General features: G+C 35.7%; 91 protein-coding genes, 1 tRNA gene, 1 other RNA gene and 1 pseudogene (1 of these 94 running past the window's edge). 84 read left to right on the forward strand and 10 right to left on the reverse strand.

Annotation, left to right across the window (positions count from 1 at the left end; genetic code table 11):
- Together FEU33_RS00575 and FEU33_RS00580 are read left to right on the forward strand one after the other, a co-directional pair.
- A protein-coding gene (locus FEU33_RS00575) for an ABC transporter permease (protein WP_146547524.1) crosses the window boundary here: on the forward strand, window positions 1-392 show its 3' end. 790 nt of this gene lie to the left of the window's left edge; the window shows 392 of its 1182 coding nt (coding positions 791-1182); its start codon lies off the left edge, out of view; the stop codon is at window positions 390-392.
- A 107-nt stretch (window positions 393-499) separates the two neighbouring features.
- Window positions 500-1504 carry an LLM class flavin-dependent oxidoreductase gene (locus FEU33_RS00580; protein ID WP_146547525.1) on the forward strand — a complete coding sequence of 335 codons (1005 nt, stop codon included), beginning with the start codon at window positions 500-502 and terminating at the stop codon, window positions 1502-1504.
- Window positions 1505-1777: 273 nt separating this feature from the next.
- Here the strand turns inward: FEU33_RS00580 and FEU33_RS00590 are convergent, their stop codons facing one another.
- Window positions 1778-2908: an amidohydrolase gene (locus FEU33_RS00590; RefSeq protein ID WP_280524847.1), complete on the reverse strand. Its 1131-nt coding sequence runs from the start codon at window positions 2906-2908 to the stop codon at window positions 1778-1780.
- 176 nt (window positions 2909-3084) lie between these two features.
- Window positions 3085-3600 carry an antibiotic biosynthesis monooxygenase family protein gene (locus FEU33_RS00595; RefSeq protein ID WP_146547527.1) on the reverse strand — a complete coding sequence of 172 codons (516 nt, stop codon included), beginning with the start codon at window positions 3598-3600 and terminating at the stop codon, window positions 3085-3087.
- Window positions 3601-4118: 518 nt separating this feature from the next.
- Here FEU33_RS00595 and hemE point away from each other — a divergent pair.
- From hemE to FEU33_RS00645, 10 genes are all read left to right on the forward strand, one after another.
- Window positions 4119-5168, forward strand: a complete 1050-nt coding sequence (gene hemE, locus FEU33_RS00600; RefSeq protein ID WP_146547528.1) for a uroporphyrinogen decarboxylase — start codon at window positions 4119-4121, stop codon at window positions 5166-5168.
- 21 nt (window positions 5169-5189) lie between these two features.
- Entirely contained in the window at window positions 5190-6122 is a 933-nt protein-coding gene (hemH, locus tag FEU33_RS00605; RefSeq protein ID WP_146547529.1) for a ferrochelatase, read from the forward strand.
- Window positions 6123-6140: 18 nt separating this feature from the next.
- Window positions 6141-7580: a protoporphyrinogen oxidase gene (hemG, locus tag FEU33_RS00610; protein ID WP_146547530.1), complete on the forward strand. Its 1440-nt coding sequence runs from the start codon at window positions 6141-6143 to the stop codon at window positions 7578-7580.
- 184 nt (window positions 7581-7764) lie between these two features.
- Window positions 7765-8727 (forward strand): YncE family protein, encoded by a 963-nt coding sequence (locus tag FEU33_RS00615; RefSeq protein WP_146547531.1) that lies wholly within the window; start codon window positions 7765-7767, stop codon window positions 8725-8727.
- On the forward strand, window positions 8724-9407 hold the full coding sequence (locus FEU33_RS00620; RefSeq protein ID WP_146547532.1) for a response regulator transcription factor: 684 nt from the start codon (window positions 8724-8726) through the stop codon (window positions 9405-9407). Before FEU33_RS00615 ends, FEU33_RS00620 begins: the two co-directional genes overlap by 4 nt.
- Window positions 9404-10795 (forward strand): sensor histidine kinase, encoded by a 1392-nt coding sequence (locus FEU33_RS00625; protein WP_146547533.1) that lies wholly within the window; start codon window positions 9404-9406, stop codon window positions 10793-10795. The genes FEU33_RS00620 and FEU33_RS00625 overlap by 4 nt, the downstream gene beginning before the upstream one ends.
- A gap of 2 nt (window positions 10796-10797) precedes the next feature.
- Window positions 10798-11289 (forward strand): FixH family protein, encoded by a 492-nt coding sequence (locus FEU33_RS00630; RefSeq protein WP_146547534.1) that lies wholly within the window; start codon window positions 10798-10800, stop codon window positions 11287-11289.
- Between the two features lie 254 nt (window positions 11290-11543).
- The gene (locus tag FEU33_RS00635; RefSeq protein ID WP_146547535.1) at window positions 11544-12113 is read left to right on the forward strand and encodes a TetR/AcrR family transcriptional regulator; all 570 of its coding nucleotides are present in this window, start codon (window positions 11544-11546) and stop codon (window positions 12111-12113) included.
- Between the two features lie 67 nt (window positions 12114-12180).
- The gene (locus FEU33_RS00640; protein WP_146547536.1) at window positions 12181-14652 is read left to right on the forward strand and encodes a YhgE/Pip family protein; all 2472 of its coding nucleotides are present in this window, start codon (window positions 12181-12183) and stop codon (window positions 14650-14652) included.
- A gap of 205 nt (window positions 14653-14857) precedes the next feature.
- On the forward strand, window positions 14858-15889 hold the full coding sequence (locus FEU33_RS00645; RefSeq protein ID WP_146547537.1) for an LLM class flavin-dependent oxidoreductase: 1032 nt from the start codon (window positions 14858-14860) through the stop codon (window positions 15887-15889).
- Window positions 15890-16202: 313 nt separating this feature from the next.
- On the opposite strand, the gene yhfH is transcribed toward FEU33_RS00645, so the two are convergent.
- On the reverse strand, window positions 16203-16328 hold the full coding sequence (gene yhfH / locus FEU33_RS00650) for a protein YhfH (protein WP_146547538.1): 126 nt from the start codon (window positions 16326-16328) through the stop codon (window positions 16203-16205).
- 139 nt (window positions 16329-16467) lie between these two features.
- Between yhfH and lplA the strand changes: the two genes are divergently transcribed.
- The 6 genes from lplA (at window position 16468) to FEU33_RS00680 (ending at window position 23893) form a co-directional block, all read left to right on the forward strand.
- Window positions 16468-17460 carry a lipoate--protein ligase gene (lplA, locus tag FEU33_RS00655; protein WP_146547539.1) on the forward strand — a complete coding sequence of 331 codons (993 nt, stop codon included), beginning with the start codon at window positions 16468-16470 and terminating at the stop codon, window positions 17458-17460.
- 39 nt (window positions 17461-17499) lie between these two features.
- A complete protein-coding gene (locus FEU33_RS00660) occupies window positions 17500-18204 on the forward strand; it encodes a response regulator transcription factor (RefSeq protein ID WP_146547540.1) in 705 nt (234 codons plus the stop codon).
- A gap of 3 nt (window positions 18205-18207) precedes the next feature.
- Window positions 18208-19197 carry a sensor histidine kinase gene (locus FEU33_RS00665; protein ID WP_146547541.1) on the forward strand — a complete coding sequence of 330 codons (990 nt, stop codon included), beginning with the start codon at window positions 18208-18210 and terminating at the stop codon, window positions 19195-19197.
- A gap of 20 nt (window positions 19198-19217) precedes the next feature.
- Window positions 19218-19991 (forward strand): ABC transporter ATP-binding protein, encoded by a 774-nt coding sequence (locus tag FEU33_RS00670; RefSeq protein ID WP_146547542.1) that lies wholly within the window; start codon window positions 19218-19220, stop codon window positions 19989-19991.
- Entirely contained in the window at window positions 19957-21900 is a 1944-nt protein-coding gene (locus FEU33_RS00675) for an FtsX-like permease family protein (RefSeq protein ID WP_425328568.1), read from the forward strand. Before FEU33_RS00670 ends, FEU33_RS00675 begins: the two co-directional genes overlap by 35 nt.
- Before the next feature lie 436 nt (window positions 21901-22336).
- Window positions 22337-23893: a fatty acid--CoA ligase family protein gene (locus tag FEU33_RS00680; protein ID WP_146547544.1), complete on the forward strand. Its 1557-nt coding sequence runs from the start codon at window positions 22337-22339 to the stop codon at window positions 23891-23893.
- Window positions 23894-24160: 267 nt separating this feature from the next.
- Here the strand turns inward: FEU33_RS00680 and FEU33_RS00685 are convergent, their stop codons facing one another.
- Window positions 24161-25516 (reverse strand): amino acid permease, encoded by a 1356-nt coding sequence (locus tag FEU33_RS00685; RefSeq protein WP_146547545.1) that lies wholly within the window; start codon window positions 25514-25516, stop codon window positions 24161-24163.
- 1126 nt (window positions 25517-26642) lie between these two features.
- Here FEU33_RS00685 and FEU33_RS00690 point away from each other — a divergent pair.
- From FEU33_RS00690 to FEU33_RS00810, 25 genes are all read left to right on the forward strand, one after another.
- The gene (locus tag FEU33_RS00690; protein WP_244951029.1) at window positions 26643-27284 is read left to right on the forward strand and encodes a DedA family protein; all 642 of its coding nucleotides are present in this window, start codon (window positions 26643-26645) and stop codon (window positions 27282-27284) included.
- Window positions 27285-27356: 72 nt separating this feature from the next.
- Window positions 27357-27827, forward strand: coding sequence for an S-ribosylhomocysteine lyase (locus tag FEU33_RS00695; protein WP_146547547.1), 471 nt, complete (start codon window positions 27357-27359; stop codon window positions 27825-27827).
- Window positions 27828-28216: 389 nt separating this feature from the next.
- The gene (locus tag FEU33_RS00700; protein ID WP_146547548.1) at window positions 28217-29452 is read left to right on the forward strand and encodes an EAL and HDOD domain-containing protein; all 1236 of its coding nucleotides are present in this window, start codon (window positions 28217-28219) and stop codon (window positions 29450-29452) included.
- Between the two features lie 108 nt (window positions 29453-29560).
- Window positions 29561-29959 carry a cytochrome c551 gene (gene cccB, locus FEU33_RS00705; protein WP_146547549.1) on the forward strand — a complete coding sequence of 133 codons (399 nt, stop codon included), beginning with the start codon at window positions 29561-29563 and terminating at the stop codon, window positions 29957-29959.
- Between the two features lie 278 nt (window positions 29960-30237).
- A complete protein-coding gene (locus tag FEU33_RS19230; protein WP_280524818.1) occupies window positions 30238-30369 on the forward strand; it encodes a hypothetical protein in 132 nt (43 codons plus the stop codon).
- A gap of 114 nt (window positions 30370-30483) precedes the next feature.
- Window positions 30484-31413 (forward strand): HPr(Ser) kinase/phosphatase, encoded by a 930-nt coding sequence (gene hprK, locus FEU33_RS00710; protein WP_146549853.1) that lies wholly within the window; start codon window positions 30484-30486, stop codon window positions 31411-31413.
- Window positions 31414-31452: 39 nt separating this feature from the next.
- Window positions 31453-32262: a prolipoprotein diacylglyceryl transferase gene (gene lgt, locus FEU33_RS00715; RefSeq protein ID WP_146547550.1), complete on the forward strand. Its 810-nt coding sequence runs from the start codon at window positions 31453-31455 to the stop codon at window positions 32260-32262.
- 1370 nt (window positions 32263-33632) lie between these two features.
- A complete protein-coding gene (locus FEU33_RS00720; RefSeq protein ID WP_146547551.1) occupies window positions 33633-34157 on the forward strand; it encodes an acyltransferase in 525 nt (174 codons plus the stop codon).
- 111 nt (window positions 34158-34268) lie between these two features.
- On the forward strand, window positions 34269-35438 hold the full coding sequence (locus FEU33_RS00725) for an ATP phosphoribosyltransferase regulatory subunit (protein WP_146547552.1): 1170 nt from the start codon (window positions 34269-34271) through the stop codon (window positions 35436-35438).
- On the forward strand, window positions 35431-36054 hold the full coding sequence (gene hisG / locus FEU33_RS00730) for an ATP phosphoribosyltransferase (RefSeq protein WP_146547553.1): 624 nt from the start codon (window positions 35431-35433) through the stop codon (window positions 36052-36054). The genes FEU33_RS00725 and hisG overlap by 8 nt, the downstream gene beginning before the upstream one ends.
- 14 nt (window positions 36055-36068) lie before the next feature.
- A complete protein-coding gene (gene hisD, locus FEU33_RS00735) occupies window positions 36069-37349 on the forward strand; it encodes a histidinol dehydrogenase (RefSeq protein ID WP_146547554.1) in 1281 nt (426 codons plus the stop codon).
- 1 nt (window position 37350) lies between these two features.
- Window positions 37351-37944, forward strand: coding sequence for an imidazoleglycerol-phosphate dehydratase HisB (gene hisB, locus FEU33_RS00740; protein WP_146547555.1), 594 nt, complete (start codon window positions 37351-37353; stop codon window positions 37942-37944).
- Entirely contained in the window at window positions 37941-38588 is a 648-nt protein-coding gene (gene hisH, locus FEU33_RS00745) for an imidazole glycerol phosphate synthase subunit HisH (protein ID WP_146547556.1), read from the forward strand. Before hisB ends, hisH begins: the two co-directional genes overlap by 4 nt.
- Complete coding sequence (hisA, locus tag FEU33_RS00750) at window positions 38585-39322, forward strand: 1-(5-phosphoribosyl)-5-[(5-phosphoribosylamino)methylideneamino]imidazole-4-carboxamide isomerase (RefSeq protein ID WP_146547557.1); 738 nt, start codon at window positions 38585-38587, stop codon at window positions 39320-39322. The genes hisH and hisA overlap by 4 nt, the downstream gene beginning before the upstream one ends.
- Entirely contained in the window at window positions 39322-40080 is a 759-nt protein-coding gene (gene hisF, locus FEU33_RS00755; protein WP_146547558.1) for an imidazole glycerol phosphate synthase subunit HisF, read from the forward strand. The genes hisA and hisF overlap by 1 nt, the downstream gene beginning before the upstream one ends.
- Window positions 40077-40697 carry a bifunctional phosphoribosyl-AMP cyclohydrolase/phosphoribosyl-ATP diphosphatase HisIE gene (gene hisIE, locus FEU33_RS00760; RefSeq protein WP_146547559.1) on the forward strand — a complete coding sequence of 207 codons (621 nt, stop codon included), beginning with the start codon at window positions 40077-40079 and terminating at the stop codon, window positions 40695-40697. Before hisF ends, hisIE begins: the two co-directional genes overlap by 4 nt.
- Window positions 40698-40777: 80 nt before the next feature.
- On the forward strand, window positions 40778-42298 hold the full coding sequence (locus FEU33_RS00765; RefSeq protein WP_146547560.1) for a tetratricopeptide repeat protein: 1521 nt from the start codon (window positions 40778-40780) through the stop codon (window positions 42296-42298).
- Between the two features lie 93 nt (window positions 42299-42391).
- Window positions 42392-43339 carry a thioredoxin-disulfide reductase gene (gene trxB, locus FEU33_RS00770; RefSeq protein ID WP_146547561.1) on the forward strand — a complete coding sequence of 316 codons (948 nt, stop codon included), beginning with the start codon at window positions 42392-42394 and terminating at the stop codon, window positions 43337-43339.
- Between the two features lie 458 nt (window positions 43340-43797).
- Window positions 43798-44280, forward strand: coding sequence for an 8-oxo-dGTP diphosphatase (locus tag FEU33_RS00775; RefSeq protein ID WP_146547562.1), 483 nt, complete (start codon window positions 43798-43800; stop codon window positions 44278-44280).
- Window positions 44273-45154: an RNase adapter RapZ gene (gene rapZ / locus FEU33_RS00780; protein WP_146547563.1), complete on the forward strand. Its 882-nt coding sequence runs from the start codon at window positions 44273-44275 to the stop codon at window positions 45152-45154. The genes FEU33_RS00775 and rapZ overlap by 8 nt, the downstream gene beginning before the upstream one ends.
- A 4-nt stretch (window positions 45155-45158) precedes the next feature.
- On the forward strand, window positions 45159-46145 hold the full coding sequence (locus tag FEU33_RS00785; protein WP_146547564.1) for a gluconeogenesis factor YvcK family protein: 987 nt from the start codon (window positions 45159-45161) through the stop codon (window positions 46143-46145).
- Window positions 46146-46180: 35 nt separating this feature from the next.
- Window positions 46181-47128 carry a DNA-binding protein WhiA gene (whiA, locus tag FEU33_RS00790; protein WP_146547565.1) on the forward strand — a complete coding sequence of 316 codons (948 nt, stop codon included), beginning with the start codon at window positions 46181-46183 and terminating at the stop codon, window positions 47126-47128.
- A gap of 274 nt (window positions 47129-47402) precedes the next feature.
- On the forward strand, window positions 47403-47660 hold the full coding sequence (locus FEU33_RS00800) for an HPr family phosphocarrier protein (RefSeq protein WP_146547567.1): 258 nt from the start codon (window positions 47403-47405) through the stop codon (window positions 47658-47660).
- A gap of 923 nt (window positions 47661-48583) precedes the next feature.
- Window positions 48584-54472, forward strand: a complete 5889-nt coding sequence (locus FEU33_RS00805; RefSeq protein ID WP_186731275.1) for a SpaA isopeptide-forming pilin-related protein — start codon at window positions 48584-48586, stop codon at window positions 54470-54472.
- A gap of 117 nt (window positions 54473-54589) precedes the next feature.
- Complete coding sequence (locus FEU33_RS00810; RefSeq protein ID WP_146547569.1) at window positions 54590-54952, forward strand: hypothetical protein; 363 nt, start codon at window positions 54590-54592, stop codon at window positions 54950-54952.
- Between the two features lie 158 nt (window positions 54953-55110).
- On the opposite strand, the gene clpP is transcribed toward FEU33_RS00810, so the two are convergent.
- Window positions 55111-55704, reverse strand: coding sequence for an ATP-dependent Clp endopeptidase proteolytic subunit ClpP (gene clpP, locus FEU33_RS00815; protein ID WP_146547570.1), 594 nt, complete (start codon window positions 55702-55704; stop codon window positions 55111-55113).
- A 182-nt stretch (window positions 55705-55886) separates the two neighbouring features.
- On the opposite strand from clpP, the gene FEU33_RS00820 reads away from it, so the two are divergent.
- From FEU33_RS00820 to FEU33_RS00835, 4 genes are all read left to right on the forward strand, one after another.
- Window positions 55887-55958: transfer RNA gene (locus FEU33_RS00820), tRNA-Arg, on the forward strand.
- Between the two features lie 1058 nt (window positions 55959-57016).
- A complete protein-coding gene (locus FEU33_RS00825) occupies window positions 57017-58156 on the forward strand; it encodes a GerAB/ArcD/ProY family transporter (protein ID WP_146547571.1) in 1140 nt (379 codons plus the stop codon).
- A gap of 20 nt (window positions 58157-58176) precedes the next feature.
- A complete protein-coding gene (locus tag FEU33_RS00830; protein WP_244950947.1) occupies window positions 58177-59592 on the forward strand; it encodes a spore germination protein in 1416 nt (471 codons plus the stop codon).
- Window positions 59585-60763 (forward strand): Ger(x)C family spore germination protein, encoded by a 1179-nt coding sequence (locus FEU33_RS00835; protein WP_186731276.1) that lies wholly within the window; start codon window positions 59585-59587, stop codon window positions 60761-60763. The genes FEU33_RS00830 and FEU33_RS00835 overlap by 8 nt, the downstream gene beginning before the upstream one ends.
- 313 nt (window positions 60764-61076) lie before the next feature.
- Here FEU33_RS00835 and FEU33_RS00840 read toward each other — a convergent pair whose 3' ends face one another.
- A complete protein-coding gene (locus FEU33_RS00840; protein ID WP_146547574.1) occupies window positions 61077-61976 on the reverse strand; it encodes a TetR/AcrR family transcriptional regulator in 900 nt (299 codons plus the stop codon).
- Window positions 61977-62144: 168 nt separating this feature from the next.
- On the opposite strand from FEU33_RS00840, the gene FEU33_RS00845 reads away from it, so the two are divergent.
- Window positions 62145-63668, forward strand: coding sequence for a DHA2 family efflux MFS transporter permease subunit (locus FEU33_RS00845; protein WP_146547575.1), 1524 nt, complete (start codon window positions 62145-62147; stop codon window positions 63666-63668).
- 484 nt (window positions 63669-64152) lie between these two features.
- On the opposite strand, the gene FEU33_RS00850 is transcribed toward FEU33_RS00845, so the two are convergent.
- Window positions 64153-64350, reverse strand: coding sequence for an amino acid transporter (locus tag FEU33_RS00850; protein WP_146547576.1), 198 nt, complete (start codon window positions 64348-64350; stop codon window positions 64153-64155).
- A gap of 226 nt (window positions 64351-64576) precedes the next feature.
- Here FEU33_RS00850 and FEU33_RS00855 point away from each other — a divergent pair, with 226 nt between their 5' ends.
- Window positions 64577-65089, forward strand: a complete 513-nt coding sequence (locus FEU33_RS00855; protein WP_146547577.1) for a hypothetical protein — start codon at window positions 64577-64579, stop codon at window positions 65087-65089.
- A gap of 3 nt (window positions 65090-65092) precedes the next feature.
- On the forward strand, window positions 65093-65746 hold the full coding sequence (locus tag FEU33_RS00860; RefSeq protein WP_146547578.1) for a hypothetical protein: 654 nt from the start codon (window positions 65093-65095) through the stop codon (window positions 65744-65746).
- A 314-nt stretch (window positions 65747-66060) separates the two neighbouring features.
- Here FEU33_RS00860 and FEU33_RS00865 read toward each other — a convergent pair whose 3' ends face one another.
- Entirely contained in the window at window positions 66061-66699 is a 639-nt protein-coding gene (locus FEU33_RS00865) for a spore coat protein (RefSeq protein ID WP_425127961.1), read from the reverse strand.
- Between the two features lie 386 nt (window positions 66700-67085).
- On the opposite strand from FEU33_RS00865, the gene FEU33_RS00870 reads away from it, so the two are divergent.
- The 27 genes from FEU33_RS00870 (at window position 67086) to FEU33_RS01000 (ending at window position 96554) form a co-directional block, all read left to right on the forward strand.
- Complete coding sequence (locus FEU33_RS00870; RefSeq protein WP_146549855.1) at window positions 67086-67322, forward strand: glutaredoxin family protein; 237 nt, start codon at window positions 67086-67088, stop codon at window positions 67320-67322.
- A 163-nt stretch (window positions 67323-67485) separates the two neighbouring features.
- Complete coding sequence (locus FEU33_RS00875) at window positions 67486-68514, forward strand: sugar-binding transcriptional regulator (RefSeq protein WP_146547579.1); 1029 nt, start codon at window positions 67486-67488, stop codon at window positions 68512-68514.
- Between the two features lie 26 nt (window positions 68515-68540).
- On the forward strand, window positions 68541-69545 hold the full coding sequence (gene gap, locus FEU33_RS00880) for a type I glyceraldehyde-3-phosphate dehydrogenase (protein WP_146547580.1): 1005 nt from the start codon (window positions 68541-68543) through the stop codon (window positions 69543-69545).
- A gap of 288 nt (window positions 69546-69833) precedes the next feature.
- Window positions 69834-71018, forward strand: coding sequence for a phosphoglycerate kinase (locus FEU33_RS00885; RefSeq protein WP_146547581.1), 1185 nt, complete (start codon window positions 69834-69836; stop codon window positions 71016-71018).
- 22 nt (window positions 71019-71040) lie between these two features.
- Window positions 71041-71805, forward strand: a complete 765-nt coding sequence (gene tpiA / locus FEU33_RS00890; protein WP_146547582.1) for a triose-phosphate isomerase — start codon at window positions 71041-71043, stop codon at window positions 71803-71805.
- Window positions 71795-73321, forward strand: coding sequence for a 2,3-bisphosphoglycerate-independent phosphoglycerate mutase (gene gpmI, locus FEU33_RS00895; RefSeq protein WP_146547583.1), 1527 nt, complete (start codon window positions 71795-71797; stop codon window positions 73319-73321). Before tpiA ends, gpmI begins: the two co-directional genes overlap by 11 nt.
- A gap of 18 nt (window positions 73322-73339) precedes the next feature.
- Window positions 73340-74635: a phosphopyruvate hydratase gene (gene eno / locus FEU33_RS00900; RefSeq protein WP_146547584.1), complete on the forward strand. Its 1296-nt coding sequence runs from the start codon at window positions 73340-73342 to the stop codon at window positions 74633-74635.
- A 179-nt stretch (window positions 74636-74814) separates the two neighbouring features.
- Window positions 74815-75015 carry a hypothetical protein gene (locus FEU33_RS00905; protein WP_146547585.1) on the forward strand — a complete coding sequence of 67 codons (201 nt, stop codon included), beginning with the start codon at window positions 74815-74817 and terminating at the stop codon, window positions 75013-75015.
- Between the two features lie 553 nt (window positions 75016-75568).
- The gene (gene secG, locus FEU33_RS00910; RefSeq protein WP_146547586.1) at window positions 75569-75796 is read left to right on the forward strand and encodes a preprotein translocase subunit SecG; all 228 of its coding nucleotides are present in this window, start codon (window positions 75569-75571) and stop codon (window positions 75794-75796) included.
- 247 nt (window positions 75797-76043) lie between these two features.
- A complete protein-coding gene (locus tag FEU33_RS00915; protein WP_146547587.1) occupies window positions 76044-76790 on the forward strand; it encodes an alpha/beta hydrolase in 747 nt (248 codons plus the stop codon).
- 42 nt (window positions 76791-76832) lie between these two features.
- Window positions 76833-79220 carry a ribonuclease R gene (rnr, locus tag FEU33_RS00920; protein WP_146547588.1) on the forward strand — a complete coding sequence of 796 codons (2388 nt, stop codon included), beginning with the start codon at window positions 76833-76835 and terminating at the stop codon, window positions 79218-79220.
- A 50-nt stretch (window positions 79221-79270) separates the two neighbouring features.
- Window positions 79271-79738: an SsrA-binding protein SmpB gene (gene smpB / locus FEU33_RS00925; RefSeq protein WP_146547589.1), complete on the forward strand. Its 468-nt coding sequence runs from the start codon at window positions 79271-79273 to the stop codon at window positions 79736-79738.
- Window positions 79739-80220: 482 nt separating this feature from the next.
- Window positions 80221-80579: a transfer-messenger RNA gene (gene ssrA, locus FEU33_RS00930) on the forward strand.
- 587 nt (window positions 80580-81166) lie between these two features.
- The gene (locus FEU33_RS00935) at window positions 81167-83929 is read left to right on the forward strand and encodes an AAA domain-containing protein (protein WP_146547590.1); all 2763 of its coding nucleotides are present in this window, start codon (window positions 81167-81169) and stop codon (window positions 83927-83929) included.
- A 519-nt stretch (window positions 83930-84448) separates the two neighbouring features.
- Window positions 84449-85897, forward strand: a complete 1449-nt coding sequence (abc-f, locus tag FEU33_RS00940) for a ribosomal protection-like ABC-F family protein (RefSeq protein ID WP_146547591.1) — start codon at window positions 84449-84451, stop codon at window positions 85895-85897.
- A 280-nt stretch (window positions 85898-86177) separates the two neighbouring features.
- Window positions 86178-87026 (forward strand): AraC family transcriptional regulator, encoded by an 849-nt coding sequence (locus FEU33_RS00945; protein WP_146547592.1) that lies wholly within the window; start codon window positions 86178-86180, stop codon window positions 87024-87026.
- A gap of 204 nt (window positions 87027-87230) precedes the next feature.
- Window positions 87231-87449 carry a YdbC family protein gene (locus FEU33_RS00950; protein WP_146547593.1) on the forward strand — a complete coding sequence of 73 codons (219 nt, stop codon included), beginning with the start codon at window positions 87231-87233 and terminating at the stop codon, window positions 87447-87449.
- A 373-nt stretch (window positions 87450-87822) separates the two neighbouring features.
- Complete coding sequence (locus FEU33_RS00955) at window positions 87823-88611, forward strand: HipA domain-containing protein (RefSeq protein ID WP_146547594.1); 789 nt, start codon at window positions 87823-87825, stop codon at window positions 88609-88611.
- A 159-nt stretch (window positions 88612-88770) separates the two neighbouring features.
- Window positions 88771-89148 carry a hypothetical protein gene (locus tag FEU33_RS00960; RefSeq protein ID WP_146547595.1) on the forward strand — a complete coding sequence of 126 codons (378 nt, stop codon included), beginning with the start codon at window positions 88771-88773 and terminating at the stop codon, window positions 89146-89148.
- 268 nt (window positions 89149-89416) lie between these two features.
- On the forward strand, window positions 89417-89857 hold the full coding sequence (locus tag FEU33_RS00965) for a cell wall hydrolase (RefSeq protein ID WP_146547596.1): 441 nt from the start codon (window positions 89417-89419) through the stop codon (window positions 89855-89857).
- Window positions 89858-90350: 493 nt separating this feature from the next.
- A complete protein-coding gene (locus FEU33_RS00970) occupies window positions 90351-90608 on the forward strand; it encodes a hypothetical protein (protein WP_146547597.1) in 258 nt (85 codons plus the stop codon).
- A 635-nt stretch (window positions 90609-91243) separates the two neighbouring features.
- Window positions 91244-92206, forward strand: coding sequence for a helix-turn-helix transcriptional regulator (locus tag FEU33_RS00975; protein ID WP_186731277.1), 963 nt, complete (start codon window positions 91244-91246; stop codon window positions 92204-92206).
- Between the two features lie 443 nt (window positions 92207-92649).
- On the forward strand, window positions 92650-93087 hold the full coding sequence (locus FEU33_RS00980) for a DUF4352 domain-containing protein (RefSeq protein WP_146547599.1): 438 nt from the start codon (window positions 92650-92652) through the stop codon (window positions 93085-93087).
- A 33-nt stretch (window positions 93088-93120) separates the two neighbouring features.
- A complete protein-coding gene (locus tag FEU33_RS00985) occupies window positions 93121-93432 on the forward strand; it encodes a hypothetical protein (protein ID WP_146547600.1) in 312 nt (103 codons plus the stop codon).
- Between the two features lie 403 nt (window positions 93433-93835).
- Window positions 93836-94264 carry a zinc-binding metallopeptidase family protein gene (locus FEU33_RS00990; RefSeq protein ID WP_146547601.1) on the forward strand — a complete coding sequence of 143 codons (429 nt, stop codon included), beginning with the start codon at window positions 93836-93838 and terminating at the stop codon, window positions 94262-94264.
- A gap of 486 nt (window positions 94265-94750) precedes the next feature.
- Window positions 94751-95146 carry a DUF4391 domain-containing protein gene (locus tag FEU33_RS00995; RefSeq protein ID WP_186731278.1) on the forward strand — a complete coding sequence of 132 codons (396 nt, stop codon included), beginning with the start codon at window positions 94751-94753 and terminating at the stop codon, window positions 95144-95146.
- Entirely contained in the window at window positions 95139-96554 is a 1416-nt protein-coding gene (locus FEU33_RS01000; RefSeq protein ID WP_146547603.1) for a site-specific DNA-methyltransferase, read from the forward strand. Before FEU33_RS00995 ends, FEU33_RS01000 begins: the two co-directional genes overlap by 8 nt.
- A 36-nt stretch (window positions 96555-96590) precedes the next feature.
- On the opposite strand, the gene FEU33_RS01005 is transcribed toward FEU33_RS01000, so the two are convergent.
- Window positions 96591-97202, reverse strand: coding sequence for a hypothetical protein (locus FEU33_RS01005; protein ID WP_146547604.1), 612 nt, complete (start codon window positions 97200-97202; stop codon window positions 96591-96593).
- A gap of 90 nt (window positions 97203-97292) precedes the next feature.
- Between FEU33_RS01005 and FEU33_RS01010 the strand changes: the two genes are divergently transcribed.
- The 7 genes and pseudogenes from FEU33_RS01010 to FEU33_RS01040 all read left to right on the forward strand — a co-directional run bounded on the left by FEU33_RS01010 (window position 97293) and on the right by FEU33_RS01040 (window position 113827).
- Entirely contained in the window at window positions 97293-100100 is a 2808-nt protein-coding gene (locus tag FEU33_RS01010; protein ID WP_146547605.1) for a restriction endonuclease, read from the forward strand.
- 205 nt (window positions 100101-100305) lie between these two features.
- The gene (locus tag FEU33_RS01015; protein WP_146547606.1) at window positions 100306-101475 is read left to right on the forward strand and encodes an SIR2 family protein; all 1170 of its coding nucleotides are present in this window, start codon (window positions 100306-100308) and stop codon (window positions 101473-101475) included.
- Window positions 101468-103210, forward strand: coding sequence for an ATP-binding protein (locus FEU33_RS01020; protein WP_244950948.1), 1743 nt, complete (start codon window positions 101468-101470; stop codon window positions 103208-103210). The genes FEU33_RS01015 and FEU33_RS01020 overlap by 8 nt, the downstream gene beginning before the upstream one ends.
- Before the next feature lie 498 nt (window positions 103211-103708).
- Window positions 103709-105931 (forward strand): Piwi domain-containing protein, encoded by a 2223-nt coding sequence (locus FEU33_RS01025; protein ID WP_146547607.1) that lies wholly within the window; start codon window positions 103709-103711, stop codon window positions 105929-105931.
- Between the two features lie 115 nt (window positions 105932-106046).
- Window positions 106047-106513 (forward strand): annotated as a pseudogene (locus tag FEU33_RS01030) (VOC family protein).
- 321 nt (window positions 106514-106834) lie between these two features.
- Complete coding sequence (locus FEU33_RS01035) at window positions 106835-107293, forward strand: helix-hairpin-helix domain-containing protein (RefSeq protein WP_425127992.1); 459 nt, start codon at window positions 106835-106837, stop codon at window positions 107291-107293.
- A gap of 864 nt (window positions 107294-108157) precedes the next feature.
- Complete coding sequence (locus FEU33_RS01040) at window positions 108158-113827, forward strand: DNRLRE domain-containing protein (RefSeq protein ID WP_146547609.1); 5670 nt, start codon at window positions 108158-108160, stop codon at window positions 113825-113827.
- Here the strand turns inward: FEU33_RS01040 and istB are convergent.
- Window positions 113763-114500, reverse strand: coding sequence for an IS21-like element helper ATPase IstB (gene istB, locus FEU33_RS01045; RefSeq protein WP_370467591.1), 738 nt, complete (start codon window positions 114498-114500; stop codon window positions 113763-113765). The two genes, FEU33_RS01040 and istB, sit on opposite strands and share 65 nt — an antisense overlap.
- Window positions 114501-114640 lie beyond the last annotated feature (140 nt).

The raw sequence follows: 114640 nt of genomic DNA on the forward strand, positions 1-114640 counted from the left end.
CGAAGAAAAATACACAAGAATATCTCGTATTCCGTTCTTTTGTCCGAACAGATGATCATTTCTATTTGTGGCTTCGTTTAACAGTGATCTCTGCATTGGCTGCCGCATTCGTTCATATTCCGATCGCCATTGCTGTAGTGGTCGCTGCCCTATCATTTGCGACCACTATTCAGCTAAAACAAGCTTTAACATCATCTAACGATTTTCGAATGGACATGTTGTACCCTTTACCGAAGGGTGCACGTAAAAAAGCAGCAGTGAAAATCGTGCGTTACACGATCATTGTACAAGCCATCATTGTTTTGTTCGCAGGATTGGGAACACCTTATTTCTTTGCACAAGGCTTTGTCGTATTCATCATTGGAGAATTGACGATACGATTAAGTAAATAATTTCAAACAGTAGTTGAGCCTTTAAAGTATGTAATTGCTTTAAAGGCACTTTTTTCTCTGATACACACCACCTTAGCTATATTAAAATATGATAGGGGAGTCGAACCATGAATGGTCAAAAGAAGAATGTGGCTGTTTCTGTATTGGATTTAGTAGCGGTATTAAAAGATCACGATGCATCTCATTCGTTCCACAATAGTTTAGAGCTTGCACAAAATGTTGAAAAGCTTGGATACAAACGTTATTGGTTTGCAGAGCATCATAATAGCCGAAGCATTGCAAGCTCAGCTACTTCACTTTTAATCGGTTATATTGCACAAGGAACTGAGAAGATTCATGTTGGAGCAGGGGGCATTATGCTTCCCAACCATGTTCCTTTGGTTATTGCAGAACAGTTTGGTACTCTAGATGCGTTGTATCCAGGAAGGATTGACTTAGGTTTAGGAAGAGCTCCAGGAACTGATTCCATCACAGCACAAGCGCTTCGTCGAAATCTACAAGGATCAGATCAAGAGTTTCCAAACAGCATATTAGAACTACAACAATATTTAAGTGATAATCCTGATGGTCGTGTACATGCCTATCCAGGAGAAGGATCTAATGTGCCATTGTATATACTGGGCTCTAGTTTATTTAGTGCTCGGCTTGCTGGAATGTTAGGCTTACCATATGCATTTGCTGGTCATTTTGCTCCAACTTATTTAAAAGACGCGTTTCGCGTATACCGAGATTCGTTTCAACCTTCAAAACAATTAAAAGAACCCTATACAATAGCTTGTGTCAATGTAATTGCGGCCGATACGAATGAGGAGGCTCAAAAGACAGCCACTAGTCTATACTTATACTTTTTAAATGTTGTAAGGGGGACAAGAGATCCATTACAACCTCCAGTGGATGATTTGAACTCTTATTGGTTTGAATCAGAAAAACAGACGGTCATGCAATCTCTTTATTACACATTTACCGGAGATCAAGCTGCCATCACGCATCATTTAGGAAGATTTATCGAAGATACTGGTGTTGATGAGATCATGGCATGTTCTCATATCTATGATCCAAGTGCACGTATTCGTTCTTATGAGATCTTAGCATCTGCTATTAAGGAAATTTAAAATGAAGAAAAAGAGATATTTTTAAATCATAAATGTGTTAGTCGGATAATCAACACGCGGGATAAAAAATAAAACTATGCATGGACTTTGTGGTTCATACATAGTTTTTTATTTATCCCGCTTTAACGGGCAGTAAGACCCCCACCTCAAGGTTTAGAGAGAAACGAGAAAGATAGGTGGGGGAACAACTGCCCGTAAAAGTCCGATTGGTTTAGCTAACCATCAGTGGGGGATGAAGAAAACCCCCACTGATGGAAGCTTCACTTTATCTATTTATTTTTCAGTATGATAGAGGATCGCAGCGGTACCAAGTGTTTTGGCTGCCACTATCATGGCTTGTTCATCAAAGTCAAATTTTGCATGATGATGTGGATAGGCAGTACCTTCTTTTGGTTTAGCTCCAGTGAAAAAGAAAGTGCCAGGGATTTTATCAACATAGTAGGCAAAATCTTCTGCTACCATAATCGCGTCCATTTCAGCTACATTTGTTACACCTGGAATGGTTTCTGCTACTTGTGCTAAAAATGCAGTTTCTTTTTCATGATTGATCAGAGGGATATAACCTTTTAAATACTGAAATTCGTATTTGGCATTTGCTGCTAGGCAAACGCCTTTGACGACCCTTTCTATTTCTTCAATAATTTTTTCTTGAACTGCAATATCAAAAATCCGAACAGTACCAGATAGTTTAGCTTCTTCAGCGATAATATTGGGAGCACTTCCAGAGTGGAAAGTCCCCACTGTTAAGACTGCACGAGAAGTGGGATTGATCCGTCTTGAAATAATTTGTTGTAGTTGAACGACTAGGCTTGCACCAACAGTGATGGCATCCACTGTTGTATGTGGAGCAGCACCGTGTCCTCCGCTTCCGATAATTTTGATCTTAAAAAGATCTGCTCCTGCCATCATTGCCCCGCTTCGATAGTTAATAGAGCCAGAAGGAAATTGCGACCATAAATGTGTACCAAATATAGCGTCAACACCATTTAAACAGCCTGCTTCAACCATTGGTTTAGCCCCACCCGGAGCAACTTCTTCTGCGAATTGATGAATGAATACATAGGAGCCAGGTAATTCTTCACGATGCTTCCATAATATTTTTGCTAACACAAGCAACGTTGCAGTATGCCCATCATGTCCACATGCATGTGAGACACCTTTAACAGTTGATTTATAAGAAACTTTCTTTTCATCTTGGATCGCTAATGCGTCAAAATCAGCTCTAAGTGCAACCGTTTTTCCAGGTTTTCCGCCTGTTATGCGTGCAATAATACCATTCCCTCCAACATTCGCTTCAAAAGGTATATCTAATCGTTTATAAAAATTTTGTATATATGCAGCCGTTTTATGTTCATGGAAAGAAACTTCTGGGTGCATATGTAAATAACGACGAATCTCTTGCATTTCGGCAAATGAATTTTCAAGCTCTTGATAAATCGTTTGCAATAATTGATTTGGCAACATAATCACTCCTGTCTAAAATGAAAAAACTAGATATAAGTAATCTTATTAATTTACTCATATTTATGTAAATAGAGTATAACAAAAAAAGCCGAGTAAATCACTCGACTTTTAGAAAATTATGCATTTTCATCTTCTGGGCGTTTTGTTGCAAATGTTTTAACATAAGGGGCACTTGTAAATATATTATTGCGGTCGACTCCATTAGTGTTTTCATTTTCATGGACAATTTTGTAGGTATTCGATGCTTTCCAGGCTTCAAATGAATGAGGACCAGTCCATTCAGCAAGCGCAATATAGGTTTCATCTTGCAATGGTCTTAGTAAACGAAAGGCGACCAGACCAGGTTCTTTTTCGATCGAGCGAATGGTATCTAAAAAGCGGTCTTCAAATAATTTTCGACTATCGCTTTTAACAGGGATATAATTCATGACGAAAAAGCCATGCTCGCCTAATTCGTTGATCTTCCCAAGAATTTCATAACTTCTCGGAGTCGTAAAGACACTTTTTTTGTCGGATTCATGGAGAAGAACTGTATTCCCTTCGCCATATAAAACAATCATATGTTCTTTTGAATATTTTTTTTGCAAGTTTTCCATAAATTCTGGTGTTCCAGAAGTTAAATATAAATACATAAGAATTCCTCCTATTGTAAATTCAGTAGAAAACATTCATGAATTCAATCCTGCATGAACCACTGTATGTGAAATTTACTTTATCCCGCTTTAACGGGCAGTAAGACCTCTCAAGATGTAGAGAGAAACGATGGGGGATCAACTGCCCGTAAAAGTCCGATTGGTTCGGGCCAACAAGATGTTGGTCACTCAGGTGTTGCCACAGGACGTGGCGCTTTTAACCTGAGTTCCTCTATTTTAGTGGGGGATGAAGAAAACCCCACTGATGGAGTTTCACTTTATTTCAGGTATATAACGAACTGTATAAATATTGCCAAAGAAAGTCAATAATAGTATATCCTTAAAATTAAAAAAAATCATAATTAGACACTTGTCAAAAAGATGTCATCATTTTATACATTTTTTTAACAATCAGATTGTTGAACTATACAACTCTTAAAGAAACGTCTATTATGAACAATGGATATGAATGTCGAATTAAGGATTTACTGAATTGATGAAAGGAAGGTTTACTGTTCATGGGAACATTTAATGATACGCTTTTACGCGCAGCACGAGGTGAAAGGACAGCCTACACACCAGTTTGGTATATGCGACAAGCAGGTCGTTCACAACCTGAATATCGTAAGATTAAAGAAAAATATTCATTAGAAGAAATAACACATCAGCCTGAATTATGTGCGTATGTGACCTATTTACCAGTACAAAATTACGGTGTGGATGCAGCAATTTTATACAAAGATATCGTTACACCACTGCATGGTATGGGAGTAGATGTGAAGATTAAAGGTGGACTAGGTCCTATTATTTCTAACCCTATTCGCTCGGCAAAGGATGTTAAAAATCTTCGTCAATTTGATCCAGAGGAACATGTTCCTTATGTACTAGATACGATTAAATTATTAACCGAAGAACAATTGGATGTTCCTTTGATCGGGTTTGCCGGAGCGCCTTTCACTTTAGCAAGTTACATGATTGAAGGCGGTCCTTCCAAAAACTATGCATTAACAAAATCATTTATGGTATCGCAACCAGAAGCTTGGTTTGTTTTAATGGATAAACTTGGAGACATGATTATTACTGATTTAAAAGCACAAATCAAAGCAGGTGCAAAAGCCTTTCAAATTTTCGATTCTTGGGTTGGTGCTTTAAGCCAACGTGATTACAGCATCTTTATCAAACCTGTTATGGTACGTATCTTTAATGAATTGAAAGATGAAGGCGTGCCGATGATTTTATTTGGCGTAGGTGCAAGTCACTTAGTATTAGATTGGCAGGATCTTCCTGTAGATGTTGTTGGATTGGATTGGCGTCTTCCTATTAAAGAAGCACGTGCAATAGGTGTGACAAAGCCTATTCAAGGAAATTTAGATCCTACATTATTATTAGCAGATTGGTCAATTCTTGAAGCTCGTGCAAAAGAAATTATCGATCAGGGCTTAGAAGTGCCAGGACATATTTTCAATTTGGGGCATGGAGTATTCCCATCTGTTGATCCAGAAGTTTTAAAACGATTAACATCATTTATACATGAATATAGTGCGAAAAAAATAAAGACGCATTCATAATACTTTCTGAGGTGATTTAAAATGAAAAAACAAATCGGACTATTAGTGATGGCGTACGGAACACCAAAAACCGATGATGATTTAATTCCTTACTATACACATATTCGTCACGGGCATCGCCCAAGTGATGAACATATTGAAGATTTGCGTAGACGCTATAAAGCAATTGGAGGAATCTCACCACTTGGTGAAACAACTGAAAAACAGGGGAAAGCATTAGAAGCACGTTTAAATGAAATACAAGATGAAGTTGAATATAAATTATATATTGGTTTAAAACATATTGCTCCTTTTATCGAAGAGGCAGTAGAACAAATGCATAAGGATGGTATTACAGAAGCGGTATCACTTGTTTTGGCACCACATTTTTCTTCTTTTTCAACAAAATCATATAATATTCGTGCGACGGATAAAGCAAAAGAGCTTGGTGATTTAACCATTCATACGATTGATAGTTGGTACAAGGAAGAAAAATATCTTCAATACTGGACAGAAAAAATTATTGCAGAATTTGACGCTATGTCTGATGAAGAACGCGAAACAGCATGCTTAATCGTATGTGCACATTCACTGCCAGAAAAAATTATTGCAATGGGTGACCCGTATGCAGATCAGTTACATGAAACAGCTGACATCCTTAAGCAACGTACTGGCGTAAAAAATATGGAATTTGGTTGGCAATCTGCTGGTCAAACAAAGGATCCATGGCTTGGTCCAGACGTTCAAGATTTAACTCGTGATTTATATCATCATAAGGGTTATCGTTCATTTGTTTATACACCGGTTGGCTTTGTAGCAGAACATTTAGAAGTCCTTTATGATAATGATTATGAATGTAAAACAGTATGTAAAGAACTAGGTGCAAAATACCATCGCCCTCCAATGCCAAATGACAACCCATTATTTATCGGTGCTTTGGCAGATGTTGTGCGAAAAACATTAGCTCATGCCTAATAGAAAGTGATGATTGATGTGACTGAACAAAAGCGAAGGGTTGCCGTTATCGGTGGTGGGATTACGGGCTTAACAGCTGCGTTCTATTTGCAACAACAGGCAAGGAATCAGAAGTTACCACTTGAGATCGTACTGATTGAAGCAACTCACAGACTAGGTGGTAAGATTCAAACATTACGAAAAAATGACTTTATCATGGAGCGGGGGCCAGATTTCTTTTTTGACAAAAATCAAGTAATTGAAGATTTATCAAGACAATTGGGTATTGCTGATCAGCTGATTAGCAATGTTCCTGGAAAAACTTATGTCGCTGTAAATAATCAACTTTCTGTTATACCAAAAGGTTCAGTTTTAGGAATTCCGACTGAAATTATTCCTTTTGCTAAGTCTGATGTTATCTCATGGAGCGGTAAATTTAGAGCTGTCTGCGATTTGCTATTACCTCCATCCAACATGCGTGAAGATCAGTCGTTAGGAGCGTTTTTGCGTAAACGATTTGGGGAGGAAATGGTTGAAAATTTGATCGAACCCGTGTTAACTAGAGCTTTTTTAGGTGATATTGATCAACTAAGCTTACATGAAATGCTTCCTAATTTAGCTGAGGTTTATAAGAAACACCGTAGTGTGATCAGGAGCATTCAAAAAGGTTCAGCCAAGCTAAAAGAGAGTAGTATGGATCGGACTTGTAGAACTTTAAGGGGCGGTTTAGAAAGCTTGATAACTGCTTTAGAGAAATCATTAGAAAGTGCCATTATTTACAAGGGTGTTCGGGTAGAAGGAATCTCAAAAGTTCAGAATCGTATGATGGTATTATTAAACAATCAAAATCCTATCCCTGTTGATGGGGTAATTGTCGCAACCTCACATCAAGCAGCGACGAAATTATTTGCACGGGAAGGAATTTTGAAAAGTTTGCTTGATATACCTGTCAATACATTTGCGACTGTATCAATGATATTTCCTAAAAACTCCATCAAGAGAAAGTTTGATGGGAATGGTTTTTTTGTATCTCGAAATAGTGAATATTCAATTACTGCTTGTTCCCTTATCCATCGAAAATGGCCACAGATGATACCTGAAAATTATGAAGTACTTAAAAGCTATGTTGGACGTACAGGTGATGAGTCCATTGTTGAGCTATCTGATTCAGAAATTGAAAAAGTTGTACTACAGGATTTGCAAAGTATTCTTAAAGTTGATGGAAAGCCCATTCATACAGTGGTGTCTCGTTTTAAAGATGCGATGCCAACTTATACAATAGGGCATCGAAAAAAGGTGGAACAGGCTAGAAAAGAATTACGTGAGTTATATCCGGCGATTTGTCTTGCCGGGAATTCTTACGAAGGTATTGGTCTTACCGATTGTATCTTACAGGGAGAAAATGCAGCGTCAGAAATTTTGGCATCGATTTTCCAAACGAAACAAGGGTGTTCCCAAAAGGGGATTTCTGCAAAATAACTTAGAACATTAAAAAGCACGAATGCTGTTTCCATCAACATTCGTGCCTTTTTGCTTTGGTACATAAAAATAAACAAGCGTATTTGTTTTGTTAGATTAACACTATTCTTTGTTCACAATCTCCCTAAATATATTTCATTAATATTTCACAAATACAAAGTAAAATAGAAAAGGGGTGATGCTTGTGAGTTGGAAAAAAATTTGGACTCTATTTATATTAAGTTTTGCAATGATCCTGGGAGGCTGTCAGGAAGCTACATATCCTGCAATCCCTGAAACGAAAGATTTTGTCGCATCCGTTAATATACAAGCACCATCAATCAGTTTTATCAATGAACAAGGAAAAGTATTTACAACGTGGAAATTAGAGGAAGGGTATACTGGTGCTACATTGATTCATCATCAATATGTACTGCTTTATGGGTTCCAACTAAAAAAAGCTGTTGTTTACAATTTATCGACAGGGAAACAGGTATACACAATTGATACAGGACTTGGTGTTACGAATGCTATTTATGATGAGAAAAATAAAAAAATCTATTTAGCGAACGGGAAAACCAATCGAGTCGAAATTTATAATGAACATGGAAAATTACTGAAGGATCAAAAAGTAGGCAATTATCCTATGTCAATGATGCTTTATAACAAACAACTATATGTTATCAATTATAAAGATACAACATTATCAATTTTGCAAGTCGATACATTAAAGCCGGTAAAAAATTGGACTATCGAAAAATCATCAAATGGTATGGTGATCGTTGAAAACAAACAACTCTGGATAGGAGGACATGGTGAGGGGATTAAACCAAATTCCACAGTCGATATTTTTGATCTAAACAATGGAAAGAAAATGTCGCAGATAAAATTACCGATGATGCCAGTTGGATTTGACAAAAACGATCATAAGGTCTATGTGATCAGTCATGGGGATAGTGCACTTTCGGAAGTAAGTTTTGATGGTAAAGTACTGCGTAAAACAGAAGTTGGTGCTAATCCATTTACTGTAAATCTATTTAAAGATTATGTAGTAGTGGCTGGTTATGACGATCATCATGTATATTTTTTGCAAAATGGTAAAATAGTTAAAAAGATCAATGTAGATAAAGGGCCTTTCCAATTGCTTGTAAGGGGGAAAGAAGAATGACGAAAATACTTATCGTAGACGATGAACAAGATATGAGAAATTTAATTGATGTGATGTTGCGCCAATCTGGATTTCAATCACTTCAAGCAAATGGAGGGCAAGAAGCACTTAAACTATTAAAAGAACAGCATGTGGATTTAGTGATTTTAGATGTCATGATGCCGCAAATGGATGGTTTTACCGTATGTAAGGAAATGAGAAAAGTTACTGCTGTACCGATTATTTTCTTGACAGCCAAGGATGCGAATGAGGACAAGGTAAAGGGACTAACGATGGGTGCTGACGATTATGTTGTAAAACCTTTTTCATCATCAGAGCTAGTAGCACGGATACAGGCTGTACTTCGTAGAACTGAAGGAGAAGTTATAGAAGAGCCTCAAAAAATGATTGTTAAGGGCCCCATTGAGCTAGACGATGTTTCGCGGAAAGTTTATGTACAAGGAAAGGTAATCCCATTAACGTTAAAGGAATTTGAGATTTTGCGTTTATTTATGAACAATGAAAACGTTGTTTATACGCGTGATCAACTATTAGAAATCATTTGGGACTTGCATTATAGCGGTGGTACAAGAACCGTTGATACACATATTAAAACTTTACGCTTGAAATTAGGTGATGAAGCGGGAAAGTTTATACAAACAGTTTGGGGATTGGGGTATCGATTTGAGGTTTCAAAATGAAGAAATTATCCACTAGAATTTGGACAGTAATTGTGGCTTTTTTAGCGCTTACCGTATTATTTATGTATGTTTTTACAGACTTCCTTTATGAAGGGCTTTATGTGAAAGACGCTGAAAATTCAATGGTTGAAATTGGCGAAAAGTTGTCAACAATGTATAAAGGCGGCAAAGTAACAGATGACTTCATCGCAAAGATTGAAAACTATAATGAGTACTCCAACATGAATGTCTTTGCAGTCCGAAATCCTAGAGAACTAAGTGCGTGTGTACCATTTGATATCGACTATGATACATTAATCGGCGCAGATGAAAGACAGCAACTTTTGAAGGGGAAAACGATTACCAAAAAAGGTTATGAGGAGCGCTTTGATCGTCAAGTGATCTCAGTGATTATTCCATTGACAGATCAACAGCGACTGGAAGGCATTATCTATATTTACTTCCCACTTGCCAAAATAACAGAAATGGCTTCAAAAGAAGTCTTTATCTTATTAGGCAGTGCAGCCATTTTTATTTTCTTGATCGGATTTGGTGTATTTAAAGGTATCAAGCATATTATGAAACCATTAAAAGAATTACAAAACGCAGCAGAAAAAATGGCGGAGGGGGATTATGAAACACGCGTTGAAGTGAAATCTAAAGATGAAATCGGTCAGCTCTCTCAAACTTTCAATAAAATGGCTACTTCGATTCAGCAAGAAGATGAAGCGCAGAAGCAATTTTTAGCTACTGTTTCCCATGAATTGCGAACACCGATTAGCTATGTGAAAGGATATGGTGAAGCATTGGAGCACGGTTTTATCGAAGAATCCAAAAAACAAGAAACCATATCTCTCATTGTCCGTGAAGCAAATCGATTAGAAAAATTAACAAATGAGCTATTACAGTTATCAAGAGCTGTCAATCAAACGGAATCCGTCACTTTATATCCGTTACCACTGGCTGAAACAATGCGGGAAGTTGTGCAAATTACAGAGCAACAAGCAAGTCGGAAAGCAATTCGTATACGTGCAGAAATTGATGAGGAAATTATTATTAATGCAGATGAGGAAAAAATAAAACAGATTTTGATCAATCTAATTGAAAACGCTCTTCGCTATTCTGAAGAAGGAACTGAAATGATTCTAAGCTCAAAGAGAGAAGAGAATATGGCCATTATTACAGTACAAGATCATGGTATGGGAATTCCAACTGAAGATTTACCGCATATAACTGAACGATTCTATCGAGTCAATAAAGCTCGTAGTAGAAGTGATGGTGGTAGCGGTCTAGGGCTATCTATTGTGGATCAACTTGTAAAATACCATAAAGGAATATGGCATATTAACAGCGAATTAGGTATCGGAACGACTGTGACGATACAAATACCAATATTAGAGGAGTTTTAGTCATGAAAAAAGTATTAATTAGTTTAGCGGTAGCGGCAGGGGTACTTGCAGGCTGTAACAATACAGATACATCTAAAACAGATGATTCGACATCGCAAAATGAAGGAACTACGGTTGAAGTAAAAGTAGATATCCAAACACCTGAAAAAGTAGAAGTTGGAAAAGACGTAAAATTGATTGCTCATGTGACACAAGGCGGAAAAAATGTAGATGATGCTGATGAAGTAAAATTTGAAGTTTGGGAATCAGGTGACCGTGATAATGGCAAAATGTTTGAAGGAAAATTAGACAAGGACGGTCTCTATCAGGCAACAACTAAATTTGATCATGATGGTGTTTATTATATGTATGCACATACAACAGCTCGAGGCTTACACACCATGCCGAAACAAAAAATCATTGCAGGAAATCCCGATATGAGCAAAGTTAAAAAAGACACGGATGATGGAAGCATGAATATGGATATGGACGATTCTGCAAAAGATGATCATTAATCGATAGAGTGAAATTTCATCTAGTCGGGAATTCCTTTCCTTATAGGATGTTAGTTGAACCAAACAGGTATATACAGGCAGTTGTTCTTCCATTTCTCTGGCTTTTATTGGATTTTTGAAGATGGGATATGATTGCCTGTTATTCGAGATAAAAATAACTTGCGACTAAAAAGTGATTAGTGTAAAATAAATGACCAGATGACCAAAAAGGTTTTTTGGTCATTTTTATAAGACGAAAGTGGGTGAGAACCAACATGGACCGGAAACAAGAGATTCTAGAAGCAGCATACAAATCCTTTTCCCTTTTTGGATACAAAGCAACAACAATGGATCAAGTAGCGAAAATCGCAAACGTTGGAAAAGGTACAATCTATACTTTTTTTGAAAATAAGGAAATCCTTTTTCAAGAAATTGTCCTTAGAATGATTTCTGAGATGATATTGGCAGCAGAAAAAGAAATTGTACCGAATTGTCCATTTCAAGAAAATGCACATAATGTTCTCATGAAAATCTTACAATTTAGAGAAGTACACCAACTTTATGCGAAATTAGTAGAAGAAGAAAAAGAACTTCGTACACCTACTGTTAAAACAATGTTGGCGCGTGTGGAAAAAGAAATTGTCTCCTATATTGCGGAAAAAATAAATATCGCTATCGATAAGAAAGAATTACGTCCCTGTGATTCAGAACTTGTAGCATATCTGTTATTTAAAGCGTATATTGGATTTGTAGCTGATTGGAGTGCAACGCATGATTCGGAATTATCCGAAGAAAGAATCGCAGCATTGTTTCGCAATACTATTTTAAGAGGTCTCTTACCATGAGTCTTTTTTTATAGAAAAATGACTGATTGACGAAATTAGTCATTTAGTTTTAAAGGAGGAGTAAATCGTGATTAAAGCAGAATGGAGCAAAATCTTTCATTCTAAAAAAATATTAGTTGCTATAATTGCTGTTTTATTTGTCCCTGTCATTTATGCTGGTATGTTCCTTTGGGCATTTTGGGATCCTTATGCACACTTAGATCAACTGCCAGTGGCTGTCGTCAATAATGACGAAGGTGCCACAATTGACGGTGAGAATAAGCAACTTGGTGACGATCTTATAAAGAATTTAATCGATAGCAAAGAATTTAAATTTAAAGAAGTATCGCAAAATAAAGGAAGTAAAGGATTGGAAAAGCGTGATTACTATATGGAAATTGTCATTCCAAAAGATTTTTCAAAAAATGCAAGTTCTATACTAGAAGACAATCCTGAACAAATGAAAATTATTTATAAACCAAATGAAGGCTATAACTTCTTAAGTGGGCAAATTGGTAATTCAGCAGTAGAATTGGTCCGCAAAGAGGTAAACAAACAAGTATCAGCAACTTATGCCGAAACATTATTCGCTAACATAAAGAAAATGGGGAATGGTTTCGGAGACGCCGCTGATGGTGCAGGTAAACTAGCAAATGGTGCTGGTAAGCTTGATAAAGGAGCCAATCAATTAAATGATGGTATTCAATCTGCCAAAGATGGTGCAACAAAGTTAGCGGATGGGGTAACATCAGCAGCAAAAGGCTCGAATGATTTAAAAAATGGTATTGATTCAGCGGCAACAGGGGCTGGTCAATTAAATGATGGAGCATCATCAGCAAAAACAGGCTCTGAAGATTTACAAAACGGTATCAAATCAGCTAAAAGCGGTTCCAGTCAATTACAAACAGGTTCAGCTGATTTAAAAAAGGGAACGGCAACGTTTGTTTCTGGACTTGAAGGGAATACAACGAAAATTAATGCATTAAATAATGGAGCGCAACAAATAAATACTAGCGTTGGTACATTAAGTGCTAGTTTAGGTAAATTGGCTCCGGGTGCCAGTCAAGTATCAGCAGGTGTTTCACAATTAGTTGATGGTTTAGGTGAAATGCCAAAACAAATTTCATCTTTACAAACGGGTGTTGCCAGTCTTAATAGTGGCGCAACTGATTTAACAAAAGGGACACAGTCGCTTGCAGCCGGAACAGAACAATTAATCACCCAAATTAAAGCGATGAATCTTCCAGAAGAGCAAGAAAAAGCATTACTTGCAACTGCAACAGCTATCAATACAGGCGCTGCTAATGTTAATGAAGGTGCAAACAAGCTAAGTGCTGGTACAACACAACTAAATCAAAGTGTTGCCAACATGAATGCACCTGCTTCAAAAGATTTAACAGATTTAAAAGAGGGCGCTGCGCAAGTATCGACAAATTTAGATAAGATGAATACATCTGTTGCCAACCAATTAGCCCCTGGAACAAAGCAATTGGCAGCAGGTACCAAAGAACTAGCTTCTAAATGGAGTGCTTCCGTAGAAGGTGCCAAAAAATTAGATGCGGGAGCTGGAAAATTAAATACAGGTCTTGTTTCGCTTAATGGTGGTTTAGGACAATTACAAAATGGATCTAGTCAATTAGCAACAGGTCTAGGCACATTAAGTAATGGTACTCAATTTCTAGTAACTGGTCTTGGACAATTACAAACAGGATCAGGACAACTAGCAACTGGCTTAAATACATTAAATAATGGAACACAATCATTAGTAAGTGGAGCCTCACAACTTGCGGATGGTTCAAAACAACTTGTGGATGGTACAACAGAATTGAAAAATGGAGCCGGCACGCTACAAGGAAAATTAGCAGATGCACATGATACAGCATCAAGTGTCAATGCAACCCAAAAAACATATGATATGGTCGGTGAGCCTGTTGATGTAGAGAAACAAGAAATCAACAAGGTACCAAACTATGGTACAGGATTTGCTCCATACTTTATCTCACTTGGCTTATTTGTAGGCGCATTATTAATCTCTATTGTATTCCCATTAGTGGAACCAGCGATAAAACCTAAAAATGGCTTCGCATGGTTTGCAAGCAAAACGGCTATATTAGCAGTGGTTGGTTTAATCCAATCATTAATCGTTGTTATAATCGCATTATTTGCCTTGAAAATCGAAGTTGCTAATGTGGGAGCATTTATCTTGATGGTATTAATCACAAGCTATGCATATCTAGCTTTGATCCAAGCGTTAGTTTCGCTATTTGATAATCCAGGACGATTCCTAGCTCTTGTTATTCTTATACTTCAACTAACGACAAGTGCAGGTACATTCCCATTAGAAGTGATACCGAAATTTTTACAAGGATTTAATAGATTCTTACCAATGACTTATTCAGTTCAAGGCTTCAAAGCGGCTATTTCAACAGGTGATATGGGCTTCTTTGGTATGAATAGTGGAATCTTATTCATATATATGGTCGTATTCTTAGGGATTAGCTGCGGCTATTTTGTATTACTTTATACAAAACGCCACTCAAGAGAAGCAGAAGCAAAATAATAAAAAAGATAAAATGGATTCGCTTATAAATTTGAGACCAGAAATTTTTCTGGTCTTTTTTTATCATTTAAGTTACTTGACATAATTTAATAACTAAAATAAAGTTAGTTACTAAAAGTAAGCTAAAAGAAGTCATTTTTTTGAGCGTTTTGAACATAGAATGTTTATAGAACAATCGTAAAAGAGAAAATAGAGGTGGGATATCATGGAGTTTGGCATATATACATTAGCTGATATTGAAACTAATCCACAAACTGGAAAAACAGTATCAGCCAAAAAACGAATTCAAGAAATACTAGCAGCGGCAAAATTGGCAGATGAACTAGGATTACAAATCGTTGGGGTTGGGGAACATCATCGTTTAGATTATGCGGTTTCTTCTGTCCCAGTTATACTAAGTGCTATTGCTCAGCAAACTAAAAATGTTCAGTTAATCAGTACTACAACTGTATTAAGTACAGTTGATCCAGTTCGATTATACGAAGATTTTGCAACATTAGATTTACTTTCTGATGGTCGTGCTGAAATCATGGCTGGTAGAGGGGCATTTATCGAATCTTTTCCTTTATTTGGCTACGACATCAAGCATTATGATGAATTGTTTGAAGAACATTTAGAGCTTTGGCAAAGATTAAATAAAGAAGAACGGCTCAGCTGGCACGGTAATTTTCGAGCACCATTAGAGAATGCAGAAATTTCTCCACGTGCAACAAAGGAAATCCCGACATGGATCGGTGTTGGGGAAACACTAGAAAGCGCGAGGAGAGCCGGACGATTTGGTACAGGTTTAGCACTTGTGATACTTGGTGGAAATCCACAGTACTTTCTTCCACTGATCGAAGCTTATAAACTAGAATTTATCGCTGCAAAACATCCAATAGAAAACTATAAAGTGGCTATAACTGGTCATGGCTTTTTTGCGGAGGATGGTCAAAAAGCTCGTGATGAATTTTATGCTTATTATAGAAACTATTGGGGAAATGTCAATAAACAACACGGTATGGCTTTTCATATGGATCGTGAAGATTTTGAAAAGGCGACGAGTCCCAACACACCGCTATTTGTAGGAAGTCCAGATGAGATCGTTGAGAAAATCCTGAAACAACATGAGTTATTTGAACATACTAGGTTTTTAGCACAATTAGACATTGGAGGACAGCCATTTGAAACGGTTGCTCGGTCTATTGAATTATTAGCGTTAGAAATTATGCCGAAAGTCAATCAATATATAAAATAATTCAGTTTGTAGTTTGGGAGAAAATAATCTCTCTTTAATGATGTATTAGCCATTGTATCAACTTTGTGAACATCCTCTAGCTTAAAAATTTGTTCTTATTATAGGTCTCGGCTATATAGGAAATTGCTAATGATTGTTATCAAACACAACTTTCATACTTAGTGAGCACATAAAAAAGCGGAAAGAGTTGTTCAGGCTCTTCCCGCTTTTTTGTGTAAGCGATTTACTTATAAGTTCATCATCTGCGGTTCAGACAGTGATGAGGAGTGAGTAATCAACTAAATGGATTTTTTATGAAACATTTAGGAAAAGATTAAAGGCTGTTACAATGCTCGCAAGTGTTAGTGTAGCACTCACTTTGTTCTTCGATTTTTTCACCACATTCTGAACAGTGTTTGTCAGGTAAGTTTTTGAAAAACTCGACAACATTTTCTAACACAGAGAATCCCTCCTTGTTGGTTCTGTTATATTACTGTTTCTTTATTGTGTATTGTATTATAACACGAACACATATGTCAATACAAAATTTCAATTTTAAGTTAAAATAATGGATGACTTATATTTTAGGAGTGAAAGATATGTATTTTATTGATAATAAGGGAATCACTGATCCACGCATTAACTTAGCGATTGAGGAGTATGCGTTAAAAACGTTAAATGTTGAAAAAGATTCTTATCTACTTTTTTATATCAACCAACCTTCAATCATTATAGGAAGAAACCAAAATACGATTGAAGAGATTAATACAGATTATGTGGAAAAAAATAATATTATTGTTGTTCGTCGTTTATCTGGTGGTGGGGCTGTTTATCATGATTTAGGAAATTTAAATTTTAGCTTTTTAACAAAAGATGATGGTGAATCTTTCCGGAACTTTAAAAAGTTCACACAACCTGTAGTAGATGCGATGAAAAATTTAGGCATTGATTCTGAATTATCTGGTCGAAATGATATTCTTGCAGAAGGACGTAAAATATCTGGAAATGCTATGTTCACTACAAAAGGACGTATGTTTAGTCATGGTACGCTAATGTTCGATTCTAATATAGATTCAGTTGTGGCTGCATTAAAGGTGAAAAAAGAAAAAATCGAATCAAAAGGGATTAAATCCGTTCGCTCTCGTGTAGCAAATATTGCAAATTTCATGGAAGAACCTATTACGATCGAGGAATTTAAAATGGAAATATTAAAATCCGTTTTTAGCGGAGAAGAGAATATTCAATATTACGAGCTAACAGAAGAAGATTGGGACCATATACACAAATTATCTGAAGAACGTTATCAACAATGGGATTGGAATTACGGTCAATCGCCGAAATTTAATGTTCAACGTACGAAGAAATTCTCTTCTGGATTTATCGATTTACGTTTAGAAGTAAACAGGGGTATGATGGAACAAGTACGTATCTTCGGTGACTTCTTTGGTGTAGGGGATATGGCAGATATCGAAAATGCACTGAAGGGTAAAAGATATGAGCCTCATGAGATTTCTCAAGCTATCCAAAATATAGATGTTTCTACATACTTTGGAGGCGTTTCAAAAGAAGACTTTATCAAACTGATTTATTAGTTCCATGTGCAATGCACATAAAAGATGGAGGGTGACAGAATGGTTATACATCGGATTTTGATCGTGGAAGATGATGTAAAAATCGCAACATTATTGGCGGATACGTTACGTAAGTATCACTATGATGTAAAGACAGTGGAATCCTTTGATAATATTCTTGAAGACTTTCAAGCGTTCAATCCTCATCTTGTTTTGCTCGATATTAACTTACCTTCGTATGATGGTTATTATTGGTGTCGTCAGCTAAGACAGTTGACGACTTGTCCAATCATTTTCATCTCAGCAAGATCTGGTGAAATGGATCAGATTTTTGCTTTAGAGAATGGCGGAGATGATTTTATCACTAAACCGTTCAATTATGAAATCATTTTGGCAAAGATTAAAAGTCATTTACGAAGATCCTATGGAGAATATGCGACCAAGCAAGAAGAAAGAACAATCAAACAAGGTCAGCTACAATTATTTCTTGAACGTATGGAGTTACATACAAAGAATGCTGAAATCCCCCTTCAGAAGAAGGAATGCGTCATTTTAGAATTATTGATGAGGCAAGCACCAAAAGTGGTATCACGCGAGAAATTATTAGAAGAACTATGGGATGATCAGGCTTTTGTAGATGAAAATACATTAAATGTCAATATGACGCGTGTTCGTAAAAAGCTTTCGGATTATCATGTTCGATCTACTATCGAAACTGTGCGTGGTGCAGGCTATCGATTTGTTCTGTGTGAAGAGGAGCAATAACAAATGGAATCTGTTAAACTTTTTTTAAAAGACCATAGTGGCTACATTGTTTTTGATATATTTCTTGTGTTATTTATTCTTTTATTATATTGGTTAGATGGTTTCCGTAATGTTGATACGGCCATTTATTCTATTATTATTTCACTGATTTTAACGATTACTTTTTTATGTATACGTTATATTATGCAACAATCATACTATAAAAAAATACTTCAACTTCCTAAGTCGATGGAGGATGCATTACAAAAAAATGCAAAAACCCCGGAACATATTGCAACAGAAAAGTATATTCACGAATTATATAAAATTTACCAACTAGAAGCTCAATCGTTATATGCACAGCAAAATCGTCATCTTCAGTTTATGAATCAATGGGTGCATCAAATGAAAACACCGATTAGTGTGCTAGAACTCCTCCTGCAAGAAGATGGAGAGTTGGATAAAATCAGTGTCCAAGAAGAAGTGGATCGGCTGAAGCATGGTCTTGAAACCGTTTTGATGAATGCACGTCTAGATACTTTTGAAGAGGATATGAAAATTGAAAAGGTAGCATTACGTCCATTAGTGAGTGCGATTGTCAATGAAAATAAACGATTATTTATCACGAATCATGTGTACCCTAGTATTGATATCGCAGAGGATTGTATCGTCCCTACAGATCCTAAATGGATGAAGTTTATCATCGGGCAATTTATCACCAATGCAGTAAAATATACTTTTGAAGACGGTAAAAAATTGTATTTATCTGCGGTAGTCAAGGATAAGCAAGTGATACTGACGATTAGAGATGAGGGAATAGGAATTCCTCCATCTGATTTGAAACGGGTAACAAAAGCATTCTTTACGGGTGAAAATGGCCGTAAAACAAGTGAATCGACTGGTATGGGTCTATATTTGGCGAAAGAGGTTTGTGATAAACTCGGTCATCAATTGGAAATAGAATCTGAAGTGGGACAAGGTACATCGATTCGAGTAACCTTCCAGCATTCTTAATAGAATTGAGGTAATCATATATGTCGATTTTAAAAATTCAAGACGTAACGAAAGTATATGAAGGAAAAGTTACACATCGTGCGATCAACCAACTCAGCTTTGAAGTAGAAAAAGGTGAATTTCTAGCAGTGATGGGACCATCAGGGAGTGGGAAAACAACGCTCCTCAATATGATTTCCACCATTGATACTCCAACATCAGGTGAGATTATCATAAATGACATAAAACCTCATGACTTAAAGAAAAACGATTTAGCTTATTTTAGAAGACGTCAGCTAGGGTTTGTTTTTCAAGATTTTAACTTACTTCAAATGCTTACAGTAGAAGAAAACATTGTTTTGCCTTTAACACTTGATGATCAGGATCTTGAAACGATGCAAGCAAGGGTTAAGGATGTTGCGCGTCAGTTAGGTATTGAAAATATTCTTGAAAAACGTCCTAATGAAATATCTGGAGGACAAGCTCAAAAAACAGCAATCGGTAGAGCGATCATTCATACGCCCTCGTTGCTATTAGCAGATGAACCAACGGGCAATTTAGATTCCAATTCATCTAAAGACGTTCTTGGCTTATTGGGCAGGATTAATAAGCAAGAAAACACAACAATCGTAATGGTGACACACGATCCGATTGCAGCTAGTTATTGTGATCGTGTTCTTTTTATCAAGGATGGGGAATATTTCAATGAAATTTATAAAGATAATCACCGCCAAACCTTTTTCCAAGCGATTTTGAATGTGTTGAGCTTACTAGGGGGTCATGTCGGTGACTTTTCGACAGTTCGCCTTCCGTAATGTGATAAGAAATCGTCGGATTTATGCGACATTCTTTATATCCAGTGTGGCATCCGTTATGGTGTTTTTCATCTATTCTATGCTGATGTTTCATCCAAGAGTGGAAGATGAATTTCTGCGAGAGATTGCCTTTCAAGGAATGTTTGTCGCAGAAGTCATTTTAGTTCTCTTTACATTGTTTTTTTTGTTTTATTCGATGCGGGCATTTTTAGAGGCACGTTCTAAGGAATTTGGAATCTTACTTCATTTAGGGATGGAAAAGAGACAACTCAATAAGCTTATTTTATTTGAAACCATGATCACAGGGTTTGCTGCAATTGTTGTCGGAATTATTTTTGGTTATGCATTTTCAAAGTTTTTCTTTATGATCGTAAGAGAAATTTTGCAAATTGATAGTTTGCCATTGTACTTTTCTTGGAAGCCCTTTGCGTTGACCATTGTAACGTTTACGAGTCTATATATCATTATTTCGTTTGTCAGTGTCATGTTTATCAAGGATGATAATTTAGTTAGTCTGCTGAGAGGATACTGGCACAATGAGCAAATAGCGAAATACTCTGTGTGGAAAGGAATTGCAGGATTACTATTGTTAGCTGCAGCGTATGGGATGGCGGCAAATATTAATAAAGAATATCTTGTCGTATTTGTAACGTTGATACCGCCATTTGCTATGATAGGAACATACTTATTTTTTACAGATTCTGTTCCTTTCATATTATTCCAAATTCGTAAACATAGAAAATGGTATTGGCATAAATATCGGATCGTTTCAATGGCTAAAATTTCATCTGTTATGCGAGAAAACTCTAGAATGTTTTTCATCTCGTGTATGGTTTCTACATTGGCTTTTTTGGCCATTGGCATTTTAAGCTCAATGTCGACATTTACACACCAATATCATCAATTGAACCCATTAGGATTAGTGTATTCGAGTAAATTAGATAATCCATATGAGAAAGATCATATATCTGGATTGATCGATGAACTAGAGGATAAGGGGCTTAGTTATCATCTATATAAATTTGATGTAAAACGTCAAACATCCTCCAATACACAAAAAACGGTAAAAATTTTAACACAAACAGATATTAATAGACTTGCGCTTGTGTTTGGCTATCCAGTAGTCAGCTTGAAAGCGGGTGAAGCAATGTTCCTACCCTATTCAATGGATTCCATTGATGAATTGAAAAGAAAGAAAGTGACAACCGTTTTACAGGAAAACAGCATCCCTTTATCTATCAATAAGGTATATCCCAAAGTGCTATTTTCACCAACTGAACTTGGAACAAACGTCATAGTGGTCAGTGATGAAGATTTTCGGTTGATTAAAGAGCCAATGGTAGGCGCTAATGCCAAGCAGTCTACGAATCATATTTTTGTGTTTTCTGTACCTGAATGGACGAAAACAAAAGATATTGGTCAAAATTTAGATGCTTTAATGACAGAGGCGTATATGACCAATCATGAAAACGACCTGCCTTTCTACTTTGAAAACCCGGGGTTGGATTATTCCTTTATACGTTCAACCTTTGCATTATTGTTATTTATCGGTTTATTGGCTGCTGCCGTTTTTTTCCTTGCTTCAGGGAGCTTTATTTACTTTAAACTATACGCGGGGCTAGAAGAAGATAAAAAACAATTTGATGCATTGCGTAGAATGGGGATTACAGATAAGGAATTACGCAAAATCGTCAATAGTCAATTGATCCCACAATTCTTTTTACCTTGGGGATTAGCCATGTTACATAGCACCTTTGCGTTTATGGCATTACAAGTATTTTGGAAGGGAATTGCTGATTTATCGATAATACGAGAGATTTTCCTTGTATTAGCAGCTATTACATGTATGCAATTGTGTTACTTCTACCTAATCCGCTGGCGTTATTTAGCCCATATAAGAGCCATATGAAAATGGAGATGATACTGCCTGTTCATATAGAATAAAAGCATTGCAGGCGTGTTGATTATCCAATTTTATCCATGAAGATAGGGAGAATTCGTTGATTTCCGCTACGGCTTGCTCGCTTTCCTGCGGGCGAGCGCTGAGCCGCTTCCTTCGCTACGCTCGTGCAGGGTCTCAACTGTCTCGCTTTTCCCGCGGGAGTCGAGCAAGCCTCCGCTCCAATCTACATAAATGAAACGAAAAATACATGTTTTTTTAAGAATTATATCAAAAATATTCCCTAATTTCTGCCTAATCAACACGCCTGAAAGCATTGAGAATGAATGAAAACAGCAGATAGCTAAAACGGCTGTCTGTTGTTTTATATTTCTAGTTTTTGTATAATATATTTGGATGGAAAATGAACCACCATTCATTTTATTCTTACAAAGGGGTTGAGAATATGAATTTAGTTTCAGAGGTTTATAGGACATCTACAGAACAAGCAGACAAAGTGGCGTATCATTTTATGGGGAAGGATACGACCTACAAAGAGTTTGAGGATTCAGTTTCTAGATTTGCAACTGCATTAAAGGAATTAGGGGTGGAAAAAGGGGATCATGTTGCTTTTTTATTGGGCAATACACCACATTTTATCATTTCTTTATATGCAACAATGAGGATTGGCGCGACGGCTATACCTATCAATCCACTTTATACAACAGATGAGATTACATACATTGTCCAAAATGGTGATGTGAAAGCAGCAATTCTTTTAGATGCTTTATTACCTCTGGTAGAAGTGGGGTTACAGGTATTTCCTGATGTGCATTCTTATGTAGTTTGTGAAACAAAACCTGATACGTTTGAAAAAATGCAAGCGCTGCCAGCAAATGTTAAGGAAAAAGTGCATTCTTTTCATCAATTACTGATCCAAACAAAACCAGAAGTAAAACCAACGATGATGAATGAGGATGATACAGCCATTATTTTGTATACATCTGGCACTACAGGTCATCCAAAAGGCGCGATGCTAACGCATAAGAATCTATATTCAAATGCACGGGATATAGCGAAATATTTACAGATCCGTGCAGATGATCGTGCGGTTACAACATTACCAGTGTTTCATGTATTTGCGCTAACGGTAGTTGTAAATGCACCTTTACTAGCTTCAGCGCAACTAATTATTGTACCACATTTTAGTCCAAAGGAAATTTTTAGAATTGGCAGGGAACTTCAGCCAACTGTTTTTGCAGGTGTACCGACCATGTTCAATTTTTTGTATCAATTTTCTGAAGGAGATCCGAATGATTTAAAATCATTGCGTTTAGTCGTTTCAGGAGGATCTTCCATGCCGGTTTCCTTACTTCATAACTTTGAAGAGAAATTTAAGGTTAGAGTGTCGGAAGGGTATGGATTATCCGAGGCTTCACCAGTAACATGTTTTAATCCACTAGATCGCGAACGAAAACCGGGGTCGATCGGTACAAATATCGTCAATGTTGAGAATAAAGTGTTTAATGAGCTGGGAGAAGAGGTGCCTGTTGGCGAAGTAGGAGAGCTTGTTGTCAGAGGGCCTAATGTTATGAAAGGGTATTATAAAATGCCTGAAGAAACGGCGGCAGCAATTCGTGATGGCTGGTTATATACGGGCGATTTAGCGAGAATGGATGAAGAAGGCTATTTTTATATTGTAGATCGCAAAAAAGATATCATTATTGTAGGCGGATATAATGTGTATCCACGCGAGGTAGAAGAAACTTTTTATAAAAATTCAAATGTTTTAGAGACGGCAGTTTTAGGAATCCCTGATCCGAATTTAGGTGAAGCGGTTCTAGCGTATGTAGTATTAAAAGAAAAATCTACTACTGTGGATGAATTACATGCATTTTGCAAAGAACATTTAGTCAAATATAAATGTCCAAAAGAAATCATCATATTAGATGAATTGCCAAAGAATGCAACTGGCAAGATTCTACGTCGCAATTTAAAAAATCAAGCCCTGTCGCGTGCGTAATTGATAGAAAAAGCAATGTTATTAAAATATAGACTATAGATGAACTCGAAACTTTTCGATTTTGCCTATAGTCTTTTTTTACAGCCAAAAACAACAAAAGATATCAAGAGATGTTCTCTCAATATCTTTTGTCGACACTTCTCTTTCGATCATGCTGGATGGATAAGATTTTTGCGAATCCCACATCAACAGATAGTTAAGACCCCATTTTAAGATTTCAGTAAAAAACAAGAGATCAGGAAAAACAGAACTGTGTGTCGTTTCACTTTATGCTTTTTTATATTTTGTATAGTAAAAAATAATTAATAAAAGGATCCAAACCGGTCCAACCTCTAGTGCAATTCTTGTATCTGGAAATACTCCCATCAGGAAAACAACTAAAAGCAGAAATGCAATAGCAAAGTATGAGCCAAGTGGATATAAAAACGCTTTATAAGTAAGGTTTGAAATTTGTGTTTTAGATAATGTTTGTCGGAACTTTATTTGACTGATTAAAATAATAAGCCAAGTCCAAATGGCACCAAAAGTTGAAATACTGGTGACCCATATAAACACTTTCTCTGCCACAAAATAGTTTAAAATAACGCCTATTAATAAAACAAATGCCGATGCGATAATGGCGATTGTTGGTACACCACCACGTCCTACTTGCTTGAAAATAGCAGGTGCTTGACCTTGCTCGGCAAGATTAAACAACATACGGCCTGTACTAAATATTCCACTATTACAGCTTGATAATGCAGCTGTCAGTACAACAAAGTTGATAATACCTGCAGCATATTGTAAACCAACTTGATCAAACATTAAGACAAATGGGCTGTTGTTTGTATTGATTTCGTTCCAGGGATAGATGGCCATAATGACTGTTAATGCACCAACATAAAATATTAAAATCCGCCAGAGCACTGTATCGATCGCATGAGGAATAACCTTCTTAGGATTTTTTGCTTCACCAGCAGTAATCCCGATCAACTCAACTCCTAAATAGGCAAACATGACAATTGGCAATGACATGAGTATGCCTTTAAGCCCATTTGGCATAAATCCACCGTGACTCCATAAATTACGAAAGCCGACAGCAATGCCATCATTACCGATCCCAAACAAGATGATTCCTAATCCCACCACAATCATAGCGATGATTGCGAAAACTTTAATAAAAGCAAACCAAAATTCAAATTCGCCAAATGCTTTTACAGCAATTAGATTAACAATAGTCATCATAACAAGTGCTGCAAGTGCCCACATCCATTTTGGTGAACCTGGGAACCATAATTGCATGTAAATACCTATGGCAGTTATTTCAGCCATACATGTCACAATCCATAGAAACCAATAGTTCCACCCAGTGATAAATCCAGCAAGCGGTCCTAAATAATCCTTAGCATAGCGACTAAAGGAACCCGCGACAGGGTTTTCAACTGCCAATTCACCAAGTGCACGCATAATAATGAAAATGACGATACCGCCAAGAAGATAAGCGATTAAAATAGCAGGACCAGCTAATTGAATAGCTCCTGCAGAACCTAAAAATAACCCGACTCCTATGGCAGCACCAAGCGACATTAACGTAATATGTCGCGACTCCAAACCTCTTTGGAGCTGTGATTTCTTGTTCGTCATAAAAAAACCCCTTCGATGCGATAAGATTCAATTGCAACTTTCTAATGGTATCACAAAAAACAGATAATAAAAAAGGATTTAGGGCTCTAACGCTATAAGTATTCTGAATAATTATGTTTTAATAGATATAACATTTTTATATTTCATTAACAGGTAGTAAGACCCTTACATCATGATGCAAGTATTGGGCAGCGGTTGAATGAAAGAACAATCGCTAGTAAAAGCTCGACTGATTTAACGAATATCTAGTGAAGATAAAGAAAGCTCACAGTGAGTGAAGTTTCACTTTGTGTTATATATATGATTCATAATTGTAAAATTTGCCGCTAATATGAAAAATGTATTGGGACAAGTTGCTGTCCTATGTTAGGCGTGTTGATGACAAAATACAGAGAGTAGGCAGGGAACCAGCTGCTAGTATACGTACGTTTGGTTTGACTATCTACCAGTTGAGGATGAAAAGCCTCTACTGTGTGAAGTGTGAATTTCCACTACTCGGTGAAGACAATCCAATGTCCTGCGGAAAGAGCGAATAAAGTCCCTAAGAGAGCAAATAAATCCTGTGGAAAGAGCGAATAAAGTCCCTAAGAGAGCAAATAAATCCTGTGGAAAGAGCGAATAAAGTCCCTAAGAGAGCAAATAAATCCTGCGGAAAGAGCGAATAAAGTCCCTAAGAGAGCAAATAAATCCTGTGGAAAGAGCGAATAAAGTCTCTGAGAGAACAAATAAATCCTCGGAAAGAGCGAATAAAGTCTCTAAGAGAGCAAATAAATCCTCCGAGAGAGCGAATGACCCCACGACCCCGCAGAAACGTTTTAAGGGACAAAGTCTAAGTTCACCACGTCCTGTGGCAATGGCTTTGGGGTCAACATCGTGTTGACTCGAGGGATTGAAGCCAAGACCGTGGAGAGTGCCGTCTTTAGCGGAACACACAAATCTGAATATCGAAAGTCCGTGTTTTTTATCTGTATTCTGCATTATGAAATTGATTTAAATGTATTAAAACTAGCAACTTTACCTCTCATCGAATCGTTACAATTAAAGTATTCCATTTTTGGTTCGTGACAGAAAAGCGATAAAACAGTATGATGAATATAATAAAGGAAGATTGTGAGTGTAGTGAATGATTGATTTTGTAAAAGGTTTGATTGATTTTATTATGCATATTGATGTGCATTTAACAGAGATTGTTTCCCAGTATCATGGTTGGGCATATGGAATTGTGTTTTTAATCATATTTATTGAAACCGGCGTTGTCATCATGCCTTTTTTACCAGGTGATTCGCTATTGTTCGCAAGTGGCGCATTAGCTTCTTTAGGTGCATTCAATTTATGGATCTCAATTATTATATTTTTTGTCGCTGCTGTTATTGGTGATTCCTTAAACTATGAGATAGGGCATAAGATAGGTAAGTCAATTCCTGAAGATAGTTTTTTAGGACGAGTAGTCAATAAAGAACGTATGCAAAAGGCGCAAGATTTTTTTAATAAATATGGTGGCAAAACGATTGTTATTGCACGATTTATGCCATTGATCCGGACATTTATTCCATTTATAGCTGGCGCAAGTAAAATGCATTATAGATATTTCATCATTTATAATGTCACAGGAGCATTATTATGGGTATTAGTTGGTGTATTCAGCGGTTATTTCTTTGGCAATATCCCATTTGTAAGAAATAACTTTTCAACCGTTATTTTAGCTATTGTCGTTGTATCGGTTTTACCAGCCATCGTCGGCATGCTAAGAGCAAAATTTAAAAAATAGATTTGCTAATGATATAAATATTTTCAAAAATGTTAGAATAAATGTATATTAATATAAAAGGAGATTTGCTCAATGGAAAAATTAAATGTAGAAAGTTTTAATCTTGATCATACAAAAGTTCAAGCGCCTTTTGTCCGTCTTGCAGGTGTTAAAAAAGGGATTAATGGAGACGAAGTATATAAATACGATATTCGTTTCAAACAACCTAACAAAGAGCATATGAATATGCCAGCATTACATTCGATTGAACACTTAATGGCAGAGAATATTCGTAATCACACAGATCATGTTGTCGATTTAAGTCCAATGGGATGTCAAACAGGCTTCTATTTATCCCTTATAAACCATACAGATTATGATGAAGTGCTAGATATTATTGAAAAAACCTTTAAGGATGTATTGAATGCGACTGAAGTACCTGCTTGTAACGAAGTCCAATGTGGTTGGGCTGCAAGCCATAGTTTAGAAGGAGCCAAAGAATTAGCAAAAGAAATGCTTGCCAAACGTGATGAATGGAAAACGATTTTTGCAGAAGAAAAATAATAATGCTTAGGGATATTGCTTAGAAATTTATCTTGCAGTATCCTTTTTTGTTGTAAAGTAAATCTTCCATACGGTGAAGGATCAAGCAATGCCCACTGTCTGGGGGTTTCTCTTATTTGCTTTACGGATCCCAATAAATCCTTTTTTTGAAAAGGGCATTTGTATTCATACCCAAGCAGACTGTAGCGGAAAACAATGGATTTCTTATATTTTATGGTAAAAATTGGATATTAAATATATCCATTATATCAAGAATAAATCTTGGTATTGAACCAAAATGATAAAAGTTCTTTTTTTACTATATAAAATGCTGAAAATGTTAAAATAGTTCAACAACATCTTCCGAAAATTGTTATAATAATAGTAATAATGTACGAAGGAGAACACAAATGGAGATCTTTATAGGGAGACAACCAATCTTTAATACTAAAGAACAAGTCTATTCATATGAATTATTATATAGAAACGGTATTGAAAGTAATCAATTTCCAGAAATTGATTCAGATTTGGCTACAGTTGATGTGATTGTCAATTCTTACTTTTCTATTGGGTTTGAAGAATTGACGAATGGCAAACCTTGTTTTATCAATTTTACTGAAAATTTATTGATGAGTGATATTATTGATCAACTAAATCCAACACAAGTCGTCATTGAAATTCTCGAAGATATTCCAATTACTGAAGCATTGATACGACGTGTAAAAGAACTTAAAGTGAAAGGATTTCGATTTGCTCTAGACGATTTTATTATGCAAGATGACTATTATCATATTTATGATGATTTATTTCCTTATATAGATATTATTAAAGTCGATTTCTTTATTTCTACAGATGAAGAGAGAAAGAAAATTGAAGACCGTGTCAAACATTCATTTCCTCATATTATTTTACTTGCAGAAAAAGTTGAAACAAGGGAACAATATCAAGAGGCCATTCAGAAAGGGTATACCTTATTCCAAGGCTATTTCTTTATGAAGCCACAAATCATTCGAGGTAGTGACATTTCTTCTAATCTATTACAATATTATCGTGTGATTGCATTATTACGTGCGGAAGAACCTGATATCGATCATATTGCTGAGGGAATCGAGCATGACGTTGCTTTATCATACAAACTTATGCAATTGATCAATTCTTCATCAAAACGTTCAAAGTCAAAAATTCGTTCAATTAAGCAAGCAATACTCCATTTGGGATTAGAGGATTTGAAAAGATGGATTTACATACTGACATATCGTGAATCACAAAAATGTAAGCCGGCTGGTACGTTCAATGAGCTTGTGAAAATTTCATTGAGCAGAGCTAAAATGTGTGAATTGCTGGCAAAATACAATAGAAAAAGAAATACTTCCGAATACTTTTTAGTAGGTATGTTTTCATTGATCGATGCGTTATTACAAAGACCAATCAACAGTATTTTGATACAATTGCCGTTATCGGAAGAAGTAGCGGAAACCATATTAGGCAATGAAACAATCATGCAACCCTATCTACAATTGGCCATCGCTTTAGAACGAATGGATTTTGAAAAAGTCAATGATATTGCACATGAATTACAAATAAATATAGATGATGTTTTTGAAATATTTAAAGCTGCAAACAAATGGTCTGATGGTATTTCATAGTTAGTGTAAAACAGTCACAAATATTCTATTTTCTTGCGGTTTAATTTGTTATCGAATTTGTTATACTTACTATGTAAGTTGTTACAAATTTTTATAGGAGGGTCTACCATGAAAAAAGCTCTACTTGCAATGTTATTCGGTTCTGCTTTAGTATTAGCAGCCTGCGGAGGTAATGATAATGATAACGCAGCAGATAATAACGACACAAAAACTGAAACAACCGATAACACAACAACAAATGACACAGCAACGGAAGAAAAAACAAATGAAACAGCGACAGCTGACGGTGAATCAATTGCAAAACAAAAATGTATTTCATGTCATGGCAATGATTTAACTGGTGCTATGGGACCGGATCTAACAAAAATCGGTTCTAAATTATCAGAAGATCAAATCAAAGATGTTTTAAACAAAGGTAAAGGGCAAATGCCTGCAAAACCAAGCAATGGATTACAAAGTGATGACGAAGTAAATGCCGTTGCAAAATGGCTTTCTGAACAAAAATAATATTTTAAAACTAGCTTTCATGAGGGGAAAGCTAGTTTTTTCATTGGATCAAATCATAACAGGCCGAGTAAGGAAAGTCTTACTCGGCTTGTTGAATCTTATTGAAAGAAAATGTTTACATAGTAAGTTAACCGACTGTGTTCCATACTTAAATTTATGCTAAAATATGTTCATATGTTTTATCCCGCGTTAACGGGCAGTAAGACCCCCATCTCAAGGTTTAGAGAGAAACGAGAAAGATAGGTGGGGGATCAACTGCCCGTAAAAGCCCGATTGGTTTGGGCCAACAAGATGTTGGTCCCTCAGGTGTTGCCACAGGACGTGGCGCTTTTAACCTGAGTTCTTCTATTTCAGTGGAGGATGAAGAAAACCCCCACGGATGGAAGCTTCACTTTATCTTAGTTCAGTAGAAAAGCTCAATTGCTGTAAATAACAACCCGTTCAACTTATACGGTGTGGGATAAAAAAATCCCAGAAGTTGAGTATTATTTTATGTTTATTGGAAAGGTGGTATGATGATGCCTTTGGATCAGGTTTGTACGAAAGATGTAATGGAAGTATTGAATCTGAAGCTAATAAGTGGTGAGGAAGGAATCGGACGGCATATTTTAACGAGTGATATTTCACGTCCGGGGCTTGAGATGGCAGGCTACTTTACACATTATCCTGCAAAACGGGTACAACTTTTAGGAAAAACGGAACTATCATTTTTTGAAATGTTATCAAGAGAAGTACAATTCGATCGGATGAATAAGCTTTGTTCTCAAGAAACCCCAGCTATCATCATCTCACATGATATGGAAGTTCCAGAGGCTTTAATAGTAGCTTCCGAAGAACATCATGTACCTGTATTGACAACAAAATTGACAACTACTCGATTTTCAAGTTTATTGACAAATTATTTAGAGAGTCGCTTAGCGCCAACAACGGCAGTGCATGGCGTATTGATGGATATATACGGAATTGGTGTTTTAATCACCGGGAAAAGTGGAGTGGGAAAAAGCGAAACTGCACTAGAACTTGTCAAAAAGGGACATCGTTTAGTGGCAGATGACTGCGTTGAAATTCGTCAAGAGGGTGAAAGTACGCTGGTCGGTAATGCACCACCTTTGATCGATCATTTACTTGAAATTAGAGGAATTGGCATTATTGATATTATGACATTGTTTGGTGCGAGCGCCGTGCGGAAACATAAACGAATTTCACTAGTCATCGATCTAGAAACATGGGATTCAGAAAAAACATACGACCGTTTAGGGTTGGACTCAGAAACCATGAAAATCATCGATACAGAGCTACCAAAGTTGACAGTTCCCGTAAGACCAGGTCGAAATCTATCGGTTATTATAGAGGTGGCTGCTATGAATCATCGTTTAAAGAATTTAGGCGTAAATGCTGCAGAAGAGTTTTCACGCAGATTGGATAGCGTCATTGAAGGAAATGACGAATTCTAGATGAAAACAGTTATAGCGTAGAGGCGAAAGGAGATTATTATGGATTCAATTTTAATGGCAATTAATCCAGTAGCATTTACACTTGGCCCCATATCAGTCCGTTGGTATGGAATCATCATTGCTTGTGGAATTATCATTGCTTATTTTGTAGGGCAAAGAGAAATGATTAAAAGAGGTTTCAATGAAGAGATTTTAACGGATTTATTGATTTGGGCAGTGCCTATTTCTATTATTTGTGCCCGAATTTATTATGTAACCTTTGAATGGCCATATTATGCAGCACATCCCGATGAAATCATTCAGATTTGGCATGGGGGCATTGCTATACATGGTGCACTTATTGGTGCCTTTGTGACAGCGATTATTTTCACCCACAAAAGAGGGATTAGTTTTTGGAAAATAGCGGATATATTAGCGCCGTCACTTATTATAGGTCAAATTATAGGTCGTTGGGGCAATTTTATGAACCAAGAGGCATATGGAGGTGTAGTAGAGCGTTCGTTTTTAGAAAATCTACATTTACCGAATTGGTTGATTGAACAAATGAATGTCAATGGATTCTATCATCATCCAACATTTTTATATGAATCTGTTTGGAACCTAATTGGATTGATCATTTTATTGGTGCTTCGAAAGGTAAACCCACGACGAGGGGAAATTTTCTTAACCTACATTATATGGTATTCATTTGGCCGTTTCTTTGTTGAAAGGATGAGAACGGATAGTTTACTAATTGGTGATTTACGTATGGCACAGATTGTGTCACTAGTGGGCCTTGTGCTAGGTGTTATTATCCTAATCTACCGTCGATTAAATATTAAACCACCTGTTCAATATAAGGATCAATAGAAAGATCAATGCGCTTGCGTGTTTCCGTGTCTTTAATGGGGCATTTTGAAACAATAGGATAAAGTAGCATTCATATTTAAGTCAGCTATAAATTTGTAGTATATCGCCGACATTGCTTTGGATAATAGATTTAAATTTTCCATAAACGAATCAATTTCATAAATACCTTTTGAGTTTAAAAATATAAATACTTTTTTCTATATACTAATATTATGTTCTGCTACAGACGGACGCTTTCCGCGGGCTTGGCTTTAGTCTCCTCGGGTCGATACGATGTTGACCCCGAAGCCGTTGCCACAGGACGTGGCGAACTTAGGCTTTGTCCCTTAAAACGTTCCTGCGGGGCCTTCAGCTCAAGCTTTTCCCGCAGGACTTTGAATAAGCCTCCTTGAACTCACACCGCACGATGGAAATGCGCATGCATTTTCGAGGAGTCGCCGTCTTCCGCTTCACAATTGCTTAAAATGGGATATAATAAAAACTTTTTATAGAATGTATGTTTTTCTTTTAAACTTTGTATTATGAAATTGATTCAATTAGGTAGGGAATTTAAGTTTCCATAGTGATGCGGCTATTCCTTTAATAGTAGGAAATTATTAATGCTATTTCAGATTTTAATTAGAGTTTGTAATGATAGTGCTGGTTATTTTTTATGAAAGAAAGATGATAAAGTGAAGAATCACACAGTGTGAGTTTTCTTCATCTCTCAACATGATAGTTGAATCCATCAGGTTCAAAGAGAGTGATTCCAATTTAATGGACATATACTCATACCTGAATTTCCCGGGAAATTCACAAAAGCCGACATGATTCCATCTACAGTTTTGGATTGAATCAAATCATTTTCGACAAGTGATTCTTCAAGAATCAAGAGGTAGATTCATTTATATATATAAATCCAAATTTCCAACAGCATGGCGAATATGAAATCGTATGGCCGCTTATCAAAGATGAAGAGCTTGCTCGAAGTTATCATAAGTATGGATAGAGTGAAATGTGTCAAATCTATTTTAGAGCCTATATATTAGAATGAACAAAGTATATAGAAAAACACATGTGTTGATTTTACAAAAATTAGGAATACTCGTTTGGCGTAATTTTTGAAAAACCCTGTATTTTTAGGATTATTTATATAGATCTTCGCTGCAATTAACGAATTCCTCTATTTTTATGGATTAAATTGGATAATCAACACGCCTGATAGAAAAAAGTTTTTTATCGTGGTGATAGTTTACATGGAATTTTTAGGAAGAAGAATGCGTGTGTGAGAATAAACGGTATATTTTACTTGTTGAGAGAAAGAACTTTTAATGCAGCTAAATTGGATCAATACTTATATGTCGATCTGAAAAATCGTAGAGGAGCATGCTATGCGTAGAACGGAAAGATACCCTGTAAGAGGTTCAACATCACTTTGGCAAATTTATAAAACGGTTTCCTTTTGGAAAGTCGTGAAATGTTTCATCATTATTGAAACGGCTCGTTATACGCCATTTCTTGCAGTTAAAAATTGGCTTTATCGTACATTTTTAAAAATGGAGATTGGTGAAAAAACATCGTTTGCATTAAAGGTAACACCAGATACAATGTTTCCAGAACGCATTAAAGTGGGAAAAGATACGATCATTGGTTTTAATACAACGATTCTTGCGCATGAATATTTAGTGGATGAGTATAGGCTAGGAGATGTTGTGATCGGTGATCGGGTTATGATTGGTGCCAACTCGACTATTTTGCCCGGTGTAGTGATTGGAGATGATGCCATTATTTCGGCAATGACATTAGTGAACAAGGATGTCCCTGCTGGTGCATTTGCTGGCGGCAATCCTATGAGGATCATTTATACAAAGGAAGAAATAGCCGAAAAAGAATCAGTTAATTCTAAAAAATCATAACATATACACATATTTTCTTAGAACACTTGACTTCATGTTTCTCTTATTATAGAATACTTTCATACATCATCACTCTAGCACGTTAAAGTATATAGATTAGGAAGTGTAATAATGTCACCAATTCGAAAGTTTGAAAAACCGCTTGGAATGCGCGATACATTTCCAAAGATTTTTGAAAAGAAGGAGATTATTCGACAAACAGGACGTGAATTTCTTCGCTTAAGAGGATTTGATTTTATCCAAACGCCAACACTTGAATATTATGACACAGTTGGTAAAGCTTCTGCTATTGTTGATTCTTCGCTATTTAAACTGGTTGATAGTCAAGGGAATACATTAGTGTTGCGTCCAGATATGACAACACCTATTGCACGTGTTGCGACTTCAAAATTATTAAAAGAGAAAATTCCATTACGCTTAGCTTATTTTGCAAGTGTTTTTCGGGCACAGCAACTAGAAGGTGGTCGTCCAGCAGAATTTGAACAAATGGGCATTGAAATTATCGGAGATTCTTCCGTCTATGCAGATGCGGAAGTCATTTTAACGGCTATTCATTTGCTAAAAGCGTTAGGGATCGAAGAATTTAAGATCACAATTGGAAACGCTGGTATTTTGGATGCCATCATTAAGAAAAATGTTCAAGACGAAAAACAATTTGAGGAATTACATAGCTTATTGGTACGCAAGAATGTTGTCGGTTTTGAGGAAGCGGTCATTTCTTATCATCTACCAGTTGAAAAAGAAAAAACATTATTATCATTTATCGAAGATGCAACAGAGATGAAAAGCATCCGAGAAATTGCAAAATATTTATATGAAAAAGATGCCTTTATCTACATGGAACAGCTAGCATCGATATTGGAAATTGCAGATGCCACTTCATACATTGCGTTCGACTTTACTTTAGCAAGTCATATGAATTATTACACAGGGATGCTATTCGAAGTGTTTGCAACCGGCTCTGGTTTTCCAATTGGTAATGGTGGTAGATATGATGGTTTACTTCAAGTATTTGGAACAGAAGTTAGCGCTATTGGTTTTGGCTTACGAGTAGACCATCTATTAGAAGTGATTCCACAACAGTCTGATGAAAAAAATGAAGTACTTGTACTATTCGTAGCAACACAGTTGGCTGAAGCACTGAAAACAGCTGAAAAACTTCGGGCACAAGGAAAACGTACTACTTTGCAATCGATAGAAGGATTAGAAAATCTAGCAGCATTTGAAAATCATTTTGCTGAAATTGTACGAATTGGACAAGGGGGTAACGTCCATGAATGAGTTAACAATTGCCATGCCAAAAGGGCGTATTTTCGAGGAAGCCTATGAAATGCTGATCGAGGCTGGCTTTGAATTACCAGAGAATGTTGAAATGTCACGTAAATTAATGATTGAAATCCCACAAGAGAAAATCCGCTTTATCTTAGCAAAACCAATGGATGTGCCCACTTATGTAGAACATGGTGTGGCGGATATTGGCATCGCTGGAAAAGATGTATTGCTTGAACAAAATCGTGAAGTACATGAACTATTAGATTTGAATATTAGTAAATGTCATATTGCATCTGCGGGATTACCAAATACAGCCTTAAACGAAATTGCACCTCGTATTGCAACAAAATATCCAACCGTTGCATCGGATTACTATCGTGAAAAAGGAGAACAAGTAGAAATCATTGGACTGAATGGTTCAATCGAGTTGGCTCCGATGATCGGTCTTGCAGATCGAATCGTAGATATTGTATCCACTGGTCAAACATTAAAAGAAAATGGGCTTGTAGAATATGAATTCATCACAGATGTCTCATCAAGATTAATCGCTAATCCCGTGAGCTATCGAATGAAAAACGAACGAATTTTAGATTTAGTAAAGCGCCTCAAAAAATGTGTGAAATGAGAGAAGGATTTGCTATGAAAATAGAAGTATTAACAGATGATATTTCATTAAAAAGACCTTTGGAAAGTGGTAATGAAGAACAATTAAAAACGGTACGCCAAGTATTAAAAGATGTTCGTGAAAAAGGAGACGAGGCTGTTAAAGCATACAGTCTCAAATGGGATGGTTTTGCACCAGATAGTTTACGAGTGACACAACAGGAAATGGATGAAGCTGTCGCATCATTAGATCCTCAATTAGTACAAGATTTAACCGAAGCAGCTGCTAATATTCGTTTATATCATGAACAACAAAAACGTGAAGGGTATAAGTTGAAACTAGCAGATGGTTCTTGGTTAGGACAACGGATTTTGCCAATTGCCTCTGTCGGTTTATACGTTCCCGGCGGTTCAGCAGCTTATCCATCTTCTGTTCTAATGAACGTTATTCCAGCTCAAGTGGCTGGCGTTAAACGAATCGTACTGGCATCGCCAAGTGATAAAAACGGTCAATTACCTGCTGCTGTATTAACGGCAGCATCTATCTTAGGAATCGAAGAAATTTATAAAATGGGTGGCGCACAGGCCATTGGGGCACTGGCATATGGTACGAAAACAATTCAAGCTGTAGATAAAATTACAGGACCGGGGAATATTTTCGTGGCATTAGCGAAACGCGAAGTTTTTGGAGAAGTCGCTATCGATATGATTGCAGGACCAAGTGAAATTGCGATTATTGCAGATGAGTCAGCTTATGCGGATGAAGTTGCTGCAGATTTATTATCACAAGCAGAGCACGATCCAATGGCATGTCCAATTCTTATTACAACGAGTGAACGCTTAGCTGAAAATGTACAAATGCATGTGGAAGAACAGTTGAAATCTCTTCCTCGTGAAGCAATTGCTAGACGATCTGTGGAGAACTTTGGACATATTTATATCGCTGAATCTATTCAACAAGCAACAAAAGCGATTAATCAACTAGCACCTGAACACTTAGAAATTGTCACGGAAAATGCAGAGAAAGTCAGCGAACAAATTGATAATGCCGGAGCGATTTTTTTAGGACGCTATAGCTCTGAACCTGTTGGCGATTATTTTGCTGGAACGAACCACGTTTTACCAACGAATAGTACAGCGCGCTTTGCGAGCGGGTTAAATGTCGATGATTTCATAAAGAAAACAAATGTCGTTTACTATACAGAAAAAACATGGTCTGACAATGCACCCAAAATTGCCCGCCTAGCAAGACTCGAAGGATTAGAAGGACATGCAAGAGCAGTGGAATCAAGGGGCTGGGATAAAGGAGAGGAATAATTTGGCACGTTACGCAAAAATAGAACGTAAGACAAATGAAACACAAATTGCGATTGAAATTGATCTGGACGGTGAAGGAATAGCAACTGTTAACATAGGTGTACCGTTTATGGATCACATGCTTGACCTTTTTATGAAGCATGGTCTTTTCAATGGCCAAATCATAGCGAATGGAGATACAGAAATTGATGATCATCATACGACCGAAGATGTAGGGATCGTACTTGGTCAAGCAATCAAGGAAGCTCTTGGTGATAAAAAAGGTATCAAACGTTATGGAAATGCATTTGTACCAATGGATGATGCATTGGCGCAAGTTGTCATTGATTGTTCCAATCGTCCACATTTAGAATTTCGTGCAGAAATTCCTTCCCAAAAAGTTGGTACATTTGATACGGAACTTGTCCATGAATTTTTATGGAAATTTACATTGGAAGCACGGATGAACGTCCATGTTATCGTTCCTTATGGTCATAATACGCACCATATTATAGAAGCGATCTTTAAAGCCTTAGCGAGAGCAATAGATGATGCTGTGCAAATCGATCCACGATTGAAAGGAAAAGTACCATCAACGAAGGGGTTGTTAACATGAAAATCGGCGTAATCGATTATGGTATGGGTAATCTTTTTAGTGTTGAACAGGCTCTTAAGCGTTTAGGCTGCGATGTGCTTGTTTCCGCGGATCAAACAAGCTTGTTAGCATGTGATGCGCTTATATTGCCGGGGGTCGGTGCATTTCAGGATGCCATGAAAAGGCTTCATGATACAGGGCTTATAGCATTATTTGATAAAGTGGTAGCAACCAACAAGCCTCTTCTTGGTATTTGTCTAGGCATGCAACTGCTATTTGAAGAAAGTGAAGAAAATGGTCATTGGCAAGGATTGGGAATTTTTAAAGGGTATATCAAACAATTTTCAGGAAAAGATTCTTTAGGAAAATCCTACCGAGTACCACATATGGGGTGGAATGATTTGCAATTTGCCAAATCCCCAACATGGCTAGACCAATTACCAGAAGAACGTTATGTCTATTTTGTCCATTCTTATTTTGCAACAGAAATGGATGAGGGAGATTTAATCGCATATGCAGAGTATGGCGATGTGAGGGTCCCTGGGATTGTGCAAAAAGGGAATGTGACAGGCATGCAATTTCATCCAGAAAAGTCAGGCGAATGTGGTGTCTATTTACTCCAACATTGGCTTCATGCAGTTGAGAAGGGAGTAGCTACTTTATGAGTTCCATTCAAATTTTTCCAGCTATCGATATGAGAGGCGGCAAATGTGTTCGTCTATTCAAGGGAGACTATGCCAAAGAAACCGTTTATGCGGATTCACCTTTTGAAATGGCAAAAAGTTTTGCAGAGGCAGGCGCAAGTTATGTACATATGGTCGATTTGGATGGCGCCAAAGATGGTAAACGTGCACATGCGGATGAAGTCATTCGGGTTGCAAAGGAATTACCTCTAAAGGTTCAAATCGGCGGAGGGATTCGTTCGGAAGAAGATGTTCGTTATTATTTAGAAAATGGTGTGGATCGTGTGATCATTGGTAGTCTAGCTATCCGTGAACCAGAACTTGTAAAGGGATTTATCAAAGAGTTTGGTTCTGAACGAATTGTCATTGGTTTAGATGCTAAAGACGGTATGGTCGCAACACATGGTTGGATTGAAACTTCTGATCAATCAGCGATTGAAGTAGGGAAAGTTTTTGCAGAAGCGGGTGCAAAATATTTTATCTTTACAGATATTGCAACGGATGGAACACTAGCTGGTCCCAATATTGAAGCAAATCTATTATTAGCGCAGGCAACTGGCGCTCATATCATTGTTTCAGGTGGGATTAGTGCATTAGAAGATATTGCTAAAGTTAAAAAAGCATCACAAAGCTCAACTGTCAGCGGTGTCATCATTGGCAAAGCGTTATATGCAGGCCGTTTTACACTACAAGAGGCACTAAGGGAGGCGGAATAATGTTAACGAAACGAATTATTCCATGTCTAGATGTCAAAGAAGGCCGTGTCGTAAAGGGAGTACAATTCGTTTCTCTACGAGATGCAGGCGATCCTGTAGAATTAGCTAAATTTTACAACAAACAAGGTGCAGATGAACTTGTATTCCTTGATATCTCTGCTTCACATGAAGGACGCGAAACGATGGTTGATGTTGTGCGCAAAACAGCGACCGCACTCGCTATACCATTTACAGTAGGTGGCGGTATTCGAACATTAGAAGATATGAAGCGTTTATTGCGCGCTGGTGCTGATAAAGTATCGATCAATTCTTCTGCGATTAATCGTCCTCAACTGATCAAGGAAGGCTCTGATTATTTTGGCGCACAATGTATCGTTGTTGCCATTGATGCAAAGTGGAGTGAAGAAGATGGCACATGGATGGTTTACACACATGGAGGAAGAAATAAAACAGAAAAAAAAGCGATAGCTTGGGCAAAAGAAGCTGTTGCACTTGGTGCAGGAGAATTGCTTGTAACAAGTATGGATCAAGATGGGGAAAAGAATGGCTTCGATTTACCACTAACGAAAGCGATTCGTGAGGCCGTTAATGTGCCGATCATTGCAAGCGGTGGTGCAGGTAAAGTAGATGATTTCTATGAAGTACTACATGATATTGACGCGGATGCAGCATTGGCCGCTTCAATTTTTCACTATAAAGAAACAAGTGTTGCAGAAGTAAAAGCAAGTTTAAAACAGCGAGGAGTAGCAGTGAGATGACTGAAAATTTAAAATTTGACGAAAACGGTTTAATTGTATCAGTTGTTCAAGATGCAAGAACAAAAGAAGTATTAACGGTAGCTTATATGAATAAAGAATCTTTAGAAAAAACAATTGAGACGGGCGAAACATGGTTCTTCAGCCGCTCGAGACAAGAGCTTTGGCATAAAGGAGAAACGAGTGGAAATACGCAAAAAGTGGTTGCATTGCGTGTGGATTGTGACCAAGATGCGTTGGTAGTGGAAGTTTTACCAAAAGGTCCAGCTTGCCACAAAGGGACCGTTTCTTGCTTTAGTGAAGTGATCAAAGAAAAAGAATCATCCATAGGCTCTCTCGACATTTTAGAAACATTGAAAAATGTTATTAAAGATCGGGAAGAAAAAATGCCGGAAGGTGCCTACACAACCTACCTATTTACAGAAGGTGTAGATAAGATTTGTAAAAAGGTTGGTGAAGAAGCAACAGAAGTCGTCATTGCTTCTAAAAATCGCGATGCCGAAGAACTAAAATGGGAGGCAGCGGATTTAATTTATCACTTACTAGTACTTTTACAGGAACAAAAATTAGATTTGTACGAAGTTTTGGGTGTTTTGCAAAAACGTCATGAAAAGCACTGATTTATGATATAATGTTAGATACGATGTCTAAGGAACGTACAACAGCGTTCCTTATTATTTTTGGAGGAAAACTATAGGATATGAATAGTGAACAAAATACTCGAAAAAATGTTGTATTCTTTATTCCTAATGGTGAATTTTATTATAAAAAAGCAGTACAAGCATTGAATCGTGATCAAGTAGAAAAAGCACTTAAATATTTGAGAAGAGCGGCTGAACTTAACCCAGAGGATTCATTGATATTGTTACAATATGCCATTGTTGAATTGGAAGCGGGTCGTTTCACCCATGCGTTAGAGTTATTGAAAAAGGCAAACGAGATCGATCCAAATGAGCCTGAAATCTTGCTGTTTTTAGCGGAAGGCTCTGCTCAAGCCGGGTTTATGGTAGATGCAAAATATTTTGCAGAGGAATATTTGCGCCTTGATGAAATGGGGGAGTATGCAGATGAAGCAATGGATATTATAGACTTTGCTTCATCCGTGGAGGATGATGTTCCTTCTGACAAATCGGTGAATCAAGAAGCTGTTTATCTGCAAGAAAAGGCAAGGAAGCTGATGGAGAAGGGTAAGCTCGATGAAGCAATCGTACTTTTAGAGAATATCATTACGGACTATCCTGATTTCTGGGCAGCTTACAATAATTTATCTCTCGCCTATTTTTATAAAGGCGATTCCGAACAAGCTAGAGCCTTGTTACATCAACTATTGCAAAAAAATTTTGGAAACTTGCATGCGCTTTGTAATTTAACGGTCATGGCTTACTACGAGAAGGATGAGAAAGAATTACAAGCATTAACAGAGTTACTGGTCAAACTTTGTCCATACTCTTTTGAGCAACGCTATAAACTTGGGGCAACATTAGCATTGATCGGTCGTTATGAAGAAGCCTATAAATGGTTGAAGAGTATGAAAAAGCATGGCTTTGAGGGAGATACAGGCTATTATTTTTGGTTATCTCATGCAGCGTATTTTTTAGGCTTTGAAGAAGAAGCAAGAATGATATGGGATAAGCTACTTGAGATTGCTCCTGATAAAATAGGCTATGAACCCTGGACGATTGAGCACAATCAATTTCAAGCAGATTCAATCGAAAAAAATCGGAATTTTATTGTTGAAAAGCTAGAAAGTAAATATAGAAGCGAACGGTTATTAGGGATATTTTTATTGGGAAAATCCCCTTATCAACAAGAAATTCTTGCTCATCCCAGTTGGGTTCAGATCGATCGTTATACGCCCATCGAAAAATTATATTTAGCCTATACATTAGACCGTAATTTTCTAGATAATGATCGCACATTAAAGTCATTTCTGCGTTCAGCGGAGGTTGCCGAAATTTTGTATGGTGAGGCTAAACCGTTGCAATTGAATGATACTTTTTTGTTTCAAATGTGGTTCGTTTTATGCGAGCGTGCACTGGATAAAGATTATCCATTCAAGAATCCGAATGCGCTTGCAGCTGCAACTGAATATATGTATAAATCATCTCGTCTAAAGAATATTACCAAAAAAGAAGTAGCAGATTATTATGGCATTTCTACTGTTACATTGACAAAATATGTGAACGAATTGATACAATTTTTGCCTCTTTTTGATAAGTGATTTGTGGATTCATAAGCAGATATCTTGTCATAAACAATGGCAATCCTCTAAGATTAAAGCAAAATGAACTGATACGACTTAGGAGGAACAGACATGTCAGAAGAAAAAATTTATGATGTTGTAATTATTGGTGCTGGTCCTGCAGGCATGACTGCTGCAGTTTATGCTTCACGCAGTAATCTCTCTACTTTAATGTTAGAAAGAGGGATCCCTGGAGGACAAATGGCGAATACAGAAGAGGTTGAAAATTATCCCGGCTTTGAATCCATCTTAGGACCAGAATTATCGACCAAAATGTTCGACCATGCGAAAAAATTCGGGGCAGAATACGCTTATGGTGATGTTACTGAAATTATCGATGGGGAAGAATATAAAACCATAAAAGCTGGTTCAAAAGAATATAAGGCACGCGCTATTATCATCACTACAGGCGCAGAGTATAAAAAGATGGGGATACCCGGCGAAAAAGAACTTGGTGGTCGCGGTGTCAGCTATTGCGCTGTATGCGATGGTGCATTCTTTAAAAATCGAAATTTAATCGTTGTTGGTGGAGGAGATTCTGCGGTTGAAGAGGGAATTTATTTAACACGATTTGCAGATAAAGTAACAATCGTCCACCGTCGTGATCAATTACGCGCTCAAAAAATTATTCAAGATCGTGCGTTTGCTAATGAAAAAATAGATTTTATCTGGAACCATACGGTAAAAGAAATCCACGAAAAAGATGGGAAAGTAGGTAGTGTAACTCTTGTTTCTACTGTAGATGATACTGAACAAGAGGTCCAAGCTGATGGTGTATTTATATACATTGGCATGCTCCCATTAACAAAACCTTTTAAAGATCTAGGCATTTTAAACGAAGCTGGTTATATTCAAACGAATGCAGAAATGGAAACCGCTGTTCCGGGTATCTATGCTGCGGGTGATGTTCGTGATAAAACGTTACGCCAAATCGTTACAGCAACTGGTGATGGAAGTATCGCAGCACAAGCCGCTCAGCACTATGTGGAAGAACTAAAAGGAAAGTTTCCTGTAAAATAATTCAATTTAATAATTCTTTAATACAGTTGTTATTAACCTGCAACAAAGATTGTGTATAGTGAAGGATGTAATAACCCCTTTTAAATAGAAATATGATTAGGTTGTTTCTGTCGGTTTTCTCGACCGTAGGAAGCAGCCTCTTTTTTATCCCGCTTTAACGGGCAGGGCAGTAAGACCCCCACCTAAAAGTTTAGAGAAAAACGAGAAAGATAGGTGGGGGATCAACAGCCTGTAAAAGCTTGATTGGTTCGGGACAACAAGATGTTGATCACTCAGGTGCTGCCACAGGACGTAGAGCTTTTCACTTACGTTCCGCTAGTTCAGTGGGAAGAAGAATCCCCTAAGTGATACTTTATACCAATAGGAGAATTTGTGTTTTTAGATTATTCTTTTGGATTCAAGTAGTTGAAAACGGTATAATAAATATGATAAGAATTGTTAGAAATGGGGTGTCGTGTGTGCAAAGAATCGCCAATTTATTAGTAAAAAAAGACGACCAAGTGCTTTTGTTGAAGAAACCACGACGCGGTTGGTATGTTGCACCAGGTGGAAAGATTGAAAGCGGAGAGTCGATTTTCGAAGCCGCAAGTCGTGAATTTCGAGAAGAGACGGGCGCTACAGCCATTAAGCCACATCTAAAGGGCATTTACACAATGGTTATAAAACGTGGAGAAGAAGTGGTGAATGAATGGATGTTATTCACTTTCATAGCTGAAGATCTGCAAGGGATACCCTATAAAGAAACACGTGAAGGAGTATTAGAGTGGCACCCGATTGAAAATCTAAAACATTTACCTATGGCAGAAGGTGATCGCACGAATTTATTATTTGCAGTTGAATCAGTAGGTACACAATATGGAACTTTTACATATACAGAGGATTTCCAATTGTTAGAGGAAAAAATTCAGATGTCGTGCGAAGGGGATGGAAAGAATGCCTAGTCCACAGTCAGTGAACGAGTTAATTATCATAACGGGAATGTCTGGAGCAGGGAAAACTGTAGCTATTCAAAGTTTTGAAGATCTAGGTTTTTATTGTATAGATAATTTACCCCCAGCATTACTGCCAACTTTTTTAAATTTAATGAAAGAATCTAAAAAAGAAATTTCTCGTATTGCAGCTGTAATGGACCTACGAGGGGGAGATTTTTTCTCTTCATTAATCGATGCATTAGATCAGATCGAAAGAGAAGATCTTGTTGCCACAAAGATTTTATTTTTAGATGCTGATGACGAAACATTAGTCAGACGTTATAAGGAAACTCGCCGCTCACATCCATTGTCTGAAAATGGCTTACCTCTTATGGGGATCAAGCGTGAGCGTGAATTATTAGCAGATGTAAAGGAACGTGCCCAATTTATTTATAATACATCAAGTATGAAACCGAGAGAATTACGCCAACGAATTATTGCCCAATTTTCAGATGCGGAATCTCGTACTTTCACCGTAAATGTGATGTCATTTGGATTTAAACACGGTATGCCGATCGATGCGGATTTAGTATTTGATGTACGTTTTTTACCAAATCCATACTATATTGAGCTACTTCGTTCGAAAACCGGATTAGATGAAGAAGTTTCATCATATGTATTAAAATATGATGAAACAAGAGCTCTAATTGAAAAGTTAATGGATTTATTTGAATTTATGATACCGTTGTATCAAAAAGAAGGGAAAACACAGTTAGTCATTGCTTTTGGATGCACAGGTGGTCAACATCGTTCTGTCACTTTAGCAGAATACTTCGGTAACCACCTAGATAAATATGCACCAACAGTGATTACACATCGTGATATTGCCAAAAGAAAGGGATAACTTAATGCCAAAAAGTCAAACGAGAATAGTCATTATTGGTGGCGGTACAGGGCTTTCAACATTACTGCGGGGGTTAAAAAAATGCCCAGTAGATTTGACTGCTATTGTAACAGTTGCCGATGATGGTGGAAGTTCGGGACGGATCCGTGATGACTTTGCGATTCCGCCGCCAGGAGATATTCGAAATGTTATTGCAGCACTTTCAGAAGTGGAACCGTTAGTTGAAGAAATGTTCCAATATCGTTTTAAAGGAAAAGAAGAATTAGGTGGACATTCACTTGGAAATCTAATGTTAACAGCATTGACAGAAATAACAGGGGACTTTTCACATGCTATACGTGAGATGAGTCGTGTATTAAACGTCCATGGTAAAGTTTTACCAGCTGCCAATCAACGTATTACGTTATTAGCTGAATTAGACGATGGCACTATTGTACAAGGCGAGTCGAAAATTCCAACGTTCGACACTAAGATCAAGCGAGTATTTTTGTCACCAGCAGATGTACAGCCATTACAAGAAGCGGTCAATGCCATCTTGAATGCAGATATCATTATTATTGGACCGGGAAGCCTATACACTAGCATTTTGCCAAACCTATTGGTAGAAGGGATCAAAAATGCAGTATTAGAAGCAAAAGGGCATAAAATATATATTTGTAATCTAATGACGCAGGCAGGCGAGACCTCAAACTATACAGCTGCTGATCATGTGCAAGCGCTTTATGATCACGTTGGTGAGGATTTTATCCAAACGATACTCATCAACAAAGAGGAAGTGCCAAAAGCGATCCGGGAAGCCTATAGTAAAGAACTGGCGGAACCTGTAAAATTTGATGTGGAACGCTTAGAAAATATGGGGCTTGAAGTTGTGAAAAAAGATATTGCTACAATCCATAATGGCGTTATTCGGCATGAAACCAATAGAGTTGCTGCATGGATAGTAGAATATGCGACAAACTATCAACAAAAGAAGCAATCGTGGTCAAATTAGCGTAAAATAGATTATTGAAGAGAGGGGGAATCGAAATGTCATTTGCTTCGGAAACGAAAAAAGAACTTACTCAAGTTGAAGCAGAAGATGCGAGTTTGAAAGCAGAACTATCTGCCCTTATCCGAATGAATGGTTCTCTGTCCTTTGCTAATCACCAAATAAGTCTTGATGTGCAAACTGAAAACGCAGCGATTGCTCGTAGAATGTATACCATTATGAAAAAATTATATCAGCATCGAATTGAATTATTAGTACGTAAAAAGATGCGGCTAAAGAAAAATAATGTGTATATTTGCCGCGTGCGTGATGGAGCAAAAGAGCTATTGGAGGAATTATATATTCTTTCTGGTAATTCTTTATTCGATCATGCCATCGCAGAAGAGTTGACCGATACGGTAGATCAAAAAAGAGCATATTTACGTGGGGCCTTTTTGGCAGGTGGCTCTGTGAATAATCCTGAAACTTCTTCCTACCATTTAGAAATTTATTCTTTATATAAAGAGCATGGAGAAGCCTTAATGAGTTTAATGAATTGCTTCGAACTCAATGCCAAAACGATAGAACGCAAAAAGGGCTTTGTAACGTATTTAAAAGAAGCTGAGAAGATTTCGGATTTCTTAAGCCTTGTAGGTGCTCACCAAGCCATGCTAAAATTTGAAGATGTACGGATTGTACGAGATATGCGAAATAGTGTTAATCGTTTAGTTAATTGTGAAACGGCTAATCTGAACAAAACGATTGGTGCCGCGATTCGTCAAGTTGAAAATATCCGTTATATCGATAACATGATCGGTATCGATCAATTACCAGAAAAACTACGTGAAATCGCGCGGTTACGGGTAGAATATCAAGAAGTAACGCTAAAAGAACTTGGCGAGATGGTATCAACAGGCGTTGTGAGTAAATCAGGTGTTAATCATCGTTTACGCAAAATCGACGAAATTGCCGATGCGCTCAGAAATGGCGAAAAAATAAAAGTTTAATGATCTAGATAAAACCATGTAGGTTGTAAAAAATCATTTTTTTAAAAGGATTCAAAATAACAGATGGATTTTATCCCGCTTGAACGGGCAGTAATACACCTCTCTCAAAATTCAGCGAAAGCAAAGAAGGTAGGCGGGAGAGCAACTGCCCGTAAAAGCCCGATTGGTTCAACTAATCATCAGTGGTGGGTGAAGAAAACCCCCACTGATGAAAGTTTCACTTTATATGTTCATTTCATTCAAACTGTTCTAACTTAAAAGGGGAGGATCCATTGTGGTAGAAAAACAAGTAAAAGTCAAACTAAAATCAGGATTACAAGCGAGACAAGCGGCATTATTCGTTCAAGAAGCGAATCGTCATTCGGCTGACGTATTCCTTCAAAAAGACGATAAAAAAGTAAATGCAAAAAGTATCATGGGGATCATGAGCTTAGCGATTGCAAGAGGAACTACTATTATTTTAAGTGCAGAAGGTAATGACGAAAAACAAGTATTAGAAAAACTGGTTAAAATAATTGAAAACGAAGATTAGTTAAATAGATAAAAAGCGCTAAGGAGCAACTCGATAAGATTGTTCCTCAGCGCTTTTTTGTGTTTGAAAAATTCTGTATAGAAAATCGTTGATCATTCTCAATCGTAGTGGTACTGAAGCGATCGTTTTAAGAAAAAACTGATGGATTTAAATGTAGTAGAGGATTAAGAAGTGCTTACTATTCGTCTGGAAAATTTATTCTAATAAGAGAAGAAGAAAAATAATTTGACTAATGCATAAAATATATTTGAATAGTTATTTAACATTTTAAACATATATTTTATATTATTGCACTGAACAAATATTGAACAAAAAATAAACATAATCTAAACAGTATGATGCTTTTTAAATATTTATATATCAATGAATGTGATATTTTCGTGAATTCGAATTTTTTTTTGAAAATGATAGAAAAGTAATGGTGTGAGTTAGTGTATTTGTAATACATTTAATATTTTAAAATAATAAAATAAGAAGGAAATAAAATAGAGTATTCGAGTTTCTAGGTATAATTCAATAAAAGTATGATGAAAAAGAAAAATATATCCCATTTTTTGTTATACAAAAGATAGTTTGTTGCTGAATTTTATATACGAGATACAAATAAGCGAATTTTAAAAACGAATAATAAAACTCTTTTTATATCAAAAAAATATCTTTTAACATACATATAAGTCAATAAAGTATTATATGAATAGTTCTATTATAATACATAAGGATAAGGGAGAATTTGAAAGAATATATTGATGGTGATATATTCCCAATGAAAAAGATTTGGAATTAATGGGAGTAAAAAATTTTTTTCAAATCTTATGAAATAAGCTGATCGGAGGGATAAAACATTGAAAAACTAAATAGAAGATGTTCGATTTCCCTTTGCGATTTTAGCTTAAACAAGTTAATAGAAAGGGGAAATGACATACGTGAAGAAAAAACTAAGTGCAACACTGATGGCCTTCATGCTCGTGCTCCAAGTACTTTCTTCTGGATTCTTGATGCCTATGAGTGCGTTTGCGGCAACAAACGATAATACCGCAACCACTCAAACAGACACCAAAACCCAAGTTGGTACAGAAGCGGATAACACCAAAGAATCCACACCAACCAATGCAACTGCTCAGGATGAAGATAGTAGTAAGGCTGTGGAGGAAGAAGCTAAGCAGGCAGTGGACTCACTGTTCACAAACAACCAATACACAGCCCTTGCAAAAGATGTTACGGAATGGCATATCAACACAGTAGAAGTAACCGTCCACAAAGTAACAAACGACCAAGTCAAACAAGACTTACAACACAAAGTCGACTTGGCAAGAGCTTTCGTAGCGGTGAATGCCCTATTCACCCCAACAAAGGATCAACTGGCTAAAGGTGTAACACAGGCTGCCATTGATGCGGCTGATGCGAAAGTTAAGCAAGTAGATTCATCACTTGTAGCAGGAAAAGCTGCATTAACACAACTCATTGCACAAGCTTCAAAACTTGCGAAAAATGAGGGTGCAGAAGAAAAGGCAAAAGCTGCTGAGGATAAAGTAGAGAAATCTGATGAAAGTACCAAAGCTAAATTGCAAACAAAAGCTTTGAAAAAACTGGCAATCAGTTCATCTTTAGCTGATTATATTACAGATATTCAATTAACTTCTGGAATTGATTCAGCAGATCCATTGCCAACTGATCATCAATTTAAAATTACAGATGATTTTGGTGTATTAGTGAGTTTTGAATTTCCTGAAGCAGTCCCAGCTGGAACTGAATTTACTTATACCCTTCCAACTGGAACGTATGTCAAACAGGGAGATAGTACTGATGTAACTTTAGCAACAGATGTAACGGGTGATCTATCTTGGAATACAGATGGTACTGTAAAACTTAAAGTAAATCAAGATGTTCCAGCAGGTTCATCTGGTGGTCTAGTATTCCGAAGCTGGTTTGCTGAAAGTATAGATGAGACTCCTTATACTATTCACTACCCTATTCAAGGTGGTGCAACAAAAGATGTTGATGTACAGTTGCAAGAAGCACCAAAACCAGCTCCAGCTATGAGTAAAACAGCGGATAATGGTGGAAAATCATTTGATACCAAGGAAATTCAATATAAAATCATATTTTCTGGAGTAGAAAATGCTGCGAAACTATTGGATGAACTGCCAGCAGGTTTATCAAAGGACTCCATTGTTTCGGTTAAAAAATATGACTACAACAAGTTTACAGGAGAATTTAGTACAGAGCCTTTTGATGATAAAGCGAATTGGGAAGATAATGGTACAGGTACAACATACTCTTTACAACGTACAGGTGGTATTACATCCGATAAGTATGAAATTGTCTTGAAAACAACAGTAGATGATACGAATGCATATGGTGATGGTAGTGGCTTACCAAATACCATTGAAGCTAATACAGCTAAAATGGTAAAATCAGATGATTCAACGATTTTAGAGAAATCTTCAGGGAAAGTCACAATAAAACACAATGTACCTTATGTAAAAAAACAGGTAGCATATGACTCTAGTACTCAAACTGTTACTTGGCAAATTCAATACAATATTAACGAGCGTGACTTAGTTGCACAAACCATTGTTGATACCTTTAATACAGGATTTACTTTTGGGGATTTAAAAATATACAATGCAACTTTAACGACAAATGGTGATGGTAGTGCACATGTTGAGAAAGGGGCAGAAGTAGACATAAGTGCTTCTGGTTTTACAGTGGAATCACAAATTCCTAATCCTACTGATAGCAATAAACAACAAGTAAGCATCTCTGTACCAGCAACAAATAAAGCTTATGTCATTGAATATACGACAACAGCTGATGATGTCATAACAGGTGGCGACATTACCAATACAGCCACTATTGGCAGCGTTTGGACAACTACTAATACGGCTAGCTTGTCTTTATACAACACGGCAGGTGTTAAATCAACTGTTCCAGATGGTGTTGACTATGTCAATAAAACAGCTGATTGGAAAATCACATTAAATACAGCTACAAATGTAGGTAATCTAAAAGGTGTCACAGTAACGGATACGTATGTTACAGGAAATCTAACACTTGATGAAAGTAGTATTCAAGTAGATGGTCAGCCATTAGCAACATATGATTCAGGTGCAACTGTTACTAAAACAAAAGATGGAGCTGACAAAGAAATTGGATTTACGATTCAGTTTTCAGCAAGTAAAGAAATCGAACCTAACACCGAGATTACTTATACAACAGGGTATAATCTTGTAGGAGCAGGTACAACACTTAAAAATAGTGCAGCGATTGATTATACAACAGCTAAAGATGTAACAAAAACAGATGTTTCAATTGGCTCATCTCAATATAATTTGACACCAGAAGCAGATACGGATGGGAATAAATCGGGTGTATACAATCCAAAAACGAAGGAAATTACATGGACTGTAAATGTCAATTACTACGCGAACTCGGTTACAAATCCTGTGTTAATAGATACAATTGATGGTGATCAAAACTATGTTGCTGGTAGCTTAAAAATATACGATGCTAGTGTTGATTCCAAAACAGGTGTTATTAGTCGAGGAAATGATGTAACTAGTGATTGGACACCTTCAGGATTTGAAGATACAAGTAAGGAATTTACTTTATCAAAAGCAGGTACCATTAATAGTGCTTACCAAATTGTATATAAGACAAAAGTAAACACAGATTTAATTCACGCTGCATCTACGTATACGAATACAGCAAAATTTAAAGGGGATAATACGTCTCAAATAATACTAGATTCTACGCCAACAGGTTTAAATTATGGCGATGAAGTAGTTGAAAAAGAATATACAGACCGTACGGGAAAGGTACAACATAATTGGAAAGTACTTATTAACCGTTCACAATCCAATTTAAATAACGTAAAAATAGAAGATAGTGCGACAGGTGATATGGCTCTTAAATTAGATTCATTTAAGTTGACAAGAACCGATTATACTGACGATGAACATCCTACTACTTCAAGCTCAACAGATATTACGATTACACAACAAGCTACTGCTCCAACTAGTGTAGCTGAAGATACAGCGATTCTTGTACCAAACGAGGATGGTAAAAGCTTTTCATTATATTTAGGAGACATTACGCGTAGCTATACATTAACGTATTCTTCCAATTATACGGGAGATCCGAAAGCTGAGCTTAACTTTCCAACGAATACAGCAGAAATTTCTGCAACAGATTTAAATGCATCTGTAAAAGAAAGTGGTTATACTTTAACAAAAGCTCAAATTGGCTATTCTACAGCATTAGCTTGGTTAAATTATCAACCAAAACTCAAAATTCATAAAATTGCTGCTCAATCATCAAATGGTGTAGACGTGAAAGTTCAAGATTTAAGCGGCATTACTTTTAAATTATATGATGAATTGAATAATCCTGTTGATACAGCCACAACGGATCTTAATGGTGAAGTAACGTTTACAAAAACACTTCCTGCAGGCTATTATTACTTAGCAGAAGAAAACCAACTAGATGGATATAAAACATTTGGGGATGGTTACACAGGTGATGGATATGCAAGTGGATATGTAAGTAATCAAGATACTTCGACTCCATTAACCAAAAACATTAATGGAAAATCGGCTATTCGTGTAGCGATTTCAGGGGATACTGTTAATCCATTGATTCCTAATCAAGTTGATTTAACTGTTAAGAACTATTTACAAACACCTACAGGCTGTTCAACAACCTTCATCAACAAAGATGGAGAAACAGTTCTTCAAGGTTCAGAGTATAAAATAACTGATAAAAATGGAAACACAGTAGTTGAAAATATCAAAGCGGGTAGTGATGGTAAGATTGTAACACCACAATTACCAGCCGGAGACTACACATTAGTTCAAACAAAACTTCCAGATGGTGGCTATGATACTTTTGCTAAACCTACAGACTTTAAAGTAACTGAAGGAAGTTGTGTAACAGATATCGTTGTTAAAAACTCAAAACTATGTAACACAGTGACGGTGAATTTCAATGCTGTTGATCCAAGTGATATGGCAGGATTCCGGAACGGCTCTAAACTCAAAGTAGTGGATAGTAATGGCGATATAGCAAAAGATAAAGATAATAATGAGTTAAAAGATTTAACACTTGATTCAGACAATAAACTAACATTTAATAAGCTTCCAGATGGTGAATACAAGATTATTCAAACAGATACACCGAATGGCTATGTCAAGATTGATGATATTTCATTCAACACAACTGATTTTGATGATGCATGTCAAAAAATAATACCCGTTACAATTGAAAAATGCGACACCTTCGCCAATTTCGAAGTAGTCGGTGCAACAGGTCAACAAGCCACAGATTTGGCAAACCAAGCTGAATTTAAAGTAGTTGATTCAAATGGTGATGATGTAGCAGGGGCAACAGGTATTAAAGTGGTTGATGGAAAAGTAAATGTTCCCGACTTAAGCCCAGGTACTTATAAACTAATACAAACAAAAGCACCAGCTGGATATTATGCTGCAAGTCCTCAAGAATTTGTTGTGTCAACAGATACTTGTACTTCATTAATTCCAGTGAAAAACTACCCAATCCCACCAACACCGACTTGTCCGATCGAATTCAACGTAGTGGATTCAAAAACGAACAATGGTATTGGAAATGCTACATTCGAGATAAAACAAAATGGTGTGACCGTTGCGACTGTAACAAGTGATGCGTCTGGGAAGGTTTCATTGCCCACATTGACAGTTGGCGATTATCAACTTGTTCAAACATCATCGAAAGTTGGTTATGAATATAGCAAAGAGCCGATTTCATTCTCAGTGAAAAATGATAACGGAACATGTACTGTAACGATCTCAACGGTGAAAAATGATCCAAAAACATGTCCTGTAGATATTACAGTGATCGATGCAGATGTTACGAATATCAAGGTAGCAGGTGCGACATTTACCATTAAAGATAAAGATGGAAAAGTCGTTGCTGAAAATGTGACTTCTGATAAAGATGGAAAAATCATTGTAAAAGGGCTTGTAGCAGGTGATTATACATTAGTACAAACTTCTGTACCAAATGGTTATGAGAAATCTGCGGATGTTTCATTCACTGTGAAAACAAAAGAAGATGGTACATGTGAAAACACAGTAGTGGTTGTTAAAAATGTACCAAAACAATGTGATGTTGTCTTTATCAATAAAGATGAAGAAACAGGAAAAGTTGTCAAAGGTTCTTCTACTTTTGTTGTAAAAGATCAAGATGGCAAAACAGTGACTACTGTGACTTCAGATAGTAACGGTAAAATTACGGTTGCTCATCTAAAACCAGGTACTTACGAATTAGTTCAACAAAAAGCGCCATCGGGTTATGAAGAACAGTCAGGAACGATCACATTTACTGTGAAAAAAGGCGAATGTGGTCCAAATATCGTCATTGATAATGTGAAAGTGGATGAGCCGAAAGATCCTAAAAATGATAACAACAAAGGAAATGGCAAAACACCAAACAAAAACAAGGACGAAGACACAACATCTCCTAACAATAACAAAGCATCAAAAAGCGGCAACAATAGTGCTACTTTCAAAGTAACAGATAAAGACCATGCTCATAAATATAAAGATGATGTCTATAAATTGGTTGACGAAAACGGTAAAACCATTGCAAGTGGTTTGAAAGTCAACAAAGATGGCAACATCGTGGTGGAAGGACTTCCTGATGGTGATTATCACTTAGTAAAATTACCTCAAACAGGAGTTCAAAACTCTTTATATGCAAGCTTAATGGGACTTGTATTAGTTCTTTTAGGTGGTTACGCTATTTATCGAGGTCGCCGTAAAAAGAGTATAATGTAATTTCGAAGCGGTTCCCCTTTGGGAGAGCCGCTTTTTTCATTTTAGAAGAAAAAAGACCGATTTCTTGAAATTCATAGTGCTTGAAATTATTCATCTACGGAAGGAGAAGTTCTATCCATGGAAAGAGGTAGTCCATCCACGGAAGGAAGGGTTCCATCCACGGGAGAAGAGACCCAATCCACGGAAGGAGGGGTTCCATCCACGGAAGAAGAGACCCAATCCACGGAAGGAGGGGTTCCATCCACGGAAGAAGAGACCCAATCCACGGAAGGAGGGGTTCCATCCACGGAAGAAGAGACCCAATCCACGGAAAACGCCTTCCAATCCATGGAAGACCCTATTCAATCCACGAAACAACAAATTGTATCCACGTTTAAAACTATTTACGTCTTCCTTTCCATCTCCTTCCTCTCTTTTATACCTTCTCTCCTTTTCTTCTCCCATAACCAATCTAAAAGAACTCACTCGATTTTCTTCTAAAGATTGTTCCATGCAACTGTCAAAACCAATGATCATTTTAACTATCCAAAATAACTTTTCATATAAAACTCTGTACAAAAAGCCTTTCACGCAGAAAAAAACGACAAGACTCTTCTGAATAAACGAGTCTTGCCGTTTTGTTTTTGAAAATGCCTATCTTATTTTTTTAATTCATTGCGATCCATGATGTGGTCGATTAGGCCGTATTCTTTTGCTTGTTCAGCAGTCATGTAGTTATCACGGTCTGTGTCGCGAGCGATGACTTCAATTGGTTGGCCTGTGCGTTCAGCAAGGATGCCGTTTAATTTTTCACGTGTTTTTAAAATATGTTTTGCAGCAATTTCGATTTCTGTTGCTTGACCTTGTGCGCCGCCTAGAGGTTGGTGAATCATGACTTCGCAGTTTGGTAATGCATAACGTTTACCCTTTGTGCCTGCTGTAAGAAGGAATGAACCCATTGATGCGCACATACCCATACCAACTGTTTGGATGTCTGGTTTGATGAATTGCATGGTATCATAGATAGCCATACCAGCTGTTACGCTACCACCAGGAGAGTTGATGTAAAGGTAGATGTCTTTTTCTGGATCTTCAGCTTCTAGGAATAATAATTGAGATACAACAGCGTTTGCTACGTTGTCATCAATGGCACTGCCAAGCATGATGATGCGGTCTTTCAATAAACGTGAGTAAATATCATAGGCACGTTCACCGCGATTTGTTTGCTCAATAACTGTAGGGATTAAATTCATGTAAATAGCCTCCTCAAATTAATAAGGTAATTTCGTGTTCATACGCTGAAAGTTTATCTATCTCAGCTGTAACTTTATCATACACATAATGGTCAATAAAGGTCAAATATTACGATTGTTTTTTTCTCTTATTGAATTGTTCCCATTTAATTTGTATAATAGATAAGTCGCAAATACTTTTTGCCTCCGTAGTTTAATGGATAAAACATAAGATTCCGGTTCTTAGGCTGGGGGTTCGATTCCCTCCGGGGGCATACATAAAATTGACTACAAGCTTCGATACACAAGTATTTATAGGTATCAAGGAGAAAACAACGGAGCATAGAACTCCTCTAAATAATCTCCAAAATTTGCCTATATTATTCGCCTTCTCAAAAAAAGTGAGTTTAACAAAATTCACTGACATGAGGAGGTTTTATTTTTACTATAAAAAATGGGGAAGATCTACTTAGTATAGACACAAAAATCCCACATTTATTTAACTAAAATATCCAAAAAAGTAACAACGTATTGATTAGAGAGGATGTGCTGATTGTTATGAAAGATGCGGATAAATGGATATCGCGAATGTATCCATTAACGGTATACGCTGAACATCTTCTAATTAGAATTATTAGTATTAAATATCTTAGCAAGGATGGAAAGAGTGAGAAGAAAAGTATGATTTTGATTATATAGTTAACGTATATTGAAATTTTAGAATCAGTAAAGGAACAAAGAAAGAAGAAAAGTAGTATCATTAATCTTAAGCGATAAATATGTTAATTAGATAGAGAGACTTTATTAAACTCTCTATAAAAGATTATCAACCTATTCATCATGAAAATATTTACAACCGGTTGGTTATATAGTATAATAATAAATGGAAACAACAGCATATTTTACTGGTAAAAAAGAGTGAGAACATGTATTTCGCCACATGCTCTCTCTCTTTTTTTGAAGGAAAAAGCAACGATGTTTTTACAAATGGATAATTGCATTAAAAACGATTTCTCCCAAAAAAATCCCCTATTAACTAACCATATCAATTTCATAAACTATTTTCATCCAGATCCCGCGTGATGAAATGGATCATTTACATAAACTATTTTCATCCAGATCCCGCGTGATGAAATGGATCATTTACATAAACTATTTTCATTCAGATTCGCATGATGAAACGGACTCATCTACATAAATTATTGTATTAAGACCGCCAAAAACCCCTCAAGTCAATATGTTTTTACGAATGGATTGTTTTCATTATTTACTTATATTATCCTAAATTTTTGTCAAAACTCACCTTATCAACAAATGTTAGAGGGTTTTTATAATGAAGAGTACTGGATCCATTAGTATACTGCACACCCTATTATTGGTGATGACGTTCATTGGCTTAAAAAATCATGTAACCATTATTCCATCCATTATAAAGGCGGCTGGAAGAGATGGTTGGGCATCGGTTTTAGCTGGAATGTTTGCATCATTTATATGGTTGTTTCTTTTGGTTTATGTCCATAATAAATCTAAACAGCAGCCTTTAAATGATTGGTTAAAGCAAAAAATAGGAAAAGTTGGATCTTCTATCATTTTGTATATTACGGCTTTTTATTTAATCCTTTTGGCTGCGTTCACGATGAGAGAAACGTTACTTTGGATATCTTCCACTTTTTTACCGAAGACACCAATGATTTTTTTGTTAATCGTTTATGTCATACTTACTTTTTATCTTGCTACTTCAGGCGTGGAAACCATTGCAATCGTTAACACATTTGTTTTATTTGCCGTTATCATTTTTGGCTTTTTTGTTTCATTTGTCAATATAAAGATGAAAGATTATGAATTACTATTACCCATGTTTGAACATGGATTTAAACCGGTCCTTAAAGGAATGATCTATCCCACTTCTGGTTTTATTGAATTACTAATCCTACTTTTTCTTCAGCATCATATCAAAGAACGTATGAAATGGTATCATTTTGCAATGATGCTAGTTATACTAGTGGGATTAACAGCGGGCCCGCTTATTGGTGCGATCACAGAGTTTGGTCCAGTTGAAGCAGCAAAGCAAAGATATCCAGCGTATGAAGAATGGGGTCTAGCAACAATTGGGCGTTTTATCGAACATATCGATTTCTTCTCTATTTACCAATGGTTAACGGGGACATTTATAAGAGTAGGATTTCTTCTATATATTTGTTCAGATATTTTGAATATGTCTGAAGATAAAAAACAAGTTTGGACTAAGCTTGCACCACCATTCATGATTGTGTGCTTATCGTTAGTTCTTTTAAAAGATAATATTTTTCAAAAATGGAATGAGCATTATTTCTTGATCAGTACGGTTCTCTTCTTTCTCTTTCTATCTGTGTTCTTTGCAGTTGTTGCATGGATGCCAGAAAAATCATCTTCAAAAGATAAAAATGATAAGAAAAGTGGTGAACAGCCATCGAGCCAAACAAAAAGTCAATAAATCTGAGTGTGTTACAGGATTTGTTTAAGAATTCTGCAGATGTAAAATTTCAAAAGTATACATTTCAAGAACAGACAATACATCTGATCTTGTGTGAAGGAATGATCGATCAGCAGCTATTAAATGAAGTGATTGTCCCACGTGTTGGTTTTTTATGTAGTCATTTGGTCGATGAACCATTAGAAGAACAAATCATATCAAGGTTATATGTTCCAGACTTAAAAAAAGTAAATGAGGAAGAGGAGGCCATTTCACTTGTATATACAGGTTCTGTCCTGCTCTATTTTGAAGAAGCAGCATTGCTCTTTTCAAGTAATATCGAAAAAAAGCCGAATCGTACGCCTGAGGAAACACGTACAGAAATTACTGTCAAAGGGCCAAGAGATAATTTTATTGAAGATGTATCAATCAATATTGCTTTATTGCGTAAGCGTTTGCCAACTAATTCGTTGAGTGTGGAGAAATTTGAAGTAGGGAAACGCTCCAAAACGAAAGTGGCTCTTCTTTATTTTGAAGATGTTGCGAATAAAGAAATTTTAAATGGCATAAGGGAACAGATAAAAAAAGTGGATACAGACACTGTATTTAGTGGTGATGTATTTATGGAAAATATCAATAAGAGTGCTGTTCTTTTTCCACGCCATGAATATACAGGGAGACCAGATAATACGGTTCAGGCTCTGTCTAGAGGACGTTTTGTTATATTTGTCGATGGTATTTCCTATGCCATTGTTTTACCTGTTAATTTATTCTTATTATTAAAGACAAGCGAAGATAATGAATATCCCCCATTATTCGGTTCAATCGAACGTATAATGCGAATATTCGGCACATTAGTTGCTACGTTTCTACCTGCTTTTTGGCTTTCTTTAACCACTTTTCATCAAAATCAGATACCTTTTCAATTACTAGCCACTGTTGTACAAGCGAATACAGGACTCCCTTTGCCGACAGCACTTGAGATGTTTTTGATGCTTGGGATGTTTGAATTATTCCGTGAAGCGGGATTACGGCTTCCAACCGTACTAGGTGGAACGATCGGTGTAGTAGGTGGACTGATTATCGGAGATGCAGTTATTCGAGGGGGGATGACAAGTGCCACAATGGTCGTCATTATGGCTACTTCCACTATTGCATCATTTACATTAGTCAATCAATCCATTGTAACGGCTGTCAGTGTATTGCGTGTTTTTTCGATTATACTTTCTACATTTTTTGGACTATTCGGTTTTTTTACATCCGTATTTTTTATAATCATTTATTTATCAAAAATACGTATATTCGGTGTTCCTTACATGAATATAGCAACAGAATTGAATTGGGCAACCATAGCAAAATCGCTATTCCGATTGCCGGCCAAAAAATATTCTAAACGTCCAAGTATGTTAAAGACGCAAGATGATACAAGACGTAAAGAGGTTAAAAAAGATGAATAAAAAACTGCTGATGCTTTTGATACTGTGTGCAATTATTCTCTCTGGTTGTTGGGATTCCAAAGCAGCGGGAAGAATGTTTTATATTTATGGTGTTGGTGTAGATTTTAAAGATGATGAGTATCACTTATATGCCCAACTGATCGATTTTGCCAGCATTGCGAGATCTGAACAGCCACCTAATCCAGATATTATACAAGCAGAAATTGGACATGCCAATGCAAAAACTTTAAATGAAGCGTTTTATAAATTATACCAATCATTAGATGAAGAATTGTATTGGGGGCATCTTACGTATCTTGTTTTTTCTGAGGATGTATTGCATGCTGGAAAGGTGAGTGATATCATGAACACCTTTACACGATTTAATGATACGCGGTATCAAACTTGGGTATATGCCACAAGAGATCCCGTAAAAGATGTTATGCTCACAAAACCCATACTAAATAAAGCCATCACATTATCTAAATTGTCAGATCCATTAAATTCTTATAAACAATATTCTTTCATTGAACCGATAAATATTAGGAAACTAATCGTGAGTATTGATGAACCCAATTATGAAGTAAGACTTCCTTTAGTAACACTTAAGGAAATCTGGAAGTCAGAGAAAAGTTCTAATACAGAAACAGCGATAAATGGTATTGGTATTGTTACACCACATTCTCTCAAAGGTTTTCTTACTAACGATCAGATAAGTGGGCTGCAGTGGCTTTCAAATGAAACAATAAGAACTGGAATCAGTATAGATTTAAAGCCAAATAGTTCAAGCGGAAATGAAGAAAAACGTCTTTCTGTTGTCCTTGAAAAAAATAAAGTGAAAATAAAGCCAATTGATACGAATGGGGATGTAAAGTTTGATATTAATGTGGAAATGGTCGCAATCGTCAGTGGATTCCAAGGAAATATTTCAGAGCCTGAAGTACAAAAAATAATAGAGGGAGAAGTTAAAAAACAAATTAAAAAGACTTATGAAGAAGGATTAAATATCGATGCTGACGTTTATCAACTGTCTAACCAACTATATAGAAAAGAAGCTAAAAAGTGGAATGAAATTCAAAAGGGTGGGGATATCAAATTAACAGATGATTCAATTCGAAATATTCATGTAAAGGTTAAGGTAAATTCAGGTAGAAAATCATTGAAGGAAACAATTGGGAAAAAATTAAGGTAAATGGGAAGATAGAATTTTTAAACGTTTCTAATAATAAAGAATGAGACGGGCGATATCAAGTATCATTAGAAAAGATTTTATTGGAAACAAACAGCTTCAACAGTAGAAGGTACGAATATTGACTGAACAATATTCGTGCCTTTTATTTTTGAAGTTCTCGAGGACGTTCTGTCTACACAACAATGCTCCCACATCAAGAAGCAAATAGCAAACAAAGGATATGCTTTGAGGATATCTACCAGTAAAGTCCGATCAGTTTAACTAACTCACAATAGAAATGGAAGAAAATCCTCCTCTGTCTTAGAGTTTTGCTTTACCCTTCTAGTTTATGATTTTCAACTTCGATCAAATGCCAAATATAATTGGCGATTTCTCTAGCTTCAGCTGCATGAGCGGTATTAGAAAATGCTTTACGGAAAGGGGTAAGAAGTGCTTTGATCACATATAGTTTTATGTCTTCCCGTTGTAGTTCCTTTAAGATATAACTTGCGTATTCAGTGCCATCTTTTGGATCAGCCTTTGATAAACCTTCGATAAAACCATTTAGTTGGTGGATAATCATATCCTTATCTACTACTGTATGGTCTACACTGTTTTTTATATATTGAATAGTTGCAGCATCTATTAGGATTTCTTTTGTTTCTCGCATACGCGGAATGATCGCATCAATATTTCGAAGTGCCATCATTACTACAGATTCTGGTTCCACATGGTGTTCTTTTGCAGCAAATAGTGTACGAATCGTATGTTGAATCATAGCAAAAACTTGTATAGAACATTCATAGCTCATGAAACTAATTTCCTCGCCATATACTTCGACCAATCTGGAAGAAAGCCATTCGAGTTCTTGGAGATGATGCTTCATAATTACTTTTTTGATCGCATCATCATTTGAATGATAAATGGATTCAAAAATTTGCAATAGGTTTTGCTCACGGTTAATATGCATAAGTACGGCTATTTGTTTTGCAAGAATATGAATGTCTTTTGGATCTTGACCAAAGATCAACTCATGTCTACGATTACTAGCATCTTCGCGGCTTTCTTGCAATATAGCTATTAAACATTCATTTTTGGAAGTGAAGTAATTATAAAAAGTTCCTTTTGAAATTTGTGCTTCATGAATAATATCTATGATTGAAGTTTCATGAAATCCTTTTTCAATGAATAGGCTACGTGCAACGTCTAATACTTTTCTTTTTCGCGTATTCATATTGTCACCTTTCCGATAATTTATACTATCATTCTAACCTATAAATGCTTTTATATCAACGTTTTAAAGATATTGAATTTTTTTGATTGAAAAAATTGGACTGTCGGTATAAAATATAAATCACCGCTATAAAAAGATAATCTTATAGAAAGAGTGAGGGAAAATTTTATGGGAAACGAAACTTTGAAAAAACCACCTTATGCAATGATTGCTATTTTATTTGTCGGTGCATTTGTTGCTTTTTTAAATAATACATTGATGAATGTAGCATTGCCTACAATTATGAAGGATTTCGATGTTACTTATTCACAAGTACAGTGGTTAACGACAGGCTTTATGCTTGTAAGTGGAATCTTAATACCGGCTTCAGCCTTTTTTGTTGTGAAATTTAAAAACCGTTCTTTGTTTATCGCAGCAATGTCTCTATTTACAATAGGAACGATTATTGCAGCTGCCGCTCCAAACTTCTGGGTTTTAATTGCGGGACGTATGGTTCAAGCTGCCGGTTCAGCAGCATTATCACCATTATTGATGAATGTCATGCTGACAAGTTTTCCAATTGAAAAGCGTGGTTCTGCCATGGGGATGTTTGGATTAGTCATGATTTCTGCTCCGGCAATCGGTCCAACATTATCAGGCTACATTGTAGAACACCATAGCTGGCGTATGCTTTTTGAAATGATCATTCCTTTTGCCGTATTAAGTCTATTATTTGGTTTTTGGAAATTAGAAAATGTAATGGAAACACGTAAAGTTTCTTTAGATTATACTTCTTTAGTTCTTTCAACAATTGGTTTTGGCGGGCTTTTATATGGCTTTAGCGCTGCGAGTGACAAAGGCTGGGATAGTCCTTGGGTATATGGCACAATAGCAGTCGGTGCTGTTACATTAGTGATCTTTATCATGAAACAATTGAAGATGGATGAACCATTACTAGATGTGAAAATTTATAAATATCCGATGTTTGCATTAGGTTCTGTCGTATCAATGGTTATCTCAGTTGCTATGTTTTCAGGTATGATTTTAACGCCGGCTTATGTGCAACAAGTTCGCGGAATCTCTCCTTTCCATGCAGGTTTGATGATGCTGCCAGGTGCAATCGTGATGGCCATCATGTCACCGATTACCGGTAAATTATTTGATAAAATTGGACCGCGCATTTTAGCATTTACTGGTTTAAGTATCATGACGATTTCAACTTATTTCTTAACTCGATTACAAGTAGATTCTTCATATACTTATATTATTACAGTTTATACTGTTCGTATGTTTGGTATGTCTATGGTTATGATGCCGATTATGACAAATGGATTGAATCAATTGCCAATGGATAAAAATCCACATGGTACCGCCATTAATAATACGGTTCAACAAGTATCAGGTGCAATTGGTACAGCTATTCTTGTCACAATTATGGATAACCATATTAAAACAAGAGCGACTGAATTAGCAGCTGCCGCAAAAGCGAAAGCTGTAAAAGCAGCAAAGGCCGCTGCAGAAGCAGGTCAAACGCCTTCTTCCCCAACAGCGGAACAACTTGCTCAATTAAAAGCACATATTACACAAACCGCTTTATTAGATGGCATTAATTATACGTTTATGGTAGCAACAGTTATTTCAGGCGTTGCATTAATTCTTTCATTATTCCTAAAAAGAGTTAGTATAAAAGATAGAATACAACCGGGAAAATAATAAGGAAAAGCTCTTGAAACGTAAAGGTAGCTACTAAAAAAAGTACAATTCAGTGGTGCATACATCTAAAAACTATAATTTTTTGATGTAATAGACAGCATTAATCTGGATTGTACTTTTTCGCTTTTAATAGGTGACATTCTTTTTAGATGAAGAATATGATTGCCATGTGTCTGCTAAAATCTCATGCTTTTACTTTCTCATGGGACTATAGTACACCGTATTGAATAACATCGTACGAAAAAAAGCACACATTTTTTGATATGGATATGGCTAGCTTCTGAAATGGTGTAAAAAAAGCTATACGAGGGGGCCATCGATCCATCAATTGTTGGATACCTAAAAATTTAACAAATAAAAAAAGGCATTCAGATTAGTACTATTCTGGATGCCTTTTGTAGACGATATGAAGCGTAGTCGCAAAAATGTATCCACACTTATTTTCTATTTATATGTTCAAACAAAGATAGGCCTCTGTTTTCCCTTATTGCACTAAATTTAAAATAAAAATCAGTAAAAATGTAATGACGAAGAAAAAAATGATAAAGTAACCAATGTACTTAATAGGCTTTGGCATATTTTTAAGTTTTGCATCTGTAGGGGCAGTAACATTCCCCTCAATTTTATGAAGATGGTCTATTACATCATTAAATGATTTCTTTTCCTCTTTTTCGTCTTTCATATCATCACCCCATTTAATTATTATTATATACTTCTAGTGCAATTTCTAAAAGAAGGTATTCATTTTAAATATTACTTTATATTAATGTTATATAAAAAATATGTTATTTAATGTAATTGAAAATAAAAAATATGTTATTTAATGTAAAAAATAAGATAATTCGAACTATTTATTTTTTTGAACTTTAGGCAAATAATAGAAGTGTATAAAAGAAGGAGGGATATTTTTGAAATTAAAATCTAAAATATTAAGCCTAATTTTAGTAGCTGTACTTACTTTTTCTCTACCAACCTTAGCCTTTGCATCAACTCATACCAACACTTCTAATGACACGGAAAGATTTGTTGTATATGCTGCATCAGGAACTGTACTGGTTCCCTTTGCACTAGCCATAACTATGAAAATGGATATTGTAGTAAGCTATCCTGGCAAATATATTACTTACGAATCAATGTATACAACTGTTCCAGGAGGAGCACAATTACCATTTAATGCATCAGTGAATGCCGGAAACATAAAATATTATAAAGATGGTGAATACAGAACTACACATTCATTACCTTTGAGCCCAAGCTATTATAAAAACCCAAGTGATTTAACTGATTTAAATGCCGGTGAACCTAATTCTAACTTGGCTGATTCTAGTACGTATAAAGCTGTTGGTTATGCTACGTATATTAGTTCTAGCACAACACCAGCTGCTTATACAGGAGATACAACTGAAGGAGTGGTGGATTAAAGTATGAAGAAATCAAAAAAAATATTAGTGGCATCTACTTTAATTATAGGGCTTGGCTTTTCTGCTGCATTTTATTTTTCTTCAAATACAAAAGCAGATCAGACGGTGAGTCAACATGTTTTTTCAAGTTTAGCGCAAGAACACCAAAATGGAGAATCTAAGCAAGAGAAACCCTTTTTAAAGATTAATAATAAAACATATTCAAACAAAGATTTTCTTGCTTTTAAAGAAAGTAAAAATGTGATTCAAAGAAATAATGGTCAACAAGTTTTAAGTGATGAGCAAATCAAAGCTGAATTCATTAAAGAAGCTGTTTCAGAACAAGAAGCAGATAAGCAAAAACTGAATGTGACTGAAGATGAAGCAAAAAGATTTGCTGATGAGATGAAACAGGCTGTTGCTGAAGCACAAGACTCACAAACACAACAATTTCTTAAGGATTATATTGCAGCTTTAGGTATTACAGAAGACGAGTATTGGAATCAGTATGCAATTCCAGCTTATCAACAGGCATTAAAAATTGGAAAATTGAAACAAAAAATATTTGACGCAGAAAAAGTGAAGAATGCAAGTATTTCTGATTCTGAATTAAATGAAGTGTGGGAAAAACAACAGCAAAAATTAGTAACAGAGGCAAACATTGAGTCTCTTCAATAATTAAAGTATCCGTATGAAAATATGAATGATAAGTATAAGTTACCATTATTATTTAAATATTCGCATTTTGAAACTAAAAACAGATTTATCCCGCATTAACCTGAGTTCCTCCACTTCAGTAGGGGATGAAGAGACCCCCACTGATTAAAGTTTCACTTTATAAAATTGATTTAAATAATAATCTATATCTTGTTGCTTCGTTTTCATCGAAAAAACTGCTCATTTCTAATAATTAGAATGAGCAGTTTTTTACTAACAGGCGAAGCATTATTTTGTTGAATAGGACTTTTTAGAACATCCCTTATTGCGTATTTTTAGTTGAATTGGGAAGGTTGATGAGTAGTCCCTGTTGTAGCTTCAGCAAAACCGTTAGTGATGGTTACTGTATCTTGAGAAGATAATTGTGGAACTTGATAGTAGCCCTTACGATTTTGGTAGATAGATATTTCGTAAGCCATTTCGATACAGTTTGGAATCGAATCAGCCAATACACGACGAACAACAGGGTTTGTTGTTTCGAGTGCCGCAGCTGTTTTAAGTGCTGCAGCTCCTTTATGCCAGCTAAGGATATATCCTGAAATGATTTCATCGTTTATCTCACTGGCTTGTGTAATTGGTTTTTTCGGTTGACCAGGTTGTACGCCAAAAGTAAACTTGTTATTCTCAGTCATTTCATAATGACCTGATGGATGAGAAGGATCTTTACCAGTTTTAAATGATTCCACCAATACATTGTAATCATCTAGTGCAAATTTATACTGACGATCAACAATGTTGCGCAATTCATTATCTTGAATTTGATCACGCAATAACACACATTGGTTTAGACCGCCGATCATTGCACCCAATACTTCATGCAAGTCCATTATTTCATGTCCACCATGATTAAATTTTGCTGAATCTACATGATACATGGGATCATTTTTCATCTGGTTTTGTGGTTGTTGTTGCAAAAATAGGACCTCCTTTTTTTATATCGCGCTTGTCACGCAAAATTAGTATGTTCAGCGAATCCATTTCAATGCATGTGAAAAATTTTCCAAAAAGCATTTTGGATGTTAAATCAAAATTTTGCGTTTTATTCTGCTGAATCAGGGGATAATAAATGACAGAAGGAAAGCGCTGTCTGGAGCGAAACACCAAAAATGAATCGTTATTTTTTATGTAAATTCTATATGATGAAATGGATACAAAGAGAAAATTTTTGAAAAACCCTGAAAATACAATTACACTGATATTAGCTGTTCCACAATGAAGGTAATCATATACATAAGAAGATCATGCATCTTTAAACGAAGAAACTGGATGTTGTTATTGAGAAAGGCGGCAAGTATCAGTGATGGAAATTATCTATTATGGAAGACCCAATTGCGAGCTCTGTGAAGAAGGAATAAGAACGCTCAATTTAGTACGCGAAGACATCCCTTTTGAAATGAAAGAAGTCAATATTGAAGAGGATGACGCCATTCATGAAAAATACATGTTGATGATTCCTGTTGTTGAAAAAGATGGGCAGATTATTCAGTATGGTACTTTGGATTATGTCACTTTATTAGAAGGAATCCGCTCTAAGTAAGAACGATTCGACTATTTTTTCTACGCTTATTTTCAAGTGGGATTTTGTTGCAACTAATAATAGAGAATTGTATACTGGGCGTAGGAAATATTTTTTTGTAGCATATGGGACATAAAATGATGATACGGGATAAAAAAAGTCCCACAAAAGGAGAATAAATGACATGGCTACATTATTGGAAGCACAATTGAAAATAATGCCTGAAATGTCTAAGCTTCTTCATACTCGATATCGCTTTTTGCAAATGATCGATACGCTAGGACCTATAGGAAGGCGTGGGCTTGCAGATCAACTTGCTGTAGCGGAGCGGGAAATTCGTAAAGAAACGGATTTACTACGTGAACAAGGTTTAATCATAGCTGATCGTTCTGGTATGAGGATTTCTGAACTGGGAATGGAAGCATTAGAAGTTTTAAGACCACTTGTTTATGAATGGTCAGATCTACCTATATTAGAAAACCAATTAACTCGTATACTTGGAATTCAAAAAGTGATCATTGTAGATGGCGATCTAGATGAGGTGCCTTCTATCAAATCATTATTGGGGATGGAAGCGGCAAAACAATTGGAATTAGCAGCAAAGCATAGCAAAATCATTGCTGTAACAGGTGGTAGCACAATGGCGGCTATAGCTGAGAGTCTTGCACCTTCAGAAAATTTAACGGGCTTGAACTTTATCGCTGCTAGAGGCGGTATGGGAGTCGAAATGCGATTACAAGCGAATACTATTGTGGCGACATTTGCCAATCATACAGACAATCAATATCGCACTTTATATTTACCAGAGTATTTAAGCGATACGGCTTATCAAGCAATGGTTCAGGAGCCAATCGTTCAGGAGATGATACGGCTTTATGATCAAACAGATGTCGTTATTCACGGTATCGGTTCCGCTTTAGAAATGGCAGTAAGACGCGGATCAAGTGAAGAAGTCAAACAAGCATTGCTTGACAATGGTGCTGTCAGTGAGGCTTTTGGTTATTATTTCGATGAGCAGGGCAATATAGTGCAAAGGATCCGCACGGTTGGGATTCAGCTAGAGCAAGTAAATAGATGTAAAAGTATTCTTGCAGTAGCTGGCGGAAAAAAGAAGGCAAAAGCCATCCTTTCTTATTTTAAACGCGGGGCAAAACAATCTGTTTTAATAACAGATTCAGCTGCTGCCGAAGAAATGCTTCGATTAGTACAATAACATTATGATTCATGGAGGTATGGATGATGACTTTAAAATTAGCGATTAATGGATTTGGGCGTATTGGACGATTGGTATTTCGTACAGCAATCAAACGACAAGATATTGAAATCGTTGCTGTAAATGATTTGACGGATGCAGCAATGCTTGCACACCTTTTAAAATATGATTCCATTCATGGTGCATTTGATGCGGAGGTAACATCTGAAGGTGATTATTTAGTAGTTAATCGCCAAAATGTTCGTGTCTATGCGGAAACAGATCCTGCAAAACTTCCATGGAGAGAATTAGATATTGATATAGTCGTTGAATCTACAGGTCGATTTACTAGCTATGAAGCAGCACACAAACATATAGAAGCGGGAGCTAAAAAAGTCATCGTATCTGCTCCAGGAAAAAATATGCCAACCTATGTAATGGGGGTCAACCATGAAAAATACAATCCTCAAACAGATGATGTGGTATCAAATGCATCTTGTACAACGAACTGCTTAGCTCCAGTTGCCAAAGTGCTAGATGAACGATTTGGTATTAGACGTGGCATGATGACAACTGTTCACTCCTATACAAATGACCAAAAAATCTTAGATCTCCCGCACAAAGATTATCGTCGGGCTCGTGCTGCTGCTCAATCTATGATTCCGACTACTACGGGAGCTGCTGTTGCGGTAGCCAAAGTCTTGCCGCAACTTGAAGGAAAATTGGATGGTATGGCTATTCGTGTGCCTACTCCAAACGTTTCTTTAGTTGACTTAGTTGTCGAATTAGAAAAAGAAGTCACTGTTGAAGAAGTGAATGCTACATTAAAAGAAGCTGCCGAAAATGAATTAAAAGGAATTTTATCCTATTCAGAACTTCCACTCGTTTCGATTGATTATAATGGCAATATTGCTTCTTCTACGATTGATGGTTTGTCCTCAATGGTGCTTGGAGGAAATCTTGTAAAAGTACTAGCTTGGTATGATAACGAGGCTGGTTATTCCACTCGCGTAGTTGATTTGGCTCAATACATGGTTAAACAAGATTTGTAACTCAAAAAACGTAGCAATATAGGTTTTATACGTATATAATGAATAAGGGTAAAACAGGAGAAGCGGTTTTGTACTTCTCCTTTTTTTATGAAATAAGTAAGTGCTTTATTGATCATAACATCATAATTTGACATTATGGTTTTTCTACATAACAATCTATAGTGGCGATAATGTCAATATGATCTGAAACATGGAAGTGGTTATATTTGTTTTATCATAATATAAGTGAAGTATGATGCTTATTTTCTATAATAATTGATAAGGTATGAACAATTGGGAGGCACGATGATGTATCAAAAAATGACGATGAAAGATATCGATGTGACAGGGAAACGCGTTTTTGTACGTGTAGATTTTAATGTCCCTATGGAAGATGGTAAAATCACGGACGACACTCGAATTTTAGCAGCACTTCCTACGATCTCTTACTTAGTTGAAAAAGGGGCAAAAGTGATTTTAGCTAGTCACCTTGGACGTCCAAAAGGCGAGGTGAAAGAGGAACTGCGATTAACAGCAGTGGGAAAACGTCTTGCTGAGCTTATTGGAAAACCCGTCCATAAACTAGATGAATCTGTTGGTAAAACCGTAGAACAAGCTGTAAGTAAGATGAATGATGGCGATATCGTTTTATTAGAAAATGTTCGTTTCCATAAAGGTGAGGAAAAGAACGATCCAGCACTTGCTAAAAGCTTTGCCGCTTTAGCCGATTTTTATATTAATGATGCATTCGGTACTGCTCACCGCGCACATGCAACGACAGCTGGTGTTGCAAAATATTTACCAGCGGTTTCAGGATTTTTAATGGAAAAAGAAATCGAAGTTTTAGGGAAAGCGCTATCAAATCCGCAACGACCATTCACCGCAATTATCGGCGGTGCCAAAGTAAAAGACAAAATAACTGTAATTGAAAACTTATTAGACAAAGTGGATCACTTAATCATTGGTGGCGGTTTGTCTTATACATTTACAAAAGCACAAGGCTATGATATTGGTAAATCATTATTAGAAGAAGATAAAATCGAATTAGCCAAATCATGTATCCAAAAAGCCATTGAAAAAGGTGTAAAACTACATATGCCTGTAGATGCTATTGTAGCGAATAAATTCTCCAATGATGCAGAAACAAAAGCTGTCGATATCGATCAAATTCCAAGTGATTGGATGGGATTGGATATCGGACCCAAAACAGTTGCAGAATATGCAGAGGTCATCAAAAATTCAAAATTGATCATTTGGAATGGACCAATGGGTGTATTTGAATTGGATGCATTTGCAAATGGTACAAAAGGTGTTGCAGAAGCAATGGCAGAAACGAAGGGCTACACGATTATTGGTGGCGGTGATTCAGCTGCGGCAGTTGAAAAATTCCAAGTAGCAGATAAAATGGATCACATTTCAACAGGTGGCGGCGCTTCTCTTGAGTTTATGGAAGGTAAAGAATTACCTGGAGTTATCGCACTAAATGATAAATAACTTTTAGATGGAGGTTTTCACAATGCGTAAACCAATTATTGCGGGTAACTGGAAAATGTATAAAACATTATCTGAAGCAGTTGACTTCGTACAAGCAGTAAAATCATCTATACCAGCTGCAGATCGTGTAGATTCCGTTATTTGCGCACCAGCATTATTTTTACCCTCTCTTGTCAAAGAAGCTGAGGGTTCAAACTTGGCAATTGGTGCTCAGACAATGCACTATGAAAACGAAGGGGCATTTACAGGTGAAATAAGCCCATCACAATTAGAAGATATCGATGTTCAGTATGTTATATTAGGTCACTCAGAACGCCGCCAATATGACAATGAAACAGATGAAAAGGTCAATAAAAAAGTACATGCAGCATTTGCTCATAACTTAATTCCTATTATCTGCGTTGGCGAAACATTAGAAGAACGTGAAGCAAGTAATACAGTCGTCAAAGTTTCTTCTCAAGTAGGAGCGGCTTTAAAAGGATTATCAATCGAACAAATTGCTCAGACTGTGATTGCCTATGAACCGATTTGGGCAATCGGTTCAGGTAAGACGGCAACTGCTCATGACGCAAACGAAGTATGTAAAGAAATTCGTCATACAGTAGAAAAAATAGCTGGCGATGTTGCTGCAGAATTGATTCGCATCCAATATGGTGGTAGTGTGAAACCAGAAAACGTAGTAGAATTATTATTGAAGGAGCATATTGATGGTGCTCTAGTTGGTGGAGCAAGTTTAAAACCAGATTCATACTTAAAATTATTGGAGGCTGGGGCAAATGCCAAATAAACCAGTAGCATTGATCATTTTAGATGGGTTAGGCTTACGCGATGAAGTATTTGGGAATGCAGTAGCGCAAGCAAAAAAGCCGAATTTGGACCGTCTTTGGAACACTTTTCCTCATAACACATTAACGGCATCAGGAGAAGCAGTTGGTCTTCCAGGTGGACAAATGGGCAATTCAGAAGTAGGACACTTAAACATCGGGGCCGGTCGAGTTGTTTATCAAAGCTTGACCAGAATTTATAAAGCGATCAAAGATGGCGATTTCTTTCAAAACAAAGCTTTGTTAGATGCCGTTCAACATGTCAAACAAAATCATTCAAAGCTGCACATTATGGGTCTTTTATCTGACGGTGGCGTGCATAGTCACTACGCACACTTATTTGCCTTATTGAAATTAGCAAAAGATCAAGGACTAGAAGAAGTCTATGTTCATGGATTCTTGGATGGCCGTGATGTAGGACCAAAAACAGCCATAGGCTATATTGAAGAAACAGAAAAACAAATGGCTGAGATCGGTGTAGGACAATTCGCTTCTATCAGTGGCCGCTACTACGCAATGGATCGCGATAATCGTTGGGATCGTGAAGAAAAAGTTTATAAAGTATTAGTAGATGGACAAGGCATTGAGGCATCTTCTGCAGTAGAAGGTGTTGAAGCATCTTATGCAAATAATGTAACAGATGAATTTGTTGTACCATTTGTTATTAAAAAAGATGGTAAACCAGTTGCAACGATTCAATCAAATGACGCGGTGATTTTCTTCAACTTCCGTCCAGACCGTGCCATCGAATTGTCAACAGCTTTTACGAATCCTGCATTTGATGGCTTTACATTAAGTGAAAACCATCCGCAAAATTTGAAGTTTATCGCATTTAAAAAATATAGCGATAAAGTAATCAGTGAAATTGCTTTTGAAGACGAAGACTTGAAAAATACAATCGGTGAAGTTTTATCCAAAAATAATCTTCGTCAACTACGTATTGCAGAAACAGAAAAATACCCTCATGTGACATTCTTCATGAGTGGTGGACGTGAAAAAACTTTCCCAGGAGAAGAACGTATTTTGATCAATTCTCCAAAAGTTGCAACGTATGATTTAAAACCGGAAATGAGTGCATATGAAGTGACAGATGCACTTCTTGAAGCAATTGCAGCAGATCGCTTTGATGGCATTATCTTAAACTTTGCAAATCCTGATATGGTGGGCCACAGCGGTATGTTAGAACCTACTATTAAAGCGATTGAAGCAGTAGATGAATGTCTTGGAAAAGTAGTGGATGCGCTCCTTGCAAAAGGGGGAGCAGCGATTATTACAGCCGATCATGGGAATTCAGATGAAGTGGTCACACTAGATGGTCAACCGATGACAGCTCATACGACAAACCCAGTCCCTGTTATCATCACAAAAGAAAATATTGTGGTGAAAAATGGAGGAATTTTAGCCGATTTGGCTCCTACCATGTTAAAATTATTAGGAGTGGAACAACCACTTGAAATGACAGGAAAACCATTATTTTAAACTGAGGAGAGTTAAACAATGCCAATTATTACAGATGTACAAGCTCGTGAAGTATTAGACTCACGCGGTAATCCAACAGTAGAAGTAGAAGTATATACAGAATCAGGCGCATTTGGACGTGCCATCGTACCATCTGGTGCATCTACTGGGGAATATGAAGCAGTAGAATTGCGCGATGGCGACAAAGCTCGCTACCTTGGAAAAGGTGTTTTAAAAGCAGTTGATAATGTCAATAACGTCATTGCTCCAGAACTAATTGGAAACTATTCAACTCTTGATCAAGTATCAATCGATGAAATGATGATTAAATTAGATGGTACAGAAAACAAAGGCAAATTAGGTGCAAATGCTATTCTAGGTGTTTCTTTAGCGGTAGCTCGTGCAGGTGCTGATTATCTTGAAGTACCACTTTACCAATATATTGGTGGGATCAACGCAAAACAACTCCCAGTTCCAATGATGAACATCTTAAATGGTGGCGAACACGCTGATAATAACGTTGACATCCAAGAATTTATGATTATGCCTGTTGGTGCTGAGTCTTTCCGTCATGCACTTCGTATGGGTGCTGAAATCTTCCACTCTTTAAAAGCGGTTCTTAAAGAATCAGGTCATAACACAGCAGTAGGAGATGAAGGCGGTTTTGCACCAAACTTAACTTCTAATGAAGAAGCATTGTCTACAATTGTGAAGGCTATTGAACGTGCCGGTTATAAACCAGGCGAAGAAGTTATGCTCGCTATGGATGTCGCATCATCCGAACTATATTCAGATGAAGATGGTAAGTATCACTTAGATGGTGAAGGCGTTGCTAAAACTTCTGAAGAAATGGTTGCTTGGTACGAAGAACTTACTGCTAAATATCCAATCATCTCTATTGAAGATGGTCTAGATGAAAACGATTGGAAAGGTCATAAAGTACTTACTGAACGCATTGGCAACCGTGTACAACTAGTAGGTGATGATTTATTCGTGACAAATACGAAAAAATTATCTCGCGGTATCGAAGAAGGCGTTGGTAATGCAATTCTAGTGAAAGTAAACCAAATCGGTACTTTAACAGAAACTTTAGATGCCATCGAAATGGCCAAACGTGCAGGTTATACAGCGATCATCTCTCACCGTTCTGGTGAATCAGAAGATACAACAATTGCAGATATCGCAGTTGCTACAAATGCTGGACAAATCAAAACAGGCGCACCATCTCGTACAGACCGTGTTGCAAAATACAACCAATTACTACGCATCGAAGATCAATTGTCTGATACAGCTCAATTTAATGGTATTCAATCTTTCTATAATATTCATCGCTAATACGCTAATGAATATGAAAGAAAAGTGATTTTCAGGTAGTGTTATTTCAACTATAGTACGTATCATAGAACGCTATTTTCCTTATAATTTGTAAGGAGAATAGCGTTTTTCATTCTTATCCCGCTTTAACGGGCAGTAAGACCTTCATCTCAAGATACAGAGAGAAACGAGAAAGGCAGGTGGGAAATCCAACTGCCCGTAAAAGTACGATTGGTTCGGGCCAACAAGATGTTGGTCACTCAGGTGTTGCCACAGGACGTGGCGTTTTTCACTTCCGTTCCTCTAGTTCAGTGGGGAAGAAGAAAACCACCACTGATGGAGTTTCACTTTATCAGCAGCCAGAGAAAAAAGTGGAATGGCCGATTAATTGTGTTGATTAGACTTTTTTATCGTCAAAATACATAAGAAATGATAAAATAACAGAAAAGTGTGTAATTGATCTTATATATACAGGTGGTAAGCACCTAATACATGAAGATGTGAAGCTACTGAAATTCAATAATATCGTCATTTTTATCTTGATTCGGCAGGTATAAATGCCTGAGGAAAGAGAAGATCAAAGCCTGAGAGCATCGGTCCATGCGGCAACAGGTTCGTGACCAACATCGTGTTGCCCCCAAGGTTTCTGGCGATTGATAAAAATCTATCTTTTCTTTCATGATTGAAAAAACTGATTTTTATCGCAGAGGAATTGATGGTTTTTTCAATGACATTTTCTTTTAAGGTGCAAGTAACAAGCAGAGATAAGTATGAGATTGGTTATCTATTAAAGCTCGATTGATTCAAGCTTAACGAATACATAGTGAGGACGAAGAAAACTATTTTCACTTTCATGGCTTGAAAACGGATTAAATGTATAACTTCATTGTCATTACGTACAGTTTTTGGTAAGATGAAACTATTGTGATGTTTCGAATCAGGAGGTGGAACATTATGCATGCAGCGATTATGGCTTTACTTCTTATCGTGGCTATAGCATTGATTATCGTGGTATTGTTGCAATCTAGTAAGAGTGCTGGTCTTTCAGGAGCCATCTCTGGAGGAGCTGAACAACTTTTTGGAAAAACGAAAGCTCGAGGAGTAGATTTAATATTACATCGTATTACTGTCGTATTATCGATTTTATTCTTTGTACTAGCTATAGCAATCGCAAAAATCTAATGCACACTAAAAGCCGCCTGACCACTGTTGGTTAGGCGTTTTCTATATTTTGCTTTATAATATTAGATATAAAGGCGTTCATTTCAAAAAGTTAGCTGATGATGCTTTGTGACACCTGTTGAACCTGCATTAATAGGATCTCCAAAGGTTTAATTCAACTTGAAAGCGTCTAACTTTTTAACAAGGGATTGATTGAGAGTGGAACATGCCTGTTAAGCTATTCAATGATTAAGTAGGAGGCAACATCATGAACCCTGTTTTACCAGAACCATTTTTCTTCGAGGCTGGGCCTAGAGCTGTTTTACTGTTACATGGATTTACTGGAAATTCAGCGGATGTACGTATGCTTGGACGGTTTTTAGAGAAAAAAGGGTATACATCGCTGGCTCCACATTATAAAGGACATGGTGTGCCACCAGAAGAACTCATACATACAACTCCACAGCAATGGTGGCAAAGTGTACTTGATGGCTATCAAAAATTGCAAAATGCTGGATATAAAGAGATTGCCGTTGCTGGATTATCACTCGGTGGTGTTTTTTCATTAAAATTAGGTTATTCTTATCCAATTAAGGGAATTATAACAATGTGTGCACCAATGTCGATGCGATCAACCGATTTGATGTTTGAAGGTGTCATTCAATATGCAGAACGGTTTAATCGGCAGTTTGGCAAAAGCAAGGAAGAGTCTGAGGCGATTTTGGCATATATCAAAAAAATGGGAATGCCATCATTAAATGAATTACGTGAGTTCGTATATGAAGTAAGAGAACATGTGGATGAAATATATGCACCACTCTTTGTTGTACAAGGAAGAAAAGATACCGTTATTGATATAAAATCTGCTGAGTATATCTATGAACAAGCAGAGTCACATGAAAAATATATTAAATGGTATGAAGAATCTGGTCATGTGATTACATTGGACAAAGAACGAAAAAAATTGCATGAAGATATATACGCTTTTTTAGAATCACTTGATTGGTATGAGTAAAAAAGCACTGATTGCAAATGCTAATAGAAGGAGGGAAGAATGATGGATTTAGAAGGGTCGACATTAGAAGCAAGATTATTGAAATTTATGAGAGAAGAAGCATATAAGCCCTTAACAGTTGCAGAACTTGAAGAACAATTCGGTTTTCAGGATGCGGAAGAGTTCAAGCAACTTGTAAAAACGCTCGTAAAGCTTGAACAACAAGGTGATGTTGTCCGTACGCGTACAAATCGATATGGTTTACCCGAACGTATGAATTATTTACAAGGGCGTTTTATCGGTCACAGTAAAGGCTTTGGATTTGTAGCGCCTGATGAGGAAGGCATGGATGATGTTTTTATTCCTCCAACGGAAATCAATGGTGCTGTCAATGGGGATCGAGTGCTTATCCGCGTATCCAATACATCTTCTGGAGAAAGACGTGAAGGTGCTGTTATCAAGATCATTGAACGTGGAACCACTAAAGTCGTAGGTACTTTCCAATCAAATAAAGGCTTTGGATTTGTTGTACCAGATGATAAGAAATTATCAATGGATCTATTTATTGCCAAAGAAAATACATTAGGCGCCATGGATGGTCATAAGGTAGTAGCAGAAATCACGGAATGGCCAGGTACTCACCGTTCTGCAACTGGGATCGTAACGAAAATATTAGGTCATAAAAACGATCCAGGTGTAGATATTCTATCGATTATTCATAAGCATGATATAACGGTTGACTTTCCACAAGAAGTATTAGATGCTGCAGGTGCAGTGTCAGATGAAGTTTCTGAGAAAGATCGAGAGGGCCGTAGAGATCTACGGGATCAAACAATTGTGACCATTGATGGAGAATCAGCTAAAGACTTGGATGATGCTGTGACGGTCACCAAAAATGAGGATGGCACTTATAAGTTAGGTGTGCATATTGCGGATGTGAGCTATTATGTAACAGATGGTTCTGCCTTAGATCGAGAAGCGTATGATCGTGGAACAAGTGTATACTTGACGGATCGTGTTATACCAATGATTCCACATCGCCTTTCCAATGGAATCTGTTCTTTGAACCCGCAAGTTGATCGCTTAACACTTTCTTGTGAAATGATTATCAATGGAAGTGGACAAGTTATTCATCATGAGATTTTCCAAAGTGTTATTCGCACAACAGAACGTATGACCTATACAGATGTCTATAAAATTTTAGAAGAAGATGATGCAGCATTAAAAGAACGCTATGCACAGCTTGTGCCTATGTTTGAAGATATGAAAGAATTAGCCAAAATTCTTAATAATCGCCGTATGAAACGCGGTGCTGTTGACTTTGATTTTAAAGAATCCTATGTGATCGTCGATGAGAATGGCTGGCCGACTGATATAGCTCTGCGTAATAGAACTGTAGCAGAACGTATCATAGAAGAATTTATGCTGGTTGCGAACGAAACAGTTGCAGAACATGTCTTTCGCATGGACCTACCGTTCATCTATCGTATACATGAAGAACCAAAACCAGAAAAGTTACAGCGGTTCTTTGAGTTTATCACGAATTTTGGATTAGTTGTTCGGGGTACAGGGAAAACAGTTGAACCAAGAGCCTTACAGGAAATTTTAGATTCTGTGAAGGATGAACCGGAGTATCCTGTGATTTCGACCATGATGCTGCGATCAATGCAGCAAGCAAAATACAGCCCAGAATGTCTAGGACACTTTGGATTATCAACCGATTTTTATACACATTTTACCTCTCCCATCAGACGTTATCCCGATTTAATCGTTCACCGATTGATCCGTACGTATTTGATCAATGGTGATCAGAGTGCAAAGACCATTAGCTATTGGGGGGCTCGCATGGATGAAATCGCTGAGCATACCTCCAATCGTGAACGCCGTGCAGTAGATGCGGAACGAGATACCGATTCGTTGAAAAAAGCTCAATATATGGCTGATAAAATTGGTGAAACATTCACAGGTATCATTAGTTCCATTACGAATTTTGGGATGTTTATCGAGTTAGAAAATACAATCGAAGGCTTAGTGCATATCAGCAATATGACTGATGATTATTATAACTTTGATGACCGTCAAATGGTAATGATTGGCGAAAAAACAGGACGCATCTTCCACATTGGAGAAGAGGTAGAAATTCGTGTACTAGAAGTGAATATTGAGGAATCCTCCATTGATTTTGAAATTGTTGGGATGCCAAAAGCTCAACCTCGTACTCGTCGTCAAGCACCAGTGGTTATTCGTGCAAAATCTAGAAGTGGTGATCATGATAGAGGGGAAAAGGACAAAAACAGTAAGGAACGTAAATATAAACCAAGTGGACCAAAAGTAAACGGTAGAACACGTAAACAGGAAAGAAAAACTGCTGGCAAAAATGGAAAAGGTAAAAAAGCGTTCTATGAAGGAATCGCTAAGAAACAACAAAAACGCCGCAGAAAGAAAAGATAAGAGAAGAGTCTTTCACTCTTCTCGACCCCATTGTGAAGAGGTGAATCGATATGCCAAAAGGGACAGGCAAAGTTTTAGCACAAAATAAAAGAGCAGGATTCGATTACTATATCGAAGAAACCATTGAAGCAGGGATCGTTTTAAGTGGTACAGAAATCAAATCTGTTCGTAAAGGAAAAGTTCAATTAAAAGATTCTTTTATATTGATCCGTAACGGGGAAGCGTGGATCTCCAATATGCACATCAGTACGTATGAACAAGGAAACATCTTCAACCACGACCCACTTCGAGCCCGAAAATTATTGCTACATAAAAAGCAGATTATGCAATTGAACATAGATGTCAAACGAGATGGTTATACAATTGTACCGCTTAAAATGTACATAAAAGATGGTTACGCAAAACTATTGATCGGTCTAGGAAAAGGTAAGAAAAACTACGACAAACGTGCGGATATAAAGAAAAAAGAAGCCAAACGCGAAATGGCACGTGCCGTCAAAGCAAAAAATCAATACTAATATATACCACTTGAAGAATGACCTCATTTGTCATATACTTTAATTATAGCAATTAAGCCAGTTCACAGTATGCCAATCATACTGATCCGAAACGCTGAGCAATCAGCACCTTAATGGATTTGTGTATATACGATCCCGTATATAAAAATCCGTCCTTGCTGAGTGAGAAACATCTTTACGAACTCCTCACAGGAGAATTTTTAGACGCAAGTAATACGAGGAAGCAAATGAGAGAACACCGGAGCGTACTAAAGTACGTGAGGATGTGAACGAGTGAAGCTGACGAAGTAGTACGCCGCGGATAAAAATTTGACTGACTATGGGAGAAAGTAAAACGTTGTACAAAAGCTCACAGGAGAATTTTTAGACGCAAGTAGTTCGAGGAAACGAACGAAGAAGCACCGGAGTGTACTAAAGTACATGAGGATGCGACTGAGAGAAGTTGACAAAGAAATACGCCGCGGATAAAAATTCAATATTAAGGGGACGTTACGGATTCGACAGGGATGGTCTGAGCTTGAGTTGCGCGTCGGAGGTCTCGGCTTCGTCACCAACGGAAGTTATATAATAACTGGCAAACAAAACAACAATTTAGCTTTCGCAGCCTAGTCTGCTAGCTGCCTCCTCTCTCTATCGCCCATGTAGCGGGAACGAGGCTCAACTTCAGTGGGATACGGTTATAGATGCCACCTTAGTCTATAGCAGGAGATTTCAAGGTTAGTGCACAGGACGCCTGTTTGTCGGCATAATGCTGCACGAATCGCAAATAGACAAACTACACGCGTAGTAGCTGAAGTGTCAGAGTTTCTGGACGCGGGTTCGATTCCCGCCGTCTCCATAAGACGAAATCATAGAGTTTCAATGAGTGTCAAAATCCTTGATTTATAAGGATTTTGGCACTTTTTTTATTTCTTGGAGTTTAGATAAACATCGGACGAATCACAATTTGTTTAACCGATAGAATCTTGTATTCAATAGAGGGTGAAAGTCGGCCTCTCATAAAAATCCATTTTTAAATAAAAACGGTATAAATTTACTATAATATCAAGTTTAAATATAAAGAAGACATTTAATATGATCAAATATGATGAATTGATATTAGATAAGATAGGAAGAAGTTTAGTTCATTTTCTTGATAATAAAATGGCTTAAAAGTTTGAGAAAACAATAATGGCTGTTTATGATTTAGCAAAAGAAGCAGATATATTTATTTGCTTTGTTGATAAGCCTTCCAATAATTGAGAAATTTTTGATTAGTATTTATAATTAGTATAAGCGTAAAGTAATACAAGTCAATTCATGGGGTGGTATTATTTTCGCTTATTTTAAAAATTGCTATAACGCATGATAACATTCTAGTATATCGTTGATTATTTTATTGGTATAAATGTAATATATTGTTTATTTATATATTTTGGAGTTGATGATATGGATACAAACAGATTTTTGATTTTGGAAAAAGGAAAAAATATTACTTCTAAAGTAAAGTGTTGTAAATATAATTCAGAGACAAAGAGGTATGATGTGATCTTTTGTAACGATAAAACTTATTCATATAACTATCAGTCTATCGAATGTATACAGGATCCGGAGCCACTGAATCCTAAATCGATACATATAATTCACAATGAGCATGAGCTTTTTAACATTCAGAACATATATGTTTTTCACGGTAGAACGAAGGAATACTGGCATATACGTTTTTCAAATGGTATTGAAAGGACTTACGATAGGAGTGATTTGAAAATTATAAGATCATGTCTTAGTGAGGAGCAGGCACAAAATTGTATGGATTATTTGCGCCAGCTGGCAAAAATTAATGAACTCAAAAGTGAAGATGGGGAAACTCTTTTACAAAAGCAATATGAAAAGCTTGATTTTGTAGACGTTGATACTGCTATGGCAATTTATTTGGATCCTATTAAGCATAAAGTACGTACTTACAATAAGTCCAATCTTATCTTTCCATTTGGTGGAAATGAAAGCCAGTTTGAAGCGGTAAAAAATGCACTATGCAATCAGATAAGTGTAATACAAGGACCTCCGGGTACGGGCAAGACTCAGACGATTCTAAATATCATTGCCAATCTACTGGTAGACGGAAAAACAATGCAGATCGTTTCTAATAATAATTCTGCTACAGAAAATATATTAGAAAAACTAGCTTCCCCAAAGTATAATATGGATTTTCTTGTAGCACAATTGGGAAAGTCAGCTAACAAGAGGGCGTTTATTCAAGGACAAACAGGTCGTTATCCAAATTTATCTCGCTGGGAGAAGAGTACTGAAAAACAGGCTAGATTGCAGGAAAACATCACAAATCACATTGAAGAACTCACTAAAATATTTGATGATCAAAAACGACTTGCCCAATTACGATTGGAGCTGAATTCTTTGTTCTTGGAGATTAAGTATTTCGAGCAGTATTGCAATGAGAACGGTCTTGTATGCTCTAATATAAGACCCAAGCGTAGCCTCAAATCAGAAACACTCATGCAACTTTGGCAGGAATGTGATCAGTTTTCCGAAAAAAATCGTGCTATTTCATTCTGGTTCAAAATTAAAAGTGCTTTTATCTATGGCATTTCAGATTGGAAATTTTACAAAAATAACTTACCAACCATTATTACACTTTTTCAAAATTTATTTTATCAAGCAAGACGATTGGAATTAGAAAATGAAATAGCTATGTTGGAAAAATCCCTTGATGATACTAATGTTAAAAGAAAAATGGACGAGCTTACAAGTTGGTCTATGGATTATCTAATGGCGAGATTGTTTGAGAGATATGGGAACAAATCTGAGCGTATAATCTTTACTGATGAAGATTTATGGAGATGCCCAGATGATGTTGTAAAAGAGTATCCCATCATCCTCAGTACCACCTTTTCTTCTCGTAGTTGTCTAAAGAGAGTGACATATGATTACCTTATTATGGATGAGGCTTCACAAGTGGATATAGCTACTGGTGCTTTGGCTTTGTCTAGTGCTAAAAATGCCGTTGTCGTGGGTGATCTCAAACAGCTACCTAACGTGGTTAAAAATGATTTAAAAAAGCAGAGTGATAATATTTTCAATAACTACAATTTGCCACGAGGTTATTCCTTTTCTGAAAATAGCTTTTTAAAATCTATATGCAGTATTCTTACAGATGTGCCACAACAATTATTGCGAGAGCATTATCGTTGTCATCCTAAGATTATTGGTTTTTGCAATCAGAAATTTTATGACAATAAACTCATCGTCATGACAGAAGATCAAGATGAAAAAGACACGTTAACTGTGATTAAAACGGTCAAGGGCAATCATCAAAGAGACCACACAAACCAACGTCAGATTGATGTGACAATTCAAGAAGCCCTTCCGAAGTTAAGAAATGATAACAATCAAGAAGATATAGGAATAATCGCTCCTTATAGGAATCAGGTGAAAGCACTTGCTCAGCAGCTAAGTACAGATGATAAAATTGAAGTTGATACAGTTCATAAGTTCCAAGGACGAGAAAAAAACACAATTATTCTAACTACTGTGGATAATGAAGTCAAAGATTTTTCCGATGATCCTTACCTTCTGAATGTGGCTGTTTCTCGTGCTAAACAAAAGCTTTGCCTTGTAGTATCAGGGAATGTTCAGCCAACAGGTAGCAACATTGGCGATCTGATCGACTATATAGAATATAACAATTTTAAGGTTATGGATAGTAAAATCTATTCGATATTTGATCTTCTTTATCAACAGTATACAGCTGAGAGAATTGCTTTTTTAAAAAAACATTCCCGTGTCTCTGCTTATAATTCAGAGAATTTGATGTACGGTACAATCGTGGATATGTTGAACAATCGTCCTCAACTGTCCCTAAACGTTATTTGTCATCAGCCTCTTCATATGTTGATTAGAGATCCGAAAAGTCGTTTAAATGCAGATGAATATAACTATGCTATGAACAAGGCTACCCATGTAGATTTTTTAATTTATAATCGAATTAGCAAGAAAGCTGTCCTTGCCATAGAAGTAGATGGATTTCATTATCACAAACCGGGTACCTCCCAATATAAACGTGATCAAATGAAAGATCATATTTTAGAGCTTTATGGTATCAAATTTCTACGTTTTGCTACGAATGGAAGCAAAGAAATGGCACAAATAGGAAGGGCTTTGGATGAATATGAGAAAGACAGACAAAACTCATAGGTGCTTAATTTCATCAATAATCGGAAAGTCAGAGGTCAAAAAATATTCATCGAAGAACCTCTAACTTAAGAGAAGGAATAGTGGATGAAGAACGAGAATTAGCCTTTTTAAAAACTTGAATGTGATCTGAGTATAAAGCTATCAAGACGTCTAAAGGAAATAGTTGCATTTTCTTAGTAAACTATCTACACTGAATGTAATTTATAGGAGAGGAGGGTACGTTCATGCACAGTATCCGTCTACGCTAGTATCGCAATAAGAAAGCGACCCCACAAAATGTGGAGGCTTTTTTGTTGTGCTTGCGAAGATGGGCTGAGCGAGGCGTAGCCTTTTTATGGATGACGTTTTTTCGTCGCTGTCAAAGCACGCAACTTCTATATTTTTGTGGATGCGACCTGCTTTTTTATTGCCTTCCAAAGTATTTTTTTGGAGGATGATGAGCGTGCAACTATTATTATTCTTTTGATATCCATCTTTGACCAACGCATGATATAGGGCAACGATTGGAGGAATCCTTAGATGGATATACAATTTAAACTGGAAAATGTAGATGTAACGTATTTTGAAAAGACTATTTTGTCAATTGATCATTTGGCGATACACCAAATGGATCGTATTGGTATTGTAGGAGAAAATGGGGCAGGGAAAAGCACTTTATTGAAGTTATTAGCAGGTGTTATTGAACCAACAGCTGGTCATATTACAAAACCCGTACGCTTTGGATATTTAGGACAAAAGGAACCCCCGAAAGCGATGCCGGTTGAGCAAGAATGGTTAAGTCGTCTTCATGTTCCACAGCATGATGGATTAAGTGGTGGTGAGCAGACTCGTCTCAAGATTGCACAACTATTTAATACGTATCAAGAGTCACTTTTAATGGACGAACCAACAACGTATTTGGATGCGGAGGGGATTCAATGGCTTCAAGAGGAGTTACAGTATTATTACGGTACACTCATTGTTGTTAGTCATGATCGTGCATTATTAGATGCGCTTGTGACGATGATCTGGGAGGTATGTGATGGTCATGTGCATATTTACAAGGGAAATTATAGTGATTATGAAGTACAAAAGCAACGAGAACTTGAGTCACAGCAGCTTGCACATGAGCAATATCTGAAGGAAAAGACGAGACTTGAAAAGGCTGTGCAGGAAAAGGTAAAGAAGGCCGCAAAGGTTACTCAGTCGAGGGCAAAAGCAAAAGGAATGTCACCAGATCGATTGTCAGCTAGAAAATCGAAAGATACTGTGCAAAAAAATATGCACAAAGCAGCTAGGGCTATGGAACGCCGTATTGAGCAACTTGAGGATGTTGAGGCTGTTGTACAAAAATTAGCGATACGATTCCCTACCCAAACAGAACAGCTTGCATTGCACAACAAAGTGCCGATTTTAGCAAATCACTGGTCACTTGGCAATGTACTTGAAAAAACGAGCTTTCAATTTAACTTAGGTGAGCGTATTGCGATTACTGGGAAGAACGGGAGCGGAAAAACGACGCTATTGAATGCGATAGAAAGTCGTGCGGATGGTTTAGTCATCTCACCAAAAGTGAAATTCGGCTGCTTCCGCCAAATGAGTTATCAATTTGAAAATAATGAAACAGTTTTTGATTTTGTAAAAAATCGTTCAGAGTATGATGAAGCGTTATTATATTCAGTACTATATGAATTGAAATTTACAGGCAGTGATCTTGAAAAACATGCATGGGATTTGAGCGGTGGAGAGGCTATTCGTCTACGTCTTTGTGAATTATTTTTAGGATGCTACAATATTTTACTATTAGATGAACCAACGAATTTTTTAGATGTACCCACGATTCAAGCCTTAGAGTGCATGATGCTGGGATATGAGGGAACCATTTTGTTTGTCTCTCATGATCAGACCTTTATAAAAAATGTTGCGACCGCCCATTATGAAATCGTCGATAAAAAATTAGTCAATGTGGGGATCAAGTCATCTAAATAGCTAAAAGCAGTATCTGAGAAAATAAATTCAGTTATTGAAAAGTACGTATGAGTTTAAGTAAAAAGAAACAGCGGGCGTATAATTATAGATGCCAGTTACCTAAATAATTTAAGTAACAAATCAATATTATTTTGATGAAGAAATGATACATTTGGTAGACTTAAATTGCATTGGTGACTGGCATCTTATTAATCGTTGATGCATCCGATTTTTTTAGGCATGAAAAGTCGGATGAATAGTCCTTGTTTTATTTATAGTATAGGTTGAAGGAGATAAAATGATGGAATGGCTGGAAAGAATGAACAGGGTGTTAGATTATATTGAAGATCACTTGGAAGAAAAAATGGATTATAAGAAAATAGCACAAATCGCTTGCTGCTCGGAATATCATTTTTCAAGAATGTTTTCTTCTATAATAGGTATATCACTTTCCGAATATATTAGAAGAAGACGCTTAACGCTGGCTGCATTTGAAATACAAAAAAGTAATCACCGTATTACGGATATAGCGATGAAATACGGATATGATTCTGTTGATTCTTTTACAAGAGCGTTTAAAAAGACACATGGTTTAACACCAACTGCTGCCCGTGAAAAGGGAACGTCTTTAAAAGCCTTTCCGAAGATCTCTTTTCAAATATCTATAAAAGGAGATACAGAAATGGAATATAGGATTGAAAATGTAGATTTTGAGTTGAGAATTGTTGGAAAAGGGAAAACAGTAAAAACAAGTAGAGCCTTTAAAACGATCCCAACGCTTTGGAGTACTGCTAGAAAAGATGGATTGATGGATAAACTGATAGACATGTCATGGGAAAATCCTAAATGTATGCTTGAAAGCCTTTTAGGGGTTTGTGGAAAAGAAGCAGCAATTACAGATGAACATTTTACTTATTTCATGGGTGTTCGCTATGATGGTGAATCTCCAGAGGATCTGGAAACATTGATTATTCCTAAAAGTACATGGGCTGTTTTCCCGAATATTCCTGAAGCGTGGAAAAGACTGTATTCCGAATGGGTGCCTACTTCCGGATACGAACTTGCTGATCTGCCATGCATAGAATGCTATTATCCGCCCAAACATAAACCAGGACATGAACTTTGGGTACCTATCATACCGAAAAAATAGTAGAGATGATGGAATTAAACTGACTAATAGGCGAATAACCATTGAATAACAGAAATGCTAAGGATAAAAATGATTCGACTGATAAAACTTTATCTTCTTAGATATAAGCGATTCAAAAAGAATATGGTACGATTGAAAATGATTAAATTCGAAAAAGAACAGTGGAATATACGAACCGCTGTTCATAGATGAGGTGTTGAAGGCATGGCAGATATCAAATTTGAAATAGTCGAACATATTGGAGTCCTTTCCGAATCAGCAAAAGGATGGACCAAAGAGTTGAATGTCATCAGCTGGAATGGCAAAGAGCCTAAATACGATTTACGAGATTGGGCGCCAAATAAGGAGAAAATGGGGAAGGGCATTACACTATCGAATGACGAATTTGAGGCGCTAAAGAATTTAATAAAAAATTCTATTTAGAGAGAGGCAAAAAGTCATCTCTCTTTTTGTAAAAGTGCGATTTTGTAATAGCCTAAATATTGGTACCTATTGCCGTATTTTCAGGGTGTTTCATTAACAGATTATATAAATTTGAATACATAGTAAATCAGCATTTTTTAAATGTACATTGTTAATTGTGACCATCAATTGAGCTAAAGCATTTTTTCGCCTCTCTTTATATTTAACGACACTTCATTTCTGGTAGATAATCAACATGTAAAAATATGTAGTGTGTTTCAGCATCCTTTAATGGATAATTTTGTTGTTTTGCTTGCTGTTTGTGTTCTTCTATAATTTAGCTATGATAAAATCAAATCAACAGAATTTATAAAATGAGAGAAAGGAGTTTTCAATGGAAATTATCAAAATTCCAGCAAATGCTGTTCAAATTATTAGTACGTCGAGTAAAGGCGACCAATCAAAATGGCAACTTGAAGAACGATGGATTAAACAGAATACACGTGGATATGAAGGACAAGCAGAAGTTTTAGCCTCTCTCATTCTTCAATGTTCTACACTATCTTCAAATAATTATGTGAAATATTATCCTTGTAAAATTGAATTACCTGATGGAACAAGACAGCAAGGATGCTATTCTTACGACTTCCGAGGAAAACTACAAGAAGTAACATTAGAACATTTATTTGAAGTGAACTTTACATCAACAGATGCTATTTTAAATAGTCAGGAGTGTGCAGCACGAAAGTTTGAACAATTGATGAGTCAAGTGGAGCAATTTACCGGGATGAATGTACGGGAAGATATTGCGCGACTTTTCGCATTCGATGCATTGATCTTAAACGAAGACCGTCATACGAATAATATTTTATTCCTTTATGATCCTATTCATCACTCGTGGCAACTTGCTCCAATTTTTGATAATGGACTAAGTTTGTTATCCGATGAAAAAGATTACAAAATAGGGACTCCTATTAGCGTTTTAATTCGCCAAGTAAAAGCAAAACCTTTGACCTCTTCTTTCTCCAAACAATTAAGGCTTTACACAGGCGAACCATTCATTGATAAAGCAAAATTATTAAAGCAGTTAGAGGAAACAGATATAGATTTTGGCAGGGCGAAAGAGGTGTTGTTGGTACAATTGCGAAATCCGGCTTTTGCTCACTTATTTATCCCGCTTTAACGGGCAGTAAGACCCCCCATTTCAAGATATAGAGAGAAACGAGGAAGATAGATGGGGGATCAACTGCCCGTAAAAGTCCGATTGTTTAGCTAACCATCAGCGGGGGATGAAGAAAATCCCCACTGATGGAGTTTCACTTTATAGATGGAGATGATCGTAATGATTGATTACATGACGTTTGATGTGATGTGGATGGATAAGGTAATTGCTCATGTAGAGCTGAAACCAAAAGATGGTGGTTCACCCTATGTCATCAATTATATTCATGATTTTAATAAACAGTTTTCTCCGAATATGGAAGGACATATTTCTCTTGAAGAAATGGAGCGTTGGTTAAAATGGCGCGTATTTCCTCCTACACGGGCAAATGCAGATGAATTATTGGCTTCGCTTGGTCTGAATAGCTATAATCGTTGGGCGATTGTTCAAAAAACACATGGTGTCATGGCAGATGACGAAATTTGGCTTCGATTCAAAGGTGAAACTTTAACACACAAAGATGTTTGTCTTCGCCAATATCTCTACTATCCTAAATAAGCATAACCATTATTTTCTTCTCAATATGCATAAGAAAGAATACTTGAAGCGTTCATTTCAAGATGTATTTCTTTATTAAGGCATATTAAATGAAATCGGGATGTAGTCTAGGGGTGTCACTTAAATATTGTGTATACCACTGCTTTTTTGATGCCAATGCAAATCTGATACGCTTGATCAAGTTACTTAAATATTATGTATACCGCTTCTACATTCACAATGACATCAATTTTGTTTTTATTTCATAGTATAGATTTGAGGTGAATAGATGCCAAGAGTCAAATACAGAAATTCAGATGTGGATTTAGTCGCGAGGATGATGAGAGCAGAGGCAGAGGGGGAAGGAAATCAAGGAATGTTGTACGTTGGCAATGTGATCGTCAATCGCCTTGTTGCAAATTGTTTGGATTTTGAAGATTTAAGGTCCATTGATGATGTCATTTTTCAGATTCAAGGTGGAAATTATTCGTTTGAAGCGGTCCAGAAGGGGAATTCATTTTATCAAAGGGCAAGGCCAAATGAACAAAGATTAGCAAGACAAACTTTGGATTATTGGCGAGATCATCCAGCCAAATATGCTCTCTGGTACTTCAATCCATATGCGCCATGCCCGCCAACATGGTATGGTCAACCTTTTACGGGCCAGTTTAAAAATCATTGTTTCTATGAGCCAGCCGCCGGCACATGTGAAAGTGTCTATATGGGGTAGGTTATTTAGAAATTATTATCAGTGCTGCATTTAGATTTTTACTGCATATATAAGCCTAATTTTTGAAGTGGGTAGGACGGATTTTAGCTAAAATAAGCAAAGGCATTTCTGTTTGAAAATTTTTTCAGCTAATTATTAGTCGCATAACAAAAATAGATAGGGCACAAAGCTCTATCTTTTTTGTTGTTTAAATATTGGCGTACATGATTTAGAACGCTTAAATGCTCATTATGGATCACGTAGAGAGTGATTTATTGACAAAAGAGAAAGCAAGCGAATTGGCTGAAATACTACAGGAACTTCAGCATACCTACCAACAACTACTCATTCTAAAGTATTATATGGAACTATATTAAATTTGTAGTTGTCGTTACGGCAAGCAACTCTAATTGAAGTTACCCAAAAATTGCTGGGAAAGTAACAATACAAATCTATAAAAAATGAATCTAAACATGATAGTATAGATGTATAAAGATCATTGGAGGTGACTCATATGAAATGGGAAGATGTATGCCAAGCGTTTCCAAAACAATGGGTGTTGATTGAAGCTGTAGAAGCTTATACCAATGAGGAATGTGAACGAATTTTAAAAGAAGTTACGCCATTAAAGAAATTTTCTAATTCTCCAGATGCTATGAAAGCTTATCAGGAACTTCATCGTGGAAATCCATCTCGCGAACTATATGTTCTCCATACAAATCGCAAGAACCCCCATATTATTGAGAAAAAATGGGTAGGTGTTAGACGATAGTGAAAAAATTGATTATTAAAGATTAGATGTTAGTCACTCAGACAACTTTTTAAAAGATAGCGATCATTCGAAATAGATGAATAACTAAATTTGTCCAATCCACGAGAAATGCAATCCAATCCATGAAAGCCCCCCTTCCAGTCTACAGAGAAATAATTCTAGCCATGGAGAATCTATGCCAATCCACGTCAAAAAACAGTTCTATCCACAGAGAAATGCTGCCAATCCACGAAAAAAACAGTTCTATCCACGGAGAAACGATGTCAATCCACGAAGAAAACAGTCCAATCCATGGAAAACCTATGCCAATCCACGCCCAAATGAATTTTAACCACGAATGAGAAAATTTAAGTCCTCACTTCATTCAATTTTTATTTCAAGTATTCAACGAATGGGTGATTCGACCAATTCCATTTTATAAAACAACCCCATGATTCCAATGAATGTAAATAAATAGAACAAACAAAAAATTCCAAAAGCCCATTGACGAACCTATCATTATTTACATATATTAGAATAGATACTAGGAACTATATGAGGTAGTATGCTAGAAATTTAGGAAAATATCACATGCTAATAAATTCGGTATGGTCTATAACAAAAATAGGATAAAAGGTGATTGAATGAGTGAGAAAATGAATAAACAAAATATTCGCTTACTAACGCTTTTCGATAAATTGAAAAGTGGAAAATTCTTTAGAAAGTCAGATGAAGCCACTCGATTTAATGTAAGTGAAAAAACGATTCAACGAGATATTGATGATATAAGAGAGTACTTAGGGATTGAATATCCTGGAAGTTATTTAGATTTTAATCGAAAAGAAAAATACTATTTTATCAATCGTCAAAAACCCAAATATATTTCATCCCAGGAGCTGCTGGCAATCGTTAAAATCTTAATGGATTCAAGAGCTTTTCCAAAGGAGGAAATGCATCAAATTATTGATCGCTTACTCGATTTATCTGTCAATGAAAACAAAAAACTAATTGAAAGTATTATCAGCAATGAAAAATATTTATATGAAAGCCTGCAAAATAGTAAATCGATCTTTGAAACACTTTGGGAGTTAGGAAAATCGATTGATACTAAAAATGTCATTCAAGTATCGTATAAAAAGGAAAATGAAGATCTTGCCAAAACAAAAATGTTGAAACCAGTGGGTCTCATTTTTTCAGAATTTTATTTTTATCTCATCGCTTATGAAGCAAATGAAGATCTCGATTTTCCAAAAACTTATCGTGTTGATCGAATCGAGGATATTACAATACTGACCACAAAGTTTAAAGTCCCTTATAGCGATCGCTTTCAAGAAGGCGAATTCAAAAAAAGGGTTCAATTCATGTACAGTGGGGAACTATTACATATCAAATTCAGATATACGGGCTGGTCGCCACAAGCCATATTAGACAGACTGCCAACCGCAAAAATTATTCAACAAGATGTCACAGGCGTTTATTTTACAGCAGAAGTCTTCGGGGAAGGCATCAAGATGTGGTTATTAAGCCAAGCAGAATATATAGAAGTACTCGAACCCGCACATTTTCGAGAAACGATAGCCCAAACCATTAGAAAAATGCATGATTTGTATGAGGAATAATAGAATTTTATGAATGAGAAAATCCACTAGTTTTTATAGACAAGCTACTAATCTATATAAATTTTGTAAGAAAAAATTGATAACAACAAGAAGATGGACATAATCTGTCCCTAACGTTTGATAGGATAAATAATGAAAGAAGGATGGAGTGCATATTTAAAAAATACTCATCATGTAATGGAGGGATCTGAAAATAATTAAAAAAGGGATGAAAAATGCATACTAGCAAAATGAATAATAAACGATTCATTTTTAGAAATGTGAATAGGTGCGGATTCCTTTTTTATTTTAATGTAAATAAATATAAAATATGTACTATTTATCCTTAAAAATTTTTTCAAACATTAGGAGGCAAGTATATGAGTAAAATCATAAAATTGGTTGTTGTATCTGCGTTATTAATGGGTATTTTAGCTGCTTGCGGTGAAGCTGAGGTCAAATAAGTGGACCACAGTGAAAAAAAGACTGAAAAGGAACAGAAAAAAGCGCCGGCATTTTATCATATAGGCGATACAGTTTCTGTTGATGGTATGGAGATACAATTAATTTCTGCAAAATTTGTGAAGCCAGCCGAATATTCCGAACCTGAAAAAGGAAAGGTTTTGGAGATCGAAGTAAGTGCTAAAAATAATAGCTCGGATAATGGCTTTGTAGATGACACAGAATTCACCATTTCAGATGCAAAAGGCAATATGCATGAAGAATATTTTGGATTCGACTACACTTTTAGCGGAGAAGTCAAAAAAGGAAAAACAATGACAGGGAAAATTGCTTTCGATGTCCCAAGCTCCACTGAATACGAATTATATTATGAACCATCTTTCTCATTAAAAAACAATGCCGAAATCAAGTTCAAACTCAAAAATTCAGAATTAAAATAAAAGTTTTAACCAATTAGAAGGGAAGAAAGAAACATGAAAATTTGGGTAGCAGTACTAGCCATTTTAGGTGGACTATCAGGGCTAGCAAGCGGCTTTCTAGTAACCGCTTTTGGAGCAGGATTCGGAGAAGAAGCAATGGCAAATGACGGCGCAACCGTTTTCTGGTTATCCGCACTAGCCATCTTCTTAGGATTCATCGCATGGAAATTCAACAAAATTGGCGGCATCGGACTCATTCTAATCTCAATTTATGGCCTATTCGCAAATGGCCTATTCTTCATCGTCGCCTTCATCTTCTTAGTGATTGCAGGGATCTTGGCGTTTCGGATTAGAGCAACAGTTTGATGTAGAACGTATTGTGTAAGAAAAGGATTTCTTTGTTTAATATGCTTATTAATAACAAAGAAATCTTTCTTTATAAATATATTTAGTTGGCATAGCAATAAAAATAGAGATTAAAAGTGTACTATTTTTGAGCATTGATTTATTGTGATGAATTATAGATTGACTGAATAAATTATAAAATATTGAAGATCTAATTTAAATAATTAACAGTAAAATGAAGAAGATACATAATTTGTAGAAATGTATGCTAAAATAATATTAGAATTTTCTTATTAATTATCAATTATACTTGAGGATGTGATAATTTGAGGGTGAATTTATTAAGTTTTATGGAAAAATCTATTGGATTTGAAAAAAGATAGAACAACAATTTGTTGATGTAAAGATTATTAGTGAAGTGACAATGGACAGTTATTTATATAATGATGTCATAGTAACTTTAAAAAACTATTTTGCTGCAAATAAAGAGTACAGCAAAACTATTTGTGAAAAAGTATGGTCACTAGCTCCTAAAACAATGTTATTAGCAACTGTGACATTTGCAATAGAACAATATAAGGGGAATTTTTGGTCAGATTTTGGAAAGACAATTGAATTATATGAACATAATTTATGGAGAAAAAATTTCATGAAAGCTCTTAAAAAACAAAATATGTATATTTTTAAGGGGAGTTCAATACAACGTTATATTCGAAATATATTAGGACACGCAGGTATTCCGAGATCTCAAGTGAAACCATTTGTAAATAATATCATCCTACCTGCAATTGAAAATGATTATAGTGCAGAAGAAGTCCAACAAATTATTGTAAAAGCGGAAAACTACAACTAGCAAACTATACCATTTGGTACATTAAGCAAGTATCAGCTAGATAGCTGGCTGAAGGATGAGGTAGGAAGTACTTGTTCGAGAGTAGAGATAGAAGAAGTCGATTGAATCGAAGAACTGCAAAAGAAACTCGCAAAAGCTTCCACGCAGATGAATATTTAAAAATTGCGAAAGAAATAGGCATCGAAAACCTCGATGATGACCAAAAATAGCAAATGTTTAAATGGATTTGCAAGCAAATACACTTAAAACCGTCCATTTTTCTTCTATTCTCTGATATTGCCTCAAGAATAGAAAGTTTGGGATAGTCACGTAATATGTAAAAAGTTTGTGAGTAAGCTATACTTTTAATGATTCTTGGAATAATTAATAATAAAGTCCATAAATATAAGAAAATATCATGCAAAATAATTGCTGCAATTAACTTTATTGGAGTTTTTACGTTATGATAGACTAATAATACATATGAAATTCGAGGATTGTTTCCCAATGCTAAGGGTAAATAAAACCAATCTACTCCAATTAATAAAGGCATTAGTAAAATATAAAATCTATTTCCCAAATGTTGATATTTCAATAGAGAAATATCTATCCCAATTGACTTTTGGTAAAATAGATACGTTTGATTTAAAAAGCTATTATTATATGTTTATCAAAAGGATTGTAGACTTACAGCTAAAAGAGCAATATCAAGTAATATCAAAAACTGCTTTAGAGAATCACTTGCTAGAACGAGTTCAAACATTAGATAAAGAAATTCAAAACTTAGTATCTCAGGCTAAAAAAGAAAAACAAATGAATAAAAGAATTGCTCTACAAGTTGAAGTAAACAAATTAAAAGATAAAAAAGCAAAATTATTAAGAATGGAGAATGAAAATGAGTAAACAAATGTCAGGAGAATCACTAGACATCACTCGACAAAATATCCAAAAGCTTAAAGAATTATTTCCGGAAGCTTTAACAGAAGGAAAAATTGACTTTGACTTATTACGTACCATTTTAGGCGACGAAGTTGAAGATAATAACGAGCGCTATTCATTTACGTGGAACGGAAAGAAAAAAGCAATTTTAGGTGCTCAAAAACCATCAAAAGGTACTTTACGACCAGATAAAGAAAAAAGTAAAAACTTTGATATGACAGAAAACTTATATATTGAAGGAGATAATTTAGAAGTATTAAAGCTTCTTCAAAAATCTTATAATAACAAGATTAAAATGATTTATATTGATCCGCCATACAATACTGGCAATGACTTTGTTTATAAGGATGATTTTAAGAAAAGTATTGATATTTACTTGGAACAAACTGGACAAGTGGATAGAGAAAGAAATAGATTGTCAACAAATACAGAAAATAATGGACGATTCCATACAGATTGGTTAAATATGATGTATCCTCGATTAAAGTTAGCTAGAAATTTACTTGATGATTTAGGTGTAATTTTTATTTCGATTGATGAAAATGAAGTAAATAACTTAAAGAAAATGTGTGATGAGATTTTTGGTGAAATAAATTTTATTGCTCAAATTACCACGTTATGCAATCCAAAAGGAAGATCTCAAGATAAATACTTTGCAACAAATCATGAATATATATTAATTTATTCAAAATCAATTCTTGAAAAGGGATATTTTTCTATTGATAAAGATACATCTCAAATATTAAATGAATATCCTCAAAAGGACGAATTAGGTAATAGATATAGATTGTTGGAACTTAGAAATACACACCGAGAATTTGGAAAACATAATCGTAAAAATCTTTACTATCCTATTTTCGTTGATCCATTAACTGGGGCAATTTCTATTGAAGAAGTATCACATTTTATTGGTGTTTTCCCTAATTGGGAAGATGGATTTGAAGGGTGTTGGACATGGGATAAAAATAAGGCTAAATTAGACAAACATTTATTAGTTGCTAAGAAAGTTAAAGGAAAATGGAAAATTTATAGAAAAAGTTATGCTCATGGCGCAACAAAAATGTTAAAGACTATATTTAATGAAAAAGAATTTTATACTGAAAAAGGGCAAAATAATTTTTCACAACTTTTTGAAACAAAACATAAAATTTTTCAATCTCCAAAATCAGTAGATTTAATCAAAACATTAATAATGACTACAGTTAGTAAAAAAGATACTATAATGGATTTTTTCTCGGGCTCTGCAACAACCGCACATGCTACAATGCAATTAAATGCTGAAGATGGAGGAAAGCGTAAAGGTAGTTTGTCGAATTTGGTGTCCTTCAAATATTCGAATAACCGATTTAATTACTTCATCTTGATATGTTAAATCTTTAAATTGGATTTTCACTTTTCTCACTCCCTCTTAAATTGTTAGTAAGTTATCTTCCGGGTATCCTGCGTCTTTTAACAACTCAAAACAATTTAATTTTTCGGAGTCATGTCCATTAAAGCCAGTATCTTTAAGAACAACTGTACTTGTTTCAATACCGTATTCATCTCTTTTACGAATAATCGCTCTTGCTATATTACAATCAATATGATTATCTAAACAAATAAATAAATTTCCATATGCAATATCATAAACATTTTTACTATCAACTTGGAAAATATTTACTGGATAAATTAATTCCAATCCGTTCTTTAACATAATTTCATATACAACATCTAATTCAGAACGCCCTTCAACAAAAACATCTGCATAGTTATCTAATGTTATTTCAAGATTATCAAAATCAGCATTCCATTCTCTAATGTTCGATCTATCCAGTTTTAATACTTTAAAACCAATATCCATTGATTCTGGATCCACTATATTTTCATCTAACATTCCAGCTTTTTCTTGTTGTTCCACCAACTTAGCCTTGATTTTTTCACCTGCCCGTCTGATACGCTCTTCACCGATATCACAAATGGTATGGTAGCCGTCTTTATAGCCCACAGAATTTTCATCTAATAATTCTGGCAATTGCACCATTATAAACTTACGCTTTCCTCCAGCGATAGACAGGGAAAATTTTTTGGAGACAAAGGAATAGGAAATAAAGTTGTCTATAATTATTCAAAAATGTTACAAAATGTACAACAAATTCAAATTGATAATGGTATTCCTATTTCAGAGAAACTGTCCTCAACATTTCCCCAGTTTAATATCGAAATGGAAACTGGAACTGGTAAAACATTTGTCTATTTAAAATCCATACTAGAGTTAAATCGTATATATGGTTTTACAAAGTTTATTATTGTTGTCCCTTCTGTGGCCATTAAAGAAGGAGTCATGAAAACATTAGAGATGACAAAAGCTTATTTTAAAACACAAATGAATGGAATTATTTACCATTACTTTATATACAATAGTCGTTATTTGAATGAAATCCGTAATTTTGCACAAAGTGAAGAAATTGAAATTATGGTTATTAATATTCAAGCTTTCTCAAAAGGGAAGAAGAATGAAGATAACATGAATATCATTTATCGTACGGATATGGATTTACTGTATGGAATTGCACCAATTGACTTAATAGCTGAAACAAATCCGATTGTTATCATCGATGAACCCCAAAGTGTTGATAATACCGAAAATGCAAAAAAAGCAATAGCTGCTTTAAATCCTTCTGTTACGTTTAGATATTCTGCAACACACAAAAATACAGAATATCCGCTATTGTATAAATTAGGACCAGTTGAAGCTTATCAAAATGAGTTGGTGAAACAGATTGAAGTAGCAGGTATAAAAAATGATGTTGACGGAAATGAAGCATATTTAAAACTATTGAACGTAAAAGCTCAAAAAAATTCAATTACAGCAATTGTTGAAATGTATGTGAAATCAAAAAACGACATAGATAAAAAAGAAGTTAAATTAAAACAAGATGATGATTTGTACATTAAGTCGAAGAGAATTTCTTCTTACGAAAAAGTAGGTTTTGTACAAAATATATCTGCTGAACCGGGAAATGAGTATATTGAGTTTTCGGGACAACCTTCTATTATTCGTCTAAGTGAGAAGATTGAAAATGATCGCCAAATCAAACGTGGTCAAATTCGTAAAACAATTGAAGAACATTTAGATAAAGAATTACGTTTAAATCCTAAAGGTATCAAAGTTCTAAGTCTATTTTTTATAGATAATGTAGCAAATTATCGCCAATATGATGCGAATAATAATCCGATAAAAGGTGAATATGCAAAAATCTTTGAACAAGAATATGAAAAACTGATTAAAAAGGATAAATACAAATCTTTACGTGATCAATCTGTTCCTGTAGAAGAAGTTCATGATGGATACTTTGCACAAGACAATAAAGGGAAGATAAAAAACACAAGTGGTGATAGTCAGGCAGATGAAAGTACGTATCAAATTATTATGAAAGATAAGGAAGACTTACTTACCTTTTATGATGAAGAAAAAGGTAATGTCAAAAAAGCAAATAAATTACGTTTCATTTTCTCTCACTCTGCTTTAAAAGAAGGTTGGGATAATCCGAATGTTTTTCAAATTTGTACGTTAATCGAATCAAAGGATACCATAACAAAACGTCAAAAAATTGGACGTGGCTTACGGATAGCAGTAAACCAAGATGGTGATCGTGTGCCTGGCTTTGACGTGAATACCCTAACAGTTATGGCAAATGAAAGCTACAACGAATTTGCAAAAGGACTTCAAAAGGAATATGAAGAAGAAGGAGCGCAATTTGGGGTATTTGATGACCAAGAGTTTAGCACGATTATCATTAATATTGATGAACAAACAGGTATTAAAGAAGTACTAGGACATGAAAAATCAAAGGAACTTATACAATTCTTTAAAGATAAAAAATATCTTGATAACAAAAATAAAGGAACAGAAACACTAGCAAAATCATTAAAAGATGACACTTTTGAAATACCTGAAAGCATATCTTCTATCAGTGAGAATATGACTGAAAAAGTAAAAGCGATGATTGAAAAGAAATTTGATAGCAATAAAGTGAAGATAAAGGATCATGACGACCGCGTAAAAGTTAAGTTGAAAAAAGAAGCTTTATCAGGGCCATTTTTAGAACTATGGGATCGCATTAAATATAGAACTAATTATTCTATTAATTTTGACTCACAAAAATTTGTTAAGAATGTTGTAGAAGAACTGTCAGATGAATTAGAAGTTCGTATTGCCAAATTAGAATATCTAAAAGCTAATTTAACAAATGACAAATCTGGAATCAGTGTAGCAAATGAAAGAATAACAGGTTTTGAAGAGTCAGAAGAAGAATATGAAGAAGTACCAGATATACTATCTTACTTACAAAATGAAACAAAGTTAACAAGAAAAACGTTGATTGCTATTTTAAAAAAGAGCGAAACATTAAGAGATTTTAAACGTAATCCGCAAATGTACATGATGGAAACGGCTAGAATTATTAATGTAGCTAAGAAAAGAACAATGGTAGCCGGCATCAAATACGAAAAGATGGCAAATAGTGAATTTTATGATCAAAAGCTATTTGTAACTGATGAATTAAATAGTTATAAAGAAAATACAATAGAAGTGAAAGATAATCGTTCACCATACGATCACATTATTTATGACTCAAAAGTAGAATTGGACTTTGCTAAAGAATGTGAGCAGGATGAGAATGTAAAATTCTATATCAAATTACCATCTTGGTTCAAAGTTAAAACCCCTCTCGGACCATACAATCCAGACTGGGCCATTTTACTAGAGAAATTTGGCGAAGAAAAACTATACTTTATCGTAGAAACAAAAGGTAGTACATCCACAGGTGATCTAAGACCTGTAGAATTAGCGAAGATTAAATGTGGGGAAAAACACTTTAAGGCTATCAATACCGGAGTTATATTCAAGAAAGAAACTAGTAAAAGAAATATTTACTAATAACTATTACTTAAGCACACACGATTGACTCTTATGTCGTGTGCGCTTTCTTATATTATGAAATTGGTACTTTAGTAAAAATTAGTTATAAAATATTATAACATTTTACTGAATACATAATATTTAGGTATTGATATGGTTAAAAATATTCAAACAATATGATAAGATTAAGAAAACATCGGAATAATAAAAAGGATGATAGAAATTGGAACAAGAAAAGATATTTTTTTCCAGTCTCAAAACAATCAGTTTTTCAGAAGATGAAGTTCAAGTGAATGGTATAAAGCAATCAGATGAATTGTATCAAAATGAAACCACTAAAGAATATGCTTATCGCTTAATGCGACAGGAATATTCTTCAGTTATTAAACGACAGTATGAAAATATTGTTGTATTAACTGGTGCAGGAAGTTCAATTGGTATTGGAAAATCAAATAAAGGAAAGTCAATGAAAGGGCTTTGGAAAGAAATAATCAAAAATATTCAATACTCATCATTAGAGGAATTTGCAATTAGAATAAATTTTTCTGAAATTCAAGAAGATTATACAGATTTAGAGGCTCTTCTTTCACAGGCAATGTTGTATCAAAAATTATTTACAAATGATAATGAAGTTAGTGGAATGATAGATAAAATAAAAGAAATTATTAAGAGAAACTGTACAATTTCCATTACAAGGGATGCACCACATCACAACTTTTTAAGAAAATTGACTTCTCGAAAAGTAAAATATTCTAGAACGAAAATTTTTACTTTAAATTATGATACTTTATTTGAACAAGCGGCTTCTCAAGGTGGTTATGTTGTCATTGATGGATTTTCCTTTACAACTCCGCGTCAATTTAATGGTGTAAATTATGATTATGATATAGTTTATCGGTCAAGTCATCATATATTATCGGAAGAGAATTTTTCACCAAATGTTTTTCATTTGTATAAGCCACATGGGTCATTAGATTGGGAAGAAAATGATGGGAGAATTTATAAAACTGATAATGTAACTGCTCCCTTGATGATTTATCCAAGTAGTACTAAATATGAATCATCTTATCAACAACCTTTTTTTGAAATGATGTCCAGATTTCAACAAGAAACAAGAAGTAAAAACACTTTATTAATAACGATAGGTTTTAGTTTTGGTGATGTACATATAAAAACGATGGTCGAAGAAGCATTGATGATTAATCCAAGTATCACTTTATTAATTGTTTCTCCTGATGCAACGGTGAATGAAAATTATGAAGAATTTCGTGAAAGGTCTTTTCGAGATGGGAATGTTTATTTAATTTCTGAAAAGTTTGATGATTTTGTCGCTAATTATCCTCAATCTGAAATTTATATTTATGAAAATGAAGGAGGCAAAAATATTGATTAATAATCCATTTAATAATAGACATTTTTTAGGATATGTTAATCACGTAAGTGCACAATATATTAAGGTTCACTTTCCATCATCAATTTTATTAAATAAAACAATATTTTCAGGTGAGGAGTTTAGTGGAGGGTTTATAGGTTCTTTTGTAACAATTGAAGGAGAAGATAAAGGGTTTATAGGAAAAATTTCCGAACTTGATCTTCCAGAAAAAGAAAGATTATCTTTAAGTGAAAAGGCGTTTCAAAGTTCTGATTTTCATCCAACAGCTAAAGTAGAAATATTGTTATCTTTTGATTATTATAACAGTGATGAAGTGTCGCATTCTTTAAGTTCATCTCCTAATATAGGTTCGAAAGTATTTATTTGTCCCGATTCATTTATTCAAAAATACGTCTTGCAATTTGGAAGTAAAAATAATAACTCAGAGAATCAGTTATTGATTAATCTAGGAAGTTTGATATCGAATAAAGAGACCAAAGTAAATGTAAATCAGCAAGCTATTTTTAGTCGACATTGTGCTGTTGTGGGTACAACAGGTGGTGGAAAGAGCTGGTCTATATCTAAGTTATTAGAGGGTATGATCAAAAATAATACAAAAGCAATTTTAATAGATCCTACAGGTGAATATTCGACATTTAAGAACAATACTAAGATAGAATCAGTTATTTTAGGTGAAGATTGCTTCTTCTCTTACAAAGAATTGACAATAGAAGATTTGTTCTTTTTAGTAAAACCAGCTGAAAGAACGCAAGCTCCAAAATTACTTGAAGCTATAAGATCTTTAAAATGTGTAGAATTATATAAAAATTCAGCTAATAGCAAGGAATTTATTAAAGATTTTCTAGATGAAAAAGGCTATTTAATAAAGGAAGGTCAAAATATTAAAAATTATGAGAGATTTGTTTATATAAACTATGATCAAATTAACAGCTCATCATTGTCGTTTGATATAGAAAAATTAGAAAAACAAATTGTAAATGAATGCATATGGCCAACAATCAGAGGTAATAATCTATGTTTCGGAGGGGCAAATGAACAAGATTTAGGAAATTGTATGAGCTTAATTTCAAGGATCGGAAATCTGCTAAAAACAAATGTTTTCAATTCAGTGTTTGATTTCAAAGGAGATCAAGATAGTGAAAGCCTTACTGATATTATTAATAAGTTTATTTCAGATAACCAAACAGAAAATATGGTCTTGAGAATAGGATTTGAAAATTTGGGCTATGAATTTCAAGCAAGAGAAATAATAGCCAATGCAATTGGAAAATTTCTTCTACAAAAGGCGAGAAACAAATGTTTGAAAGATAATCCTGTTGTTTTATTTATAGATGAAGCGCATCAATTCCTTAATCAAAAAGTTGTAGATCAATATTTTGAGTCAAATAATTTATCAGCATTTGAACAGATTGCAAAAGAAAGCAGAAAATATGGGCTGTTCTTGTGTATAGCAACGCAGATGCCTAGAGATATTCCAGTAGGAACACTAAGTCAAATGGGTACTTTTTTAGTTCATAGATTAATAAACTATAATGACAAAGAAGCAATAAGACAAGCTTGTTCAACTGCAAATTCAGAAATTCTCTCGTTTCTTCCAATGTTAGGAGAAGGTGAAGCAATTTTAACGGGAGTAAATTTCCCGATGCCTTTAAATATTAAAGTTAATGAACCAGAGATAAAGCCAGATTCCAGTACCCCACATTTTAAAAGTATAAAAACAAAGGATTTAATTTGAAATAAACAAAGTACGCTATACATAGAGCCAAAATCTTATCGAGATCAAGAAAAGGATGAGTCTTTAATTGAAAAAATTACTTGCAGGAATGATAAAGGGGGAAAAATGATGCAACTTTTCTGAGGAGTTTAAGATATATATTGAAGAAATTAAACGAAAAAAATTTGAGAAATGTATGTTGAAGAAACATTATTACTCTATAAAGCGGATTTGATTATCTTGACCAATATATTAGGAAAAATTTCGATGACAAGAGAAAACTTTTCAGTTTTAATAAGTCTCATCAATAGATTACACGGAAAGGTATTTATAAAGATTGCTTGACTTTCCAGAAGAATTCGTTTTATTTGGCAAATACAGAATGTTTCCATTTTTAATCTCTATTATAATCATAAAAATCTATTTGAAATTTTTATCTAAAATTGGAACTAATGATATTTATTTACGTATAATTGTATTATTAGAAGTTTTTATTACGAATATACGAGGAGTGTTCAAATGGAAGCATATATTACAGAAGCAACGGCAGCACAATTGGCTAATGAGATATCTTTACATATTTATGAGTTTCCAGTGGAAGATCCAACAAAGAAATACGAGGGAGTGTACAAAATTTGTAGTGCATGGAAACGTGCGAATGGGTACATGCCTATCGCTTATAATCAAAGTACAATTGCAACATTGGAACCAGTAAACGACTATGCTGGTTTTGAACCACTATCATATCGAGTGGATACAATTGATTGTGAGAATTCTTTTGAGAGATCTTTATTAGAAAGAATTATTAAGGAAAGCTTACTATCTATTGGGCAAAAGCGACTCAAGTTAAAACGGGTAGGAAATGATTTGCAAGAGTGGAAACCTAAGAAAGCAGGAAATGTATTAATATATCCAGCACTGGCTTTTCATGTGAACATATTGAAAAATCATATTCATATAGGATTTCATCTAACACATAAATTTGAGTATAACTATACATTGCAACAAATGATTGAAAGGGGGGAAATCATAAATCCTGGACTGAAAGTAGTTCATAGTGATGTGCGGAATAACTATACATATGAAGTTGAGCAAGTTGCCCCCTACTCAGTTATGGAGACGTGTCAAAAATTAAAAAAATCGATATATCAATACTATTTAGATAAAGGAAATATGAAGATCGTTGATACATTGCATGAAAATGTAAAAGTTATTTATGCGAAACCTATCAATGGTGGTGATAGTCTTAGTTATGCAGCGACTATTTTAAAACCAATGTGTTCTTTTGAAACGATGCAACCATTTGAAACCAAAAAAGTAATGGATATTTTAAAAATGAATCCCAATGATCGAATGAAGAAACAATTGCGACAAGCAAAAGACTTATTGAATGTTTATCCATACTTAAAATTTGAACACAATCCGTTTCTTATTGAACTCAACAATTACCAATTAGTGCAATTAACTGATCCTAAAATTTTAATGGATCAAAAATATGTTAAACCTTTACATGGCTTGAAAAATGGTAAGTTATATAAAGGTGGTAGCGTAAAGCTTTCTATTTTTATGGATGAGACAATGGAAACCTCATTAGGCATTTCTAAAAAGCTAGTCTATCGATTTATTAAAGTCCTTCAACAGATTGCAGAGCAGCATGGGGTAGTGATAGAAATTAACTATGCGACTAGCTCTATTAAAGGAAAATTTACGGAAGAATTTTTTCAACAATTTTCTTGGGAGATTCGTGAATTAGAATCTATATTTACAAATACAACTGTACTAGCCGTTATTACAGATGAGCATTTAACGAAATTACCTGTAAAAGTGTATGATGCATTTAAAAGACAATTTGGAGGAAAATGGGATATTTCGTCGCAAGTAATAACAGAAAAGAGTTTAAAATCATTCCAGCAATTGTTGAAAATCAGAAAATTAGAAGAATTTGATCTGAACGATGAAAAGTTGTGCCAACAAGTTGCAAATATTGTAAAGTATGATAATTTGTCATATACAATATTTAATATTTTGCTTGGCATCTATGTGAAAAGTGGAATGCAACCTTGGATATTAGCAGAAAGAACACATTCTGATTGTTTTATTGGTCTTGACGTTAGCCATGAAGATGGAAAAAGTACAGCAGGGATTATGAATGTCATAGGCAGCAATGGCTATTTATTAAAACAGTCAGCTATTAATGGTGTATTGGCTGGAGAAAAAATAGATACAGAAAAATTAGAGGAAATAATACAAGATGTAATATTTACTTATAAAGAACAATTTGGTAAGTTACCTCGGCATGTAACGATTCATCGTGATGGAAGATGGAGAGAGGATTCAGTATTGGTAGCACAAATTTTTAAAGACCGAGGTATCACTTATGACATCGTCGAAGTAATCAAAAAACCTAATCGGCGAATGGCATTTTATAACAAGAAAACAGATCAATACGAAACAAAGCAAGGCGTTTACTATATTCGAGACAATGAAGCCTTTTTATGTGCAACTGATCCACGAAGAAATATTGGTATGGCACAACCTATTAAAATAGTTCATCAAACCGATACATTAGCATTCCAACAAATAATTGAAGATATTTACCGTTTATCTTTTATGCATATTCATGCTTTGAACAAAATGAGATTGCCTGCAACGATCCACTATGCTGATTTAAGTTCAACAGCTTATCAAAGAGGACAAATAGCCCCAAGAACCACTAATGTAACACATTTGCCTTTTGTGTAATGGAATCGGTCATAATCAGAGAGAACAAAAAGAACTTCACCCTAAAATAGTGAATAGTTTCCAAATAATAATTGATATAATTTTATCAAATGCAATTATTGGGGAGGCGGGAAAATTGATTGAAGGTATTTTTGAAGTGCATTTACCTGTTCGAAATTTAAACCGATCCATTGAATTTTATAAGAGACATGTTTGAAATTTTCCTGGAGAGATGAGGATACAGCCTTCTTTTGGATAGAAGATAAAAAAAGTCAATTGGGTTTATGGGAAGGCAAAGAAGTCGATACGTCATACCATCCATCACTTCGGCATGTGGCATTTAGAGTTTCGTATGAAGTCTTGAAAAATTTGGTGAAATGGTTGAATTCTATAGGAATCGCACCTGTCCCCTTCAGTAAGGACAGAACAGCAGCCCCCTTTATTCGACCTTGGTCAGGGCATGGGTCAGTCTATTTTCAAGATCCTGACGGGAATAGTCTTGAATTGATGTGTACAGTAGAAGTTCCAGAAAAGTTGAAAAATAGCCATGCGAAACTATCTATTGATGAGTGGGAAGAATCGATCAATGATGTAGTTGAGTAGCAGCTACCAATTATGTAATACTTGACTATACGAGATTCATCTATTTCCATATGATTTCGAAATAAAGAAATATAGATCTCATTTTTAACAATAGATTATTTAAAATAATGGGATTCTTTAATTTTATAAGAAGAATAAGGGCCAGCTGTGGATCAGTTGGCTTTTTATGTTGCGATCGAAACAAATAGCTCACTAAAAAACTTTTTCTAGTTCTATGAATGAATAAGATAGTTGGAGATTTTGATTTTACAAATAGGACTTTTTAATATTTTTATCGAATTGTAAAAGCATATCGATCATGATTTAAAGGAGATGGGGTCTTTGAAATCTAATCCGAAATTGTCGTTGACAGATAAAGAAAAGGCAAAACTTCGAAAGGCAAAAGTTAAGATTGGGGAAATACATGCCTTAAGTGTTACCGAATTAAGTAAAATATTGAATATTTCATTAGAAAAAGCCAAGGAAATAAAAGCATTAGCGGAATTTCAAACAGTACCATCTATTGGCAGTGAATTAGCCAAAAAGCTGGTGATCTATTTGAACGTTTATTCATTGCAAGAAATTAGGCAAGAAGATGGAGCTCAACTTTTTGATAAATTGGAACAGAGGATGGGGGTATGGACAGATAATTGTGTCGAAGATCAGATACGTTGCGTGATCAATTTCGCTAATGATTCTAAAAGTGATAAACAATGGTTCGATTTTACAAATGAAAGAAAAGATTACCGCAAAACTTTTGGATATCCAAAAGATAGACCTCAAAGAGCGTGGAATGATTAAGGAAGAGATTATGAAACGAACTTGCTGAGCATTCGAATGAACTTGCAAATGCCACGTTAAAATTCATTAATAATCTGCTTTCTAAGAGAATCTAGATTTTTTCATGAGTAGCATCAACCCCTTACATAAAATTTGAATAGAGGATAATGATTATTAATCCAAAAATAAATCTTATTAATTGATGACTTAAAGTCACCTTTCCATTCAAGTGGATACCATTAAGAATGGCCCCTATTTGTATTAAAACAAATCCAGCTATTAAAAATAATAAAGGATATTTAATGGAAAATAACGTAATTAAAATACTGATACTTCCTAAAACAAATAATATCGAATTACTAGGTGGTGGTATTAGGTGCTTATTCAATTGAAGTATCCCTATGAATAAATTTAATAATGAATAAGAATAGATAACTATCAATAATATCGTCATCAAAAATAATCCCTCCATAAATTTTTAGAATAATAAAATAATTATTACGTTTTCAGGAATTTTAATATAGAAAATTTTGATTGGATAATTCAAATGCATGTACATTTCCTTTGTGTGATGTCCACTCAGTATCTCGTGGGAAGAGCGAGTAAACCATAGCGGAATCAGCGAATACACTATATTTTGTGGGGAATTGGACAATCGACACACCTGTTTATTTAATTAACTAGGGAGCGTTCAGCAGTTATACATCGGATATCCATATATTTATTCGAACGGACCTGTTGGCAAGTAGAAAAGGAAATGGGGGATAATTTTATATAGAATGAAAAAATATAGTAAATATATGATTTTAATTCACTATTTATAATGTAATATTGATAAGTTACCATTATACAAGTAAGTTAATAATTTACTTGGAGGTAACATTCATGAATTGGAAGAAGTATATTGCACAATTAGTAATTGTGGCAATGATGATTAGCTTGATTCCTGAGTATGTAGGTGCAGCTTTTCAAGATGCGAAAGATACTGCAGATGAAGTAAAAGAAGAAGCCCCTATTAAAGTAACAAAGGATTATGATGAAATCGTCAATAAAAGAACTGAAAATTCGAAAACTTTCACAAATGGAAAAGGAAATTTTATTCAGGAAATTTACCCAGAGGATATCTATAACAAAAAGAATGATTCTTTTCAAGAGATATCTGAAAACCTTGTAACAAAGGAAAAAGGGTTTGTTACAACGGAAGATACGAATTTAGAATCGGTATTTCCTCAGAAAATAAAAAAAGATACACCGATATCCTATCAATACAAAGGACATAAATTAGAATTTACCAATTTTACAGCTACTGATGGAAAAAAAGAATATATAGCAAATCAATCAGCAAGTTCTGAAAATGATGATAACAAGATTACATATCAAGAAATCTATCCGAATATAGATTTAAGACACATTACTTTAAACAATGAAGTAAAAGAAGATTGGATTGTTCATCAATATTCAGGCATCCACCAATTTAATTATACTATACAGACTGAATTGTATGGAGAAGTTTTATCTGATGGTTCAATAGGATTTTATGAAGATGAATCAAAAGATAAATTGATATTCACGTTACCAGCCCCAACTATGATGGATTCAAATATCAATGAAACAAAAGGGGAAGGTGTTCGTTCAAATAACATTCATTATGAACTCAATAAGGTGAAACAAAATGAGTATAAATTATCATTAATAGCAGATGCAGCATGGTTATCATCGGATAAACGCGTATTTCCAATTTATATCGATCCTTCTGTTACAATCGACGTATTAGGAGACACTTATATATCAAGCGCGTATCCAAAAGCCAATTTTAATAAGCAGTGGGACCCAACACAAGGTGAATATGTACTACAAACAGGCTATTATGATAGTACTTCTGGAACCAACTATCCTTATATGAAGTTTAGCGTTGCTGGAGATTTAAAAGGTGCAACGATTGATTCAGCTCAATTGGCCGCCTATGTGACACATGCTTATTATGTTACAGATAAAACCGGCTTATGGGTAGATGAGGTGAATGGTCAATGGTATGCCGACGACTTAACTTGGAATAATAAACCATCCTCTAAAAATATTGATAGTACAACAGTCGCAAGGAACCAATGGGCATATTTTAATGTAAAAAATACAATTCAAGCGTGGGTGGATGGAACAAGAAAGAATTATGGCTTCAAGTTCCATACAAATGGCCATGGAAAAACATATTGGAAAAAGATAACAGCCGCAGAAAGCTCTAATAAGGCGAAACTTGTCATCAGCTATCATTATGATCAAATGCCCACACCTTCTATGTTAGCTTCATCTTATAATGATGGAACGGATACAGGCTATATCAACGTAAAATGGAAGACCATGTATGGTGCCAGCTCATATACATTGCAAATGTATAATGGTAGTGGATACCAAACTATTTATACAGGAACTGGTACTAGTTGGAGTTCAAAAGGAAAAAATATATTTCCCAAAAAACCTTATTCAACGAACTCAAAATATCTTACCGATGGAACGGGAGAAGAATTACCTTTAAATCCAACTGCCTTTTACAGTGCAAAAAGTGGAACTACTATCACTTCAAAGGCATATAAGTTCCGTGTACTGGCGCACTTTGAAAAAGGGGACAGTCCCGTTTCTGAAGTCATTTCTCAAGAGATCCCGGCAATTCCTATGCCAAAAGTAGTAGCAGAAACCTATCCAGAATCTGATACAACCCATAACGACCGTGGCTGGTTAAATATCTCATGGAATGCGGTCAAAAACGCCATCGGTTATAAGGTACGTATTTGGAACGGCACTAAATATGAAGAGTATACAGTAGGAAATGTAACATCTGTTAGCACAAAAGGGAAAAAGATTTGGCCAACAGATAGCGAAATTAGTAATGGTATAACGTATTTGCATCAAGTAAAGTTAGACGATCCAAGTAGCGTTGCAGATGGTGCAGAATTACCAGTAGACCCAAGTACTACATATGGCAGTTCATCAAATCGATACAGTGTAAGAATTAAAGCGATTTTTTCGACAGGTGTTTCTGATTCCTCAGATGTAAATTATGCTTATATGAAGCTAGCAGCTCCAAAAAATGTAAAAATGACAGGTGTTTTAACGGATCCTGTAAACAACAAAGGAAAATTGAAAGTCGATTGGTCTGCTTCAAAACATGCAAAGTATTATGAAGTTGCAGTAAATGATGGACAAGGCACAAAATATTACCAAGTTAAAGGTGAAACAACTTTTACAACCCCTGCAGATTTTTCAGCAAATAAAACTTATAAAGCGACGGTAAAAGCTTATTTTGTAGGCGAAGATGGTGCCTATGAATCAGAGGAAGGCAAACTTTCTGGTAAACGTGGATTGAGTGATGCATCCAGTGAAGCAACGGGTAGCATTGCAATGCATGAAGAGTTGATAGGACTAGAAGATTACTTTACGTATGATGAGCATACATTTGGTAATGCTGAAGCATCTGTGAATGTAACGACGGGTAATATGACATTAGCATTTACGGATGACTCCCTCTATACGCGTGGTGTATTAGGATATGATTTTACACGCTATTATAATTCACGTTCTATGGAAGATTCACCATTAGGTATAGGATGGAGCTTCATGGGATTTGAACACTTAAATGTATTAAACAATCAAGATGTTGAGTACTCTGATGAAGATGGTACAAAGCATTTATTTACTTATAATACAGATGCTCAAACATATATATCACCGAAGGGTAAATATCTAACATTAGAAAAAGTAGACGACAGTACTTTTACGATAAAAGATAAAGAAGGATTTATAGAAACCTATAAAGTAGATTTAGATGAAAATGGAGATAAAACAACAAGATTCCATCTAACAACGTATAAAGACGAATATGGAAATGAAATAGACTTTCGCTATGAAAATGGATTGTTAAAGGAAATATCTGAAGCAAATGCACCTGATCGAGATGTCATTTCACTAGCATATGATACTAATAAGCGTATTCATAAAGTTTCTTATAATAGTCACTGGACACTCTTTACCTATGACAGTAATGGCTTTTTAGTTGAAACAAAAACGGGAACGGATGAGTTGACTAAAGAAGGTAACGAAATTCAGCCGATTACAGAAGAATTTAAATATACCAGTTCCAATCAATTAGAGTCTTATACAGACGGAAAAAATAATGTTACTGAATTTCACTATAGTGAACAAGGATTAAAAATCTTTGATAAGCAAGATTCGGATTCAACGCTTTCTGTATCGACTGTTTATCAATTTGATGTAGAAAACAATCAGTTCATAGTAGAAGATTCAGACGATAATCAAACTGTTTATAATAGAGATGAAACGAATCATTCATACGCAGTTTCAAAGGTACTAAATAGTGATGAGACATCTTCTACTCAACAATATGACGATCAATACAATGTGATAGAGTCTATCGATGAAGAAGGAATTGACACTCGTTATGAATATGATCAAAATGGAAATCTCAAAAAAGAAACGAGTACAGATGGAACGATTACAAATGACTATAATGATCGCAACCAATTGACGAAAAGTGTTGATGTAACAGGTGTAGAAACCACTAATCAATACGAAGGTCCAAACTTAAAATCCTCAACTGTTGGAGATGAAACAACATCCTATGATTATGATGCATATGGACGCACAATAAAAACAGCTTATGCAAATGGAACTTTTGAAGAGACAAATTATAATGATGCTGAAAATACGGCAACTGTTACAGATGCAAAAGGGAATACAATTATAACCAAATACGATGCATATGGAAGAAAATTATCTTATACGGATGGTGCAGGCCGGAAGACAGAATATCAATACGATCCTCTTCAACTAGATGTGATTACATCTGTTACAGATGGCAATGGTCATAAAATAAACTATAGTTATGATACGAACGGGAATCTTCATACAGTTACAGATGCGTTGGATCGTGTGAAAAAATATGAATATAACTTGAATGATCAAGTAACGAGAACGACCATGCCAGGAATGGAATTCAATTACCAATACAATTCAAATGGTGATGTAGAAAAAGAAACGTTACCTTCTGGAATTACGAAAGGCTATCAATATAATGAGGTTGGAGATTTAAGTAATGTAGTCGTCAATTCAAGAGATGGTGAGAAAGTGTATTCTTGGGAACAAGGATATACAGATTCTGGTCAATTACAGTGGATCAAGTTAAATGATGGAGAAGAACCAGAGAAGGAATTCCATTACGATGAGAATACGGGGGCATTATCAAGCTATAAGCTAAACCAATTCACGTCGCATTACCAATATGATGACCATGAACGAACGACTGGTAGCGATGTTACCTATCAAAACGGTACAGAATCAGATGTTCTGTCAAAAGAAATTTCGTATAAGGAAGATGCAGATAAATTAGATGTTGTAAAGGTAAATAGAGGAGATACAAACCTTCTCTATTACAAATATGATGAAGACATCCCAAATAACACGACAACGCTAAACGTCAATAATGGCTTATTTAAACAAATACAGCAATTCAATCAAGCGAATTTATTGCAATCTATTCAGTACAAACAAAATGATGAAGTGGCTACAAGCTTCGATTATTCTTACGATCAGTCAGGTAATATTGTAGAAGAGGAAACATCTGTAGGTAGTATATCTCATTATGTATATGATGGTAATAACCAACTGACAAAAGAAACTTTGCCAGATGGAACCACGATAGACTATCAATATGATGCAGTAGGCAATCGTTTAGAAACCAAACAAGGGTCAAAAGTAGATTCATTTGAATACAACGATGCCAATCAAATCAAAACAAAAAATGGTGTAAACTATACTTATGATGCAGATGGGAATTTAACACAGGACGAACATTATAAATACGAATACAACGCGCTAGGTCAACAAACAGGCGTAACCGACTTAGACGGTAAAGAAATCGCTCGTTATGAATATGACGAAACAGGCTTACGTACCAAGAAAATCATCGGAGAAGAAACACACGAATACTTCTATGACAATGAAGTGCTAGTCATGGAAGTCATCAAGAACAACAACGATGTAAAGCAATACCGCTATTACCAATGGGATGATTACACACCACTTGGCATGATCGTCAAAGAAAAAGACACATCCGGAGAATGGAAGGACCAAGTATTCCATTACTGGACAAACCATCGTGGTGATGTCGTATCGATCCGAGATAACGAAGGAAAAGAAGTAGGTTCCTATCAATATGATGCCTACGGAAATGTCCTATCCGTAGAAGGAGACATCGCAAAAGACAATCCAATTCGATATGCAGGCTATTATTATGATGAAGAAACCAAGAATTATTATTTACAAGCACGTTACTATAATCCAGTGAATGGTGCATTCTTAGTACTTGACCCACATCCGGGTGATGATGATGAACCGTTGTCTCAGAATGGGTGTTTTTTGCAAGCAAAAAGTGCAGAAAATTGCAGAGAAATTTACATAGGCTTGCAGCTTTTCTTTTACATTAAATCCCAGTATCCGTTTTTACGGAGGATAAGGCATTTTTCAACCGGTAGCTTTCCCCTGTGAACGCTATGACATGCGCGTGGTGAACTAGTCTGTCCACAAGGGCGGAAGTTAGACGGTTATCCCCAAAAACCCGATTCCACTGACCAAACTCCAAATTGGAGGTTACAATCACACTTTTATGCTCGTAACAGTCTGCAATAATGTGAAACAATAATTCCGATCCTTGCTTTTGAAAAGGAACGTATCCCAATTCATCCAGTATAAGCAAATCGCACTTCTCAATCTGTCGTTTTAATCTCTGCAAGGTGCCTTCTTTCATCGCTTCTTCTAATTGTCCCACCAAATCAGCCACCCTAAAGAAACGGACCTCAAATCCCAGTTCACATGCCTTCACACCTAAAGCCGTTCCTAGATGAGTTTTCCCAGTGCCTGGCGTTCCTAAAAGTAGAAGATTCTGTTTTTTCTTTATAAAACGGAGGTCACAGATTTCCTCTTTCGAGGTTGTTGCTGGTAAGTGCAGCTGGTCGGACCATTCATAATCCCTAAGCCATTTAAGCTCTCTAAATTTAGCCTTTTTTATCAGTCTAGCGATTTTGGTGGTTTGTCTGGAATTGACTTCAATCGATAGAATATCACGTAAAAACTGTTCTTTGCTTTCAAAAGGTATCTCCTCAAATTCCTCGATAATATGGGCAAGGTGGAGTGTTTTACAAATGGCCTTTAAATCGTTCATCAGGAAACACCTCCTTCCAAGGAAGGACAAAGTTTTTTATCATAAGTGTGCAAATCTGTTTCGTAGTTAAGCAAAATCTCAGGTGTGTGTACTTCGGTTAATTTTTCTGGATAAGCAGCCTCCTTAGCTTCTAGGATATA

It is taken from the genome of Rummeliibacillus suwonensis, from assembly GCF_007896435.1.
Lineage (GTDB): Bacteria > Bacillota > Bacilli > Bacillales_A > Planococcaceae > Rummeliibacillus > Rummeliibacillus suwonensis.

Bases quoted from the DNA above. Each gene is read 5' to 3' on its own strand.
- FEU33_RS00665 (WP_146547541.1), top strand. From the start codon at position 18,208: ATGGAATCTGTTAAACTTTTTTTAAAAGACCATAGTGGCTACATTGTT.
- FEU33_RS00720 (WP_146547551.1), top strand. From the start codon at position 33,633: ATGCGTAGAACGGAAAGATACCCTGTAAGAGGTTCAACATCACTTTGG.
- hisH (WP_146547556.1), top strand. From the start codon at position 37,941: ATGAAAATCGGCGTAATCGATTATGGTATGGGTAATCTTTTTAGTGTT.
- FEU33_RS01000 (WP_146547603.1), top strand. From the start codon at position 95,139: ATGAGTAAACAAATGTCAGGAGAATCACTAGACATCACTCGACAAAAT.
- FEU33_RS00675 (WP_425328568.1), top strand. From the start codon at position 19,957: ATGTCGGTGACTTTTCGACAGTTCGCCTTCCGTAATGTGATAAGAAAT.
- FEU33_RS00965 (WP_146547596.1), top strand. From the start codon at position 89,417: ATGCCAAGAGTCAAATACAGAAATTCAGATGTGGATTTAGTCGCGAGG.
- FEU33_RS00765 (WP_146547560.1), top strand. From the start codon at position 40,778: ATGAATAGTGAACAAAATACTCGAAAAAATGTTGTATTCTTTATTCCT.
- FEU33_RS00935 (WP_146547590.1), top strand. From the start codon at position 81,167: ATGGATACAAACAGATTTTTGATTTTGGAAAAAGGAAAAAATATTACT.
- hisA (WP_146547557.1), top strand. From the start codon at position 38,585: ATGAGTTCCATTCAAATTTTTCCAGCTATCGATATGAGAGGCGGCAAA.
- whiA (WP_146547565.1), top strand. From the start codon at position 46,181: ATGTCATTTGCTTCGGAAACGAAAAAAGAACTTACTCAAGTTGAAGCA.
- FEU33_RS01025 (WP_146547607.1), top strand. From the start codon at position 103,709: ATGGAAGCATATATTACAGAAGCAACGGCAGCACAATTGGCTAATGAG.
- hemH (WP_146547529.1), top strand. From the start codon at position 5,190: ATGAAAAAACAAATCGGACTATTAGTGATGGCGTACGGAACACCAAAA.
- FEU33_RS00620 (WP_146547532.1), top strand. From the start codon at position 8,724: ATGACGAAAATACTTATCGTAGACGATGAACAAGATATGAGAAATTTA.
- FEU33_RS00840 (WP_146547574.1), bottom strand. From the start codon at position 61,976: ATGAATACGCGAAAAAGAAAAGTATTAGACGTTGCACGTAGCCTATTC.
- FEU33_RS00985 (WP_146547600.1), top strand. From the start codon at position 93,121: ATGAAAATTTGGGTAGCAGTACTAGCCATTTTAGGTGGACTATCAGGG.
- FEU33_RS00835 (WP_186731276.1), top strand. From the start codon at position 59,585: ATGAATAAAAAACTGCTGATGCTTTTGATACTGTGTGCAATTATTCTC.
- FEU33_RS00645 (WP_146547537.1), top strand. From the start codon at position 14,858: ATGGAGTTTGGCATATATACATTAGCTGATATTGAAACTAATCCACAA.
- FEU33_RS00625 (WP_146547533.1), top strand. From the start codon at position 9,404: ATGAAGAAATTATCCACTAGAATTTGGACAGTAATTGTGGCTTTTTTA.
- FEU33_RS00700 (WP_146547548.1), top strand. From the start codon at position 28,217: ATGGAGATCTTTATAGGGAGACAACCAATCTTTAATACTAAAGAACAA.
- FEU33_RS00635 (WP_146547535.1), top strand. From the start codon at position 11,544: ATGGACCGGAAACAAGAGATTCTAGAAGCAGCATACAAATCCTTTTCC.
- hisG (WP_146547553.1), top strand. From the start codon at position 35,431: ATGAATGAGTTAACAATTGCCATGCCAAAAGGGCGTATTTTCGAGGAA.
- FEU33_RS00995 (WP_186731278.1), top strand. From the start codon at position 94,751: ATGCTAAGGGTAAATAAAACCAATCTACTCCAATTAATAAAGGCATTA.
- FEU33_RS00850 (WP_146547576.1), bottom strand. From the start codon at position 64,350: ATGAAAGACGAAAAAGAGGAAAAGAAATCATTTAATGATGTAATAGAC.
- FEU33_RS00810 (WP_146547569.1), top strand. From the start codon at position 54,590: ATGGAAAGAGGTAGTCCATCCACGGAAGGAAGGGTTCCATCCACGGGA.
- FEU33_RS00580 (WP_146547525.1), top strand. From the start codon at position 500: ATGAATGGTCAAAAGAAGAATGTGGCTGTTTCTGTATTGGATTTAGTA.
- FEU33_RS00670 (WP_146547542.1), top strand. From the start codon at position 19,218: ATGTCGATTTTAAAAATTCAAGACGTAACGAAAGTATATGAAGGAAAA.
- FEU33_RS00725 (WP_146547552.1), top strand. From the start codon at position 34,269: ATGTCACCAATTCGAAAGTTTGAAAAACCGCTTGGAATGCGCGATACA.
- FEU33_RS00680 (WP_146547544.1), top strand. From the start codon at position 22,337: ATGAATTTAGTTTCAGAGGTTTATAGGACATCTACAGAACAAGCAGAC.
- FEU33_RS00945 (WP_146547592.1), top strand. From the start codon at position 86,178: ATGGAATGGCTGGAAAGAATGAACAGGGTGTTAGATTATATTGAAGAT.
- FEU33_RS00885 (WP_146547581.1), top strand. From the start codon at position 69,834: ATGTATCAAAAAATGACGATGAAAGATATCGATGTGACAGGGAAACGC.
- rnr (WP_146547588.1), top strand. From the start codon at position 76,833: ATGGATTTAGAAGGGTCGACATTAGAAGCAAGATTATTGAAATTTATG.
- FEU33_RS00825 (WP_146547571.1), top strand. From the start codon at position 57,017: ATGAAGAGTACTGGATCCATTAGTATACTGCACACCCTATTATTGGTG.
- FEU33_RS00975 (WP_186731277.1), top strand. From the start codon at position 91,244: ATGAATAAACAAAATATTCGCTTACTAACGCTTTTCGATAAATTGAAA.
- FEU33_RS00595 (WP_146547527.1), bottom strand. From the start codon at position 3,600: ATGTATTTATATTTAACTTCTGGAACACCAGAATTTATGGAAAACTTG.
- FEU33_RS00845 (WP_146547575.1), top strand. From the start codon at position 62,145: ATGGGAAACGAAACTTTGAAAAAACCACCTTATGCAATGATTGCTATT.
- lgt (WP_146547550.1), top strand. From the start codon at position 31,453: ATGGATTCAATTTTAATGGCAATTAATCCAGTAGCATTTACACTTGGC.
- FEU33_RS00955 (WP_146547594.1), top strand. From the start codon at position 87,823: ATGGAAATTATCAAAATTCCAGCAAATGCTGTTCAAATTATTAGTACG.
- FEU33_RS00970 (WP_146547597.1), top strand. From the start codon at position 90,351: ATGAAATGGGAAGATGTATGCCAAGCGTTTCCAAAACAATGGGTGTTG.
- trxB (WP_146547561.1), top strand. From the start codon at position 42,392: ATGTCAGAAGAAAAAATTTATGATGTTGTAATTATTGGTGCTGGTCCT.
- FEU33_RS00695 (WP_146547547.1), top strand. From the start codon at position 27,357: ATGGAAAAATTAAATGTAGAAAGTTTTAATCTTGATCATACAAAAGTT.
- smpB (WP_146547589.1), top strand. From the start codon at position 79,271: ATGCCAAAAGGGACAGGCAAAGTTTTAGCACAAAATAAAAGAGCAGGA.
- hisIE (WP_146547559.1), top strand. From the start codon at position 40,077: ATGACTGAAAATTTAAAATTTGACGAAAACGGTTTAATTGTATCAGTT.
- FEU33_RS00590 (WP_280524847.1), bottom strand. From the start codon at position 2,908: ATGCAAGAGATTCGTCGTTATTTACATATGCACCCAGAAGTTTCTTTC.
- FEU33_RS00950 (WP_146547593.1), top strand. From the start codon at position 87,231: ATGGCAGATATCAAATTTGAAATAGTCGAACATATTGGAGTCCTTTCC.
- FEU33_RS00990 (WP_146547601.1), top strand. From the start codon at position 93,836: ATGGACAGTTATTTATATAATGATGTCATAGTAACTTTAAAAAACTAT.
- FEU33_RS00685 (WP_146547545.1), bottom strand. From the start codon at position 25,516: ATGACGAACAAGAAATCACAGCTCCAAAGAGGTTTGGAGTCGCGACAT.
- FEU33_RS00860 (WP_146547578.1), top strand. From the start codon at position 65,093: ATGAAGAAATCAAAAAAAATATTAGTGGCATCTACTTTAATTATAGGG.
- secG (WP_146547586.1), top strand. From the start codon at position 75,569: ATGCATGCAGCGATTATGGCTTTACTTCTTATCGTGGCTATAGCATTG.
- abc-f (WP_146547591.1), top strand. From the start codon at position 84,449: ATGGATATACAATTTAAACTGGAAAATGTAGATGTAACGTATTTTGAA.
- lplA (WP_146547539.1), top strand. From the start codon at position 16,468: ATGTATTTTATTGATAATAAGGGAATCACTGATCCACGCATTAACTTA.
- FEU33_RS01010 (WP_146547605.1), top strand. From the start codon at position 97,293: ATGTTACAAAATGTACAACAAATTCAAATTGATAATGGTATTCCTATT.
- FEU33_RS00960 (WP_146547595.1), top strand. From the start codon at position 88,771: ATGATTGATTACATGACGTTTGATGTGATGTGGATGGATAAGGTAATT.
- gap (WP_146547580.1), top strand. From the start codon at position 68,541: ATGACTTTAAAATTAGCGATTAATGGATTTGGGCGTATTGGACGATTG.
- FEU33_RS00875 (WP_146547579.1), top strand. From the start codon at position 67,486: ATGGCTACATTATTGGAAGCACAATTGAAAATAATGCCTGAAATGTCT.
- gpmI (WP_146547583.1), top strand. From the start codon at position 71,795: ATGCCAAATAAACCAGTAGCATTGATCATTTTAGATGGGTTAGGCTTA.
- FEU33_RS00630 (WP_146547534.1), top strand. From the start codon at position 10,798: ATGAAAAAAGTATTAATTAGTTTAGCGGTAGCGGCAGGGGTACTTGCA.
- hisF (WP_146547558.1), top strand. From the start codon at position 39,322: ATGTTAACGAAACGAATTATTCCATGTCTAGATGTCAAAGAAGGCCGT.
- FEU33_RS00915 (WP_146547587.1), top strand. From the start codon at position 76,044: ATGAACCCTGTTTTACCAGAACCATTTTTCTTCGAGGCTGGGCCTAGA.
- istB (WP_370467591.1), bottom strand. From the start codon at position 114,500: ATGAACGATTTAAAGGCCATTTGTAAAACACTCCACCTTGCCCATATT.
- FEU33_RS00660 (WP_146547540.1), top strand. From the start codon at position 17,500: ATGGTTATACATCGGATTTTGATCGTGGAAGATGATGTAAAAATCGCA.
- rapZ (WP_146547563.1), top strand. From the start codon at position 44,273: ATGCCTAGTCCACAGTCAGTGAACGAGTTAATTATCATAACGGGAATG.
- hisD (WP_146547554.1), top strand. From the start codon at position 36,069: ATGAAAATAGAAGTATTAACAGATGATATTTCATTAAAAAGACCTTTG.
- tpiA (WP_146547582.1), top strand. From the start codon at position 71,041: ATGCGTAAACCAATTATTGCGGGTAACTGGAAAATGTATAAAACATTA.
- FEU33_RS00870 (WP_146549855.1), top strand. From the start codon at position 67,086: ATGGAAATTATCTATTATGGAAGACCCAATTGCGAGCTCTGTGAAGAA.
- FEU33_RS00785 (WP_146547564.1), top strand. From the start codon at position 45,159: ATGCCAAAAAGTCAAACGAGAATAGTCATTATTGGTGGCGGTACAGGG.
- FEU33_RS01040 (WP_146547609.1), top strand. From the start codon at position 108,158: ATGAATTGGAAGAAGTATATTGCACAATTAGTAATTGTGGCAATGATG.
- eno (WP_146547584.1), top strand. From the start codon at position 73,340: ATGCCAATTATTACAGATGTACAAGCTCGTGAAGTATTAGACTCACGC.
- FEU33_RS01005 (WP_146547604.1), bottom strand. From the start codon at position 97,202: ATGGTGCAATTGCCAGAATTATTAGATGAAAATTCTGTGGGCTATAAA.
- cccB (WP_146547549.1), top strand. From the start codon at position 29,561: ATGAAAAAAGCTCTACTTGCAATGTTATTCGGTTCTGCTTTAGTATTA.
- hemE (WP_146547528.1), top strand. From the start codon at position 4,119: ATGGGAACATTTAATGATACGCTTTTACGCGCAGCACGAGGTGAAAGG.
- clpP (WP_146547570.1), bottom strand. From the start codon at position 55,704: ATGAATTTAATCCCTACAGTTATTGAGCAAACAAATCGCGGTGAACGT.